Source organism: Pseudarthrobacter sp. NIBRBAC000502772 (genome assembly GCF_006517235.1).
In the GTDB taxonomy this organism is placed as follows: domain Bacteria; phylum Actinomycetota; class Actinomycetes; order Actinomycetales; family Micrococcaceae; genus Arthrobacter.
Window position 1 is genome coordinate 3136088 of sequence record NZ_CP041188.1, and the last position, 112914, is coordinate 3249001.

Sequence of the window (112914 nt, forward strand, 5' to 3'; positions counted from 1 at the left end):
CAGGTGCCCATCTTTGTGCTGGCCGTTGTGGGCATCGTCCTCCTCCGCGTCGCTGAAAGCCGGCTCACCCGCCAACGGCTGATGGAATACTCCGCGGCTGGCTGGTTCAGCCCCGCCGAGGTGGAACTGCTGGCCACCCCGCGCGGCCGGCGGATCGCCCTGCAGTGGGCGGCCGGCTACCACCGCCGCCCGCAGATGAAGGCGTTCCTCCACGCTGCCACCCAGCTCGCCTTCATCCGGCAGCGCATCCTCAGCGGCCGCGACGTCCGGCTGCACCAGATGGAGGAACAGCAGCAGTTGCAGCGGATTCTGTCACTGCGCGCCGCCGTCGCGGGCTGACGCGGGCGCCGTTCGGTTCCTCCGGCTAGGTTCCGGCAAAGCCGTCATTGACAGTGCCTCGTCGAGGACTTTGCCGAAGTTCGCCGCATCGTGGGCGAACCTGCCCAGGAAAAGTCCGGAGACGCCGTCGAGCGCGGGCAGCAGCCCTGGCTTGGCCGACCCGCCATAGATGACCGGCAGCTCCCCCAATGTGCTGCCTGCCTCGTGCGAATGGGCAGCCAGCAGCGTTCGGAGTGAACGCACGACGGCGGCGACGTAGCCTGCGCCGGCGGGCTCGGCTGCGCCAATGGCCCAGACCGGTTCGTAGGCGATCATGAGTCTTGATGCCAGGGCCCAATCACCGCCGACCGCCGCGTCGATCTGCTGATGGACAAATGCGGCCGCTCCGCTGGCTCCGGTCCCGCTTTTTTCATTGCGTGTTTCCTCGCCCACGCACAGCAGCGGGGTGATGCCGGCGTCGTCGGCTGCCCTGATTTTCCGGGCGATCATGGTGTTGTCCTCGCCGAAGTGCCGCCGCCGTTCGGCATGGCCGATCTCCACGAGGCTTGCCCCAAGCTCGGCCAGAAGCGACGGCGACACCTCACCTGTCCACGGGCCGTCCGCCCAGCCGCAGTTCTGGGCCCCCAGCAGAAGCGGTGATCCTGAGATGACGCTGCCGGCGGCCGGAAGGACCGGGAAGGAAGGGATCACAAACGGGACCACCCGCCCGGCCGCAAGGGCCGGACGGGAGTCCACTTCATGCTGTATGCGGGCGAGCCAGTCCAGGCAGTCCCGGTATCCCATGTACATCTTGGTGCTGACGCCGATGTAGAGGATCTCCGGGGTGCCGCTGTGGTCAGCGCTGCTGCATTCAGCCATGGTGTCCGGTCACTTGTTGTCGAGCAGATCGTCGGCCTTGTTGCGGAACCTCTTGGTGGCGTACATCATGATCGCCGCCACGAACGGAAGGACACCCAGGGCGTACACGCCCATGGTGCCGGTGTCCGATGCGGTGACCTGGTTGACCGTGGTCCGCAGGATGGGGGCCACGAAGCCGCCCAGGTTACCCAGCGAGTTGATCAGGCCGATGCCCGCAGCGGCCGCCGTTCCGGTGAGGAACGCCGTCGGGTAGGACCACGCGATGGGACCGATCGAGAGGAAGCTGCACACCGCGAGGGTGATGAAGATGATGCCCAGCGCCGGCAGGTGGCTGGAGCCCGCCCAGGCGGAGCCAAAGATGCACAGGCCCGTGGAGATGAACAGGCCCGTGCCCCAGACGCGGCGGCGGACGATGGTGTTGGCGGCCTTGCCGATGAAGTAGCACGCGAAGATGCCGAAGAACCATGGGATGGCCGCCAGCAGGCCCACTTCGATGCCCACCTTCTGCCCGGTGAGCTGTGCCACCTGCTGCGGCAGGTAGAACGTCACGCCGTAGACGGCAATCTGGAGACAGAAATAGATGGCGGTGAAGTACCAGACCTTGCGGTTCTTCATGGCGGCGAGGACACCGCGGGGGCCGTCCTTTTCCTTGACCCCGTCCTCGAGGGCCATAACGTCCAGAAGCGCCTTTTTCTCGTCCTTGTCCAGGAATTTCGCGTCCTGCGGGGTGTTGATGAGGAAGAAGTAGGCGGCAATACCGGCGAGTACAGCCAGCATGCCTTCAACGAAGAACATGACCTGCCAGCCGGCAACGCCGGGAACCTGGTCACCGATGTTGATGAGCCACCCCGACAGCGGGGCGCCCATCATCTGGGAGAACGGCTGGGCCAGGTAGAAGATGGCGAACATCTTGACGCGGACTTTGTTGGGGAACCAGGCGGCCAGGAACATGATGACGCCCGGGAACAGGCCGGCCTCGGTCACGCCGAGCAGGAAGCGCAGGATGATGAAGGACGTCTCGCCCTGGACGAAGGCGAAGCAGGCCGAGACGATGCCCCACGTGATGGCGATGCGGGCCAGCCACACCTTGGCGCCGAACTTGGTCAGCAGCAGGTTGGAAGGGATCTCGAACAAGGCGTAGCCGATGAAGAAGATACCGGCGCCCAGGGCATATGCGCCGGCGGTGATGCCCCTGTCCACCTCAAGTGCTGCCTCGGCGAAGCCCACGTTGGTGCGGTCCAGGAAGGCCACGACGTACAGGATGACGAGCATCGGCATCAGCCGGAAGGAGGCTTTGGAGATCGCCGATCTTAGGACCGGTGAATCCAGTAACTCCTTGGTGGCGTTTGTTCCAGTGGTGACAGTCATTCAAACTCCTCGTTGAGTAAGCAGGTGAGCAAATCAGTGGAAGGTGGAGCGGTTAGAGCGAGAAGGCGATGAGTATTGCGCCAACCAGGCAGGCGAACACGCCCACGGCCAGGTAGATTCTGCGTTCCTTGGTCCAGGAGCCCATGGTGGTCCTTCCTAGTGCATGTAGAGTCCGCCATCCACGTTCAGCGTCTGGCCGGAGATGTATCCGGCGTCCTCGCTGATGAGGAAGGCGATGGCTGCTGCGATGTCGCGGGTGGAACCGACTCGGTTAACCACGAGGTCCTTGGTGAGTTTGTCTTTGCGTTCCTGGCTGAGGGTGCCGCCCATGATGTCCGTGTCGACGGGGCCGGGGGAAATGGCGTTCACCGTGATGTCGTACTCCCCCAGCTCGCGGGCGGTGGCGCGGGTCAGGCCGATGACCCCTGCCTTCGCCGCGGAGTACGGCGTTTTGGAGAAAGTGCCGCCACCGCGTTGGGCGGACACGGAAGAGATGTTCACGATGCGTCCGATCCGGTTCTTCGCCATGGATTCGGCGACGCGGCGGGTGGCGTAATGGACACCGTTGAGGTTGATGCTCATAACGCGGTCCCATTCAGCGGCGTCCAGTTCGAGGTACGGAACTGGTGAGCTGACACCGGCCACGTTGGCCAGTGCGACGACCTGCGGCAGCTCTGCTTCGATCGAGTCGATGGCCGCGCGGACGGAGGCTTCGTCGCCGATGTTGGCGCCGACGCCGTGGGCCTTCACGCCGTACTGGGCGGCGATTTCCTTGGCGGTGGACTGGGACTGGGCGTCATCCAGGTCGATGATGCCGATGTTCCAGCCCTGGGCGGCAAGGTAGCCGGCCGTGGCGCGGCCGATACCGCGTTCGGAGACGGCGCCGGTGATGATGGCGGTGCGTTCGGCGGGGAAAGTGGCCATGGAAATGCTCCTTAGTTGATGGGGGCCGGGCCGAGCTCGTCGATGAGCTTCTGCATGGCCACGTATGCCCTGTTGCGGTAGGCGATGAGTTCCGGGGTGCGTTCGGCGGGGACGTTGAGGAAGCCGGCGCCGGTCTTGGTGCCGAGCTTGCCTGCTTCCACCAGGTCACTCAGGATCCTGGGCGTGGCGAAGCGTTCCGGGAATTCGGTCTGCAGTGACTTGTAGCAGAAGTTGTAGACGTCCAGGCCGGCCATGTCTGCGATCGCGAACGGACCGAAGAACGGCAGGCGGAAGCCGAAGGTGGTGCGGACCAGGGTGTCCACGTCCTCGGCGGTGGCGATTCCCTGCTCCACGAGCTGCGCGGCCTCGTGGAAGAGTGCGTACTGCAGGCGGTTCAGGACGAATCCGGTGACGTCCTTGACCACCGCGGTCTGCTTGTTGGCGGCATGGGCGAGGTCCCGGACGGCACCGATGGTGGCGGCCGACGTGCCGGCATGCGGGATGATTTCCACGCCAGGGATGAACGGGGACGGGTTCGAGAAGTGCACGCCCAGGAACCGCTCCGGGTTGGCGACCGGCTCGGACAGCTCCGCGATGGAGATGGTTGACGTGTTGGAACCGATGATGGCGTCCGGCCGGGCGGCGGCGCTGATCCGCGCCAGGGTCTGGTGCTTGATGGCGATGACTTCGGGCACGGCTTCCTCGATGAAGTCGGCATCCGCCACGGCTTCCTCGATGTCCTTGGCCGCCCACAGATTCTGCTTGAGGATGGCCGTTGACCCCTCGGGGAACAGGCCGTCGGCGACGAACTGGTCCGATTCGGCCAGCAGCCGCTCATAGTTGTTCTGCGCCACCTCGGCGGAGACATCGGCCAGGGCAACCCGGGCTCCGCCCAGTGCCAGGACCTGGGCAATACCGCCGCCCATGTATCCCGATCCGACGACGGCGATCTTGCGTGCGCTGTTGGGTGTTGTGGTCATGATCAGACTGCCTTCGTGTATTCGGGCTCATAGGAGCAGATGGCGTCGACCTTGCCGGCGGACGCTGAACTTTCATCAAAGCGGTACTCGAGCCACTCGCCCACGAGCTTCTTGGCGAGTTCCAGGCCGATGACCCGCTGGCCCAGCGTGAGGACCTGGGCGTTGTTGCTGAGGACGGAGCGCTCCACGGAATAGCCGTCGTGGGCGGTCACTGCACGGATTCCGGGTACCTTGTTGGCCGCGATGGCTACACCCAGTCCCGTTCCGCAGATGAGGAGTGCGCGGTCTGCTTCCCCGTCCGCCACCTTGCGGGCGGCCTTGACCGCGACGTGCGGGTAGGCTGTGGCATCGTTGGCCCCAACCCCGATGTCCAGCACGGCGGCAACGCGGCTGTCTGCCGTGAGCAGCGCCTTCAGTGCTTCCTTGTACTCAACGCCGGCCTCATCGTTGCCGATGACGATGCGCCAACCTGCGTGGGTGTTCATGTTGTTGCTCCTTTTCCGGCCGCGTAAGCCAGTTCAGAATGGACCAGCCCTGGCTCCGTGAAGTTTGGCTCCGCCAGGCCAGAGTGGATGTATGCGGCAATCCGTTCGGCGATCAGTCCAAAGGAGACCGCGCCGGGGTCGGGGTGCCCGAGGCTCTTTTCGGCCAGCGGACGGGCGCGGCCCTTGAGCGGGCGCAGTTCCGCCGTTTTGGCAGCCGCCGCCATGGCAGCGGAGGCGGCAACGGTGAGGGCCTGGGCCAGGGTGGTGCCGCCGTCGAACTCCCGGAGGAACGCCGCCCGGAAAGGCAGGAGCGCGTCCACCATGGTCTTGTCGCCCGGCTCGGCCTTGCCGAGCTCGGTAATGGCGCCCACGAATGCGGTCACGGCGGCGATCGCGTCCTCATCGGTGTAGGTTTCCCGGTTGCCCAGGGCAAATCCGGACGCGATGACCGCAGATCCCCACAGTGCGCCGGAGGTTCCGCCGGCGCGTTCGCTCCAGGCTTCGCCGGCGGCTTCAAGCACCCGCCCCACCGACGCGCCGGACGCTGCGGCCTGTGCCGCGGCGCCGGCTGCTGCCTCCACGCCGCGGCGCATGCCGATGCCGTGGTCGCCGTCGCCGGCTATGGCGTCCAGGTTGCCCAGTTCCTCTTCGTGTTCGACGACGACGTCCCGCACCTGGGCGAGCACGGCGGCTGCCAGCCGGCCCAGGTCCGCTGCTGCCGCCGTCGTTTCTTCCACTTCGCCGGCCACGGCGTCTTCCGGTCCGGCCAGCTGGCGGCGGGCACGCGGAGCCAGGTTGCCCTTGCGGTAGGCCGGTGAGTCTGCTGGCGCGGCCCAGTAGCGTTCGAGTTCCTCATCCAGCCAGAGCAGCGTGAGGGATAGCCCTGACATGTCCAGGCTCGTGACCAACTCGCCGCATTCCGGTTCCACCACGGTCAGTCCGGCGTTGACGAGGAGTCTCTCGATCTTGCCGAACAGGAGGAAAAGTTCGTCGTACTTGACGGTACCGAGGCCGTTGACGATGGCCACCACGCGGCTTCCGCGGTGATCCGGGGTGTCCGCGAGGAGGCGCGAGACCAGCAGTTCAGCGAGTTCGGACGCCGTGGGCATGGGATGTTCCGAGATGCCCGGTTCCCCGTGGATGCCCAGGCCCAGGGACATCTGGCCTGTGGGCACGTGGAAGAGCGGTTCGCCGGCGCCGGGCAGGGTGCAACCGTCGAAGGCCACGCCCAGGGAACGCGTACGGTCATTAGCCTTGATGGCAAGCCGTTCCACGTCGTCCAGGCTCAGGCCCGCTTCGGCGGCGGCGCCGGCAATCTTGAACACCGTGAGGTCGCCGGCGATGCCGCGGCGCTTTCCGATCTGGTCCAGTGGTGCACTGGCGATGTCGTCCGTGACGGTGACCGTGCGGGTCTCGATGCCTTCGGCGTTCAGGCGCAGCTGCGCCTGGCCGAAGTGCAGGACGTCGCCCGCGTAGTTGCCGTAGCTCAGCAGCACTCCCCCGCCGGCATTTGCCTCTTTGGCCACGCGGTAAATCTGCCCGGCGGCCGGTGAAGCGAACATGTTGCCGCAGGCGGAGGCTGCTGCCAGCCCCGGCCCAACCAGACCGGCGAAGGCCGGGTAGTGGCCGGAGCCGCCGCCGACGACGAGTGCGACCTGGCCGGCGGGCATGTCAGTCGAGCGGACCACACCGCCGTCCACGCGGGCAACGTATGCGCGGTTGGCAGCGACGAAGCCGTCCAGCGCCTCATCCGCGAAATCAGCAGGATTGTCAAAGATCTGCGTCATGGCTTTACCTAGACTCCTGCCAGTTCCGCGGCGGGCTGCTGCCGCCCCTGGGACACCTGGCTCTGGCCCAGGGCGTAGCCGTCCCGTTTCGGCAGGACATGGCGGCGGAGGTACTCCTGGTTGCGTGCCGTCACGCTCAGGCCGTCCCCGCCGTAGTGCTCGGCGCAGATGATGCCCTGGTAGCCGGAGGCGAGTGCAACCTTGAAGGCTTCGCGGTAGTTGATGAGGCCGCTCTCCATCGGGGCGGGCATGGTGATGTAGCTGTCCCGCGCCACGTCCTCGTCCCGGATGTAGTTCTTCATGTGCCAGTAGTTCGAATACGGCATGGTCTTGGCTACCATTTCGCGCCAGTCCTCGATGGGCCGGTGCAGCCGGATCAGGTTGCCGAGGTCCGGGTTGAGCCCAACATTGGCCAGGCCGATGTCCTGGACGAGCTGTACCGAGGAGTCCGCCGTGCCGAGGTAGGTGTCCTCGTACATCTCCAGGGAGAGCAGGACGCCGGCGTCTGCTGCGTGCTGGCCCAGCTCACGGATGCGGGAGACTGCCTTGCCCCACACTTCCCTGTCCCCCACCGGGTCCTTGTAGCCCTCAACGGTCCAGAACCATAGCTGCTTCTGCTGCTCCGGGGTAATGGCCTGGTGCAGTCCGAAGGAGACTACTTCGCAGCCGAGCTCGGCGGCTGCGTCGATGGTCCGGTGGCTGTAGGCGAGGTTGTCGGCCCAGTCCGTCTGATGGATCACGCTGCGGCGGATGGCGGAAATGACCGGGATCCCGATGCCCACAGTCTCTGCAGTCTGTTTGAACTCGGCGAGCCGCTCTTTGCTCAGATCGCCGGGACGGACCCAGCTGTCGGTCAGGTCAGCGTTGGCGAAGCCGGCTTCCTTGACCTCGGTCAGGACTTCCGCCCAACTGGACGCGTCGGCGTCGTTGATATGCGTGCCCTGTGCATCAGTTCCCGGAAACTGCAGCAGCGCTGCGGTGATGGGCCAGTTCTCAGCTGTGTAAGCCACGGTGCTTTACTCCTTCGTAATCCTCTTTCCTATAGGATCTACTATCAAAAAAGAGTTGTCAAGATCACATCCCTGAGAGGCGCTGCCCGTCCCGGTTCAGCTTTCCGGGGCGTCGGCAATGGCCCGGGAACGGACCTTGCGGATGTGGTCCGCCATCGCTGCGGCTGCTTTGTCGGGATCGCCGGTGGTAACGGCGGCCAGAACTGCCTCGTGTTCCGCGATGGCGTGCTCGGCATCCGTAATGCCCACGCCGCCGAAGAGCCGGAACCGTTGGACCTGTCCTCCGAGGGCTGAGTAGGCGGCCTCCATAAACTGGTTTCCGGTTTGCCGCGCAATCAGCTGGTGGAACCTCTCGTCCGCTTCGAGGTAGTCCTTGAACTCGGCAAACGAAGGTCCCCGGGGTGCGGATTTCAGGTCCTCAACGGCCTTCCCGAGCTCGGCCAGGCCATGCTGGTTGATGCGTTCACAGGCCAGCCGGGCGTTGACGGGCTCGATTGCCAACCGCGCCTCCATCAGCTCCGCAAAATCCTCCTGCGTAAAAACGGGAGCCACGCGGTAGCCTTTCAGCGCCACCCGCCGGACCATTCCGGTGTGCTCAAGCCGAGCAAGGGCCTCGCGGACCGGAGTGGGAGAAACGTCCAGTTCGCGGGCCGTCCCGTCAATGCTGACCACGGCGCCGGGCGCCAGCCGGCCATCCATAAGGGAGGCCAGGAGCTCCGCGTAAACATGGTCCGCCAGCACCTCGCGGCTGACCGCGCGGCCGGCCCTGCGGGGGCCGGTCTGGTCATCTGTGCTGCTGCCGGCGCGGGGGCCTGTGGACGCGTTTTGCATAGTCAGATCCTATAGGAAGCGCCGGTCAGCGATCGTTTCCGGGGACGCAAAGAGCCCCGGCCAGGTGGACCTGGCGGGGCTCTTTATGGCGCCGTTCGCGGGCTCTTGGCCCGCGGCACAGCAGCTCAGGCCAAGAGGGAGGGCTTCAGCTGCTGCAGACGGCCGAGGAGGCCGTTAATGAACGACGGCGATTCATCCGTTGAGAGCGTCTTGGACAGTGCCACTGCCTCACTGACCGCGACACCGTCGGGAACGTCGTCGTTGTACAGCAGTTCCCAGGTGCCGATCCGCAGGATGATGCGGTCCACCGAAGGCATACGTTCCAGGGTCCAGCCCTGGGAATAGGTCTCGAGAAATTCGTCGATGGCGGTCTGCTGTGAGACGACGCCTTCCACGATTTCCAAGGTGTACGGGTTCACGATCTGGTCGGTCAGTTCGCGCCGGGACCTGAGTACATCGAAGGCGGAAACCGAGCGCTGCTCGGCCTCGAAGAGGACATCCAGTGCCCTGTTACGGGCCTTACCGCGTGCGCTCACTACTCGCTGACCCGGCCAAGGTAGCTGCCGTCGCGGGTGTCGACCTTGACCTTGGTGTTGTTCTCGACGAACAACGGAACCTGGATCTCGTAGCCGGTTTCCAGCGTTGCGGGCTTGGTGCCGGCCGAGGAGCGGTCGCCCTGCAGGCCCGGCTCGGTGTAGGTGATCTCAAGGACAACGCTGGGCGGAAGTTCGATGTACAGCGGGTTGCCTTCGTGGATGGCGATGTTCACCATCTGGTTCTCCAGCATGAAGTTGGTGGCGTCACCAACAGTGGCGCCGGAGACAGTGAGCTGGTCGAAGTCCGAGGTGTCCATAAACACGAAGTCGGCGCCGTCCTGGTACAGGTACTGGTAGTCCCGGCGGTCAACCGTGGCCGTCTCGATCTTAAGGCCGGCGTTGAACGTCTTGTCTACAACTTTGCCGGACATCACGTTCCGCATCTTGGTCCGCACAAACGCGCCACCTTTGCCGGGCTTGACGTGCTGGAATTCAATGATGTTCCAGAGCTGGCCCTCAAGCTTCAGGACCGTTCCGTTCTTGATGTCGTTAGTGGTTGCCACTGGTATCCTCTGGTTTCTATCTGTCTGGTCAGTTGTCAGACGTTCTATGCCGGCCAGGCAAGCCGAACGGCCCGCCAGCGCGTGTTTATCAAAAATCCAAGAACCATTCTACCGGTAAAACCCGGGCGGACTGCGTCCGGGCCTTCCGGCCGCCAACCCCGGAACGTAACAGGCCTGTCAGCAGGCAAGATCCAGGACGTCGCGGGCCCGCTGAAGCGCCACGGTGGACGAGTAGATCTGTGCGGCATCAGCCGATTGCGCAACCCGCAGGTCCAAGGCACGGGCAAAGGCTTCCACCGCGGCGGACGTATGTCCGGCGGCGTACTGGGCCTTGCCCAGGTATTGCAGGACCAGGGCTTCACGGTCGGTCCCCTGGAACTCCGCGAGCAACTGCCTGAACAAATCAAGGGCGCGGTCGGTGCGGTGTGAGACACGCAGCACCTCGGCCTCGAACGTGCGAAGCCGGAAGGACTCAGGGTCCTTGAAGCGGGCCTCCGCGAGGAGTTCGGCCGCCTCCGCAGCGTGCCCTTCCACGATCAGGACGAAGATCTGGTCTGACGGGTCCGTGGACGCCGCCAGGGCCGCGCGGCAAGCGTCCTCGTTGACGATCTCCGGCAGCAGGGAGACCGGGTTGATCCGGATTCCGGGGAAGCCAGCCTCGGGCCAGTCGCTGGTGCCTGCCACGTCGCCCTGCATCAGGAGGCGATTTCCTGGTAGGCGGCGAAGAGCAGCGACGTGTCCGGGACATCCAGGATGCCCGGCTTCGCGATGCCGTCCAGGACCACAAAGCGCAGGAGGTCCCCGCGTGACTTCTTGTCGCGCCGCATGCCGTCCAGCAGCCCCTGCCAGCGGTCCCGCCTGTACGTGACCGGGAGGCCCAGGGTTTCCAGGATGCTGCGGTGTCGGTCGGCGTCGGCGTCACTGAGCCGGCCAACGCTGCGGGCAAGTTCAGCGGCGAACATCATGCCCACCGATACCGCCGCGCCGTGGCGCCAGGAGTACCGTTCCACCAGTTCAATGGCGTGCGCCAAGGTGTGGCCGTAGTTCAGGATTTCGCGCAGCCCGGATTCCTTGAGGTCTTCCGAGACCACCCTTGCTTTGACCGCGATGGCGCGTTCAATGAGTTCGCGCAGGGCGTCCGATCCGGAGTCGGTGGCCGCCGCCGGGTCCTTTTCGATCAGGTCAAGGATGGCCGGATCTGCGATGAAGCCGCATTTAATGACTTCGGCCATGCCGGAAATGATTTCGTTCCGGGGCAAGGTGTTCAGGGTGTCCAGGTCCACCAGCACGCCGGCCGGCGGGTGGAAGGAGCCCACCAGGTTCTTGCCCTCAGCCGTGTTGATGCCGGTCTTTCCACCCACGGAAGCATCCACCATGCCCAGCAGGCTGGTGGGCATGTGGATGACCTTGACGCCGCGGAGCCAGGTGGCCGCGACAAATCCGGCCAGGTCTGTGACGGCTCCGCCGCCCACTGCCACGATGGCGTCGGAGCGCGTGAAGTCGTTCTGGCCCAGGACCTGCCAACAGAAAGCGGCGACCTGGATGTGTTTGCCTTCTTCGGCGTCCGGGATTTCCGCGGTCAGCGACGTGAAACCCGCTGCAGCGAGCTCGTCGCGGACAGTGTCACCAGTGAGCCGCAGCGCACGGGGATGGATGACCAGCACACGCCGGACCCGCTCCCCCAGCAATGCCGGAAGGTTCCCCAGCAGACCGCGGCCAACTACGACGTCGTAATTCTGCCCAGCGGATTCGCCGGTGACCTTGATGACTGTTGAATCGACGCTCAATTTTCAACTTCCTGTTTGGCGGCCGCGTAGTCACGCAGCGCAACTTCGAGCCGGTGTCCCAGCTCGCTGACCGAGCCCTGGCGGACATCCACCACAAGGTTGGCCAGCCGTTCGTAAACGGGTTTCCTGGTCATAAACAGAGCGGACCATCGGGCCATGGCATCGCCGGCGAGCAGCGGCCGGCCCGAGTTCCGGGCGATGCGGCTGGCCACGGTTTCCTCATCACATTCGAGGTACACCACAGTGCAGCGGCCCAGGAGCTGCTGCGTGCCGGAATCCAGCACGGCGCCGCCACCCAAGGAAATCACGCTGGCCGCGCCTTCTGCATGCTCCACCGCGCTGGCAACGGTCCGGGCCTCGATCTCCCGGAACGCGTGCTCGCCGCGGCCGGCAAAAATGGAGGCGATGCTGCCATGGGCGTCCACGATCAGGCTGTCCGTATCGACGAAGGGCACGTCCAGCAGCTTGGCCAGCTCGTGGCCGATCGCGGACTTTCCCACCGCCATGGGTCCGATGAGGACAATGGGCCGGTTGCCAGGCACACCGGCCTTACGGCTCCCGGTCACTAGTGGCCGATCGAGTCCAGGGATGCCGGAATGTTGTCCAGGTAACCCTTGATATTGCGGGCGGTCTCCGCCACGGAGTCACCGCCGAACTTTTCGGTGACGGCTTCCGCCAGAACCAGCGCGACCATCGCCTCGGCCACCACGCCGGCAGCCGGCACGGCACAGACGTCGGAGCGCTGGTGGTGCGCCTTGGCAGGCTCCCCCGTGCTCACGTCAACCGTGCGAAGGGCGCGGGGCACCGTGGCGATGGGCTTCATGGCCGCCCGCACGCGCAGGACGTCGCCGATGCTCATGCCGCCTTCAATGCCGCCGGCCCGGTTGCTGGTCCGGATGATCTTGCCGTCCGCGTCCTTGACGATTTCGTCGTGGGCAGCGGAGCCGCGGCGCGCAGCCGTCAGGAAACCGTCGCCGACCTCCACGCCCTTGATGGCCTGGATGCCCATCAGGGCGGCGGCGAGGCGCGAATCAAGCCTGCGGTCCCAGTGGACATAGCTGCCCAGTCCCGGCGGCAGTCCGTACGCGAGAACCTCCACCACACCGCCCAGGGTTTCGCCTTCCTTGTGGGCGGCGTCAACCTCGGCCACCATGGCGTCGGAGGTCTCGCGGTCAAAACAGCGCAAAGGATCGGCGTCGAGCGCAATCACGTTGGCCGGAACGGGCAACGGACGGCCCTCGGGCACGGTCACACTGGCGATGGAGACGGTGTGGCTGACCAGTTCGATACCGAGCGCCTTGAGGAACTGGGACGCCACGGTGCCTATGGCAACCCGCGTGGCGGTCTCCCGGGCGCTGGCGCGTTCCAGGACAGGGCGGGCCTCGGTGAACCCGTATTTCTGCATCCCGGTGAAGTCTGCGTGGCCCGGACGGGGCCGGGTCAGGGGTGCGTTGCGGGCCTGGTCGGCCAGGATTTCCGGATCCACCGGATCGGCAGCCATGATCTGCTCCCACTTGGGCCATTCGGTGTTGGCGACCTGGACGGCCACCGGACCGCCCTGGGTCAGGCCGTGGCGGACGCCGCCGAGAATGGTCACGACGTCCTGCTCGAACTTCATCCGGGCGCCCCGGCCGTAGCCAAGGCGGCGGCGTGCCAATGAATCGGCGATCTGCCCGCTGGTGAGTTCAACACCGGCGGGGACGCCTTCAATAATTCCCATTAGGGCCGGACCATGGGATTCACCGGCAGTCAACCAACGCAACATAATTTCCATCCTGCCACGTATGGCGGTCAGAACGCCCGTCGGGGAAGGCCGACTGAGTCGCACATCACATCTATGACAGACGCATTAACGTCCTCACCGCGGCCAGTGAACAGGCGTACCTGTTCCACCGCCTGGTACAACAACATTTCGAGCCCGGGCACCACCGCACCGCCGCCGGACTGCCACGCCGACGCAATCTGGCTGGGCCACGGATCATAGGCCACGTCCAGGAGGACACCGGGTGTTCCGGTTCCCAACGCGGCGATCTCCGCCGCCAGCCCGTCCGCTGCGCGCGGCGGGAGCGTGGAAATTACGACGTCGGCACTTGCGGTCGGAACGGCGGCTTCGGTCAGCGGCCGGACGGCTATGGAAAGGCCTACTCCGGCCGCGGCGGCGCGTGCTTCGTCGGCCCGGGAGATATCCCGGACAAACACCTGGGCGTGCTGCGTGCCCAGATCCTTCAGCGCGGCCACAGCGGCCGCGGCTGTACCGCCGCCGCCCAGCACCACCGCGGCGGGGCTGGCCGCCACTCCGGCGTTAAGGACAGCGTTGACGATGCCGGCGACGTCGGTGTTGTAGCCGATGCGCCTGACGGAGCCCAGGTCTTCCTCGAAGGCGACCGTGTTGACCACACCCAGCGTCCGTGCCACGCCTCGGACTTCGTCCACCTCGGCAAACATGCCTGATTTCAGGGGCATGGTGACTGAGAGTCCACACCAGCCCTGCTGCGTCCTGACCTGTTCCATAAAGGCGGGCAGAGCCTGCTCGGTCAGGTCCAGGGCCGTGTAGGCGATGTCCATCCCGAGTTTGCCGTAGGCCGCCAGGTGCAGGGCCGGGGACTTGGAGTGGCTGATCGGATGGCCCAGGACGGCGGCCCGGAGACTCATGTGCAGCGGCCCACGTTGGCCTGGCACCAGGTGTTGTACTGGTTGACGTAGACGTTGTGTTCGTCGAGCGTCTTGGAGAACTTAGTCTCCTTCGTGTCCAGATTGATGGTTACCCAGTACAGGTAATCGTTGGTTTTAGGCTTCGCCGCCGCATCGATGGCGGTCTTGCCCGGGGAGCCGATGGGGCCCGGCGGCAGGCCCGGGTTGGCGTAGGTGTTGTACAGGTTGGATTTGTCCTGGCGCTCTTCATCGGTGAAGTTGAAGCTCTTGGTGCCCAGCCCGTACGTCACAGCAGAATCCACCTGCAAATATCCGGAGGTCTGGTCATTCGGCTTGAGGCGGTTGTAGATGGCCCCGGCAACGTCGCCGTACTCAGCCTGTCCGCCTTCGGCCTGGACAATGCTTGCCACGATCACAGCTTCATACTGCTTCGCCGGATCGGAGATGCCCTGTGCCACCAGTTCGTCCGTGGTTACTTTCACCAGCGACTGGAGGATGTCCTTGGCCGGTGTGCCAAGCGGGAAGCGATATTCCCCCGGGGCGAGGAAACCCTCAAGGTTTTTGGCGTTGGCCGGGAGCCCAAACTGCGTGGGAGCGTTGCTGAGCTCCTTCAGTTGCTGCAGCGACACACCGGAGCCTTCGGAGATGGCCTGAAGCGACTCGCCGACTCTGAGACCGGCGCTCAAGGCGAAGTAGATGACCTTGCTCTTGTCGGTGCCGAGCAGGACGCTGACGGCGTCGGAGTTCTTCATTTCCATCTTGAACGTGTAGTCCCCCGGCGACAATGTTCCGCCGGAAGTCGCAAATGCCTGCAGGAAAGTGTCAGCGTTGGCCACTACTTTCCCGCTTTCCAGTTTGGTGGCCACGGAGCGCGTACCTTCACCTGGCTGGACCGAAACTATGACTTCGCCCGTTCCGGGGCCGGGGTAGTCGGCCGCCTTATCGTTTCCCAGCAAGGGCTTCAGGAACTGCGCGCCCACGGCGATCGCTGCCACGAAGACCACAAGAGTCAGGAACAGCGCCAGGAGGCGGCGCCGGCGCCGCACCTTCTTGGAGGGCTTTGCCACTACGGGAAGCGTGGCTGCGCCGGCGAACAGGCCGGTGTCGGGGTGGTGATCATCAGCGTAGTGGTCATCGGCATTGTCATCATCATGGTGGCCTGCATCGTGGTGTTCTTCGTCCGGATAGTGGAGCCCGGCGTCGTGCGCTTCGTCAGGGTGGGGGTGCCCGGCGTCGTGCGCTTGATAAAAGTGCTGGTCTTCGGGGTGGTATTCCTGAACCTGGGCTTCGTCCGGCTGGTGGTCTGCGGCCGGACCGGCGTCCTGGATGGAAGGCGGCGTTTCCGGGGCTGTGGGGACGGCCGGCTGCGGCTCCGGATCCGGTTCAGGCGCCTGAACCGGTTCGGCCGCCTGGACCGGAGCGGGGGCAGGCGCAGGGGCGGGGGCAGGCGCAGGTGCGGGCGCATCCTGCCCCGTTTCGTAGGCCTGCTCGGGAACCACATCGCTGCCTCCCGTGTGCTTCTCCAGGGCGCGGAGCTCTTTTCGGGTCAGCGGCCTGGCGCCATCGTTGCTCGTGGCGCCTGGGGCGTCGTCGTTACTGGACGGGCTCACTGTAGCCTTCCGTGTTCTGAGATCGGGTCGTGCCTTCCGGGGCCGCATGCTCGGGCTGGACTGCCGAACCTGCTCCGGATGGCCGAGTACGGGGCGGCGCAGTCACGCGGCTGCCAACGTCCGTTCCCCTGGCTTTTTGCATATCGATGGCGTGCTGGAGGATGCCTGCCGCCGCGACCTGATCCACCACTTTACGGTGGTTCCGGCTGCTCATGCCAGCTTCGTGCAGGTTACGGTGCGCCGTAACACTGCTCAGGCGCTCGTCGACGAGGTTGACCGGAACATCCATTCCCCGGGCAACGAACTCCGCGACCAGGAGTCCGGCGTAGTCGGTGGCCATCCTGGCAGAGGCGTGTTCCTCGCCCTTCATGGTGCGTGGCAGCCCCACGAAGACCTGGACGGCGCCCAGTTCCCCAGCGAGGGACGCGATGACACGCACGTCGGAATTCTTCTTGGCGTTGCGGTCCAGGGTCTTGTGCGGAGTTGCCAGGATTTCGTCCCGGTCGCAGAGGGCCACGCCCACGCGGACGGTGCCGACGTCTACCCCCAGTTTGATGCCCTGGGGGTAGACGGCGCCAGCGGATTCTGTCACGGGTTCCCTAGCGCCGGGAGATGGCGTCCACAACGGCGGCCAGCGCCGGTGCGACCTTGGCGGCGTCCGTGCCGCCACCTTGGGCGACGTCGTCCTTGCCGCCGCCGCCGCCGCCGAGGATTCCGGCCGCGAGCCGGACCAGGGCCCCGGCCTTCACGCCGGCTTCCCGGGCTGCCTCGTTGGTGGCCACCAGGATCATGGGCCGGTCATTGCTGACACCGGCCACTGCCACGGTGGATGCTGCCGAACCGAGGCGGTTACGCAGGTCGAGGGCAAGGTTACGGATGTCGTCAGCGCCGCCGATCTGGCCGGCGTCGTGTGCGATGACCTGGACGCCGGCTGCGTCCCGGGCTGTGCCCACGAGGTTTCCGGCGGCCGCGGCGATCTGTTCCTTGCGCAGGCGGTCGAGTTCCTTCTCCGTGGCCTTGAGCTTGTTCAGCGTGCTGGCGATTCTGTCGGCGAGCTGACCGGAAGGCACTTTGAGCATCTCGGTCAGTTCAGTCACCAGGGCGCGCTCGGCGGCCAGATGGCGGAAGGCATCCATGCCCACGAACGCCTCCACACGGCGGTTTCCTGAACCGACCGACTGCTCGCCGAGCAGCGACAGGCTGCCGATCAGGGACGTGTTGGGCACGTGCGTGCCGCCGCAGAGTTCCCGGGACCATGCGCCGTCGATCTCCACAACACGGACTTCGCTGCCGTAGTTTTCGCCGAAGAGCGCCATGGCGCCCAGCGCCTTGGCCTCCGCCAGGCCCATGATCTTCGTGTCCACGCGGAAGTTGTTGCGAATGGCGAGGTTGGAGACTTCCTCGATTTCCGAACGCGTGGCGGTGCTGAGGCCTTCGCCCCAGGCGAAGTCGAAGCGCAGGTAGCCGGCCTTGTTGTAGGAACCGCGCTGGGTGGCTTCGGGGCCGAGGATCTGGTGCAGGGCGGCATGGACGATGTGCGTGCCGGTGTGGGCCTGCTCGGCGGCGTGGCGCCGCTCGCGGTCCACGGCTGCGCGGACCAGTGAGTCGGAGCCGATCTCGCCTTCGCGGACGATTGCCTTGTGGACGCTCAGTCCCTTGATGGGGCGTTGGACGTCCAGGACCTCGACCACGAAACCGTCACCGGTGATGAGGCCGGTGTCAGCCGACTGGCCGCCCGCCTCAGCGTAGAACGGTGTCTCCGCCAGGACGAGTTCAATCTCGTCGCCGGTGGCAGCATGCCCCACGTTCTGTCCGCGGCTGAGGATGCCCCGGACCCGGGACTCGCCATCCAGGTCGGTGTATCCGGTAAAGACAGTCTCGCCCTGGGCCAGCAGCTCCTGGAAGGCGCTGAGATCGGCGTGGCCACCCTTCTTGCCCTTGGCGTCCGCCTGGGCACGCTGGCGCTGTTCGAGCATCAGGCGGCGGAATTCCGGCTCGTCGACCTTGAGTCCGGCTTCTTCCGCCATCTCCAGAGTGAGGTCGATCGGGAAGCCGTAAGTGTCGTGCAGGGCGAAGGCATCTGCACCGGACAGCGGCGTGCCGGCGGCCTTGGACTCCGTGACGGCGTCTTCGAGGCGGGCGGTACCTGAAGCGATGGTGCGCAGGAAGGCCCGCTCTTCGGCGTAGGCGATCCGACTGATGCGGTCAAAGTCCGTCGCCACGATGGGGTAGACGCCCTTCATGGCATCGCGTGAGGCGGGGAGCAGGTCCGGCAGGCAGGCCTTTTCGACGCCGAGCAGGCGCATGGAACGCACCGCGCGGCGGATCAGGCGGCGCAGGACGTAGCCGCGGCCCTCGTTGGACGGGGTCACGCCGTCGGCGATCAGCATGAGGGCCGAACGGATGTGGTCACCGACAACGCGCATGCGGACGTCGTCCGTGTGGTGCGGATCCTCAGGTGTTTCGGCCGAAGTGTACTCCCGGCCCGACAGCTCGGCGGCCTTGTCGATCACAGGCCGGACCTGGTCGGTCTCGTACATGTTCTCGACGCCCTGCAGGATCATCGCGAGCCGCTCCATGCCGAGGCCGGTATCGATGTTCTTTTTGGGCAGCTCGCCGACGACGTCGAAGTCGTCCTTGGAGCGGACGTTGTCGATCTGGTACTGCATAAACACCAGGTTCCAGATTTCAACGTAGCGGTTTTCGTCGGCGATGGGACCGCCCTCGACGCCGTAGGCAGGGCCCCGGTCGTAGTAGATCTCCGAGCAGGGGCCTGCGGGGCCCGGCTGGCCGGTGTGCCAGTAGTTGTCGGCCTTGCCCATGCGCTGGATGCGCTCGGACGGGACGCCGGTGTTCGTGAGCCACAGCTCCTTGGCTTCGTCGTCCTCTTCGTAGACCGTCACCCACAGCAGTTCCGGCGGAAGTCCGTATCCGCCATCGTCCACGCTCTTGGTGAGCAGCTCCCAGGCGTACTTGATGGCGTCTTCCTTGAAGTAGTCACCGAAGGAGAAGTTGCCGCACATCTGGAAGAAGGTGCCGTGGCGGGCGGTCTTGCCCACTTCCTCGATGTCACCGGTGCGGATGCACTTCTGGACGCTGGTGGCCCGGGCGAAGGGGGCTTCCTCGCGGGCAGTCAGGTAAGGGATGAACGGGACCATGCCGGCCACGGTGAACAGGAGGGAGGGGTCGCTGGAGACCAGCGAGGCGGAGGGAACCGCGGTGTGTCCTTTGCTGACAAAAAAGTCCACCCAGCGCTTTGTGATCTCCTGCGACTTCATGAGCTGATTACATACCCTTCTCGGTTCACGCGTTGTGCCACGCATGACTTATTGATTCAGACGGCAGTGCCGGCAAGCGGCGACTGCTGGTTTAATTCTCGCGCGTTTTGCCCGCGCGTTCAGCGGCGGGTTACGTCCTGGGAATCGATCCCAAGGGCGGCCCGAAGGTCGGTCTCGCGCTCCTGCATTCCGGCACGCACGGCATCGGCGAAGTCGTATACGCCGTCAGCCAGCCGGCCCACCGCGCGGTTCAGGCCCTCGGGCCCCAGGTTGGACTGGGCTTCGCTGATCTTGCGGAACGCAATGACTCCGATGGCCACGCCGATTCCCATCCAGACAAATCGTTTCATTTCAATTCTCCGGTGGCTTAGCGGCTGCGGCGGCCGGGTGCGGGCTTCTTGCGGTTGGCCAGTGCTGAACGCACGCCGTAGCTGAAGGCCGCCACCTTGATCAGCGGTGAACCGACTGTCGCTGCAACGAGTGACGACAGTGCGGAAAGGTTTGCCGACGCATCCGAAACGTTGGAGGCGATGCCATCCACTTTCTTCAACTGCTGGTTGGTGGTGGTCACAGTCGCGGTGACTTCGTCCATCAGGGGCGTGGCGCCATCGCTGAGGGAGCGGATGGAGGTCCGAACTTCCTCCAGCACACTGCCGAGCTTCAGGATGGGCACGGCGAGCAGCAGCACCAGGAGCGCAAACACCCCGGCTGCGATCAGGCCGGCAATATCGCCACCAGACATAGACGTTCATCTCCTTGAAACTGACGTGGATCTTTTACCTCCGCGCACGCTGCCTTGATGCGTTCCGCAGATGTCCCCCAAGTACCTTACATACAAAGAAGCCCGTGGCGCTTGCCACGGGCTTCTTTGGATACGCTGCTGGGATTTAGCGTGCGTAGAATTCGACGACGAGCTGCTCTTCGCAGGTTACGGGAACCTCGGAGCGCTTCGGGCGACGGACCAGGCGGGCCTGCAAGGCGTCAAGCTTGACGTCCAGGTAGGCCGGAACCTGGGGCAGGACGTCGCGGTGTGCGCCGGCTGCTGCAACCTGGAGCGGAACCATGGTTTCGCTGCGGGTGTGGACGTGGACAAGCTGGCCTTCGCTGACGCGGAAGGACGGGCGGTCAACGCGGATGCCGTCAACCATGATGTGGCGGTGCACAACGAGCTGGCGGGCCTGGGCGATGGTGCGGGCGAAGCCGGCACGCAGCACGAGGGCGTCGAGACGCATTTCGAGCAGTTCGATCAGGTTTTCACCGGTCAGGCCCTTGGTGCGGCGGGCTTCTTCGAAGGCGCGGGTCATCTGGGCTTCGCGGATGCCGTACTGGGCGCGCAGACGCTGCTTTTCGCGCAGACGTACGGCGTAGTCGGAGTCCTGCTTCTTGCGGGCACGGCCATGCTCACCGGGGCCGTACGGGCGGCGCTCCATGTACTTGGCGGCCTTGGGGGTCAGAGCAATGCCGAGTGCACGCGAGAGGCGTGCTGTACGGCGAGCACGAGTGTTGTTAGCCACTTGTGTCCTTCCAATATCTGCGGTGTGTCAGTGTTACTGGCCTCCATAATGGAGAGCATCGGCCAACCGCTGCCTTTTGCTACTGGGCACAGGGCTACCCCAACGAAACAGCAGAAATACTGAAGGATGGGGAGATTGCGTCCGCGCCTTGCCAGACAACGAACAATCTTAGCAGGATTCGGCCGCATTCCCACACTCCGCCGGCCGCTCCGGCCGCCGCTCCCCCGGTCACTCCCGTGGCGTCACTGCCCGGGCCACTCCACCGCCGACGCCGGTCAGTTGCCGCGGATGATCTTGCGCAGGCGTTCGAGGCGCACGGCGATGTCCCGTTCCGCGCCGTTGGCGGTGGGCTCGTAGTAGTCCCGACCCACCAGATCATCCGGCGGGTACTGCTGGCTGGCCACGGAATGGGGTGCATCGTGGGCGTACTTGTAGCCGAGCCCGTGGCCCAGCTGCTTGGAGCCGGGGTAGTGCGCATCACGCAGGTGCGCCGGGATCCCGTTGCCCAGGCCGGCACGGACATCCGCGACGGCCTTGTTGATTCCCATGTACGCGGCATTGGATTTCGGGGCGGTGGCCAGATGCACCACGGCCTCGGCCAGGACGATCCGCCCCTCGGGCATGCCGATCAGCTGGACTGCCTGGGCGGCGGCGACCGCCGTCTGCAGCGCGGTGGGGTCCGCCATTCCCACGTCCTCCGCCGCGGAAATCACGATTCGCCGGGCGATGAACCTCGGGTCCTCCCCTGCCTCCAGCATTCTGGCCAGGTAGTGCAGTGCGGCGTCGACGTCGGAGCCGCGGACCGATTTGATGAAGGCGCTGGCGACGTCGTAGTGCTGGTCCCCCGCGCGGTCGTAGCGCACGGCAGCCACATCCAGGGCCCGTTCGGTGTGCTTGAGCTCCACGGTGACCAGCGAGTCAGCAGCGGCATCGTCCGCATCGCCGAACGCCACGCCTGCAGCGGCTTCGAGTGCCGTCAAGGCTCGCCGGGCGTCGCCGCCCGCGAGCCGGACGAGGTGCGCCAGGGCCTCGGCGCTGAGCTCCACTTTCCCGTTCAGGCCGCGTTCGTCCGCCACGGCGCGCTGCAGCAGCCCTTCGATGTCCGCCTCCGTCAGCGGTTTCAGGGTGAGCAGGAGGGAGCGGGACAGCAGGGGCGAGACCACCGAAAAGGACGGGTTTTCGGTGGTTGCTGCTACGAGCACCACCCAGCGGTTCTCGACGCCGGGCAGCAGGGCATCCTGCTGGGCCTTGTTGAAGCGGTGGATCTCGTCGAGGAAAAGCACAGTGGTGGTCTTGTACAGGTCCCGTGCTGTCAGGGCTTCGTCCATAACCCGCCGGACGTCCTTGACGCCTGCTGTGATGGCGGACAGCTCCACGAACTTCCGCCCCTTGCCCTTGGCGATCACGTGCGCCAGCGTGGTTTTTCCGGTCCCGGGCGGTCCCCAGAGGATCAGCGAGCTGGGCCCTGCGGGACCCAGGGCGTCGGTGCCGGCGGCCAGCTGCCGCAACGGCGATCCCTGCCCCAGCAGGTGCTGCTGGCCCACCACGTCATCCAGGGTGCGTGGCCGCATCCGCACGGCCAAGGGACTGCGGGGCGCGGCGGTACGGCCGGACGACGACGGTTCGTCAGTGTCGTCGTCGTCATTGCCATGCCCTTGGGCGAAGAGATCATCCACATAGATAGGCTACTCATTAGTTCACTGCCCCACTTCCGCCCTCCATTTCCGTCCGCCACCTAAGGGATCCCGCCATGAGCGCACGCAGTACCCCCGGCGCCGGCCGCCCGGGGTCCGTCAGGACCGCGTTTGTGTCCGGCGGACGCCTGGCCGGCTGGGCGGAACGCTTCGGTGCCTCGCACGGCGGCTTCCGGATCAGCGATGACGACGACGGCGTGCGGCTGCTGGCGGACGACGGCACCACTGCGCTGCTCCAGGCTCCATGGCCACCTGACGGACGTCCTGGACGCGGCGCTGATCCCCTGGAGCGTCTGGCCTCCGTCGCCGCCCAGCCACGGACGGCCGGCCTGGTGCTTGTGCGGCGCGGCGGCTATGCGGTGGGCGTTGCCCGGGAAGGCATCCTGCTCGCGTCCAAGGCAGGGTCCCGCTATGTGCAGTCCCGCACCGCGGCCGGCGGCCAGTCGCAGCAGCGGTTCGCACGGCGCCGGGCCAACCAGGCTGATGAGCTGGTGGAGAAAGTGGCGGCCCACGCCGCGGCGGCCTTCGGCGGCCAGCCTCTCGAATATGTTGCTCCGGGCGGGGACCGGACCCTTGCGGGGCTGGTCCTGGACCACCCTGCCATGAAGGTGTATGCCGCAGTCCCCCGGCTGGACTTCCTGGATGTTCCTGATCCCAATGGCCCGGTGCTGCGGAAGGCCGCCGCGGATGTCTGCGCCGTCAGGATACAGGTGGCGGACGCACCGTAACCGGCGATGGCCCAGTCGGAGCGAACCTCCTCATGCAACGCGGGGGCACTTTTCGCCCGATAAACCTCGGTTATCGGGCGAAAAGTGACCCCGCGTTGCCTATGGCAGGGGCAGGCCTCTTAACAGCCGGTCAGGTGCCGCTTGGGCCGTTCCTGCCGGTAGAGGTAGCGGCCGGCCTCCTGGAATCCTGCCTGGGCGTAGAGCTGCCGGGCCCCGGAGTTCGCTGCGGTGACCAGCAGCCAGTAGCCAGCCAGGTTGCGGGCGGCGCCTTCCTGCAGGAGCGCCTGCATGATCCGCAGAGCATGGCCGCGCCGCCGGGCGTCCGGGCGGGTGGCCATGCTGTACAGCCCGCCCCAACCGCTTCCTGCTTCCCCGGCGGCGGGGAGAGCGAGCCGGCCGACGGCGGCTGGCACGCCGCCGTCGGACCGCACCAGGGCATAGAGCGACGGGCAGCCTGCAAGGATGCTGCGTGCGGTGTCGCGCTCGGCCAGGCCGCCGCGGCCATCCACGCTCCACCACAGCTCCAGCCACTCATCGCTGGGGACCGTGGAGATCTCGACGCCGGGTTGGGCCGCCGCAGGATGGGTTAGCGCAGGTTGGTCCGCCGCCTGGGCGCCGTTACTCCGGCACATCACCAGCGTTTCGGATTGGCGCGTGAAGCCTTCCCCATCGAGGATGGCATTCAGTCCGGTGGAGCGGGGATCATCGAAGACCTGGAAAATCAGCGGCAGGCGCCGGCCGCGGTACCAGAGCCGGGCTGCACGCAAGGCCTCGTGCTGCCGGTGCATATCGCCCTCCGGCTCGCGCGGCCAGACGGAGTTGGCTCGCTGGGTCACGCCGGAGGCTGCGCGAAGCACCCAGCCGTCGGATTCCTCGCGGTCCGGCGCCGGCCAGGCGGCATCCATCAGCGCCTCAAGCCCAGGCAGGCCCAGGGCTGGTGCAGGACGTTGAGCTGTCATGGCGTACCACTCTTCCAATGCGAAAGGCCCCCCGGTTTCCCGGGGAGCCTCTCGACTGCGATTCTTGGACTACTCGGCCTTTTTGGGCTCGTCCGTTTTCGGCTGGGGCTTGAAGTCCACGCCGGCTTCCTTGCGCTGCTGCGCCGTGATGGGTGCGGGGGCCTGTGTCAGGGGGTCGTAGCCGTTGCCCGTCTTCGGGAAGGCAATGACGTCGCGGATGGACTCAACGCCCGCGAGCAGTGCCACTACACGGTCCCAGCCGAACGCGATGCCGCCGTGCGGAGGAGCGCCGAACTTGAAGCCTTCCAGCAGGAAGCCGAACTTGGTCTGGGCGTCTGCCTTGTCCAGCCCCATCAGTTCGAAGACGCGTTCCTGGACGTCACGCTCGTGGATACGGATGGAGCCGCCGCCGATTTCATTGCCGTTGCAGACGATGTCATAGGCGTAGGACAGGGCCGATTCCGGATCCTTGTCGAACGTGTCCATGAACTCAGGCTTGGGCGAGGTGAAGGCGTGGTGGACGGCCGTCCACTTTCCGGCGCCAACAGCCACATCGCCGGAGGCCACCGCTGCGGCGGCCGGTTCGAACATGGGGGCGTCAACCACCCAGCAGAAGGCCCAGGCGCTGGGGTCGATCAGGCCGGTGCGGTGGCCGATCTCCACGCGGGCAGCACCCAGGAGGGCGCGGGCCGCTGACTTCTCACCGGCGGCGAAGAAGATGCAGTCGCCCGGCTTGGCGCCCACGGCGTCGGCGAGGCCTGCACGCTCGGTTTCGTTCAGGTTCTTGGCAACAGGGCCAGCCAGTTCGCCGTCTTCCTTGAAGAGCACGTAGGCCAGGCCCTTGTGGCCGCGCTGCTTGGCGAATTCCTGCCAGCCGTCCAGGGTGCGTCGCGGCTGGGAAGCGCCGCCGGGCATCACCACGGCGCCGACATACGGGGCCTTGAAGACCCCGAAGCCGGTGTCCTTGAAGAATTCGGTGAGCTCAGTCAGCTCCACGCCGAAGCGGAGATCGGGCTTGTCCGAGCCATAGCGCGCCATGGCGTCGGCGTACGTGATGCGCTGGATGGGCGTCGGGATCTCGACGTCGATCAGCTTCCACAGCGCCTTGACGATGTTTTCGCCCAGGGCAATGATGTCGTCCTGGTCCACGAAGCTGGCTTCGATGTCCAGCTGGGTGAATTCGGGCTGGCGGTCGGCGCGGAAGTCCTCGTCGCGGTAGCAGCGCGCGATCTGGTAGTACTTCTCGAAACCGCCCACCTGCAGGAGCTGCTTGAAAAGCTGCGGGGACTGCGGCAGCGCGTACCAGGAACCCGGTGCCAGGCGGGCGGGGACCACGAAGTCGCGGGCGCCTTCCGGCGTCGAACGCGTCAGCGTGGGGGTCTCGATCTCGACAAAACCGTCCTGGTGGAGCAGTTCACGGGCAATCCGGTTTGCTTCGGAGCGCAGCCGGAGGTTACGGGCGGGGCCGGGGCGGCGCAGGTCGAGGTAGCGGTGCTTCAGGCGGGCTTCCTCACCGACCTCCACGTGCTCGTCGATCTGGAACGGCAGCGGATCGGAGGTGTTGAGGATAACCACCTTGTCCGCCATGACTTCAATGGCGCCGGTGGCGAGGGCGGGGTTCTCGTTGCCCTCCGGGCGCTTGGAGACGGTGCCGGTGATCTGCAGGACGTACTCGTTGCGCAGGCCGTGGAAGACCTCTTCCTCACGGACCACAACCTGGGCCACGCCGGACGCATCGCGCAGATCCACGAATGCAACACCACCGTGATCACGACGGCGGCCCACCCAGCCAGCCAGGGTTACGGTTTGTCCAATGTGCTCGGAGCGAAGGGATCCGAGGTCATGTGTGCGCAGCACAGCACGCCTTTCTGAAGACGACAGCAGGAAAACAAAAGATAAAAAACTGCATAGGATCGTTCCGGGAACAATCCCGTCTGAGTTTACCCGCTGGAAAGGCCCGACTCCCCCATGCCCGAACACCAGCAGCTTCAACGGAGGCTGGGCGTGTTTGACGCCACGTCCATCGGCCTCGGCTCCATGCTCGGGGCCGGCGTTTTTGTCGTCTTCGCCCCCGCCGCCGGCCTGGCCGGAAATTTCCTGGTCCTGTCGGTCCTGATCGCGGGTGCCGTGGCCTACTGCAACGCGGTGGCCTCCGCGGAACTGGCTGCACGGTATCCGGCCAGCGGCGGAACGTACGTGTACGGCCGGAAGCGCCTGGGAGAATGGCCCGGTTTCCTGGCCGGCTGGGGATTCGTCAGCGGCAAGACGGCCTCCTGCGCCGCCATGGCCCTGACGTTCGGCCACTACGTGTCACCGGGCTACGCGGTGCCGGTTGCCATCGCTGCGGTGGTGTCGCTGACCGCTGTGAACCTGTTTGGCATTACCCGCACCGCATTCCTGACCAGGCTCCTGCTGTGGGTTGTCCTGGCCACCCTGGTGTTTGTTGCCGCTGCCGCCATCGTGGGGCCGCATCCTGCGGACTTTTCGGCAGGCGGAACGTCCGACGGCGGAGCTACCGCCGGCTTTAGTGGCGTGCTGCCGGCCGCCGGCCTGATGTTCTTCGCCTTCGCGGGGTACGCCCGCATCGCCACCCTCGGAGAGGAAGTCAAGGACCCGGCCAGGACCATTCCGCGTGCGATCCTGGCGGCGCTCGCCGGCGCCTTCGCCATCTACCTGGCGTTGGCGCTGCTGCTCCAAAACCACTTGGCCGAAGGCAGGCTGGCCGCCACTTCGGCCCCGTTGCTGGACGCCGTGGTCAATTCGCAGCTCGCCGCCGGAGCGCCAGTGGTTCAGGCCGGCGCGGCAGCGGCGTGCCTGGGTGCGTTGCTGGCGCTCATTACCGGAGTGGGGCGCACCACCCTTGCCATGGCGCGGGAACGCGACCTGCCGGCGCCCCTGGCACGGGTGGGCGGCAAGCACACGGTGCCGTTCGTGGCAGAACTGGCGGTGGCCGCCGTCGTGATTTTCCTGATCCTGACCACTGACGTGATGACTGTGGTGGGGTTCTCCAGCTTCGGTGTGCTCATCTACTACGCGGTGACGAACGCCGCCGCGTACACCCTGGAGGAGCACCCGGCCCACGGCCCCCGGTGGCTCAATGTGGTTGGCTTCATCAGCTGCCTGCTGCTGGCCTTCACGCTGCCGCCCGTCTCAGTGCTGGGGATGGCCGCCGTGCTGGCCGCCGGCGCGGCCGGCCGGTTCGTAGTGCTTCGGCTGCGCCGCTAGCCGCCGCCAACACCGGGCCGGTCAGGCCGGCTGGGCTGCTGCCGCTGGCACCTGGACTGTTGTGACCTGGACGTTAAGGTCTTCCGACGGCGGTGTCCAGGTTGCGGGATCAGCGTCGGCCTGCGCGCCGGACCGGATGTCCTTGACCTGGTGCTTGCCGTCGTCGTCGGTGAACCAGACGAACGGGATCCCGCGGCGGTCCGCGAATTTGATCTGCTTCCCGAACTTCTCGGCCTTGGCAGCGACTTCGGTGGCGATGCCCCGGCTGCGGAGCTGGGCGGCAACGTCCTGCGCGGCACCCCAGCTGTCATCAGTGGTGAGCGCCACCAGCACGGCGGTGGGCACCGAACGGGAGGCCTTGGCCAGGTCCTGGCTCAGGATGCGCGACACCAGCCGCGTCACACCGATGGAGAGGCCGACGCCGGGGAACTTGCGGTTGCCCTTGCTCGCTAACGCGTCGTAGCGGCCGCCGGAGCAGATGGAACCGAGCTGTTCGTGGCCCACCAGGACCGTCTCCACCACCGTGCCGGTGTAGTAATCCAGGCCGCGGGCGATGCTGAGATCGGCAACAACCTTGCCCGGCGCGCGCTGCACGGCGGCCTCGATCACCTGTTCGAGTTCATTCAAACCCTCCTCAAGGAGGTCGTTCGTCACGCCGAGCGCACGGACCTGGGCCACAAACGAGGTGTCCTCGGTACGGATTCCTGCCAGCTTCAGCGCGGCCTGCGCCTGGTCATCAGTAGCACCCAGTTCGGTCTTGAGCAGCTCTGCGACCTTGGCTGCGCCGATCTTTTCCAGCTTGTCGATGCTGCGGAGCACGCCGGCGGTGTCATCCAGGCCGATGCCGCGGTAGAAGCCTTCGGCAAGCTTGCGGTTGTTGATCCGGAGGCGGAAGTCCGGAATCGGCAGTGCGCTCAAGGCTTCGGCAATGACCAGGGCAATCTCCACGTCATAGCGGAACGGCAGCTCGCCGTCGCCCACCACATCGATGTCTGCCTGGGTGAATTCGCGGGCCCGGCCTTCCTGGGGCCGCTCCCCGCGCCAGACTTTCTGGATCTGGTAGCGCCGGAACGGGAACGCGAGGTACCCGGCGTTCTCGACGACGTACCGCGCAAAAGGCACCGTGAGGTCGAAGTGCAGCGCGAGGGCGTTGGGGTCGGCTTTGCCGGCCTTGCCCGCGTCGGAGGTGTCGGCGTCGTCGTCCTGAAGGCGGCTGAGGCCGTAGACCTCCTTATCAATCTCACCCTTGCGCAGCAGTTGGCCCACGGTTTCCACGGCACGGGTCTCGATGGACGCGAAGCCGTGCAGCTCAAAAACCTTGCGCAGGGTGTCCAGCACGTGCAGCTCCACCAGCCGCTCCTCGGGAAGCCACTCGGGGAATCCGGACAGGGAGGCTGTGCGTGCCATGGTGGATGTTCTCCTCTTGATGAAGGGTTGCCTGGGACTTTACCCGGCATTCCGCCCGAAACGGGCGGGGAACGGCGGCAGTCCGGCAACTCATGCATAAACTATGTGCGGCAGTCAGTTTATGCGTCATCCGCCGGCATCTCTAATACGGCGGCCGGCACCGCAACGCTGCCGGCAGACAACCGCCTCCGGATTCAGTTCCTACCGGACGCGGCCCGATACAAGGAGGACCATTGGCGGCCAGTTCACGCAGCGCCCGCGAAGCCAAACGGCGCATCCAGCAGATGGAGGCAAAGCGCGAGCTGCGGCGGGACCAGGAGAAACGCCGCAAGCGCGACAACCTCATCGCTGCCTGCGCCGGAACCGCCGCCGTCCTGCTCGCCGTCGTGCTTCAGTTCACTGTCTTTGCCGGCAATCCCACTGAACAGGAATTCGCCGCCGCGGAGGCCGGCCTGACCAGCCCAAGCGACTCCCCCACGCCTTCCGCGCCCGCCACGAACGGCGCGAACATCCCGGCCCCGGACACTGCCGCCGGAAAGGTGTTCACTGGTGAACTGGCACTGAACGGGAACGTGCTCGGCGTCGAAATCGACGGTACCAAGGCACCCCAGGCTGCCGCGGTCTTCAAAGCACTGACGGACGAGGGCTTCTACAACGGCAGCGCGTGCCACCGGCTGACCACGGGCGAAACCTTCGGACTCCTGCAGTGCGGTGGCGCCACCGCTGCTGCCGACCCCGAGTACACCTGGGGTCCCCTCGAAAACACCCCGGTAGACAACATGTACCCTGCGGGCACGATTGCCATCGCCCGGTCCGGCGACAACGCCTACGGTAATGGCAAGCAGTTCTTTGTGGTCTACAAAGACACGTTGATTCCCGCCGACTCTGCCGGGGGCTATACGGTGGTGGGCAAGGTGACCTCTGGAATGGAAGCAGTCAATGCCATTGCCGCCGCGGGAATCAAGCCCGGCTCCAGCGCATCAGACGGCGCACCTGTGCAACCAGTCACGATAGACTCGGTTTCTCTGAAGTAGGAAGCCGGGCCTTTACGGCCGCGGTGCAGTACGTGAGTATTTCCCTCCAAGCGAAAGACTTTTAGCGGTGACAGACAGTCAGAAATCCGACGAAACAGCAGCAGACCTGACCGAGGTAACGGCCCCCGTGGCTGACCAGGCAGACGCTGTCCAGGCAACCGCCGAACAGGCCACGGTTGACGAAACCGCGGCTGAAGCGGTCGTGGATCCCGAGGGCGTGGCCGTCCAGGCCGAAGATGCCGAGGCCGCAGCGGCCCCGGTGGAACGTACCGAGGTCCCGGCCGCCCCGGTTGAAGAGAGCGCGGCTGAAGAAGAGAGCGCGGCCGACGAAGCCCCGGCTCCGGCACCCGCGCCTGCTCCGGCACCTCGACCCGCCCCGTCACCGGCAGCCTTCGCTGCCCGGCCCAAGCCGGCAGCAGCCGCACCTGTGGCAGCACCGGCACCCGTCGCCTCGGCAACTTCGCTGGCGGAAGCGGCAAAGTGGGGCCGTGTCGAGGGTGACGGCCACGTATTCCTGACGATCGACGGCGACGAGCACCCGGTGGGCCAGTACCCCGGCGTCAGCAATGACGAAGCCCTTGCCTACTTCGCGCGGAAGCATGACGACATTGTTGCGCAGGTCCTGCTCCTGGAGCAGCGCATCAGCTCCAAGGCGCCCAGCACCGATATGCAGAAGACCGTCACGCACCTGCGCGAGCAGCTGGCGGAGCGGAACATGGTGGGAGACCTCCGTTCCACCGAAGCACGGCTCGACGCTGTTTCCGTTCAGATCGCAGAACTCGAAAAGGCAGAGAAGGCAGAACACGACGCCGTTCGCTCCGCCGAGCTCGCGGCCCGCGAGGCCATCGTGGCCGAAGCCGAAGAGATCTCGGGGCAGGATCCCGCACAGATCCAATGGAAGACCTCCAGCGCCCGGATGAACGATCTTTTTGAAAGCTGGAAGACAGCCCAGAAGGGCGGCATCCGGCTTGGCCGCAGCAACGAGGACGCCTTGTGGAAGCGGTTCCGTGCCGCCCGCACCGTCTTCGACCGTCACCGCCGCGCCTACTTCTCCCAGCTGGACAGCACCAACTCGGCCGCAAAATCGGCCAAGGAGAAGCTCATCGCCGAAGCCGAGGCCCTGTCCTCATCCACCGACTGGGGCTTCGCCGCGGGCGAATACCGCCGGCTCATGGACGAATGGAAGGCCTCACCGCGCGCCAGCCGCAAGGACGACGACGCCCTCTGGGCCCGTTTCCGTGCCGCCCAGGACGTGTTCTTCACGCACCGGCAGGCAGCCAACGAGGAGATCGACCAGGAATACGCCGCCAACCTCACGGTGAAGGAAGCGCTCCTCGTCGAAGCGAACAGCATTCTGCCGGTCAAGGACCTGGCCGCGGCCAAGAAGGCGCTCCAGTCTGTCCGGGACCGCTGGGAAGAAGCCGGTAAGGTGCCCCGCGCCGACATGGGCCGCATCGAAGCCGGCCTCCGCAAGGTGGAGGACGCTGTCCGCAACGCCGAAGAGGAAAACTGGCAGCGCTCCAACCCGGAGACGAAGGCCCGCACCAACAGCGCCCTGTCGCAGCTGGAAGCAGCCATTTCCGGCCTGCAGGACGATCTCGCCAAGGCCGAGAAAGCCGGCGACCAGCGCAAGATCAAGGGGGCCCGCGAAGCCCTCGAGGCGAGGCAGGCCTGGTTGGACCAGATCCAGCGCTCGGCCAGCGAGCTTTCCTAGCAGTTATTTTGTAGGACGCCTTTCATCAGGCGTCTGTCGCAGGGCGCACAGGCCCGGTCCCGGTTATCCACATAACCGGGACCGGGCCTGTGCGCATTAAGGGAAGACGCGACAGGATGGGGGGATGGCCACCTCCCCACCACCCCAATACCCGGACCTGTATTCGCCGGGCAGGCCTTTCGCGTGGCCCGAACTCCAGTCGCTGGCAGCGGACGGTGTCCTGGCGCAGTTCCACCAGCACGGCTTCACGTTGCCGGATGCTCCCGCGTCACCCCAGGTGCGGGCCAGAACGGTGGCCAACGCGGTTCCGGCGGCCGTCAGGCAACGCGTGGTGGCCGGGCGGATGACGGCGGCCTGGATCTACGGCTGTGCGGCTGAACCGGACCGGCTGGCCTTGCTTGTGGATGCGAAGCGGCGGATTTCAAGCCTCCGCAACACAAGGGGCTGCACGCTCCATGAAGTCCGGCTTGGTCCGTTCGACGTTGTCAGCATGGGCGGGCTGATGGTGTCGAGTCCACTCCGCACCGCCGTCGACATCGCCCTGCATGTCGACGCCCACCGGGCCCTGCCAGCACTGGCGGGGTTGCTGGCCCGTCCGGAGCGGGACGTGCGGCTGCGCCTGCTGATTCTGGCCATTGAGGCCAGCCCGCGGGTCCCCCACAAACGGGCCGCACTGGAAAAGCTGGCCTTGCTAGCTCCGGCGCTTGTTACCGGTGGTCCGGTAGACGTCGAACACGCCGTCGATGCGCCGCACGGCACTGAGAACGTGGCTGAGGTACTTGGGGTCGCCCATCTCGAAGGCGAACCTGGAGATGGCCACCCTGTCGGTGGAGGTGTTCACGCTGGCCGCCAGAATGTTGACGTGGTTCTCGGACAGGACACGCGTGACGTCCGAGAGCAGGGACTTCCGGTCCAGCGCCTCAACCTGGATCTCCACCAGGAAAACACTTGACTGGGTGGGTGCCCAGTCAACCTCGACAATCCTGTCGGGCTGGTCCCGGAGATCCGAAATATTGGTGCAGTCCGTGCGGTGCACCGAAACCCCGGAGCCGCGGGTGACAAAGCCGAGAATCGGATCCGGCGGAACGGGCGTGCAACAGCGCGCGAGCTTCACCCAGACATCGCCAACGCCGCGCACCACCACGCCGGAATCGGAGAACTTGGTTTTGGCCACCTGCGTGGGGATGCTGACTTCAGTGATGTCGTCGTCAGTGCTCTCGTTGCCGCCCAGGCTTTCAACGAGTTTCTCCATGACCGACTGCGCTGACGTATGACCGTCGCCCACGCCGGCGTAGAGGCCCGAGATGTCAACGTACTTGAACTCTGCGGCTACCGCCGCGAGGGCCTCGTGCGTCATCAGGCGCTGCAGGGGCAGGTTCTGCTTGCGCATGGCGCGGGTCAGGAGTTCCTTGCCACGGTCGATCGCCTCTTCGCGGCGTTCCTTGCTGAACCACTGGCGGATCTTGTTCCGCGCACGCGCGCTCTTGACGAAATGCTGCCAGTCCTGGCTGGGGCCGGCGCCTTCCGCCTTCGAAGTGAAGATCTCCACCCAGTCACCGTGGTTTAGCTCGCTGTTGAGCGGGACCAGCTTGCCGTTGACCCGTGCGCCGATGGTGCGGTGTCCCACCTCGGTGTGGACGGCATAGGCAAAATCCACCGGAGTCGATCCGGCGGGCAGTGCCATGACCTCACCCTTGGGGGTAAAGACAAAGACTTCGCGGGCATTGATCTCAAACCGCAGCGAGTCCAGGAATTCCCCGGGATCGGACGTTTCCTGCTGCCAGTCCACCAGGGACCTCAGCCAGCCCATGTCACCGTCGCGGGGGCTGCCCGGCCCGACAGCCGTACGGCTGGGCTGATCCTTGTACTTCCAGTGGGCGGCCACACCGTACTCAGCACGGCGGTGCATTTCGTGGGTCCTGATCTGGATCTCCACGGGCTTGCCGCCGGGTCCGATCACCGTGGTGTGCAGCGATTGGTACATATTGAACTTGGGCATGGCGATGTAGTCTTTGAACCGCCCCGGCAGCGGGTTCCAGCGCGAATGCATGGTGCCCAGGGCGGCATAACAGTCCCGGACCGAATCGACGAGTACACGGACGCCCATGAGGTCGTTGATGTCGTCGAAATCCTTGTCCCGGACGATCATCTTCTGGTAGATCGAGTAATAGTGCTTCGGCCTGCCGGTGATAGTGGCCTTGATCCGGGCAGTACGGAGATCCTCAGTGATCTGGTCCCGGATGACGCCGAGGCTTTTCTCCCGTTCCGGGGTGCGGTCGCCCACCATCCGGACGATTTCCTCATAGACCTTTGGATAGAGGGCCGCGAAGGACAGGTCCTCCAACTCCCATTTGATGGTGTTCATGCCCAGGCGGTGGGCCAGGGGCGCGAATATTTCCAGGGTTTCGCGGGCTTTTCGGGCCGATGACTCCGCGGAGACAAACCGCCAGGTCCGGGCGTTGTGGAGCCTGTCCGCGAGCTTGATCATCAGGACCCGGATGTCCTTGGCCATGGCCACAACCATCTTGCGGACGGTCTCTGACTGCGCGGCTTCACCAAAGCTGACTTTGTCCAGCTTGGTGACGCCGTCCACCAGCATGGCAACCTCGGGACCGAAGTCCCTTTTGAGGTCCGCCAGGGTGTAAGGGGTGTCCTCGACCGTGTCGTGCAGCAGCGCCGCGGCGAGGGTGGTTCCGCTGAGGCCCAGCTCAGCGAGGATGGTGGCTACGGCCACGGGGTGGGTGATGTACGGATCACCGCTCTTGCGCTTCTGCCCACGGTGGCTCTGCTCAGCCACCTCGAAGGCGCGCTGAATAAGATCAAAATCTTCTTTGGGGTTGTTCGCACGGACGGTACGCAGCAGCGGCTCAAGAATGGGCGAATAGGTTGCCGTGCCGCGGCCGGTCAGCCGGGCAAGACGGGAGCGGGTACGTTCGCGGCGTCCGGGAAATGTAGGGCGGGCGCCCGATTTGTCCACGGGAACAACCGGCGCCGGGTGTGCGGAAGCGGTCAGTCCGGCCTGAACTCCGTGTCCCGGACTGTTATCCCCGCCTGCCGTTGGCACCGATGCCGAACGTTCTTCCAATGAAGCACCCCTCACGACTGTTTAATTACCCCAGTCTATTCCCCCGCCAGTTCACTTATGTAACCGACGCCTAAATGCGAAACGGGCCGGGCGACGTCGGTATTCCGACGCCGCCCGGCCCGCTGTGGTGCGAAAGGTCAGGCCCCTGCAGGCTCAGCCGATTCTTCGGTCCGGGAGTTGTTCGCGGACCTGCGGTGTTCAACGCGTTTCGCCTGCTTCACCAGTTCAGGTTCGTTCTGGCGCAGCCAGGCATACATCGGGGCGGCGATAAATATGGTCGCCGCCGTGCCGATCAGGATTCCGACGAACAGTGCCAGGGACAGGTCGCGCAGCGTGCCTGCCCCCAGCAGGCCGGCACCGATGAACAGGATGGCGCCGACCGGCAGGATGGCCACCATCATGGTGTTGATGGAACGCACCAGGGTCTGGTTGACGGCGAGGTTGACTTCCTCACCGAAAGTGCGGCGTGTGGACGCATCCATATCAGCAGTGTTTTCACGGATCTTGTCGAAGACCACCACCGTGTCATACAGCGAGTAGCTGAGCACCGTCAGGAACCCGATGATGGCAGACGGCGTTACCTCGAAATCGCTGAGGGCGTACACGCCTGCGGTGATGAACATCGTCACCAGCATTCCAGCCATCGCGGACAGCGACATCTTCCACGTCCGGAAGTACAGCGCCATCAGCACTGCGGCCAGCGCCACAAAGACGATCAGGCCGATCAGGGCCTGCTTCGTGACATCCGCACCCCAGGTGGGTCCGATAAAGGTTGAGGTCACTTCGTTGTTGGTGACGCCGTAGGCCGAGGTGAGGCCTTCCTTGATCCTGAGGGTCTCGTCGTCCGTGAGCTTGTCCGTCTGGATGCGCATGGTGGTACCGGCGACATTGGCCACACGGGGAACGCTGCCGGCCACAACGTCTTCAACAACCTTTTCGCCAAGGGCCGAGTCGGTGCTCTGCACGTTGGAGACGGTGAACTCCGATCCGCCGCGGAATTCGATGCCAAGGTTGAAGCCGCCCTTGGCAACCGGGATGAGGATTGACAGTACGACCGCCACCGCCGCGATGATGAACCACAGTTTCTTGGCACTGACGAAGTTGTAGGAGCGCTTCCCGGTGTAGAGCTCGTTGCCGAAATTGGCGAAGCTGCTGGACATTACTTGTTCTCCTTGGCTGCGCTCTTGGAGGAGCTGGTGAGCTGCTCCTGCTTTTCCGCGAGGCGGCGTTCTGCGATGGTCATGCGTCGTTCAGCCTCGGCGACCGCCCCGGTGTTCTTGGCCCGGACCACGGAGGGCTTGGCCTCAGGCGTGCGCAGGCGTCCGGCGCCACGGTAGAGCGGCAAAACACCGAGCCGCTTGGGGTCAAGGCCGGAGAGCCGGTGGCCCTCCCCGAAGAACTTGGTGCGCGCCAGGACCTGCAGGGTGGGGTGCGTGAACATAAAGACCACGATGAGGTCGGCAATGGCCGTCAGACCGAGCGTGAATGCGAACCCGCGGACGTTGCCGACGGCAACAAAGTAAAGCACCAGCGCGGCCAGCAGGTTCACGGCCTTGGAGGCCAGCACAGTGCGCTTGGCCCGCTTCCAGCCGTTCTCCACGGCGGAGACCAATCCACGGCCTTCGCGGAGTTCATCGCGGATACGTTCAAAGTAGACGATGAACGAGTCTGCGGTCTGGCCGATGGCGACGATGAGGCCGGCCACGCCGGCAAGGGAAAGCCGGTAGTTTTCAGTCCAGCCCAGGAGGGCAATGGCCAGATAAGTGAGCGCACCGGCCACCACCAGCGATGCAATGGTCACCAGGCCCAAGGCCCGGTACTGGAAGAGTGAGTAGACCACCACCAGGAGCAAGCCGATGATGCCTGCAAGGAGGCCCATGCGCAGCTGTTCGCCACCCAAGGTGGCGGAGATCTGCTGGTCGCTTTGGATCTCGAAGCTGATGGGGAGCGCGCCGAAGCGTAGCTGGTCGGAAAGGACCTTGGCGGTCTGTTCGGTGAAGCCGCCGGTGATCTGCGGACGTCCATCGGTAATGACGGCCAAGGACCGCGGCGCGGAAATGACCTGGTCGTCCAGAACGATGGCAAACTGCGCCTTCGGGTCGTTGCCGGTCTCGCCGCCTGCTGCCACGTAGAACTGGTTCAGGCGTTCGGTGACTGTCTTGAACTTGGCGGTGCCTTCGTCGTCGAACTGGATGTTGACGGCCCAGTCGTTGGTCACAGCGCCCTGCGCACCCTGCTGGAGCTGGAAGGAGGACGTGACAATGTTGCCGCCCTTGACCTCCACCGGACCCAGGATGTACTTGATGGCCGGCGTGGTGTCCGTTGCCGGTTCGCAGGTAACCAGGGGTTTGGCGGGATCGGAGGCTTCCGGGCTCTCCGGCGCAGGATTGTTGCAGTCCATGGTTTCGAACTGCCGGTAGATGTCCGCGGTGATCCAGTTGATATCGCTGCCGTTGGCGGGTTCTGCCGTGGGCTTCGGAAGCTGGTCTTCGGGGGTGAGGGATTCCGTGGGGACGGGCGCGCCGTCTCCGTTCAGCAATACCGGACGGAAGTTCATGTCCGCGGAGGCCTGGATCAGGTCCCGGGTTTCCTTCGTGGGTGTCCCCGGAAGGCTGACCACGACGTTGCGGCCGGACTGCGTGCTGATTTCCGCTTCGGCAACACCTGAACCATCCACACGCTGGCGGATGATGGCTACGGCCTGGTTGAGCTGCTCTTCATTGATGTCCGAACCGCCCTCAACCTTGGGCGCCAGGATCATCTGGGTGCCACCCTCGAGGTCCAGCGCCAGCTTGGGTGCCCAGCTTGCCTGTCCGGCAAGGGTGCCGCCGGCCAGGACGGCGGTCAGCACGGCGAGGACTACGCCGAGCCACACCAGTACCCTCAGACCTGAGTTGTTAGGGCCAGTTCGTGCCATTGTCGATCTTTCTCTTATTTACGGAGGAACCACCGGCGGGAGCTATCAGTCCCACCGGCGGTTGTCCCCAGCCGTAGAGGTGTTGTAACGCGGGCTGCCGTGCGGCGAGGACTAGCTGTCCTTCTTGCCCTCGTCGTTGAGGCGCTTCAGGGTCTCGTCCGGGGTTTCGGCGGATGCCGTCGGGGTGCCCGCTTCTTCAGTGGTCAGGGCGGAGGCGTCATCCGGGACGACCGGAGTCTCGGCTTCGACAGGCTCCACGATCTTGGTCACTGACTGGCGGTGGACGGTGGCCAGGTTCCCGGGCGAGAGTTCCAGGACAACCTTGTTCTCGGCGTCGTCCATGGAGACAATCCGGCCAAAGAGTCCGAAGCTTGTCATGACCTCTACACCAGGCTCGAACTGGGACTGCAGCGTTGCCTGCTGCTCCTTGGTCTTCTTGTTGCGGCGGAACATCATGAAGATAAAGATTCCGAGCATTGCGAACAAGACGATGTTCATTGGATCCACAGGGAAGATTCCGTTCTGTACTGGCGTATCGGGTGTTTGGCAGCGTCCGCGTCGTTCCCCGTTGCAGAAAATGTGCCGGGCAGGCAACGGCTCCTCGGAGCCGCCGCGGGAACACAGACCCGAACGTGCCGGGTGTCATACCAGTCTAAAGGGAAAAGCTGGGACGACAGTGCTATTGCCCGTTCGGTGCCCATTCAGGCGTGGACTCGGCGTTTTCCGAGTCCGGTTCGAACAGATCAAGCGGCTCCTGCCCGAAAACTCCGGCCGGTATGGCGAAGCCCAGGTGGGTCCAGGCCGGAGCCATGGCGATGCGTCCCCTGGGCGTCCGGCCCAGCAGGCCTTCGCGCACCAGGAACGGTTCCGCCACCGTTTCCACGGTCTCGGTCTCCTCCCCCACCGCAATGGCCAGGGTGGAAAGTCCCACGGGTCCCCCACCGAACTTCGTGATGAGTGCCTCCAGGACTGCCCGGTCCAGCCGGTCCAGGCCTCGCTTGTCCACTTCATACATGTCCAGGGCGGCGGAAGCGGCGCGGGCATCAATCTGCTCAATCCCATGCACGAGTGCCCAGTCCCGGACCCGGCGGAGCAGGCGGTTGGCTATACGCGGCGTACCACGGGACCGGCCGGCAATTTCGCTGAAGCCCGCAGAGTTGACCTTGAGGTCCAGCAGGCCGGCGGAGCGCCTGAGCACCAGTTCGAGCTCGGCCACGCTGTAGAACTCCAAATGCCCGGTGAACCCGAACCTGTCCCGGAGCGGTCCTGGCAGCAGACCGGCGCGCGTGGTGGCACCCACCAGGGTGAAGGGCGGCAGTTCCAGCGGAATGGCGGTGGCGCCGGCGCCCTTGCCCACCACAATGTCCACACGGAAGTCTTCCATGGCCATGTACAGCATTTCCTCTGCCGGCCTGGACATCCGGTGGATCTCGTCCAGGAAGAGGACCTCCCCTTCGGAAAGGGAGGAAAGGATGGCGGCGAGGTCGCCGGCATGCTGGATGGCCGGACCGCTGCTGATCCGCAGTGGCGCGTTCATTTCAGCGGCCACGATCATGGCCAGGGTTGTTTTGCCCAGGCCTGGAGGGCCGGAAAACAGCACGTGGTCCGCGCTGCGCCCCCGCATCCGGGAGGCCTGCAGGACCAGCGAGAGTTGCCTGCGGACCCGGTGCTGGCCTACGAAGTCATCGAGGTTCTTCGGCCGGAGGGCGGCTTCGATCGCCCGTTCCTCGGGTTCCTCCCCTGCTGCCACCACAGAAGGCTCAGCCACGGCTGCCTACGCGATTACCGGCCCGCGCGCCGTCCTGGCCCAGCCAGCGCAGCGTGGTCCGCAGGATCTCGGCCACATTGCCACGGAATTCCACCTCGGGATCATCTGCAAGGGCCTTCTCGATACTGGCACCGGCATCCTTTTCCGACCACCCGAGGCTGGTCATCGCCGCCACCACCTGGGGCTTCCAGGCCGCTTCGGCTGGAGTGGACACGCCAGCGGCACCTGCCGTTCCGTGGGGCACCAGCTTGCCGGCCAGTTCCAGCACAATCCGGCCGGCCACCTTGGGGCCAATGCCGGGCACCGTGGTGAACGTCTTGCTGTCACTCGTGTGCGCGGCAACCCTGATCGCTTCAGGCTCGTGCACGGCGAGCACCGCCAGCGCGAGCCTCGGACCTACGCCGCTGACGCTGAGCAGGACATCGAAGACCTCGCGTTCGTCGTCGGTGGCAAAACCGAACAGGGTGAGGGAATCCTCGCGCACGATCAGCGACGTGAAGAGTTTGCCTTCCTCGCCGGTGCGGAGGCGGCTGAGGGTCTGCGGCGTGGCGTTGACGCTCATGCCCGCCCCGTTGAGGTCGATCACGGCAGCGGAAAGGCCAACGTGCGCTACGGTTCCGCGAAGGAAACTGATCAAAGCCGGGCTCCTGGTGTACTGCCGGACTCTTGGGGGTAGGACCGGCTATCCGAACATATCTACGAATACCCTAGCAAGCGCCCCGGACATTCAGCGTGCGCGGCGCGCTTTCGCCTCGGCATCGGCCCACGCGCGCTGGGCCGGCGTCAGCGACAGGCTGCCGGGGCCGGTGGTGGCCACCGCGGCTCCGCTGCCCGCGCGCCAGGCGTGGGTGATGGCAAGTGCCAGGGCATCCGCAGCGTCCGCCGGCCGCGGCGGCGCGTCCAGCCTGAGGATTTTTGTAACGAGTTTGGTCACGGCTTCCTTGTTGGAGGTCCCGCTGCCGGTCACCGCTGCCTTCACTTCCGACGGCGTGTGCAGAGCCACCGGGATGCCGCGCCGGGCGGCAGCGGCAATCACGACGCCGGAGGCCTGCGCCACGCCCATCACCGTGCTGACGTTGAGCTGGGAAAAAACGCGTTCGACGGCGAGCACCTGGGGTTCGTAGCGGTCCAGCCACTCGTCGATGGCCAAGGCAATAACCAGCAGGCGCTGGTCCAGCGTCTCGTCGGGAGAGGTACCCACCACGCCCACTGCCACCATTGTGGCCCGACGGTTCCGCTCGACGTCGACCACGCCGATGCCGCACCGGGTGAGGCCAGGGTCAACGCCCAATACCCGCAGCGTCACCCTGGGACATCCGCCTTAGGCCACAAAGCGGAAGGTCACTCAGCTTCCAGGGCGGCCTGGACTTCGTCGCTGAGGTCGGCGTTGCTGTACACGTTCTGGACGTCGTCGAGCTCTTCCAGGGCGTCCACGAGCTTCATGAACTTCTTGGCGGCATCGAGGTCCAGCGGCACCTGCATGGACGGCACAAACTCGGCTTCGTCGGTCTCGTACTCGATTCCGGCTTCCTTGAGGGCATCACGGATGGCCTGGAGGTCGGTCGGCTCGGAGTGGATCTCGAAGCTTTCCCCGTTGTCCTTGACTTCCTCGGCTCCGGCGTCGAGGACGGCCATCAGGACGTCGTCCTCGCTCAGGCCGTTCTTCGGCAGCGACACGACGCCCTTCCGGCTGAAGAGGTAGCTGACCGAACCGGGGTCGGCGATGGTGCCGCCGTTGCGGGAGATGGCCAGGCGGACCTCGGAGGCGGCACGGTTCTTGTTGTCCGTGAGGCACTCGATCAGCAGCGCCGAACCCTGCGGGCCGCGGCATTCGTACATAATCTCGGTGTAGTCAACCACTTCGCCGGTGAGGCCGGCGCCACGCTTGATGGCACGGTCGATGTTGTCGGCCGGAACGGAGGTCTTCTTGGCCTTGGTGACGGCGAGTTCCAGGCCCGGGTTACCGGCGAGGTCCGGTCCGCCCATACGCGCGGCGACTTCGATGTTCTTGATCAGTTTGGCGAACGATTTTGCACGGCGGCTATCGAGGATGGCCTTCTTGTGCTTGGTAGTCGCCCATTTGGAGTGTCCTGACATGCTTTACGCGTCTCCTCTGATCATGCGGATAAAAAGTTCATGTACGCGTTTCTCCCCAGTCACTTCCGGGTGGAAGGAGGTGGCCAGCAGGTGGCCGGAACGCACTGCAACAATTCTAGCTGTCCCCGGCAGAGTCGCCGCGTGGGACGCGTGCTCAGGGTCTGCGGGCTCCACCTGTGCCAGTATCTCCACGCCGTCGCCGACGCGTTCCACCCAGGGGCCGCGGATGAACACTGCGTGTACCGGAGCGACACCGGATTCCGTGGCGCTGAAGTCCAGGCCCTTGAAATCCAGGTCCGTTTCGAAGGACTCGCGCTGCCGGCCAAAGGCGTTGCGCCGCACAGTGATGTCCAGGCCACCGAAGGTCTGTTGCGGGTGGCCGGCCAGGTCTGTGGCGGGATCGGCGATCTCGTCGGCGAGGAGGATCATGCCAGCGCAGGAACCGTAGACCGGCAGTCCGTCGCGGATCCGGTCCTTCAACGGTCCGGCCAGCTCAAAGGCGCGGGCCAGCTTGTCGATGGCCGTGGATTCTCCGCCGGGAATGATGAGGCCGTCCAGGCCGTCCAGTTCGGAGGGGCGGCGGATTCCGACGCCGGCGGCACCCGCGGCTTCCACGGCCCGGAGGTGTTCGCGGAAGTCGCCCTGAAGTGCCAGGACGCCGATCCGGAGGCCCGAGCCCACGCGTGCAGAAGCAGCCGAAAGGGGGTTTGTCATCCAATCAGCATAATGTGCGCTGGTCCCGGGGCGGCGCCGGAAGCGCTTCCGGGAAGGGTTCTATGCCGTTGCTGGGATATATTACAGAGCATGCTTTACATCAGTGTTCCGCTCGGCAAGCTGGTCCGCCGGGTGTCCCGGCTCAGGGGCGGAGGGTCCGCGCTGCCCGGGCTGGTGGTCGAAAAAATCGATCCCGGCTTTATGCAGCGGACGCTCTCCACGCTCCCCCACGGCGTCGCCGTGGTGAGCGGAACCAACGGCAAAACCACCACCACCAAGATGGTGGTGGAACTCCTGGAAAGCCAGGGCCTGAAGGTCTTCACCAACCGCACCGGCAGCAATTTCACCCGCGGCGTGGCGGCCGCCCTGCTGGGCGAAGTGGACTGGCGCGGCAGGCTCAGGGCCGACGTCGCCGTGCTGGAGCTCGACGAAGCCCACGCCACGCATTTTGTGAACCGTGTTCCGCCGCGGTACAGCCTCCTGCTCAACGTCCTGCGTGACCAATTGGACCGGTTCGGCGAGATCGACAAAACGGCCCAGCTGCTGCAGCACATCGCGGACAAAACCACCGGAACAGTAGTCCTCAACCGGGAGGATCCGCGGGTGGCCCGCATCGCGGAAACCCTCACCGGCCAGGACGTCCAGTACTTCGGCCTGGACGATTCGCTCCTCAGCACCTTCCCCAACGACGACGACATGCGGGCAGCGCCCGGCAGCCCCGCCCCCGCAGCGCTCCCCCACAAGCCAGCGGCCGACGTCGTACTCCGCAAAGTGGGGCCGGACACCGCCGATTTTGAGTACGACGGCGCCACGGTCACCACCGCGATGAAGCTCCGCGGCGTCTACAACATCTTTAACGCGGCTGCGGCGCTGACCCTGGCCCGCAGCATCTGCGGCGGCGGTGCCGCCACAGCCGACCACGCCACCCTGCTCACCGCGCTGTCCCAGGTGGAGCCGGCGTTCGGCCGCGGCGAAAGCCTCACGGTGGACGGCCAGCCCCTGGACCTCGTCCTGGTGAAGAACCCCAGCGGTTTCCGGCTGGGACTGAAGTCCTTCCCCGCGGGCGGTTACGCCACAATGATCGCCATCAACGACAACTACGCCGACGGCCGGGACATGTCCTGGCTCTGGGACGTGGAATTCGATTCGCTCCGCGACGGCGGCGTGGACCAGCTGACAGGTTCCCGCGCCTACGACATGGCGCTGCGGCTGCAGTATGACGACGTCCGGATCGGCGGGGTCCAGCCGGAGATCGCGCCCGCACTCGCCGCGTTCATCCGGGACGCCAAGGGCAAACCGAAGCGGATCTTCTGCACCTACACAGCCATGCTGGCCATCCGCCGCGAGCTGTCCAAAATCACCACAGTGGAGGTGGTCTCATGACCGCTGAATCAACCGGCATCGGGCCGGACGGCGTCGAACAGAATTCCAAGGGGACCATCCGGGTCCTGCAGCTCTACCCGCGGGACATGAACATCTACGGCGACTGGGGCAACGCCCTGGTCCTCAAGCAGCGGATCAGCTGGCACGGCTACACCCCGGAGCTGTTGGAGTACAACGTCGGCGACGAATTTCCCGCCGATGTTGACCTGGTTGTCGGGGGCGGCGGCCAGGACAGCGGACAGCTGGTCATCAAGGACGACCTGCAGTCGCAGACCGGCGTCCTCACGAAGCTGGCCGAGGACGGCGCACCCATGCTGGTGATCTGCGGGCTGTACCAGCTGTTCGGGCGCTTCTTCAAGACCCGCTTAGGCTCGGTCATACCGGGCATCGGTGTCCTGGACGTGGAGACACACGGCACGGACGAACGCCTGATCGGCAACGTCCGGGTGGCCACCGAAGAGTTCGGCGAGGTGCTGGGATACGAGAACCACAGCGGGCAGACCACGCTGGGTCCCGGCGTCCGGCCGCTGGGGACCACCGCGAAAGGTACCGGCAACAACAGCAGCGACGGTCACGAGGGCGCACGCTACAAGAATGTCGTGGCCAGCTACCTGCATGGTTCGCTGCTACCCAAGAACCCTGCCATCGCCGACTTCCTTATCAGGACCGCTGCCGAGCGCAAATACGGCACCTTCACGGCCGGCGCCCCGGACGACCGCTACGCGGTGCTTGCCAGGGAGCACGCAACGCGCCGTCCGCGCTGATTGTTGCCGCGCTGAGTAGCGCTGGGCGGACGATTTCCCCGTCGAACTGTCTCAGGGATCCTTGGTGATCAGCAGTTCGTGCGCGCCGGCAGCAGCCGCGCCCATCGAGTCCACCACGGTGGCGGTCCTCACCCTGGTAGCGGCGTCGGCCTCGGCAGTTGCACAGACGCCCTGCGGTGCATCGGTTGCCACCGAGCACCAGCGGTACGGATCGCGGACAATCACCGAGGGGGCCCAGGCCAGGTCCGACGCCGTCCACTTCCCGGCTGCGTCCTGGCTGAACTGTGCCCGCACGAGCAGGCCCTCGTTGTTCACTACGTACCAGGGCGACAGTTCGGTGACTCCGTTGCCCAGGCCGTAGACGATCCAGGTTCCCTTGTAGTTTTCGATGGGCAGCACCGAGTGGGTGTGGTGGCCGTAGATCATGGTGAACTGGCCGCTGTCCACCAGGGCGTGGGCAACCTCCTGCTGCTGGGCGTTGGCTTCACTGGCATACTCGTCGCCGGCGTGCATGGCACCGAGCACGATGTCCGCGCCGAGCGCCCTTGCCTTCACGGCCTTGGCGATCATGGTGGGCGCATCCAGCATGTCCACCTGCCAGTCGTATTCAGGGTATTGGCCGTTGAGCCCGTAGGTTCCCTGGATGATGGCAATCTTGGCGGCGCTGGTCTGCAGGATCAGGATTCCCTGCGACTCGGTCTGGGTGCGGTAGGAACCGGTGTGCTTCAGCCCCGCCGCATCCAGGGCGTCCAGGGTACGCAATACTCCGTCCGTGCTTCGGTCGATCGTGTGGTTGCTCGCGGTGGTGCAGGCCTGGTACCCCACCGCCTTAGCGGCTGTGATGATCTGCGGCGGGACGTTGAATGACGGGTACGCGGAGAACGGACCATCGGGCCCGGCCACGGGCGTTTCCTGGTGGCAGATAGCGAGGTCGCTGGCATGGATGTACTTTCGTTGGCCTTCGAGGAGCGGGGTGAAGTCCAGCCCTGGTTTGCCTGCTGCGGCAGCATCGTCGCGGGCCTGTTGCCAGAGTTGGGTGTGGACCAGCATGTCGCCGGTCACGACGACGGACGTGCACCGCAGCGTGGGGCAGGCCGGCCCCGCGCCGGGGGTGGGAGTGGGCGTCGGGGTGGGGGTCGCCGTCGGGCTTGGCTGCCTTGTCCCGGCGCCGGTAGTCGCGGCTGCACCGGAGGACGGAACAGTCTGTTCGGCGACCAGGCCGCATCCTGCCAGCAGGGCAGCGGCCAGGACGCCGGCGGACACCGCAGCAGCGGAACGAACAGCAACAGCGCGCACCGAAGCAGCGCCCAACCTTTTCCCCATAGGCGTCATTGTAGGTCTGGCCGCCGCGCAAATTCGGCAAAGCCGCGCGTTGAGAAGCATGCGCCAGTATGAAAGGTTTGCGTGATGACGAATCCCCTCCTCAGCGCCAGCACCCTCCCCTATAAGCTGCCGCCTTTTGCCCGGATCAAACCATCCGATTACGCCGGTGCCATCGACGCTGGCCTGACGGAACATCTGGTGGAAATCCAGGCGATCGTGGACAACCCGGCGCCGGCGGACTTCGAGAACACGGCCCTGGCCATGGAGAAGTCCGGCCAACTGCTCCAGCGGGCGGCCGACTCCTTCTTCACCCTTGCCTCAGCCGACGCAACAGACGAAATCCGTGACCTGGAAACCGAACTCTCACCCCGCATTTCGGCGCATCAGGACGAGATCTACCTCAACCGGGCGCTGTTCGACAGGTTCGCGGCGATTGACACCTCCGGGCATGACGGTGAGTCCGTCCGGCTCGTGGAGGAGTACGTGAAGGAATTCCGCCAGTCCGGGATCCAGCTCGAAAAGCCGGGCCAGGAACGGCTGAAGGAAATCAACGCAGAGCTGTCCAAACTGGGCACGGAGTTTGGCCAGCGAGTCAAGGAGGCCATGAAATCTTCTGCCTTGCTGCTGGACACAGCAGCCGAACTGGCCGGCTTGCCCGCAGACGATGTCGCCAGCGCCGCTGAGGCGGCCCGCGCCGTTGGCCACGACGGAAAATTCCTGCTGACGCTGATCCAGCCCAGCAACCAGCCTGCCCTGGCTGCCCTCGAAAACCGGAACGTCCGCCGTCGGCTGCTTGAAGCTTCCACCGGCCGGGGCAGTGACGGCGGCAGCCTGGACGTCCTGGAGCTGGCCAGGTCGACGGCACGCCTGCGCGCTGAAAAGGCAGCCCTTCTGGGTTTCGCCAACTATGCCGAACTCGTGGTGGACCGCCAGACAGCCCGCGACTTCGACGCGGTCCAGTCCATGCTGACCAGGCTGGCCCCGGCGGCTGTGCGCAATGCCGACGCCGAGGCTGCTGCCCTAACCGAGGCGGCAGGGCATCCGCTGGAGGCCTGGGACTGGGCGTTTTACTCAGCCAAGGTGCGGCGGGAAAAGTACGCCGTGGACGAGCAGGCACTCCGCCCCTATTTCGAGCTGGAACGCGTGCTCCGGGACGGCGTCTTCTTCGCCGCCACATCCCTCTTCGGCATCACGTTCCACGAACGCAAGGACCTCGCAGGCTACCACCCGGACGTCCGCGCCTGGGAAGTCCGGGACCAGGACGGCAGCGGACTGGGATTGTTCCTGGGCGACTACTACACCCGCGAATCCAAGCGGGGCGGCGCCTGGATGAACTCGCTGGTGGACCAGTCGGGCCTGCTGGGCACCCGGCCCGTGGTGATCAACAACCTCAACATCTCCAAGCCGCCGGCGGGCGAGCCCACACTCCTGACGCTGGACGAGCTACGCACCACGTTCCACGAGTTCGGACACGCACTCCACGGCTTGTTGTCGAACGTGACGTATCCGCGGTTCGCCGGGACTGCTGTCCCCCGTGACTTTGTGGAATACCCGTCGCAGGTCAACGAGATGTGGATCCTGTGGCCGGAGGTGCTTGCCAATTATGCCCGGCACCACGCCACCGGCGAACCGCTTCCGCAGCAGGTGGTGGACAGGCTGAACGACTCACGGCTCTGGGGCGAAGGCTTCGGGACCACGGAATACCTCGGTGCCGCGCTGCTGGACCTGGCCTGGCATGTGCTGGACGAAACCGAAATCCCCGACGACGTCCTGGCGTTTGAGGCGAAGTCCCTCGCGGCCGCGGGCGTGGCCCATGCCCTGATCCCGCCGCGTTACCGCACCGGCTATTTCCAGCACATCTTCGCTGGGGCCGGCTATGCGGCCGGCTACTACTCGTACATCTGGAGTGAGGTGCTGGATGCCGAAACCGTGGACTGGTTCACGGAGAACGGCGGCCTAACACGCGACAACGGTGAACGCTTCCGCCAGGAGCTGCTCTCCCGCGGCAACAGCAGGGACCCGCTGGAATCCTTCCGCGCGCTCCGCGGCCGCGAAGCCCGGCTGGAGCCCCTGCTGAAACGTCGCGGCCTCGACTGACCCTCTCGCAAAAGAACGACGACGGGTGGCCGCCTTCGAAAAGGTGGCCACCCGCCGTCGTGCTGAAGGTGCGCAAGGCGAGGGGCGGTGTTATCCGGCAGCGCGCGTAAAAGGGGCCCCGCGCCGCGAGCAGCTACTCAGCTGCCAACAACGCGCGGGGAATAGCGCGCCAAGGATGACGCCGACAGGCGCCCCCAGCGCCTGCCGTCAGCGCCAATAAAGAGAGTTACCAGCCGCGCTCGGAGAGGCGGTGCGGCTGCGGGATCTCGTCGACGTTGATGCCCACCATGGCCTCGCCGAGGCCGCGGGAGGCCTTGGCGATGACGTCCGGGTCATCGAAGAACGTGGTGGCCTTGACCACGGCAGCGGCGCGCTGGGCCGGGTTGCCGGACTTGAAGATGCCCGAACCGACGAACACGCCGTCTGCGCCAAGCTGCATCATCATCGCAGCGTCGGCCGGGGTGGCGATGCCGCCCGCAGTGAACAGCACCACGGGGAGCTTGCCGGCCGCGGCAACTTCCTTGACCAGTTCGTACGGGGCCTGCAGTTCCTTGGCCGCGACGTAAAGCTCGTCCTCGGGCAGGGCGGCAAGCTTGGCGATCTCGGCGCGGATCTGGCGCATGTGCCCGGTGGCGTTGGAGACGTCGCCGGTGCCGGCCTCACCCTTGGAACGGATCATGGCCGCGCCTTCGTTGATGCGGCGCAGCGCCTCACCAAGGTTCGTGGCGCCACAGACGAAGGGAACCTTGAAGTTCCACTTGTCGATGTGGTGGACGTAGTCGGCCGGGGTCAGGACCTCGGACTCGTCAATGTAGTCCACGCCCAACGACTGCAGGACCTGGGCCTCCACGAAGTGGCCGATCCGGGCCTTGGCCATGACCGGGACGGACACGGCTGCGATGATCTTGTCGATCATGTCCGGGTCCGACATCCGGGACACACCGCCCTGGGCACGGATATCAGCCGGAACGCGTTCCAGCGCCATCACTGCAACGGCACCGGCGTCTTCGGCGATGCGGGCCTGTTCAACGTTGACGACGTCCATGATGACGCCGCCCTTGAGCATCTCAGCCATGCCGCGCTTGACGCGGTTGCTGCCCGTGACGCTGTTCGCGGACGAACCGGCTTCGCTGCTTACATCAGGTGTAGACACAAAAACCCCTATGGGTAGATAGATGATCTTCGCCGGGCGTGAGGGCGGCAAGAAACCGAAAGTACACGCACCGGGTTGCCGGATCCATTGACCGGGCAGTCACAATACTAGTCCCACGGCAGGCGGCGGGCTTAATCAGGCTTAATCCGAAGCTGCGGACTCCGCAAAGGCCTGGCGGTGGACGGTGGCTATGCGCTGGATGATCGTGATGAGGCTGGCCAGGGCCAGGAGTCCAAGCGTCACCAGAAGAACCACCGGGGGCAATCCCAGGCCGGTAAATCCGGTGACCACCAGCACCGAAACCAGTCTCTCGGCGCGCTCGGCGATGCCCACATTCGCCGTGAAGCCAAGGGATTCGGCCTTGGACCGCGCGTACGAGACCACCATGCCGAGAACCAGGCAGAGCATGGCGGCGACGGCGATGGCGTAATCGTCGCCCCCGGTGAAGAACCAGATGGCCACACCCGCGAACAGTGCGCCGTCGGCGATCCTGTCCAGGGTGGAGTCCAGGAAGTTTCCCCAGCGGCCGCCGGTGTCCCGCAGCCGGGCCATGATGCCGTCAAGCACGTCCGAGAAAATGAACGCGGTAATGAACAGGGTCCCCCACCAGAGCTGGCCCAGGGGGTAGAAGACCAACGCACCCACCACCACGCCGGCGGTTCCGATGACCGTCACAGCATCAGGGGAAACACCGATTTTCAGGAGCCAGCGCGCAAGCGGAGTGAAAAGCGCGGTGAAAAACCCGCGCGCATGCCTATTCAGCATCCGTCTCCCCGGGCCAGGCCTCTGCAACCTGCTGGCGGACTTCATCCAGGGTCTGCGTGATGGCCTTGGTCTGGGCAATGATGGGGAAGAAGTTGCCGTCCCCGCCCCAGCGCGGCACGATGTGCTGGTGCAGGTGCGCGGCGATTCCTGCCCCGCCCACTACGCCCTGGTTCATGCCGAGGTTGAACCCGCCCGGGTTCGCCACCTTGCGCAGGACCCGCATGGCCGTCTGGGTGATCTCCGCAAATTCCGCGGTTTCTTCCACCGTGAGGTCCGTGTAGTCCGGGACATGCCGGTACGGGCAGACCAGGAGGTGCCCCGGATTGTAGGGAAACAGGTTGAGAACCACGTAACAGGTCTTGCCCCGGTAGACGATCAGGGCTTCCTCGTCAGTCCGGCCCGGACCCACGCAGAAGGGACAGTCGTTCTCGTTCTTGAACTGGTGCTGGCCGCCCTTGATGTAGGCCATCCGGTGCGGAGTCCATAGGCGCTGGAAAGCATCCGGCACGCCCGCGAGCTCAAAGTCATCTGTCGCGCCGGCATCCCCTGGATAGCCTGCGCCTGTGTTCTCCTGCACCGTGTTCTTATCCGTTTCCGCTAGCTGGTCCGGTTACGGACGGCTTCCGTGATTCGCTTGACGGCCTCGGCCACCGGCACGCCGTTGTCCTGGCTCCCGTCACGGAAACGGAAGGACACCGCGCCCGCCTCGGCGTCGTCGCCGCCGGCGATCAGGACAAACGGGATCTTGTCCTTGCTGGCGGTGCGGATCTTCTTGGGGAACCTGTCCGAGGACGTATCCACCTCTGCGCGGATGCCCGCCGCCTTGAGCTGGTCAACGACGTCGAACATGTACTCGTTGAACGTTTCGGCCACCGGGATGCCCACCACCTGCACGGGGGAAAGCCACGCGGGGAACGCGCCGGCGTAGTGCTCGGTGAGGACACCCATGAACCGCTCGATGGAACCGAAGAGCGCACGGTGGATCATCACAGGACGCTGGCGTGTGCCGTCAGCTGCCTGGAATTCCAGCTCGAAGCGTTCCGGGAGGTTGAAGTCCAGCTGGATGGTGGACATCTGCCAGGTTCGCCCGAGTGCATCCTTGGTCTGGACGGAGATCTTCGGGCCGTAGAAGGCCGCGCCGCCCGGATCCGCGACGAGTTCCAAGCCGGATTCCTCAGCCACTTCGGCGAGTGTCCGGGTGGCTTCTTCCCAGGCTGCGTCTTCGCCGACGTACTTCTCCGGGTCCTTGGTGGACAGCTCCAGGTAGAAGTCGTTCAGGCCGTAGTCCTTCAGCAGGTCGAGCACGAACTTGAGTGTCTTGGTGAGTTCGTCCTTCATCTGCTCGCGGGTGCAGTAGATGTGGGCGTCGTCCTGTGTCATGCCACGGACCCGGGTCAGGCCGTGTACCACGCCGGACTTTTCGTACCGGTAGACCGAACCGAATTCGAAGAGACGCAGGGGCAGTTCGCGGTAGGACCGTCCACGCGAGCGGAAGATCAGGTTGTGCATGGGGCAGTTCATCGGCTTCAGGTAGTAGTCCTGGCCGGGCTTGCGCACGGTGCCGTCATCATTGAGTTCCGCGTCCACATGCATGGCCGGGAACATGCCTTCCTTGTACCAGTCCAGGTGGCCCGAGACTTCGTACAGGTGGCCCTTGGTGATGTGGGGCGTGTAGACGAACTCGTAGCCGGCGTCGACGTGGCGCTGGCGGGAGTAGTCCTCCATCTCCTTGCGGATAATGCCGCCTTTGGGGTGGAACACCGGCAGGCCGGAGCCCAGCTCGTCAGGGAAGGAGAACAGGTCAAGTTCGACGCCGAGCTTGCGGTGGTCGCGCCGCTCGGCCTCGGCGATGCGCTCCTGGTAGGCCTTGAGCGCGTCCTTGGTGGGCCAGGCGGTGCCGTAGATGCGCTGGAGCTGCTGGTTCTTCTGGTTGCCCAGCCAGTACGCGGAGGAGGACCGGGTCAGGGCGAAGGCGTTGGAGATGAGCTTGGTGTTGGGCAGGTGCGGGCCGCGGCAGAGGTCGCACCAGACCGTGGTGCCCTCTTTGCGCTCGACATTGTTGTAGATGGTGATGTCGCCGGCGCCGACCTCGACGTTGACGCCCTCGCCGGCTTCGGCGGCGTTGTTCTTCTTGCCCAGGAGTTCGAGCTTGTAGGGCTCGTTCTTCATGGCCTCGCGGGCCTCGTCCTCGCTGACCACGCGGCGGACGAACTTCTGGTTCTGGTTGACGATCTTGAGCATCATCTTCTCGAGGGTCTTGAGGTCCTCGGGGGTGAACGGTTCAGCGACGTCGAAGTCGAAGTAGAAGCCGTCGGTGATGTACGGGCCGATGCCCAGCTTGGCGTCCGGGCGCAGCTGCTGCACGGCCTGGGCCATGACGTGGGCGGTGGAGTGGCGGAGGACGTCCAGGCCGTCCGGGGAATCGATGGTGACGCCCTCGATCTCGGCGCCCTCGGGCAGCTCCTGGTCCAGGTCCTTCAGCTCGCCGTTGACGCGGGCAACAACAACGTCGCGGCGCTCAAAGAAGAGTTCCGCACCGGTTGTCCCGGTAGTCACCTTGGTCTCTTCGCCATCGACGATGAGGGTGATCTGCTGGGCATCTGACACGGGTGTCTCCTATTCAAAGTTTTAGGCTTCATAGCTTGCGGCGTACGGGGACCACAGCCAGCCATCGTCAATGCTATCGGTTTCCCGGGAGGCCGACCAACGGGACCCGCGGCCGCTCAGCCGCCCATTCCGGTAATCGCCAGGCTTCGGCTGATCCCGTCCAAAGGATGCGGCACATCGGTGCTCTCCACCCGATCCGCCGCGAACGGCAGGGATTCCACCCGGCTCAGGTCCCAGGCCATGCTGGCGCTCAGGCTGATTCCCCGGGGACCTGTCCGCCGGGTGGTGCCCCGGATCAGCAGCAGCCTGGTGCCGAACAGCAGCAGCCCCGCCTGTTCCTGGGCTTCATGGAAGAACACGGAGTCGACGCAGCCGGTGCCGTCGTCGATGCTGATGAACACCACCCGCCGGCCGCCGCGCATGGGCGGTGTCTGGGTGGCGATGCGCACCCCGGCCACCAGCACCTCGGTGCCGTTGCGCAGGCTCAACAGTTTGTCTGCAGTGGTGACCCCCAGCCGGTCCAGCATGGGCCGGTGGCTGTCCATCAGGTGCCCGCTGACATCAATGGCCATCAGGTCCAGTTCTGCCCGGACGTTTTCCACCAGGGTGGGCGCGGGAAGCCCGGGCTTGACGTTCCGCAGCTCCACATCCCCCAGCGGCAGGGACAGCTGCCCGTCCATGATGTCGAGGCCCTTCCGGGTACCGCCCGCGGCCTGGAGCTGCTGCAGGTGCTGGACGAGGTCCGCGCGGTTGGCGGCGCCTCCCGATTCACGGTGCAGGGAGTCAAAGGCACCCAGCTGGGCGAGCCTTTTGATGCTTGGCTTGCTCAGCCTGGACCGGGCACGGAGGTCAGCCAGGGAGTCGTAGGGCTGGCCGGCGACAATCCGCTTGAGCTCGGTCCCGGACAGGCCGTAGATGCCGTTAAGGCTCAGCCGGATCCCCAGCTTGCCGGCGTCCGGCCCGTCCGTCACCCGTTCCACCCGGTACTCGGCATGGCTGCGGTTGATGTCCAGCGGCAGGATGGGGATGCCCAGCCTGCGGGCCTCGGCAACCAGCAGCCGTTTGGGGTACATGCCGGGATCGTGTTCCCACAGCCCGGCCAGGAAAGCCTCGGGGTGGTGCGTCTTGAGCCAGGCGGACTGGTAGGTGGGAACGGCAAATGCCGCACCGTGCGCCTTGCAGAAGCCGAAGCTGCCAAAGGCTTTCAGGGTCCCCCAGACCTTGTCCACCACTTCCGGGGTGTACCCCTTGATCCGGGCTTCCCTGCGGAAGAACTCTTCCACTTTCAGCTCGTGGACCTCGTTGCCGAGCGCCCGGCGGAACTCATCCGCGCGCGCCAGGCCGCAGCCGGTCATCACGTGGAAGGTTTTCAGGATCTGTTCATGGAAGACAGTGACGCCATGGGTTTCCTGCAGCACGGGTTTCAGGTCGGGGTGCGGGTAGACCTCCGGTGCGAAGCCGTGCCGGTGCTCCAGGAAGGGCCGCACCATGTCCGATTTCATGGGGCCGGGCCGGAACAGCGAAATGTCGATGATGAGGTCATTGAACTCACGCGGCGCCAGCTTGCCGATCAGTTCACGCTGGCCGGGTGACTCGATCTGGAAGCAGCCCAGGGTGTGGGTGCTGCGGATCAGTTCGTAGGTTGGTTCATCATCCAGCGGCACGGCGTTGAGGTCGATGTGGCCGTTCTCGGCGATGTAGTCCGGCCCGGTCCCGTCAGGACCTGCAGGGTGGGCCCCTGCCGCCACCACTTCCGCTTTGGAAGGATGGATCCGGATGACTTCCCGGACGGCAAACGCCATGGCGCTCTGCATCCTGACCCCCAGGACATCAAGCTTGAGCATGCCCATGGGATCCATGTCGTGTTTATCGAACTGGCTCATGGGCAGCCCCAGCCCGCTGGGCTGCACCGGGGTCCGGTCAAGCAGCGTGGCATCGCCCAGGATCACCCCGCAAGGATGCATGGAGATATGGCGGGGCAGCCGGTCCAGCCGTTCCGTGAGGTCCACCAGCAGGTCAAGCTGCTGGTTTTCGGCGAAGTCCCGTTGTTCCACCCGGCCGGCGAACTCCCGCAGCTCAGGTTTCTCAACCAGTGCCTCACGGAATTTCCGGGCCGAAAAACGCCACAGCTGCTTGGCGATCTCACCGACGTCGTCATCGTCCATCCCCAGGGCCATCCCGGCGTCGCGGACTGCACCGCGTGCGCGGTACCCGTTCTGCATGCTCATCAGCGTGACGCGCTCGGAACCGAAGCGGTCAAAGATCCGTCGGTACACGTTGTGCCGTTCGGCGCTTTCGACGTCGATGTCGATGTCCGGCAGCGTGGCCCGGTCCCGGGACAGGAAGCGTTCGAAGATCAGGTCGTGTTGCAGGGGGTCCACCTGGCTGACATCAATCAGGTAGTTGACCAGGCTGGAGGCCCCGGAACCACGGGCGGCTGCCCTGACCCCCATGTCCATGATCATCCGGGAGACCTCCGCGACCGTGAGGAAATAGGAGGAAAACCCGAGGTTCCTGATGATTCCCAGCTCGTGCTCCAGCCGCGAGCGCATGTCCTTGTGGGCTGAGCCTGATATTCCGGGGAACCGCCTGCTGATCCCGGCCTCACAGCGCTGCACCAGTTCATCGTGCGGGTCCTGGCTGATGCCTATGACCGATGCCTCGGGGACCACCGGCTGCTTCCAGCCCATGTCAGTCACCGGGTCAATCCGGCAGAAGTCGGCGAGCGCCTCGGTCTGTGCCATCAGCTGTTTGAGGTCCGCTGCGCCATACCCTGCGGCGCGGATGATTTCCTTGCCGAGCTGAAGCATCTGGGCTGAGGATTTGAGCCAGGCCTGCCCGTTGGGCTGGAGCAGCGGTTCGGCCGCGAGTTCGGGGAGTGACTTCAGCGTCCGGGCGGAGTCGAGCACGTCAGCTGTGGCGGCGCCGTCCTCTGCGCAGTAGCGGACGGCGTTGGTGAGCACGGCCGGTACGTGGTGTTCTTCCGCGAGTTTGAGCATTCGTACTGCGTGGGCGGTGCTCAGGGGCGCTCCGGGGGCAGTGAGCTGGGAAACGACTTCCGCCACCAGGGTTCTTGGGGGCATGGCGTCCAGCCAGCTTTTGAAAAGGGTGCGCGGACGGAGGTAGCGGCGGCCGCTCATGGCCCGTCCGACGTCGGAATCCGGGCCGATCAGGACCGTCAGGACCGGTTTCAGGGTTTTGGGGTCGAGCGTGCGGGAGGCGAGTTCGGCGCGGGTGACCGCCACGGGCACCGCTCCCCCGGCTTTGCCGGAGGTGCGGGCATGGGCATCGGACACCAGCCGGCACAGTGCGCGGTAGCCCGCCCCGTTGTTGTGGCCGCGGGCGAGTACCACTACCCTGCCGGCGAGCTGGGTGCGGTGGTCGCCGTCGTCGTCGAAAACCGCAAGGTCCACCCCCACGATGGGGTCGATGCCGGCTTCCATGCAGGCTTTGAGGTGTTTGATGGTGCCGTAGAGGCCGTCCCGGTCCGTGCAGGCGAGCGCGGTTGCGCCGTCCGCGGCGGCAACCTGGGCCAGTTCGTCGGGCCAGGCAACGCCATAGTGTGCGCTGAAGGCCGTGGAAACGTGAAGGTGGGAGAAGCTCATGCTGTTTGTGGCCGGAGGGCGTCGTGGATCCGCAGGAGCCTCCAGCGGCCGCTGCCGGTATGCCGGCTCAGGTCCAGGGTGAGCGGCTCTCCTGCATCCCGGGGGCCGGCACCCCGCGGGTCCGCCTGCACTTGGACGCGCCAGATTTCGTGGTCCACCAGCCCCGGCCCGCTGCCGAGCGGCGCACGGCGTTCCTCGGCCCACCACTGCCGGCGTTCATACCACCGGACGGGCTCGGCGCACACCGTGTAGTGCCGTCCGGCCCACTGGAGGTTCAGCGGCTGGCCGGCGGGGGTGCAGACAACGTCCACGGACTCGCTGAACATACCCATGGGCGCCTCCCGGAACTGAACGGAGCTGATGCAAAATGCTGATGCAAAAGCAAGGTATTCGAATACATGTTCGAATACCTTGAGTCTACGACGACGCTCCGACAAAACCTAGACAGGGGTGGACGGACGGGCAGCAGGGAGGCAGGATTGTGGCATGAGCACCAATGACGCACTCCTCAAGCACGTAAGCATCAAGGCCCAGGACGAAAAGCTCGTGGCAACCTTTGATATCGACGGCAACATACCGGGGGCAGGTGCGTACGTAGTGGGACTGGTGGCGGCGAGCCCTGATTACTCATCGCAAAGACGCTTGGGCATTGAGTTCATGAACGGGGAGGCCATTGCCTTCTACTCGTTCAGCCATGACCAGAGCGCCGAGGAAAACTATGATCTTGGCGGCGTGACGCACTCGGGCAGCACCATCACCGGCAACTTCCCCGTCGCGGCCGTCCATGGCCTGGGCAAGGGCCACATCATGTCGGCCTTCAGCGAGGCTGACGGCAGGGAGTTCCAGTCGGGCGTCGCCGTCGACGAAGCGCTCTAGGGAACACCGGGGCAGGTGCTGCCGGAAGCGTGTCCGGACAGCACCTGCGGCAGCGTCAGCTGCTTTCTCTGTGGACCTTCATTTCGAGTTTGATGAACCCCGAGATCATGGCCCGGTAAGTTGATTCCACAATGTCCGGATCAATGTCCTTCTTTTCCGCGGCGGCCCGGACATGCTCGATCACTCGTTCCACCCGGCCGGGGGCGCGGACTTCAGCGTCGTCCCCCTTCAGTGTTCCGGCGATCCGGATCAGGCGTTCACGCCGCGCAATGAGGGTGACAATCTGCTCGTCAACTTCGTCTACCGCAATCCGAACAGCAGCGAGCTGTTCTTTGTCGGCCAAAGCGTCCCTATCGTTTCCTTGAATTGTTGCCATCTTCTGACAGTATCGAAGCATGCAGCCCAGAGTCGACTTCATCTCACTAGGCGTTCGCAGTGTTGACGCCTCCCGCCGGTTCTACGCGGAGGGCCTCGGTTGGCCTGTCCACCGCGAGTTTCCCGGTGATGTGGTGTTCATCCAGGTCAACCATGGCCTCATCCTTTCCCTGTGGGACGCCGCGCAGATGCACGCCGAGGCGGGGGTAGGTGTCCCCGGCCCGGTCCCCTGCATCACGCTCAGCCACAACCTGCCCAGCACCGAGGCGGTGGACCGGGTCATGGCGGAAGCGGCATCGGCCGGGGCCACTATCGTCGCCGCGCCGGTCACCCAGCCCTGGGGCGGGTACAGCGGCTATTTCGCCGATCCGGACGGCTTCCGCTGGGAAGTTGCCTACAACCCCACGTGGACAGTGGACGACGCCGGCAAGGTCACCGTTTAGGGGCATGTCCCGCCCGAGTGCCGGTTTAGAACAAGGCTTCCACCGGCCGGATCAGTTCCGGGGAGTTGTTGCGTACGTTGCCTACCTCGGTGCCAACGGAATCCACGTGCCAGTCGGCCGCGACGTCCTTCACATGGGCGCGGACCAGGTCCACCAGAAAGGCGGCGTCGTCGATCTGCGGGTCGATCCACGACGCCATGGTGGCCCGGTCCATGGGCAGCGGCACGCGGTCGTGCAGGGCGGTGAGCTTGCCGAAAATTGTGGACTCGGCACCGGGCGGCGGGGTGTCCGCCGTCAGGATGGATGTGGAGAGCATCCACCGCCCGGGATCACCCTCGGCCTTGGACGGATCCTTCCACCACTCATACAGGCCCGCGAACACCAGCCCGCTGCCTTTGCCTGGATGGACGTAGTAGGGCTGCTTGGCTTTGCCGGTGCCCTGCTTCCATTCGTAGTACCCGTCCGCCGGGACAGCGCAACGACGTGACTTCACGGCCTTGCGGAAGGCCGGCTTCTCCAGCACCGTCTCGCTCCGCGCGTTGATCATCTTGGGGCCGATACCAGGATCCTTCGCCCAGGACGGCACCAGGCCCCAGCGGGCAACATGCAGCTGCCGCACAGGGCCGTCGTCGATCAGCCGTTCCAGGACGATCGGCACGGGGTCGGTCGGTGCCACGTTCCATGACGGCGGAAGGTGCACTTCCTCCTCCAGCTGGGCATCAAAGTCGGCCAGCAAGTCACCCACGGCCCGTGCCATCACATAGCGTCCACACATGGCTCCAGCATGCCATCAGCGTTATGTACTGTCATCCGGCACCGCATCCGCCGGGCTGGCTCAGGGAATAGCCCGCCTCGGGTTACCGTTGACGGGAACGAACCCCCTCAACGATTTCAGGAGAGCTCCGTGGACTTTACCCCCGAGAACGGCACCATCACCATGTTTTCCACCACCTGGTGCGGCTACTGCAACCGGCTGAAGAAGCAGCTGGACGCGCAGGGCATCGGCTACACGGAAATCAACATCGAAGAAGTGGAGGGCACAGCCGACCTCGTGGAGAAGCTCAACGGCGGCAACCGCACCGTCCCCACCGTGCTCTTCCCGGACGGCACCGCCGCCACCAACCCTTCCGCTGCCGAGGTAAAGAGCCGCCTCGCAGCCTGACCACGCCAGCTCGTGTGGTAGACAGAACGGGACCAACATCCGTGTTGGTCCCGTTCTGTCTATCTGCATTGAGGGAGCCTTTCGTGGTCCATAAAGTCAAAGGTGTCGTAGCCCGCTCCAAAGGGGCCCCGGTCACTCTGGAGACCATCCTGGTCCCGGAACCGGGCCCGGGCGAGGCTCTGGTGGACATCCTCACCAGCGGCGTCTGCCACACCGACCTGCACTACAAACTGGGCAGCATCAGCGATGACTTCCCCTTCCTCCTGGGCCATGAGGCCACCGGAGTGGTCAGCGCCGTGGGCCCGGACGTCACGAACGTCGCCCCGGGCGACCGCGTGGTGCTGAACTGGCGGGCCGTCTGCGGCAACTGCCGTGCGTGCAACCGCGGCCAGGCACAGTACTGCTTCAACACCCACAACGCCACCCAGAAGATGACGCTCGAGGACGGCACCGAACTCTCCGCCGCCCTGGGCATCGGCGCATTCATCGAAAAGACCCTCGTTGCCGCCGGCCAGTGCACCAAGGTGGATCCCGACGCCGATGCTGCCGCCATCGGCCTGCTCGGCTGCGGCGTCATGGCCGGACTGGGCGCCGCCATCAACACCGGGGGCGTCAAGCGCGGTGATACGGTCGCCGTCATCGGCTGCGGCGGTGTGGGCGTGGCCGCCATCGCCGGCGCCGCGCTCGCCGGCGCAACCACCATCATCGCCGTCGACATCGACGCGAAAAAGCTGGACCGTGCCAAGGGCCTCGGCGCCACCCACACCGTGGACTCCTCCGCAACGGACCCTGTCGAGAAAATCCGGGAACTCACCGGCGGCTTCGGCGCTGACGTGGTGATTGACGCCGTCGGGCGCCCCGAAACGTACAAGCAGGCGTTCTACGCCCGCGACCTCGCCGGCACCGTGGTGCTGGTGGGCGTCCCGACGCCGGAGATGACCCTGGAGCTGCCCCTGTTGGACGTCTTCGGCCGCGGCGGCTCGCTGAAGTCCTCCTGGTACGGCGACTGCCTGCCGTCCCGGGACTTCCCCATGCTGATCAGCCTCTACAAGCAGGGCAAGCTGGACCTGGATGCCTTCGTGACCGAGCGGATCACCATCGACCAGGTGGAGGAAGCGTTCGAGAAGATGCACTCCGGTTCCGTGCTGCGTTCGGTGGTGGAACTGTGAGCGTCCGGATCGATCGTCTCGTCACGTCCGGAACGTTCTCGCTCGACGGCGGTACCTGGGATGTGGACAACAACGTCTGGATCGTGGGCAACGAGGAGGAATGCGTGGTGATCGACCCCGCGCACGATGCCAAGGCCGTAGCCGCGGCCGTCGGTGGCCGGAAGCTCAAGGCGATCCTGCTGACCCACGGCCACGACGACCACATCCGTTCAGTAGCTGACTTCTGGGACCTCGTCCAGGCACCGATCCACCTCCACCGGGAAGACTGGATGCTTTGGCGGAACGTCTACCCGGATGTGGAACCCGACGTCGCCATCAAGCACGGCGACGTCATTGAAGTGGCGGGGGTCAGCCTGACGGCCCTGCACACCCCCGGTCACTCGCCCGGCTCGGTGTCCTTCCACCTAGCTGACGGACCCGACGGCGAGGGCTCGCTCTTCAGCGGCGACACCCTGTTCCAGGGCGGCCCCGGCGCCACGGGCAGGTCCTACAGCGACTTCCCCACCATCATCGAGTCGATCCGGACGTGGCTGCTGCCGCTCCCGGCCGAAACGGTGGTCCGGACCGGCCACGGCGCCAGCACCACCATCGGGGCCGAAGCCCCGCACCTGGACGAATGGATCGCCCGGGGCCACTAAAGGGGCCCCGGCCGGCCTGAAACCGGGCCAGCCGGCCCGGCAAGCGCGGGCTACGCCTCCCGAGTATCCAAACCTGCATAGCTGCTGAAGTCGGCATGCTGGAGGGAGGCGTGGCCGGCGTACGCGGCAATAACGGCGTCCTCAACATCCTGGACCGTGAGGCCAGGCACCAGATCGTTGGCCGCGCCGGCGGTGGCCGGGTCCCAATCCAGGCCCAGGGCTGCATAGCTGTCCGTCAGGACGCTGCGGATGGGGGCGGAATTTTCCACCACGATCACGGAACTGAACAGCCACCCGCCGCTCACCACGCGCTGCGCTGTGCCCACGAGCTTGATCCGGTGCGCCGGGTCTGCCGGGTGGGTGCCGTGAACGCTGAACTCCCCAGGGCAGTACTCCCCCGGAATTTCGCCAACCGCTGCCTGCACACCGACGTCCCGCAGGGACTGCGCCAGCAGCTCACCAAAGAAGCTGAACCGGCCCTTGGAACCGGCAATGGCGTCCGCATGGGGCATCACATGGTCCACCACCAGCGTGCCCTCGTGGTAGGCGGCGGCGCGTCCGCCCGCCTTCCGCACCAGGGGTTCAAATCCGTGCTCGCGGCAGGCCCGGGCGGCCGCGTCGAAGCCGGGCAGGCGGGTATCCCGCTGACCGAAGGCAACAGTCGGCGCGGGCCGGTACAGCCGTAGCGTGGGGCCGATCCTGCCGGTCTTCGCCTGGGTCAGCAGTTCGAGGCCGAATTCCAGGTCACGTGCGGCGCCGAGGGAATGATCCTGCCGCACCACGGTGAGCGTCCGGAGTCCCGCTTCGGCGTCCTGCATATTGCTAAGCTCCCTTATGGTCATTTTGCAATTCCTTGTCGTCGCGGCTGCGTTCGCGGTCATCGACGCCGTCTGGCTCAAGCTCATGAACCCGTTCTACCGCAGCCACATCGGTGACCTGCTCGCAGACAAGCCACACTTAGGTTACGCCGTGGCTTTCTATGTCATGTACATAGCGGCGATTGTCTTCTTTGCGCTGCGGCCGGCGCTCGACGGCGGCAGCTGGCTGACCGCCGTCGGCTATGGGGCCGCTCTGGGCGCCTTTGCCTACGCGACGTATGACCTGACGAATGCCGCCACGCTCAAGACGTGGCCGCTGCAGCTCATTGTTGTGGACATCCTGTGGGGTGCCGCCCTGACCGGATTGTCCACCCTCGCCGGCTGGCTGGTGTTCCGCGCCACCTGACATCCAGCGGTGTATTGCTGCACCGTCCCCCATCGGGTGGCTAAACTCAGGAACTGGGTCCACCCGCTACTCCTCAGAAGAGGTATTCCACTGATACGCGTCATTAGCTACAACCTCCGCAAGCACCAGGCCAGTGGGGAACTGGTTGATCTTGCCCAGAACTTCGGCGTCGATGCCCTGTGCCTCCAGGAGTGTGACACCTCGGACTTGCCGGACACGCTGGGTCCGTTGCAGCTCGCCGACTCCACCAAGGGCAACCGCCTTGGGCTGGCCATTTACTACCGGCCTGACCGGTTCACGGCCCACGGCACCAAGACCTTCGCGCTCAAAAAGTCCCTGCACGACATGGTCCTGGCGCCCGCCCATGAGCGCCTCATCGGCACGCGCGTGCGGGACAACGAGACCGATCACGAACTGGTTATCGCCTCGTTCCACGCCGCTCCGCTGACCGCCACCAACTCGCTGCGGCGCAACCAGATCCACGCGGCCCACGCGGAACTCCTGGGTATGGGCACCGGCCTTATGACTCTGATGGTGGGTGACTTCAACTACCCCTTCTTCACCAAGAACCTCAACGAACACATGAAGAACACCGGCTACGAACTCTCCCTCAGCGACCGCAGGACCTACACCCGCTACAAAGTATTCAAGGGCCACTTCGACTTTGCCACGTCCCTGGGACTGAACATCGAGAATGTGGAAACCCTGCCCCGCGGCGCCTCCGACCACCTGCCGATCCTGGTGACCGCCGAATACGGCCAGGATTCGACGCCGTTCCAGGAGCCCCCCGCGTCCTGATTTTCACCAATTTGGAGGCCCGAGTGCCGCACGACTGGATCAAGAAAGCGCTACCGGGCGTCGGTGTAGCTCGTAGTTACAAACGGTCGTGGCTGAAGGCGGACCTGGTGGCCGGTGCCGTCTTGAGTGCAGCCCTGGTGCCGGCAGGGATGGCGTACGCCGAGGCCAGCGGGCTTCCTGCAGTGAACGGGCTGTACGCCTCCGTGGTGCCCATGATCTTCTATGCCGTGTTCGGGCCATCCCGGGTTGTCATTGTGGGGCCGGACTCGGCGCTGGCCCCCATGATCGCGGCCGCCATCCTTCCGCTGGCCGGGCAGGATCCGGAGAAGGCGGTGACCATGGCCGGCGTGCTGGCCATCCTGATCGGCCTTTTCCTGATCGCGGGCAGGGTCCTCAAGTTGGGGTTTGTGACGGGATTGCTGTCCCGGCCCATTCGCGTCGGATACCTGAACGGCATCGCGTTGGCGGTGACCGTCAGTCAGCTTCCGCGGCTGCTGGGGATAGATGTCTCGGCCGATGGCCTCTTTGAGCGCCTCACGTCCCTGGCGGACGCCGTCCTCAGCGGCGGTATCAATCCCGTCGCGCTAGCTGTGGGCGCAGGCAGCCTTGCTGTCATTATTGCCGGGCGCTTTCTTCCGTGGCAGGTGCCCAGCGTGTTGTTTGCCGTGGCAGGTTCCATCGCCGTTGTGGCCGCCCTGGGCCTGGCCGGACAGCTGCCCATGGTGGGCGCACTGCCGCAAGGGCTCCCGGCGCCCGCGCTGGGCGGCATCGGCATGGACGAGGTCCTGTCGCTCGTGGGCCCTGCAGCAGGCATCGCGCTGATTGCTTTTGCGGACACCTCCACCTTGTCCAAGAGCCTCGCAGCGCGCCGCGGAGCGAGGGTCAACGGCAATGAGGAAATGGGGGCCTTGGGCATCGCCAACGTGGCAACCGGGGTGCTGGGCGGCTTTCCGGTGAGCGGAAGTTCCTCCCGCACCCCGATTGTGCTCGACGCCGGGGCGAAGACGCAGCTCAGCGGTGTGGTGGCAGCCTTGCTCGTGGTCCTTTTTATGGTCGCCGCACCGGGGGTGACGGCTTTCCTTCCCACCGCCACGCTCGCCGCCGTGGTGATCGTGGCGGCGTCTTCGCTGGTTGACGTGCGAACGCTCGTGCGCCTCGTCAGGATGAGCCGGCTGGAGGCCCTCCTCCTGGTGGTTACATTCCTCGGCGTCGCCTTTGTAGGGGTCCTACCGGGAATTGCCGTGGCCATTGGACTGTCCCTTCTGGCCTTTGTCCAGCGCGCCTGGGATCCCTACCGCACTGAGCTGGCCAGCGTGGCGGACGTTCCGGGCTTCCATGACCTGGACCGGCATCCCGAAGGCCGGCGGGTGGAGGGCCTGGTGATTGCCCGTTTCGATGCACCGTTGTTCTTTGCCAACGGGGAAGTGTTCGCCGAGCACATCCACGGCCTGGTGGACGCTGCGCCCTGGCCGGTGAAATGGGTCATTGTGGCAGCCGAGCCGATCACAGGCCTTGATACGACAGCGCTGGATGAGCTCATTCAGCTCGACGATGAACTGGCGCAGGACGGTATCAGCTTGGTCTTCGCAGAAATGAAGGGACCGATCAAGGACCGCCTGATCCGGTTCGGGGCGAGCGCACGGTTCACAGAAGACCATTTCTTCCCCACTCTGCGCAATGCGGTACACAGCTACAAAAGCATTACCGGCGCCGAATAGTCACACAGGTCGGGTAGCCACAGCGGTCCGGTAGTCACGGGCCAAAGGCCATCAGGTCCTGCGCAGCGTCAGGATCTGTTCGGCGCGGCCGAAGGGGCCCTGGAGATCGTGCAGGACGGTGGACGTGAGGCCAATCCCGTCAGTTCCGAAGGAGACGGCGTTGTCCAGGCCCAGCCATTCGCCCCCGGGCCTGCGGTACATGTGGATCTGCAGGTCCAGGTTGGGGAAGGCATAGCTGCCTTTGCCCGGCGGGACCCTGGCCGCGATCCCGTTGGCTGTGTCAACGAGTCCCATCAGGCGGGCCAGGTCGCCGCTGTCGGCTTTGTCTGTCAGGGGGTGCTGGGTGCGGAGCCAGACGATGCCCGCGCCGGGCCGGTGGCCCTCGGCAACGCGCATCTCCAGGGACCGGATGTAGCCGCCTGGCCAGATGGCAGGGCCGTCGAGCGGCTTGCATTCATCCGGCGCCGGAATGCCGGAGTCCTCGACGGCGGCAACCGCGGCAGTGTCGCTGGTGATCATCCGCCACGCGGTGGCGCGGATGGCCACCCGGCCGTTGGCAACCAGTTCTGCCTGCAGGAGCTCGATGGTCCGGCCCGGGCGCAGTGTGGTGGTTTCGATGTGGAACCCGCCACCCGGGATCAGGCCCAGGATCTCGTAGCTCAGCCGGGCCATCCGCATGTCGTCCCGCGGCTCGTGGCGCTCCAGGCTGTCCACCATCAGGCCGGAAGCCGGCGCCATGTGCTGTTCGTGCTCGTTCCAGGCCCCCTGGGCGTGGATGGTGGAGCGGAATCGGCCGCCACCCAGCGCCTGGTAGTAGAAATCGCCGTCGGCCAGTTCCGGGAGTGCAGAAGTCAACATTGACCCTTTCGCTTGTCCTTGTGGGGCTCAGCCAAGCCTATCCGCATTGCCTGCCGCTGCCTGCTCGGCAGCGCTCCCGCGCGACAGGCGCCGCCGTCGTACCAGCAGCCACGCGATGAGTCCGGCCGCCGCGGTGCCCAGCACAACAATTCCCCACGGGGAGCCGGCCGCCAACGCCAGCCAGGCTTCGACGGCGGCGAGCCCGATGGTGGCGTAGATCAGTGCCCAGAGGATGGAACCGGCGACGGCGGCAGGAAGGTAGCGCCTTAACGGCATCTTCGCAGCACCGGCGGCGAGGTTGACGGCAGTCTGCAGGCCGATGGTCAGGAACGACAGCGTCACGGCGAACGATCCCCAGCGGCGGACGAGCTCTTTCGCCTGGCCGGCGCGCCGGCCGTTCCACGAGGAAGCGAACCGTGTGTGCTCAACACCTACTGCCGCTCCCCGGCCGATCCAGTACGTCGCGTTGACGCGCAGCATAACAATGGCGAAAAGGCTGGCCGCCGCCACGCCGAAGGGCAGGTCCCGGAACTGGTCCATGGGTCAGGCCGCAGGCTGCGGACGGGCCCCGACGGCGGATTGCAGGTCCGCGAAAATGTCGCCGTTGAGCCGGAAGGCATGGGCGGCGTGGGTCAGCACTTCCTCGGTCCGGTCCGTGTCCAGCGCCAGGGCGTCCAGCCGGAGACGGTAGCCGTCCTTGTACTGCTTCATCTTCCCGACGCCGGGGAAAAGGTAGAAGTTCAGGCCGTCGTCGGGGATGCCGTAGTGCCGCTGGACGAGGCGGTGGATGATCTGCCCGCCGGACAGGTCCCCCAGCAGCCGGACGTAGTGGTTGGCGAGCATGAACTCGGCGCTGTGGTGTTCGCGGATCAGGGTGGCGTAAGCCGTGGTGGCGGGGACAGTGACGATCCGGCCGTCTGCCAATTGCTCCCGCCAGCCGGTGCCATAGTGGAACGCCATGTCCGCCTCGAGCGCCGCCGTCCGTTCCAGGGCGGGGTCCAGGAACCCTGCCAGCAGCGGATCAGCACCGTACTCGGACCGCGCCACCGACTCCATGGCACCGTACACCGTGTACAGCTGGGCGGTGAGGGCAGCAACGGCGGCTGCGTCCAGCCTGCCCTCGAGCAGGTCGCCCATAAACGGGGACGATTCGGCCTCTTCATGGGCCGCGCTGGTGGACTGTTTGAGCAACACGGAGAGCGGGGCGGTCATGTTCTTCCTCACGCGCAGCAGGGGGTCGGAACACCATTATGGCGCACCGCACTTAGGCAACCCTAATCTCGCCCTTCCAGCATGCGCGTCCGCAGGTCCGGCCACGATTTTGAGAAACCGGGATGGAGCTCTTTCGCGTCCACCTCGTCCAACGGAACCCACTGGAGTTCGAGGCTTTCCGGATCGTTGATTACGGGCTCAAAAGGCGCGGTCACCAGCACTACAACGGTGGTGTAGGACCAGTAGCCGAAGTCCAGCACAGACGTGAAGAGGACGCTCACATCCGCGGCCGGTACCGCGGCTTCCTCGTGCGCCTCGCGGAGGGCCCCGGTGACTGCGTCCTCGCCCTGGTGCAATGCTCCGCCGGGCAGTCCCCAGGTACCACCGTTATGGCTCCACAGCGCGCGGTGCTGCAGGAGAACGCCCTTGCCGGGGTCATAAGCCAGCACGCCGGCGGCACCGAACCTGCCCCAGAACTTGCCGCCGCCGCCCTCCACCCAGGCGTCACCGGGGTCCCGCGGACCGGTGCGGACCGGCGGAATCGTGAGGTTCGCGTCAGGGGACGTGGCAGCCAAGGAGTGATCCATTCCACCAGTCTGACAGGTGCCCGGTGGCCCGGACGCGCGGCCGCCCGCGGCGCGTCAGCCGGCCTGCCCCGCGTGACCGCGTTCGATGGCGAAATCACCGCCCGGGTACATAACGGTTTCGTGTCCGTCGTCGAACCTGACCAGGTAGGGCGGATGACCTTCCTGACCACGGACTTCCACGATCACGCCGTGCCGATCCGAAGATCCGACGGTCCTCCCCCGGACGATAATCCTGTCGCCCTGCGCTGCCTCCATGGCAATCACCTCCAAGCCCCAGAGTACGACTGACGGGGACCGGGGAACAGGGGTCAGTCGCGTTCCGCGTCGCGGTTCCCGGAAATGCGCTGCAGGTCGGGTCCCTGAGACGCGATGAGCCGGGCAGCGTGGCGAAGCGAATCGTCGGGGTCCTGGTGCCAGCGGGCGATGACGACGTCGGCGCGCTGGCGGCCGCTTTCGCCCAGTCCCTGCAGCAACGGAACCACAACGTCGGCAATCAGGGGGGCCACCAGCTCACCGGTCTGCGCGGTTCTGATGAAGCCCTCCAGCCGGGTCAGGTCAGAGTGGCGAAGAAGGGCAACCCGGGACTGCAGCAGCACCACGGCGGCGAGCCGCCTCTCATAGACCGGCCGCCTGCCGGGACCGGGCCGGCCCCAGAGGAGGGATGCCAAAGCGGTCACCTCATCGTGGCCAAGATCCTTGAACTTCCTGCCGGCGTCGCGGACGGTGCCGCGTACGGCTCCCACTGACGATCCGTAGGAACCCAGGACCCCGCCCACCCGGGCCTCCACGTCCTCCGCCCGGTACCAGGCGCCCTCATTCTGCAGGGTGGCATCGATGAAGCCGGCAGCGTCCTGCACACGCCCGTTCACAGCACCCTCCCGGTCGCGGCACTGGAAGTCACGTCACTGGAGTTCACGACATCTGGGTTCACGTCGCCGCTACCGTCCCTGCCGGCCGGCGGCGGCGTGGAGGATGCAGAACGGCGTCGACGGGCGGGCTTCGAGCCGTCCCTCCGCGATGGGGTCCCCGCACACGGCGCACGTGCCGTAGGTGCCCGCCGCAATCCGCGCCAGGGCCGCGTCCACCTGGTCAAGTCCCGCACTGCTCTGCTTCAGGAGCGCCGAGGCCTGCGACAGCTCGAACGCAATGGTGGAACCCTCGGGGTCGTGCTCGTCATCCACGTTGGAATCCTGGCGGGCGGCGTTGGCCGACGAAATGTCCGCACGGAGGGCGGGGAGGAGCGCGAGTTTCCGGGTGCGCTCTTCTTCCAGCAGAACCCGGAACCGTTCAAAATCGGGCATGGGAAAAGCCTAGTGGTTTGGGTCTCGACAAGCGCCGTCGGCGGGAGCATGCTGGCAATCGTAAGCGCCTCAGATGCGGTCTGGCAGCCAGGGACAGACAGCTGATGGACACAGAATCAACAGAGAAAGTCTGCGTGCCATGCCTACCAACGTCGTCACCACACTGGCAGTCAAATCCCACAACACGCCGGATGAGAAGCGCCGCCCGGACAAAACCGAAGTGGACGTAGTCAACCTCGGCGACTACACCGTTGGCCGGTTCACGTTCAGTCCCGGCTGGCGCTGGTCGGACTGCATCAAGCCGGTGGTCCAGACCGAGTCCTGCCAGAACAACCACGTCGGATACTGCGTTTCCGGGGCACTCAACGTCGAGACCACCAACGGCACCCGGATCAGCATCAGCGCCGGCGACTCCTACACCATTCCGCCCGGACATGACGCCTGGGTGGACGGCGACGAAGCCTTCGTCGGCATTGAATTCCTCAGCGCCGCGGTATTCGCCAAGGCACCGGGAACGTGACGCGGCTGCCGTCCCCCGCAGGTCAGTACCAGTTGTTGGCCACGGAATGGTTCCACGCGCCGCACGGTGACCCGTAGCGGTCAGCGATATAGGACAGGCCCCAATTGACCTGGGTCCGGTAGCTCGTGAGCCAGTCGCTGCCGGCGCTGGCATACTTGCTGGCCGGCAGCGACTGGGCGATCCCGTATGCGCCCGAGTACGGGTTGGTGGCGGTGGTCAGCCAGTTCGACTCCTTGGTCCACAGCGACGCCAGGCACGGAAACTGGTCCTGGCCCCAGCCGTAGGCGCCGAGCTGCCCGGCCGCGTAGTTCTTGGCGCCCGCGGGGTCGTTGACAGCGCCTCCCGGAACGGAAGGCACGACGACGGCGGGCGGCGGGACCGGCGTCGGGCTCGGGACTGGAGGCGGGGCGGGCACGCCGGGTAAAGCAGGTGGGGCCGGAACCGGTTTCTGCGCAGCGGCAAGGGCCGCCGCCTTGGCTGCCGCCTCCGCCTGTTGGCGTGCCTGGTCCTGCGCCGCGGCCCGCTTGGCGGCCTGCGCCGTTTCATACGCGGCCAATGCCACCTGGCCCTGCCGGAACTCCCCCTCCACCGCAGCCGTGGTCCCTTTGAGGGAGGCCAGCTGCGCGGTCAGTTCCTGGCCGTGCTCCTGCTGCTCCGCGATCTGCCGGGACATGGCCTGCTGGGCGGATTGGGCGGCGTCGAGCTTGGTTCTGGCCTCGCCGGACAGGCGCTCGCGCTCGGCCCTGGCCGCCTGCTCCTGATCGGCCAGGGCACGGGAAATGCGTTCGGCGCCTGCAGATTTGTTGACCAGGGCCGCAGTCTTATCGCTGACGATCTGGACGATATTCAGGCCGTGGATGCTGTTGTTCTGCACGGCGTCGAGGGCAACGAAGAAACCCATGTTGGTTCCACCGGTCTTGTACGATTGGGCCGCCAGAGCACCGATTTCCTTCTTGTATTGTCCCAGTTCGGCCGCGGCGCGTGCCGTCTGGGCCGTGAGTGCGTCCACAGTGGAAGTGGCGGCCTGAAGTGCCGCTTCGGCCTTGGCGTACTCCGCGGCGGACGTTACGGCCGCATTGCCCAGCGCCTCTGCTTCAGCCTGGAGTCCGCCCAGCAGCCCGTTGATCCTGGTGACTTCTGCCGCTTTGCCGGCCTCGCTTTTCTTGGCGTTCTGCACGTCTTGCCACGAGGGATACCCGCCGGGCGGCGCGTCGTCGTCGGCATGCGAGGGAAGCAGCGCAGCCGACCCCACCAGGGCGACCGCCAGCAGGCCGGCGAGGGCGGGCAGCCGCATTTTTTGAACAATCCGGGACATAGTTGGTGAGCTTACCGGGCATATACGGATTACGGGGCCTGACCTGCAACATCGTTACCGAGGAGGGAGGGAATCCGAGATGAAGCGCGGGTGGATTTCACGCCTACATTCCGTTACCGGAATGTGACATTGCCGATAACTGGAAGTTATGGTCAAACGGTGGCCCGGCTCAAGCCGGGACATTCCCGCCAGTATGCCGAGCCCTGCCGCTGACCGGGATCCAGTCGCTTTCCAGCTGGCAGGGACGGGGGAACCACGTTTCCACGGCTTTTCGAAGCCTTGGGGTTAAGTCGGTATCGCCCCGTCCCGTGCGGCGGCGCTACCGGCCGGGTATCTCCGACCCGAACCCGACAGCTCACCCCGCAGGCATGGGAGAGGCGATCAACCGTGTCCAAGAATTCCGCTGCCGCACGCCTTCGTGCGGTTCCTGCCCGCTCTACCGTCCTCATTGGCCTGGCCACTGCGGCCAAAACACACCCTCTGACGTTTGGCCGGCCGGCCCTGGTGGCTGTTGCTGCATCCGGCCTGCTGTTCAGCATTGGCGTCCCGGCTCAGGCCGGCGTCCACGGCCCGGACAACTCCGGGACTGCCAACACTCAGGTCCAGACCAGTGCGGCGGCAGCGGCTCCGGCCGCTGTTGCTTCGACTTCCGCTGCAGCAGCCCCCGCCGCGGCCAACGTCCACACCGTCGTTTCGGGTGACACGCTGGGCCAGATTTCCGCCGCCAACGGCGTCCCGCTCAACGACGTCCTTGCCGCCAACGGACTCTCGCTGACCAGCATCATCTACCCCGGCGACCAGATCCTGATCCCTGGTGCCGGCTACACCGCACCGGCTCCCGCAGCGTCTCCCGCACCGGCGCCGGCCTCCCCCACCAACACCGGCATAAGGCTGGCCTCAACGTCCGCACCGGCGGCACAGGCTCCGGCCGGCTCGCTCGGCGCGGCCATCCTGGCTTCCGCCAACTCCCAGCTCGGCATCCAGCAGGACTGCACCGCCATGGTGGAGAAGGCGCTGCGCTCGGTGGGTAAAAGCGTGGGTGACCTGGCTCCCGGCCAGTTCTTCCAGTACGGCCCGGTGGTGGGCACACCGGCCGCAGGGGACCTGGTCATCACGGCCGGCCATGTGGGCGTCTACGCCGGCAACGGCCAGGTTGTCAGTGGCGGGGTGGACGGTTACAAAACCGAAGTGCACTCCATCAGCTGGCTCGCCGGAGCGTCCTTCGTCCGCGTAGCGTGATCCGACCATGCTCGACGGCGGCGGGCGGCACCCAGCCCCGCGCCGCCGTCGTCCATCCCTGGTGTTCTCTCAGGTCCCGCAGAAGGTCCGATAGCTCCCGAAGTCTTCAGGGGCGGGGCCGGCGTAGCGTTCCAGCCCGGGGCGCTGCGTGTACGGATCGGCCAGGACGTCCACCAACCGGTTGAATGGGTCCAGGTCGCCGGCGATAGCCGAGTCCAGAGCCTCTTCAACCAGGTGGTTCCTGGGGATGTAGACGGGGTTGACCCGGTCCATCAGGTCCGCGTCCGGCGCCAGGGCCAGCCACCGCGCGGCCCAGGCGTCGAAGGCTTCGGGGTTCGCAAACATGGACCGCGCAGTTTCCGGCGTACCGCGGGCCGCCGAGCCGAGGCTCCGGAAGAAGGAGGTGTAATCCACCTGGCCTTCCTGGAGCAGCGCCAGCACGCCGTCCACCAGGGACGACGCGACGTCGTCGTGCGTGTCCGGGCGCAGCCCAAGCTTGGACTTCATGCCTGCTGACCAGGCAGCGCTGTACAGGGCGCGGAAGCCGCCGAGGGATTCAACGGCGAGCGCCACGGCCTGGTCCTGGTCTTCATGGAGCAGGGGCAGGAGTGCTTCAGCGAGCCGGGTGAGGTTCCATTCGGCGATGACCGGCTGGTTGGCGTAGGCGTAGCGTCCGTCCGCGTCGATGGAGCTGTAGACCGCGCCGGGGTTGAAGGCGTCCATAAAAGCGCAGGGACCGTAGTCGATGGTCTCGCCGGAGATGGCCATGTTGTCGGTGTTCATCACGCCATGGACGAAGCCCACCAGCATCCATTGCGCCACCAGGGACGCCTGCGCGGCTATGACCGCCTCGAAGAACGCGAGATAGGGCTTGTCGGCGAGCGCCGCGTCCGGGTAATGGCGGCTGATGGCATGATCCGCCAGACGGCGCAGAAGGTCCGTCTCGCCGTTGACGCGGGCGAACTGGAAGCTGCCGACCCGCAGGTGGCTGCTGGCCACCCGGGTGAGCACGGCCCCGGGCAGCATGGTTTCGCGGCGGACGGGCCGGCCCGTGGCCACCACGGCGAGGGACCTCGTGGTGGGGATGGCCATGGCGTGCATGGCTTGGCTGACGATGTACTCGCGCAGCATGGGACCGACGACGGCGAGACCGTCACCCGCGCGGGCGAACGGTGTCCGGCCGGAGCCCTTGAGGTGGATGTCCCGAAGCTGCCCGTGGATGTCCGTGACCTCCCCCAGCAGGAGGGCCCGCCCGTCGCCGAGCAGGGGTGAGTAGCCGCCGAACTGGTGGCCGGCATAGGCCTGGGCCACGGGTGTGGCACCGTCAGGAATCTGGTTGCCGATGAGCAGCCGCGTCCCCTCGGGCGTCCGCAGCCAGGACGGGTCGAAGCCCAGCTCGGTGGCCAACGGCTCGTTCAGGACCAGCAGCTGCGGGTCAGGTGCTTCCTCCGCCTGCCAGGGAACCGCCAGCTCCCCGAGTTCGCGGGCGAAACGCCCGCCGAAGGTGAGCGTTAGTGGGATTGCGGTGCTCATGCTTCAAGACTACCCGTGGCAGGACAGCCCAGACCGCGGCGGATCAGACGTGCTGCTCAGACGTGCTGTCCGAACCAGGCGAGGGTGTCGTTCCAGGCAGCCGTGGCTTGGGTTTCGTTGTAGCGCTCGCCGGTGTCGTTGTGGAAGGCATGGTCGACGCCGGGGTAGACGGTGATCTGGTGGCGGACCCCGGCAGCCACCAAGGCGTCACGAAGGGCGGGCATCGCGCCGGTGATCCGCTGGTCGCGTTCGGCATACACACCGAACGCCGCAGCCTTGATGGCCGGCACCTTGTTCAGGTCCGGCGCCGGCCCATAGAACGCGGCGGTGGCCTTCAGTCCGGCCAGCTCGGTTACCGCCTGCCACGTGATGCCGCCGCCGAAACAATACCCGTTCATGGCGATGCGTCCGGAGTCCACGAAGTCCTGGGCCTGAAGGTAGTCAAAGGCGGCGGCGAAGTCAGCAACATGGCGCTGTGCCCCGGCTCGGGTCAGTGCACCCGACACGGCGTCAGAGTCAAGGCCGGCTGTGCCGCCTTCCCTGCTGAGCAGGTCAAGGGCCAGCGCCGCGTACCCGGCTTTGGCAAAGCGGCGGGCAACGTCCTGGATGTGCGGGGTCAGGCCGCGGTTTTCGTGGCAGACCAGCACCGCAGGGCCGGCTGCACCGGATTCGGGCCGGGCGAGGTACCCACTGATCTCGGTTCCGTCGGCCGGGAACCGCACGGTCGCCGTCGTCAGCCCTCCGGCGCCCTCCGGGACGGAGAGCGGGCTCTTGGCCCCCGGCACAGCACCGGCAGAAGCAGTGCCGGGGCCCGCCGTCGACGATGACGGCGTGGGTGTGGGCATGGGGTCGGTGCTGCGTGGGACTTCCTCGGGTGTGCATCCGACGAGCAGCATCGCGCCCGATGCCGCCGCCATGCTTCCCATGATGAATGCGACCCGGCGGGTAAACGTGCGGTGCGTCATTGCGCCGGCGCGGTAGTCGTCGAAGAATTCCTCGATCAGATACCTTTCAAACTTTCCAAGCTGGAGCATGATTGGCCTCCTCGAGTGAGGCTCATATCCTTCTCCGAAGCCGGCCTTCGTGCAAGGGTCAGCGAGTTCCGGCCTCACCGGGGGCTACCGCGCCGATTGGGGAAGGCGATCCGGTCCAGGTCATTGGCTGCCATAACCGTCGAGCTGCCAGCCCGGACCCGGGCCTGCTCCTCGAGCGCAGTAACGTCGTCGCCGTACCGCGAGGAGAAGTGCGTAAGGACCAGCGTGCCGACGGCGGCGCTGGCCGCCAACTCCCCCGCCTGCCCGGCGGTCAGGTGACGGTACTGCTTGGCGAGCTCGCCGTCGTCGGTACTGAACGTTGACTCTGCCACCAGCAGATCCACGCCGTCTGCGAGTTCCTCGGCACCCGCACAGGGCGCCGTGTCCATCACGAACGCGAAGCTCTGGCCCGGCCGGGGAACGCTCACATCGTCCAGGCGGACACCGTCCAGAACTCCGTCACGCTGCAGGCGCCCCACGTCCGAGCCAGAGATCCCGGCCGCGGCGAGCTTGTCCGGCACGAGACTGCGGCCATCAGGTTCCTGCAGCCGGTAGCCGTACGTTTCGATGCGGTGCTTCAGCGGCTGTACCTCCAGGCCGGGCGCGACGGCCCCGGCGCCACCGTGCGGGCAGAGCCTCAGGTCAAGTCCGGGGGTGCTGACGGACACCAGCGCGCGGACAACTTCCTCTCCCGACGCCGGGTAGTGCAGGTGGACTGGATGGGTCACGCCGTCCAAAGCCATCCGGGAAAGCACGCCCGGCAACCCGAAGCAATGGTCGCCGTGCACATGGGTGAGGCAGATGCGCGTGATCTGAGTGGCCGGGATCCCGGCGTGGAGCATCTGGCGTTGCGTTCCTTCGCCGGGATCAAAAAGCAGGCCCTCGCCATCCCACCGCAGCAGGTAGCCGTTATGGTTGCGGGTCCGGGTGGGGACCTGGGAGGCAGTGCCGAGGACGACAAACTCACGCATGGAACTGAGTGTCCCACTGCGGGTTGCCTGCATCCAGCCGCCCCTACTCCAAGCCGTCCCGGACTGCTACATCGGCACGGCCAAGGCGACTGACAGCTGGGTTCAGCCTGTCGCCACGGAAGGACGCACCATGCTCCCTGACACTTCTCGGCCCGTCATCCAGGCAACGCTGCCTGTGGTCGGTGAACATATTGAAGAGATTGCCAAACGGTTCTACAAACACATCTTCGACGCCAGGCCGGACCTGCTCGATGGCCTGTTCAACCGGGGAAAACAGGCTGACGGGCGCCAGCAACAGGCGCTGGCCGGATCAATCGCCGCTCTCGCCACCTACCTAGTGGAAAAACCGGATCAGCTGCCCGATCATCTGGTGTCCAGAGTTGCCCACAAGCACGTCCGTCGTCACTTTCGTTGTGGAACGGACCGACGAACGGGACGTGAAGCCGTCCCTGCCCGGGCAGTACGTGACTCTCAAGATGGCCATGAAGGACGGCGTACACCAGCCACGGCAGTACAGCGTGACGCGGGCCGATGACGGGCAGCACCGGCACTTGCAGGCAGTGAGGAGTGACCTCATCGCCAAAGGGGTTCCGGCCAAAGACATCCAGTACGAAGTGTTTGGCCCGGACCTCTGGCTCGCCGATCTCCAGTAAGTTGTATCCGCGCCATCTAGAACTGCTCCGCCGGGATGGAAAACCCGAGGTCCAGGAGTCCGCGGCCTGCCTGTTCCAGGATCGGATCCATGGTCAGGGAGGCGTGGTTGAGCAGTACATTGACATCGCGTTGGATCCGCTGGAGTGGGTGCGTCAGCCGGTGAACACTCCCTCCGGAGCCCGTCAGGATGAGGCGGACAGCCTCGGCGGATGCCCCGCCACTGAGACCGAGGGAAAGCCGGTACTGTGCCCGCTCCCCATCCGTGAAAGCGACCGGCCGCCGGCCGTAGGAAGCGGCCACCAGCCGGACAGCTTCCTGCCAGTGCAGCCGCGCAGTCGCCACCTGCCCGAAGGCCTGCGAGAACCGGGCCTGCGCGAGCGGCGAATCCACCTGCCGCGCCTGCGTTGTCTGCTTGACCTTGCGCACCATCATCAGGTCCCGGAACACCTCGATGGCGTGCTCAGCGGCCCCCAAAGCAGCTGCCGGGGCAACCATGTTCAGGAACGTGGCCATGGGGATGTGGATGTTCGGATCCGGATGGATGCGGCTGCCGGGGTTGTCCGCGGCGGCCAGGAGGTTCCACTCCAGAGCGCGGTGCGCGGGGACAAAGAGATTCTCCGTCCGGAGATCGTTGCTTCCTGTCCCCCGCAGGCCGGCCGTGTGCCAGACGTCCAGGAGGTCAAGATCGGACACCGGGACCAGGCACTGTAGGCGGATCTCGCCGTGCTGCACAGCCAGGAGCGCCCACTCAGAATGCATGACACCGGAGGCGAAGCTCCAGCGGCCCGAGATAATGAACCCGCCGGGAGCCCTCTCTGCTTTACCTGGAGGGGCGCCGGTGGCGGCAGCCAATGGGGCCGGCCCGTTGGCGAAGACTTCGTCCTGGGCTTCCCGTGGCCAGCGGGCCAGCATCCAGACATGTTCCACCAGGTGCCCGACGCTCCAGGCCGTGGAGACACATCCCCGGGCAAGGCGCCGAACCACCTCCACGTAGGTTTCCAGCCCCATGCCGAAGCCGCCCACGGCCTTAGGCGCGAGCATCTGAAATACGCCCGCCGCCTTCAGTTCAGCCATGGTGGCGTCCGGAATACGGCGGATCTCCTCGGTTTCAGATGCGCGTTCCCGCAGCCGGGGAACGAGGGCATCCACCCGGGCTAGCAGCTCATCGTGCGTCGGAACGGCCACAGCCGCCGCGGTCGGCATCACGGCCGGGAGCACCTCTTCGGGAAGCTCAATGGTGTGCGCTGTATGGCTGCGCTTCGCGGCCAGGTAGCGGTGGTTCGCCTCCGAGAGGTGCACGCCGGTGGGGACCTGCTCCGAGACGTCAACGCCGAGGGCCGTCAGCTGCCCTACTTTGTCCGGGTTGTTGGTGAGGAGGCGGATCCGGCCGGCGCCAAGCGCTCCGAGCATCTGGGCGGCGGCGCTGTAGTCCCGCTCGTCCTCGCCGCGCCCCAGGGCAACGTTGGCTTCGTAGGTATCCAAGCCGGTGTCCTGCAGGGCATAGGCGTCGAGCTTGGAGTACAGGCCGATGCCGCGCCCTTCCTGCCGGAGGTACAGCAGGAAGCCCCCGACGGCGGCAATCTCCTCGACTGCCTCGCGCAGCTGGGGTCCGCAGTCGCAGCGCTCGCTGCCGAACACGTCGCCGGTGAGGCACTCGCTGTGCAGTCGGACCAGCGGGGCCGCACCTTCCGGGCCCTGGTCCAGGAGCGTCTGCTCCCATTCGCCGAGCGCGAGCAGCAGGTGCTCCTTACCGTCGGCCAGCCCATGGAAAGTCATGATCTCGGCTGTGGCCGCGAAGCCATCAGGGAAGCGCAGCGGGACGGTGACCTGGCTGCGGACGGCGGCCGGTTGTTCGAATGGCCGCGCGACGGTCTCGGACATGACGGTCATCTGGGCTCCTCAGGAAGTCTGAAAGTACTTGAATGTTGAAGTAAACAGTACTGGTCATTAGTTCACGACGCAAGTGATTTCCCGGACATAAAACTTCACTCATGAAGTAAATGCCTTAGGCTTGCCCTATGGAAAATTCCGTCGAACCCCGCTGGCTGAGCAGCGATGAACGTGAGGTGTGGCTGACCCTCGTGGGCATCATGATGAAGCTCCCCGCCGCCCTGGACTCCCAGCTGCAGCAGGACGCCGGGATAAGCCACTTTGAGTACATGGTCCTTGCCGGCCTGTCTGAAGCTCCGAAACGAACCCGCCGGATGAGTGACCTGGCGGGCTTCACCGAGTCCGGACTCCCCCGCCTGTCCCAGGTTGTCAGCCGGCTTGAAAAGCGGGGCTGGGTTCACCGCTCCACGGATCCTTCCGACGGACGCATCACCCTGGCCACACTCACCGACGAGGGCTGGGCGAAGATCACCCAAACCGCTCCGGGACACGTGGAAGCAGTCCGAGCGCTCGTGTTCGATCCCCTCACGAAGGCGCAGTCGCGTCAGCTGGGGAGCATCGGCAAGCGCATCATGGGCGCCATCGACCCAGAGGACCGCTGCCTGCGTGAAAGCGCCCCGCTCTAGGATGAGCAGGGCGCGTAGCTGCACCGTTCCTGGCCGATGGTGACACCCAGCGCGAGATCTGTCGGCGTCCGCGAAGCCATGGCCGCCCTAAGGTTCTCCTCAGTCTCCTGCAGTGACACGATCCGGAGGACCAGGCGCAGTCCCTTCGACGCCTCGGCAGCCAAGGCATGGGCTGCTGCCATGGCGTCCCGGCCGAACCCGTGCGGCCTGGAGCTGTAGAAGATCATTCCTGCGCTGGCCTGGCCCTCCAAATGCAGCCGCAACGCCAGGAGCGACAGCACCTTCTCGCGCCGGGCGGCTTCGACGAAGCTGGGCCATCGCTCCTCGGATCTCAGGTCCGTGACCGAGACGATTCCTACCTCCAGCGAGGCAATCACTTCCGGCCCTTCACGGTCTCTGATCTGCTCGTCCTCGAGGCTTCGGCTGCGTTCGTCCGAGCCGCCCATCACAGGGGCACCTGAGGGCCGGAGTACTGTGATTCCGCAGGACACGTCCCCGGAAAACCACGCAAGCTCGTCCGCGCAGAACACCGACAGGTTCTCAAGAAACCCGGAGAGGTCCGCGGAATTCAACACAAGGTCCTGGATGTGCCGCGTGATCTCGGCCGTTTCATAGTTGAGGGGGGCTCGCGCAGCCATTTTTGGACACCTCCGGGATGCTGGGGTGGTTCCACGCCCAGCTGGACGGGCACCGCACACTGCCTAACGGTCATCCCAGCGTACCCGTCCACCCAAACGGGAGGAATGACCGGTTGGGTGGAGTCTGTAGCCTTGAGGCGTGGGACATTCAGCGGTCATCATCGGCGCGGGCATCAGCGGCCTGAGTACGGCACGGGCCCTGAAACGTCACGGCTGGTCAGTGACAGTCTTGGAGCAGGCTGCGGCCCTGCCGACGTCGGGCACCATGCTGGGCATGTGGCCGGCCGCCATGAAGGCCCTCGATGTTATCGGTGTTGACGCCTCGCGCCGCACTGATGGCTGGGCGCACATTGCTGCCGGCGTAGGAACCCGGCTCTGGACGCAGGCCGGGCGGACGTTGTTGACAGCCCCCGGGGGCGCCGACCTGAACCTGGTCTCCCGGCCCGCCTTGCTCGCCGCGCTTGCCCGGGACATCGACGTCAGCTTCAACACGCAGGTCGTCGACCCGGGCCAGATTGACGATGCAGCGCTGGTGGTCGGTGCAGATGGCACGTTCAGCCGCACCCGGCAGCGGATGTTCGGTGACCGGTTCTGCGCCCGTTCCCTTGGAGCCGTCGCCTGGCGGGGCACCGTCAGGGGCGCCGTGGCCGAATACGGCGAGGCTTGGGCCCCCGGGGCACTGTTCGGCATCACGCCGGCAGGTCCTGATGCGACGAACTGGTATGCATGCATCCGCGCCGATCGGACGTTTGACGGACCACACCTGCCGCACATAATGAACCATTTCGGCACTTGGCACCGCGGGGTGCGGGACCTGATCGGCAGGATCGAAGAGAATGCAGTCCTGCATCACGGACTCTTCGAGGCGCCGAGGTTGCATTCGTTCGTCACCGGGAACACTGCGCTGGTGGGCGACGCCGCCCACGCAATGGCGCCCTTCCTTGGACGCGGGGCCTGCGAGGCCATCGTTGATGGGGCCACGCTGGGGCGGGCCGTGGCAGAGGCCTCCTCTGTCGAGGCGGGTCTTGCCGCGTTCAATAAGGAACGCCGGGCGCGGACTCAGCGGCTGGTGCTCGCCTCACGCCTGATGGGCCAATTCGCCATGATGGATACCGGCTCAGGAATCCGCAACGCCGCGGTCGGTACCATCGGGCGGCTGGTCAAGCCCAGGCCACGGCGGGATCCCAAGCTCCCTCGCCACTAAGAGTCGTCAGTCACGCGGGCGCATGAGCGGCGGATTCAGCACGGCATGCGTGGGCCGACCTGCTGTCGGGCGGGCTGTTTCGGCGGGCCTGAAGAGAGCCGCGGGGCGGCCGGCGTCGCCCACAGTCATCCGCCCGGTGCTCTCCAGAAAACCAGGTGTTCCCGTCGATGACCAGGAACTGCCCACTCTCTTCCACGCCATCGACCAGATCGCCACCACCACGCTGGCCGAGGCCCTGGAGCGGGCTGTCAGCCAGCTCCGCACGGTCCTTACCGACGCGCTGCGCTCGGACGCCCGGCTCCTGTCCACAGGCATCGAGATCCTCGGCGTCCAGGTCCCGGCCGTCCGGCCGGAGTCGGACGTTGAGAGAGCCCTCCAGACGCCGGTCCGCGAACAGTTCCAGGCCGAAGCAGACCGCGCCGTCTACGAACGCCGGGCCGTCGCCGTCGAACGTGAACGGACCATTTCCGAGAACGAAATGGCAAGCCAGATCGAACTGGCCACCCGCGGCACGGCCTTGGCTGATGCAGGCCGCACAGCGGCGGGCACCACCGGCAACGCGGGGAAGTAGGATCCGGCATGGCAAATCCACGCCTTGTCATCGTCCACCGACGGACCGAGCTCCAGGAACTGCTGGACCGGCACGCCACCCGGGGCCAGGCAGAGTTCTTCCTCCGCACGCGGGGACGCAACATCCTGGATGTCCAGGAGCGCCACGACAGGATCACCGTTGCCCTGGAGTCGGTCCGGGCCGCGGTTCCGGCCGAATGGCGCCACGCCGAGGTGGAGCGTACGGACCTCAGCCGCTTCCTGCTCACCGCGGAGGACATCGTGGCCGTGGTGGGCCAGGACGGGCTGGTGGCCAACGCGGCCAAGTACCTCAACGGTCAACCGGTCATCGGGATCGATCCGGAGCCGGGAGCGAATCCCGACGTCCTGGTCCGGCACACGCCCAACGAGGCAGCAAAGCTGCTCCACGAAGCTGCCCTGGCCGGGCCGGATCGGCTGAACAGCCAGGAGCTTGCCACCGTGACGGCACACCTCGACGACGGGCAGGAACTCTCGGCGCTCAACGAGATCTTCGTCGGGCACGCCACGCACCAGTCGGCCCGGTACCAGCTCACCACCCCTGACGGCCGGACCGAACGGCAGTCCTCGTCCGGGCTGATCGTCTCCACCGGAACAGGCGCCACGGGCTGGTGCGCTTCCATCGCCCTCGAGCGCGGAGGACGCGCCCTGCCGGCGCCGGCAGACCCCCAGCTCGCGTGGTTCGTCCGCGAGGCCTGGCCCTCCCCCATCACCGGGGCCTTCCTGACGGAGGGGGTGCTGGAGGCGGTCGAGACACTCCGGATCACCGTGGCATCCGACCAGCTGGTGGTGTTCGGCGACGGCATGGAATCAGACCGCCTGACCGCATCCTGGGGCCAGGAAATCACGGTGCGGTTGGGCGAAAGGCCGCTGCGGCTGGTGGTGTAAGAATGTTGTCTGGTCAATCCGGCTCGCGTGTGTTGTGATTTTGACTAGTCGAGGCTAGCGCCGGAAATCCCCGGCTCCACCGCGGCCTCATCGTTACGACAAGATGGCAACGCGTCAGGAGGCGAGGCGATGGCATCCATGGACGGGACCGTGGCACTGGTGACGGGCGCGGCCGGCGGCTTGGGAGGCGCTGTGGCATCGGGCCTTGCACGTGAGGGTGCCTTGGTGGTCGTGGCGGGGCGCTCAACAACCCGGGCGAGCGAGGCGATGGCGGGCATCCGCCGGCTGGTTCCGGGCGCCAAACTTGAACCACTGGTCTGTGACCTCTCAGACCAGTCCTCGATCCATGCGGCGGCGGCTGAGTTCCTGTCCCGCCACGACCGGCTCGACGTGCTGGTCAACGCAGCGGGCGTGTTCCGCAAGGAGCGTCAGGTAACCCGCGATGGGCTCGAACTGACCTTTGCCACCAATGTGATGGCCTACTTCCTTCTGACGGACCTGCTGCTGGACGCGCTCACGCACCACGCAGCCGCACCACGCAGCAATTCCCGTATCGTCAACATCGCGTCCCGGTATGGCAATGCAAGGCTGAACTTCGACGACCTCCAGACTGCAAGCGGCAAGTACAGCTACCTTCGCTCGACGCCGCCCACAATGCTGGCCAGGGTTCTGCTCACGCAGGAGTTCGCTGAGCGTCTGCGCGGCTCAGGCGTGGTCGCCAATGCCGCCCATCCGGGACTGGTCAAGAACACGACGCTGCTGCAGGACGTCGGGGGCCCATTCCGCTGGATCACGAACACATTTGGAGCACCGGCAGAAAAGGCGGCGGATACACCGCTCTGGCTCGCCACGTCGCGCGAAACAGCAGGAGTCTCCGGAAAGCTCTGGGCCAAGCGCAAGGAGCTCCCGACGCCCGGAATGGGATCGGACCCCGAAGCCCGGAAGCGCCTGTGGGACGCGTGCGCGCGCCTGGCCGGGATGCCGTGAACGGTGGCAATGTGAAAGATGAAGACCTGCGGGCCAGGCTGAAGGAGTTGTACCTGCCACCCGTCACCGATTTCGTCCTGGTGGACGTGCCAGAGATGCGATTCGTTATGGTCGACGGGCGAGGCGGGCCAGACAGTCCTGCGTTCGCAGACGCCATCAAGTGGTTGTATGCAGTCATCGACCCCATGAAGCCTTTCGCCAGAGAACAAATGGGCAAGCACTTCGTAGAACCACCGCTGGAAGGCCTTTGGTGGGCGGACGATATCCAGGACTTCATCCACGGAAACCGAGACCAGCTGAACTGGCGGATGATGATCGTCTTTGAACCGGGCTGGCTGACGGCGGCGATGTTTGAGGATGCCGTGGATAAGGCGAAAGCAAGCATGGGTGAGCCGCCGTCCAGCCTGCGGCTCGAAAGCCTTCACGAAGGCCTGTGCGCCCAGATCATGCACGTGGGGCCGAACAGCGGGGAGGTGCCGACCCTTGCCAGGCTGCACAGTAAGTTCCTGCCTGCCCATGACCTGGTTCCAAACGGGAACCACCATGAGATCTACCTGGACGACCCCAAGCGAGTGGCTCCGGGGAAGCTAAGGACTGTCCTGCGGCAGCCAGTACGTCCATCGGGATAGGTTGCGACAAGCTCAACAACCAACATCCGTACGGCCGAGATGACTTTGTTTGCCTCCGGCCTACGGAGCGGTTTCAGAAGCCGTGGACCAGCCATTGTGCCGTGCGGATCAGCTCGGCATCGGAGCCCTCCGGACGGAGGCCACCGATGACCGAACGCGTCACGGCCGCGCCTTCAAAGAGACCAACCACGGTGCTGGCTACTGCGTTGCGCTGTGGTTCGCCGAGTTCGGGCCTGGCGCGCTCCACAAGGTCAGCTACATGCTCAGCGTATTGGGCATAGAAGGCCCTGACCACCGCGGCAATCTGCTCGTCTGCCGCGGCAATGGCCCAGACCTCAACGTGCATTCCGACTCCGGCCGGATCCGAGTGTTCAGCCAGGAGTGCGGTAAACAACCGCTCCGAGTGCTTCCGCGTCAACAGCTCGCCTGCGCCCGGACCGTCTCCGACGCCGATCCCGGACATTTCCTTGAGCCGTTGAAGTGAGCGCTTGAGCGAGCGATCAAGAACGGCCCGGATCAGGTCTGCCCTGGTCGGAAAATAGTGCTGCAGGTGACCGACCCGGACCCCTGCCGCGGCCGCAAAATCCCTCATTGCGGAGCCAGCGTTGCCTTTGGCGACCAGTACTTCCTCAGCGGCATCAAGGATCGTCGTCTGTCTGAGGGCGCCCTTGGTTCCGGTCATGACCTCAATATTGTCACACCGTGCAGCTCCAGTTCGGCGAGCATTTCGGCCAGGCGGGGAGTGCTCTCCGGGAAGCTGACGCCAGGCCGTGAGTCCTGATGCAGGACATTGCGCAGCCCGAGGAACCCACCGAGCGCGGTGAGGTGTGCTTGACCGAGCGGGTCTGAAATCAGAGCGGTTCGGGTACCTTTCCGTCCCTGAACATCAACGCGGACATGGGCGATGCCGCCCTTGCCCGGCGAGTACAAGAGTGAGCGCCTGACGGACGCCCAACGCCTTCCTCGGCCCCAGCGGAAGAGCCCCACCGCCTTCGCCGCCAAGAGGGCCGACGTCGATACGTTGGAGCTGAAGCCGATGCGGGTTGAGGCGGTCCCGGCGCCAAGGGTCATGGGGAAGGTGAACTGTTCGGGAGTGTCCAGCCGTGCAACTTTCGTAGGGTGCCCAGCAATATCCACCGAGCGGGTGTCGCTTAACGGGCTGACGATCACTGGCCTGCCATCTTTCCGGACCTCGAAGTCGTGCCCCAGCCGGTCCATAAAGTCCACGGAGTCCGCGCCGGCCCGGTCATTGGTGTCGTAGCGGATGGCAACATCGACCTGTTGTGCACCGTCCGCATCTTCCGCCAACCTTGCTGCAACGAGGCTGATCACCCCGCCCATCCATCCGGAGGACAGCAGTACCGGGGCAGTCGGGCCGAGCAGCGTTGCCTGCGTGGCAGCCTTAGTGAGGCGGCTCGTCCAGCGGGTGATGTCCACATAGGGGATTCCTGCGCTGACGGCGGCACGCAGCACCCGGTCATTGGGATCGTTGACAACGCTGATGACGGCCCGCGCCTGGGCGGCGAATGGCGCAGGGTCGTCGAGGTCCCACTTCCGCACAGTCACGTTGTGTTCTTCGGCAAGAGCGGCTCCGCCGTCAGGATTTCTACCAGTCAGGACAAGGGGCCACAGGGGCGCGGCGAGCCCGGTAAGGGCTGTTCCAACGGTGCCGTATCCACCGACGATCAGGACGGGACCGGCAGGTTTATGTTCAAGTAAATCGTTCATACAGGAAAGTTTAGGTCATATGACCTAAAAACTGGTTCTCACCTGGAAACCTCCTCACACGGCGCAAGGGCTCAGTACAAGAAGATCGGCAGCCAGTCGCGGTTGTGCGCGTGCACGAGTGCGAGGAACAGCACAAAGTCGAAGACCAGGTGCACCGTCACAACATAGGTGAACGACTTGGTCAGCTTGAAGGTGTATCCCTGCAGCAGCGCGAACGGGAACGTAAGAAGCGGCCCCCAGGCCATGTAGCCGATCTCCCAGAGAAAGGACGAGAAGACCACGGCCTGCAGGATGTTGGCGAGCCAGTCCGGGAAGTGCCGCCGCAGCAGCGTGAACGTGGTGCAGATGAAGAACAGCTCGTCCCAAATTCCAACCGCGTTGACGCCGAGAAAGAGGCGCCAGAAGATGGTGGGGTCGGACGCGTCCGGCCAGTTCTGATACACGCCGGTGCGGATCAGGTAGACCGGCAGGATGAGGTAGCCGAGGGCCACAACAGCGATCAGGTACAGCTTTGCGCTCAACGGCCACTTGCGGCCCGTGTTCACCGGAAACTTGATGATCCTCTCGCGGTAGGCGAAACGGGACACCAGCCACGGCACCAGCACGGCCAACGCAAGGGCTCCACCCATCAGAGCAATGTGCGGGATGCTCAAATCAGCGTTCAGCGGAACCAGGCTGATGATCACCATTCCCGCCGCAATCAGCCCGAGGTGCCGTAGGAATTCACGGTCGATGACTGCGGCCGTGACGAGGCTCAACGCAAGCACGCCGTAGCCCATGAGGTCATTCTCGACACCGAATAGCAGCACTCCGGACACGGAGAGCAGAACCGCTGGCACCAGTTTCCAGGTGAGCGCGGTACGGGGTGGTTCGGTCAAGATCGAAGTCACCCTACCAGCATGTCAGCGACGGCGACGTCTGGGAAAGATGGCCGCTGCGGTCAACCTCTGGGCGAGGCCCCCAAAGCACTGTTACCCCTGCCCACAGGCGGTTTTCCGGAGTACGATGTGGGCGTCGGCAGGATTCCTGCGACTCCTTGCCGCAAGGCCGGCTCTCCATCTGAAGAGCCGGCAACCAGCGTGAAAGGGAGACAAAATGACTACCGCGTCACACCCTGCCCAACACCACATGATGGGGTTGACACTTCACAACACCGCCATCGGTATCGGTGCAGTTTTCCTGCTGGTTGGAGTCCTCGGGTTCATCCCGGGAATCACCACCAATTACGGCGCCATGACCTTCGCGGGACATGAGTCCGGGGCCATGCTCCTTGGCGTCTTCCAAGTGTCAGTGCTGCACAACATCGTGCATTTGCTGTTCGGTGTGGCCGGGATCGTTATGGCCCGGACGAACCCGATGGCCCGCTGGTTCCTGCTCGGCGGCGGCGTCGTGTACCTGGTCCTGTGGATCTACGGCCTGGTCATCGACATGAACACGGCGGCCAACTTCGTCCCGTTCAACACTGCTGACAACTGGCTGCACCTGGTTCTGGGCGTTGGCATGGTGGGCCTGGGCCTCTGGCTGGGCCGGGATGCCATGGAGAAGAAGGGAAGCGCTATGTAGCGCCTCCACGGTTCGTGGAAAACCGACGACGGCGGCCGTCCCCCTGGGTACACAATCCTCGGGACGGTCGCCGTCAGTCCCTCGGCGTCGGCTGCTGCTGACGCAGCCTTTACACAGCCGAGCAGTACCGGGTGATCCTGAGGTGACGCAGTGAATGACGCATCGAACAGTGGACGGCCGGAAGGTGAACCCCGCTCCCTCTGGGTTGCTACCGCCGGAACCACCGATTATCCGGTCCTCCGGGGGGAGCTGGAGGTGGACGTCGCGGTCATCGGGGCCGGCATCGCCGGGCTGACCGCAGCGTTGGCGCTCAAACGCACCGGCCGGACCGTCGCGGTCATCGAGACCGCCCGCGTCGGAACCGGCGTCACCGGCCACACCACCGGCAAGGTCACCTCCCTTCACCGCCTTGCCTACACGGAACTTGCGCGCCGACACGGCAACGACACCGCGCGTATCTACGGGGAGGCCAACCAGGCCGCAGTCGAACACGTCGCGCAACTCGTGGCCGCCGAAGCCATCGACTGTGACTTCCGCCGCGTAGCCAACTACACCTACGCCGAATCCGACGGCGCGCTCAGCCACGTGCGCGCCGAAGCCAACCTTGCCGCCAGCCTCGGCCTGCCCGCCGCTTTCACCACCGACGTGCCGCTGCCCTTCCCGCTCAAGGGCGCGGTCCGATTCGACGGGCAGGCGCAAATCCATGCCGTGAAATACCTCCGGGGTCTCGCCCGCGCGGTCAACGGTGAGGGCAGCTTCGTCTATGAGCAGACCCGGGCGCAGCAGGTCCACGATGGTTCCCCGGCCGTCGTCGATACCGAACACGGCACCGTCCGGGCACGCGGCATCATCGTCGCAACGAATGTGCCGTGGGGCGGGCAGGGCCTGTTCTACCTGCGGTCGCATCCGCACCGCTCCTACCTCGTCGCCGGCCGCGTGGACACGCCACCGCTGGACGCCACGTTCATCAGCGCCGACGAACCGATGCGATCCATTCTGACCACCAGCGTCAACGGCACAAGCTACGTGCTCACCGGCGGCGAGGGCCACCGCGTGTCCGAGCCCGGCGATACAGCCGCGCGTTACCGCAGACTCGCCACCTTCGCCCACGACCGCCTCGGTGTGGACAAGATCGCCTACCGATGGTCAACACAGGACGGCATCCCGCTCGACGGGCTGCCCTACGCCGGACTTATGTCCCCCACCGCCAAACACGTGTACGTGATCACCGGCCTGCGCAAATGGGGCCTGTCCAATGGAACCGCTGCCGCCCTCATTCTTGCCGACACCCTCAGCGGCCGGGAAAACCCCTGGGCCTCGGTGTTCAACAGCAACCGGTTCACCCCGGCAGCCAGCGCGAAACGGTTCGCGGAGGAGAACTTCAAGACCGTGGCAGCTGTCCTGGCAGGCAAACTCCGCGGCCGGCCCGGCCACACGGAACTGTCGCCGGGTCAGGGGAAAGTCATGACCGTCAACGGCGAGAGCACCGCCGTCTACAAAGACGCAGGCGGGCAGGTCCACGCCGTCTCCGCCACGTGCACCCATTTGGGCTGCACCGTCGGCTTCAACTCCGCCGACGCCACCTGGGACTGCCCCTGCCACGGCTCCCGATTCTCCACCGACGGAACAGTCATCCAAGGACCCGCCGCGAAGAACCTCCCACCCGCGCAGATGCCCTGATCCCCTGCTACTTGGCGGACCGGCGCTTGGGGGCGGTGCGCACCAGGCCCACAGCGGCCAAGAGCGCTCCGGCTCCCTCAGCCACGGCGCTGAGCGACTTCTCAAGAAACCACACCGGCTCATACATGGCAGGGAAGGGTCCGAAGGCCGGGATATCCACATACCGGTACAACACCACGGCCACGAATGCGCTCAGGGCCACCACCAGGGCCAGGGCAAAGGAGGCTCTACTGCCGCGGAACAGAACCCACAGCGCCGCCAGCACCGCCGCGGCCGATTCGAGATAGAACAAGTTGCCTTGTCCGATTCCGCCAGGCGAGGCCGCCTGGTAGCCGGGGGCCAGATAAATATGTACCCCGGCATCGATGAACAATGCCAGTGCCGTCAGTACCCTCAGTGCCATGTTCATTTGACTATCAGCGTCCCGCGCATATTGGGGTGATAAGTGCAGAAGTAGGGGTAGGAGCCGGGTGCCGAGGGCGCCGTGAACGTGGCCGTCCCGCCGCTTCCGCGGACATCCACGTCAAATGCCTGGCCCTGGTCCGCGGTGACGGTATGGCCCGCTGAATCCATGTTGGTGACCGTGACAATTGTGCCCGGCGCAACGGTCAGCGGCGCGCCATACTCGAAGTCCTTGATGGTGATTACAGGCGCTCCAGGAGTGACCGCTCCCGTCGTCGCTGTCCCCGGCCCGGGGGACGCCGCGGGACTCCCGGTGCCGGAGCCGCAACCGCCCAAAAGGAGCGCCGCCATCAGTAGCACCGTGGCCTTGGCCTGAATCGCTCTCACTGTGACCGTCCTCGACTCCGGAAAACCAGGGCCGGCAAGGCCCCGCCTGTCCCTATTATTGTGCGCGCATCAGACGGAAATGGCGCCTACGGCTGCAGCGGTAGGCGCCACCTTGCCCGCGGATCAAGAATGTCAGTGCCGGCAGATAGGTTCAGGGCGAAATGATCGCCACGAAAGGGAACCGATCCGCGTGTCTACACCAGCATCGTTTGAATCAACGCCCGCGACGTCAAGCATGCCCGATTGGTATCCGGAGTTGTTGGCGTCCGTCGCCTCACAGGTCCGTTCCGGCCGGTCCAGGGCAATTTCGGCCGCCAACCGGGAGATGCTGCTTTCGTACTGGGTGATTGGCAGCGAATTGGCCAAGCGAGAGTCAGCCCAAGGTTGGGGTAGCAAAGTGGTAACGCGGCTCTCGGCTGACGTCCGCTCGGCTTTTCCCGAGGCACGTGGATTTTCGCCGCGAAATCTCCGCTATATGAAGTCGTTCGCCGAAGCCTGGCCTGACTTCCCAATGTTGCAACAGCCTGTTGCAACATTGCCGTGGGGCCACAATGTCATCCTTCTCGACAAACTTGAGGACTCGGGCGCCCGGCGCTGGTACGCCGCTGCCGCCGTCGAGAATGGCTGGTCACGGAACGTGCTTGCCCACCACATCGAGACGAAGCTCTCCGAACGTTCCGGCAAGGCGATCACCAACTTCAAAGCAACATTGCCGCCGTCGGATTCGGATCTTGCCCAGCAATCATTCAAGGACCCATATGTCTTCGACTTCGTGGCCATGACAGGCAAGCGGAATGAGCGTGAGCTTGAGGGACAACTCGTGGTGCACGTCGAAAAATTCCTGTTGGAGCTCGGCCAGGGATTCGCCTTCGTTGGCCGGCAAGTCCGGTTGACCATCGGGGCGGACGAATTCTTCGCCGACCTGCTGTTCTACAATTTCAAGCTCCGCTGCTTCGTTGTGGTCGAGCTGAAGGCCACCGCCTTCAAGCCGGAGTATCTGGGTCAGATCAACATGTACATGTCCGCTGTCGACGACCTCCTGGGTCATCCTGACGACGAGCCGACCATCGGACTGCTGCTGTGCAAAACGAAGAACAACGTCGTGGCCGAGTACTCTTTGCGGGGCTTCTCGAAACCGATCGGTATCGCCGAATGGGAATCCGCGATTGTGGCGTCCTTGCCAGAGGAATTCGCTGCCACGCTACCCAGCATCAGCGAAATCGAAGCCGAGCTTTCGCAAGACTTTTCCCAAGGAGATTCGGTGGATTAGCCGGAATCGATATGCAAGGCTCTGCGTCAGCCCGGGGCGAGGACGCAGAACTCGTTGCCCTCAGGGTCGGCGAGGCACACCCATGGCACATCGCCCTGGCCGACGTCGGCGTCGGTGGCGCCCAGAGCCCGCAGCCTGGCCACTTCTGCCGCTTGATCACCACCCGGGTACGGCATCACGTCGAGATGGACACGGTTCCACACCGTCTCCACTCCGGACGTGCGAAGTAGTTCCAGATACGGCCCGACGCCCTTGGCCGAACGCAGCCTCGCATGATCGTCGTTCACCTCGTGCACGGTCCAGTCCGTGGCCTCGCCCCAGAACCGGGCCAGGGCCCGCGGATCGGCGCAGTTGACCACCACCGTGGCAATCGGCCCGGTGTCCCGGTAGATCGATCGCGGCTCCAGCACACAGAACACATTGCCCTCCGGGTCTGCCAGGACCTTCCACGGCACATCACCCTGGCCCACATCCGCGGGCGTCGCACCGAGCTCCACGAGGCGCGCCACCAGCTCCGCCTGATGGGCCAAGGACGTGGTGGCCAGATCGAGGTGCGCGCGGTACTTCACTGTCTCGGGGTCCGGGACGGTCACGACATCGACGCACACGGCGGTGGGGTCCGGCCATGCGAAGCCCACGGGTTCAACATTGGTCACTCCGGGTCCCTCGCTGGAAACACCCCAGCCGAGCGCCTCCGCCCAAAACCGGCCGAGCGCCGAGTCATCCCGAGCCTTGAAATTCACCTGAACAAGTCGCAGCGCCATAGCACCAGACCCTATACCCACGTAAATACCCGATACCGGAGGCACGCCCTGGTCCGGGTCATTATCGCGGAGTCTTTACTCCAATGCGTCGTCGAGTCAACAATGGCTCTTACTACGGCCTCCGCTGGCTTGGCAGGGCGCCGCCCATCCGACTGCCGCCCCACCGGGCTGCCCTACACAGGAGCGCTGACATGAACGATCCGACAGCCACATCCCAGACAACCTCGGCTGTATCTGATCGCGCTGCACGGCTGGCGTCGATCCCCTCCTTTCAGCGGGTTAACGCCTACATCCGGGAGTACGGTGCCCGCGGGCATGGGCAGGTGCCGGGCAGCGACTTCACCTTCGGCAATCCACACCAGATGCCGGCCGACCGCTATGTGAATACCCTGCGGGACGCGCTGGCTCCTCAGAATGATCAGTGGTTCGCCTACTGGCGCTCCTCGTAAGTCCGGTCCAGGTAGTACCGAAGGGTCTTCTCGGATGTCTTGATCCTTGCGACCTCGGTCTCCCGATATGTCTTGAGCTTCTCGCGTTTCCTGCTCTCCGTCTCGTGGATCTGGATCGCCTCGCGCAAAATCCCACGATCTCGTTGAACGCGCCGAGCGCATCAGCGGAGCTGACCCGGTCCACCGCCGGAGGCAGCACTTTGCCCTCGTGTACGCGTTTCTGATCAGTCATCTGTGGCCTCCGTGGTTGTATCGGGGGATCTAAACGTGAGTTGTTCGGTAGTCCCATCGAGGCTGTCGTCCTCGCCGACGGCTGGCACGCTGATGATTTGTCCCACCGCCGTGACGAGGGTAAAGGCGACAAGGAGCCGCTTGCCGTGAAGCTTCCTGGTGGAGTCGAACGACTCGGACTCCAGAACGTCAATCGCCTTCGTCGCCTGGGATACCAGATGGCTGAGGACCCCGTCCTGATCACGCGCCCACTCCTTCACCCCGCGGTGGAGCTCGTCCTGCACATCGAGCGGCGCTATCGCGACGTCGACAATTCTTCGGTGCTCATCAGCCTGACTTAGTGCTTTGGTTCCATGGATCTTCACCGTGACACCGGCGCCGAGGAGACCCACACCCGCACCTGCGACATTGAGCATGAGCCCGCCAAATTCCATGCAGCCACCGCCCGAAACGTAGCTTCCGCCGCCGAAGAATGCCAGTATGGCCCGCTCTGCGCGGCCCCGTTGAGGGTTTTGATTCGGGTCCCGGTAGGTGGACGAAGCAAACGTGGGTTACTGCAGCGCGGATAAGTTGGACGCCAGCGGGTTCTTCATGGCTTGCTGTGCCCCGGACGAAGGCGATACCGGTCCGCACGTCGCTTTCGACGATGCGACCGTAGTAGGAGTCTGGGACTGAATGCGAGACCTAGTTCCGCAAGGACGCCGGGCACTGCCAGCACGCCCGAAGTACCAATGACCTAGTCCCCTAACCAAGCCCACAGAGCCTCTTGTTGGCACGACGTCGCCTTGCGGGAAACCCTGACCCCCGGAGGTTTTCAATGACGCACCCTAGCGGGTCTAAACGGAGGATTTATGTGGTTCGACTCGCCCTGTTGACCGCTGATGTGATGCACGATACAGTTTACGAAGTTATACGAATAACTCACGAAAGCAACTGGCCCGAGGAGGTGCCCATCATGGCTGGATCACGGCCAAAGTCAGGACCGACAATGCACGACGTCGCTGCTGCTGCCGGCGTTTCACAGGCCACCGTGTCGCTGGTGCTGAATTCAGCCTCCGGGTCGCGTTTCTCCGAGGATACGCGCAAGCGTGTTCGGGACGCCGTGAAACGGCTCGGCTACCGTACCAACGCCCACGCCAAAGTCCTTCGCGAGGGCGTGGCCGGCATGATCGGGTTCATTGGCGATTCCGTGGCCACCACTCCTTTTGCAGGCGCCATCATCGAAGGCGCACAGCAGCGGGCCTGGGAAGACGGACTCCTCCTGCTCTCGGTAAACACCGGCGGTGATAAGCAGCTCGAGGCCGCATCTTTGGACACCATGCTCTCTTATAAGGTCGCCGGCGTGGTCTATGCCGCCATGTATCACCGGCGGCTGGAAGTTCCTGAGGCCCTGTCGGGCGTCAGGTCCGTGGTGCTGAATTCGCAGGACCGGGCGGGTCTCGTCCCGAGCGTCGCCCCGGACGAGGTCAAAGGCGGGTACGCGGCCACGAGCCGACTCCTCGAGGCGGGCCACACCCGGGTGGGGATGATCAATATCGAAACCCTTGAAAGCGGCCTTCCCGCCGCCGTCGGCCGCTATGAGGGCTACTGCGCGGCACTTGAGGAAGCGGGGCTGGCCGTTGATCCGTCGCTGGTCCGCTTCGGGCAAGGCGGTGAGGAGCATGGCTACAAGTACACGATGGAGCTCATGACCACCAGCAACCCGCCCACCGCGATCTTCTGCGCGAACGACCGCGGCGCCTGGGGTGCCTACCAGGCCGTCTCGGACCTGCACCTCTCCATCCCCGGGGACGTCTCGATCGTGGGGTTTGATAATCAGGCGACTCTGGCGCCGTTTCTTCGCCCGGGATTGACCACTTTTGAATTGCCGTTCGTCGCCATGGGCCGGCGCGCGGTTGAGCTGATCCTCCAGGACGCGGAACCCGATGGCCGGGTCGAGCTGATGGACTGCCCTCTGATTGAACGAAATTCCGTGACCCATCCTAAGGAGATGCCATGAGCCGCACCATTCCGGCCCGACGCGGCCGTCCTGCTGCGGCGCCGGTGCCGCAGCGAAAAACTTCTCTTTCGCTCCGAATGAAGAGGATTTCCCGTGCCTGGCAGTTATACGTATTACTAGCCCCGGCGATTGTCTACATTCTGGTCTTCAAGTACTGGCCGATGTACGGCGTGCAGATCGCGTTCAAGAACTACAACCCGGTGGACGGGTTCACGGACAGCCCCTGGGTGGGTCTGACGCACTTCATCAGGTTCGTGAACTCCTACCAGTTCGGCCAGGTGGTCGGTAACACCTTGTGGATTGCCGTCCTTGGACTGTTGGTGGCCTTCCCGATTCCAATCATCCTGGCTTTGCTGGTCAACCAGCTCCAGAGCGAGAGGTTCAAGAAGTTCACCCAGACCGTGCTGTATTCGCCCGCGTTCATCTCCACCGTGGTGGTGGTTGGCATCATGTTCGTGGTTCTGTCCCCGAGGTCGGGGCTGGTGAACAACGCCATCCAGCTGGGCGGCGGGGAGCCGATCTTCTTTATGGGTTCGGCGGAGTGGTTCCGCCCCATCTATGTCATCTCGGATGTCTGGCAGAACGCCGGATTCTCGATGATCGTGTACCTCGCGGCACTGGCGGCGATCGACCCGGCACTGCATGACGCTGCCAAGGTGGACGGCGCTTCCAAGCTCCAGCGCATCCGTCACATTGACCTCCCGGGCATCATGCCGGTGGTGACGATCCTGTTCATCCTGGCCATCGGCAACCTGCTCAACGTCGGCTTCGAGAAGGCACTGCTGATGCAGACGCCGCTGAATATTTCGACCTCGGAGATCATCCAGACCTACGTCTACCACGCGGGTCTGCAGCAGGCGCAGTTCAGTTATTCGGCCGCTATTGGCCTGTTCAATTCCCTCCTCAACCTGGCGCTGCTGCTCGTCTTCAACACGATTGCGCGCCGGGCCAACCAAGCGACCCTGTGGTGATGCCGAAATGTCTCTGACAACCAACCCCCGCACTACCGAGAACCGGAGCCGGCCCCTCAGCCAGTTCCGTCCCAAGCGGACCCTGCGCGACAAATACGGCGACCGGGCCTTCAACATTGGCGCCACCGCCGTCCTGCTGCTGTCCATCCTGGCCGTGGTGTACCCGCTGTACTTCATCGTCATCGCCTCCATCAGCGACCCGAACGCCGTCTACGAAGGCAAAGTCTGGCTGCTTCCCTCCGGTGTTACCACGGAGGGGTACGAGCGGATCTTTGCCGACAGCCGGATCTGGAACGGTCTGGGCAACACGGTCATCTATACCGTGCTCGGCACCGCCGTCAGCGTCAGCACCATCCTGTGCGGCGCCTACGCACTGTCCCGCAAGGACATGCCTGGCCGGAAGATCCTGATGCTCCTTTTCGTGATCACCATGTTCTTTGACGGCGGACTCATCACCAAGTACCTGGTGGTCCGCGACCTGGGCATGCTGGACACCGTCTGGGCAGTGGTTCTGCCGGGAGCGGTGGGCGTATGGAACCTGATCATCGCCAGGTCCTTCTTCGAGCACACCATTCCGAACGAACTGCGCGAAGCCGCCCAGATGGACGGGGCAACGGACTTCAAATTCTTCTTCCAGATGGTGCTCCCACTGTCGAAGCCACTGATCATGCTGATGATCATGGTCCACGTCGTGGCGCAATGGAACTCGTTCTTTGACGCACTGATCTTCCTCAACGACGACTCCAAGTACCCGTTGCAGCTCGTCCTGCGCAACATCCTGATCCAGTCAGACGTCTCCTCCACCGGAACCACCGGCGGGGACATCGAATCCTATGCCGCCGCGCAACGGATCGCAGAGCTCACCAAGTACGCCATGATCGTCGTCTCGAGCCTGCCACTCATGATTGCCCTGCCATTCATGCAGAAGCACTTCACCAAGGGCGCCATGATCGGCGCCGTCAAATAGCTCCTCACCGCATCAACCGCCCGGGCAACCGCCGTCGGACGGCAGCACACCCACCGCAAGAACCCACCTCAGAATAGGAATGACCATGTCACTCAGCCGTAAATACGCCGCCCTCGGCGCCGTCCTGGCCGGAACATTGATGTTCACCGCCTGCTCCGGCGGCGGCTCAGGCACCACGGAGATCAAAGACGCCTCCGCGGACTTCGGCTTCCAGGAAACAGGCTTCCCCATCGTCAGCAAGCAACTCGACCTGACCTTCTCCGGCACCAAGGCCGCCCTGGCCCCGGACTACAACACCATGACCGTGGTCAAGGAATGGGAAAAAGCCACCAACATCCACATCAACTGGGAAAACCTGCCCGAAACGGTCTTCCAGGAAAAGAAGAACCTCATCCTGGCCAGCGGTGACCTGCCCGATGCTTTCTTCAACACCGGACTGACCGACGCCGAGATCGCCACCTACTCCGCCAGTGGCACCCTCATCCCGCTCGAAGGGCTCATCGAGAAGAACGCACCCAACCTCGCCAAGCTGCTCTCTGACCGGCAAGACATCAAGGCCGCCATCACTTCCTCGGACGGGCACATCTACTCCCTGCCATCGATCGAGGAACTCGGCCTGGTCCAGTTCCCCAACGAACTCGCCATCAACACGTCGTGGCTGAAAAAACTGAACATCCCGATGCCGAAGACCATCGATGAGTTCCACGATGCGCTGCTGGCCTTCAAGACCCAGGATGCGTCCGGGACCGGCAAGACCATCCCGCTGAGCTTCATGCCCGGATCCTGGTGCGGGGACATCGTTGATCTGATCGCCGCCCTCGGCGGAGTGCCGGACAACATGGACCACCGCATCGTCCAGGACGACAAAGTCATCTTCACCCCCACCCAGGACGGCTACAAAAAAGCCATTCAGACCCTGCATGAGTGGTACCAGGAAGGCCTGATCGATCCCGAGTCCTTCTCCCAGGATGACAAGGCGTACCTGGCCAAGGGCAAGGCGGCCACCGAAAACCTTGGCTCCTTCGTCTGGTGGGAAGTCCCCGAAATGGTCGGCGCGGACCGTGCCAACAACTACACCCTGGTCCCGGTGCTCGAAGGCGTGGACGGCAAACGGATCGCCAGCCAGTCCAACAACCAGGAAATCGCCCGCGGCGCCTTCGCCATCACCCGGACCAACAAATACCCGGCCGCGACCATGCGCTGGGCAGACAACCTCTACGACCCCATCCAGTCCGCCCAGGCCAACTGGGGGCCCATCGGTGAAACCCTCCAAAAGGACGCCAGCGGACTCCTGACCCAGATCCCAGCCCAGGCCGGGACGAGCGAAGGCGAACGCCGGCAGAAAGTCGCCCCGGGCGGCCCGAAGGCCAACACCGCCGATAACTTCACCACCGTCGTCGCTCCCGAACCACGCGCCGCCGAACGCCAGAAAACCGTCAACGAACTCTACAAGCCCTTCGCCGGCAACGACGGCTACCCACCGGTCGCCCTCTCCAACGAAGAACTGCAGCAGATCAGCACCATCCAGACCGACACCACCTCACTGGTCAAGCAGAACGTCGCCAAGTGGATCGTCTCCGGCGGCATCGAGCAGGAATGGGACGGCTACGTCTCCCAACTCAAGAACGTCGGCGTCGACAAAATGATCGAGGTCTACCAGCAGGCCTACGACCGCTACAAAAAGAACTCCTAGCTTCCAAAGCACGGGTGGGCCGGTGCTTCCGCATCGGCCCACCCGCCACCAGATCCACTTGCTGGTTCTTGGCCCAATTTTGCAAGAGTCCCAACCTGCAACGAAATGAGAATGACCTTCATGACTGCCGCGACCGCCACGACAGCCGACACTTTCCGCCCGGCCTTGCATTACTCAGCCCGGAACACCTGGCTCAATGACCCCAACGGCCTGATTCATCATGAAGGCGTCTACCACCTCTACTACCAGAGCAACCCGCTGGGTAACGTGTGGGGGAACATGTCCTGGGGACACGCCACCTCCACAGACCTGACCACCTGGACCGAACACCCCATCGCCATCGCCTGCGACGACGACGAAGACATCTTCTCCGGCAGCATCGTCTTCGACCGCGACAACACCAGCGGTTTCGGTACCGACTCGGCTCCGCCCCTGGTCGCCGTCTACACCAGCGCCTTCAAACCCGGCTCCGCACACGCCGGGCTCCAGGCCCAGTCCCTCGCCTACAGCCGCGACGGCGGCTACACCTGGACCAAACACACCGCCAACCCCGTCCTGAACCGCGGATCCGCCGAGTTCCGGGACCCCAAGGTCATAAAGTACGACGGCGGTGCCGGCAGCTACTGGGTCATGGTCGCCGTGGAAGCCACGGACTTCCAGGTGGTGCTGTACAAGTCCCACGACCTCAAAAACTGGGAGCTGCTCAGTACCTTCGGCCCGGCCAACGCCACCGGAGGCGTCTGGGAATGCCCCGACCTCTTCCCCCTCCCCGTCGACGGCGACCCGGAGAACCTTCAGTGGGTCCTCACCGTAAACCTCAACCCCGGTGGCCCGAACAACGGCTCTGCCGGGCAGTACTTCATCGGCGACTTCGACGGGACCACGTTCACCTCGGCCACCACCGTGACCGAAGGCGTCCAGGACCCGGATCGGCTGGGCGAGTACCAGTGGCTGGACTGGGGCCGTGACTACTACGCCGCAGTCTCCTTCAGCGACGCCCCCGACAACCGCCGCCTCATGATCGCCTGGATGAACAACTGGGAATACGCCAACCAGATCCCCACCTCGCCCTGGCGCAGCCCCATGTCCCTGGTCCGCGAAGTATCCCTCCGAACTGTTGACGGAAAAGCGCGGCTGTTCCAAGAGGCCGCCGGAGATTTCGCCGCAGTGTCCAGTGCCGGACCGTCATTCAGCCTTGAACGGATGGAATTCTCCGACTGCACACGCGTGCTCGACGGGGCATCAGGCAGCGTCCAACGCATCGAGGTCACCTTCATCCCCTGGACCGTCGAAGAATTCGGGATCATCGTCCGTGGGAACGGCTCCCACGGAACCCGCGTCGGTATCCGGCCGGCACACGGTACCCTCCATGTCGACCGCCGGACATCAGGGAACACCAGCTTCCATGAATCCTTCCCATCCATCGACACAGCCCCCATCAGCGCGATCGACGGTTCCTACCGGCTCACGATCTTCGTGGACCGCTGCTCCCTTGAAGTCTTCGCCCAGGAAGGCCAACTCACCATTACGGAACTGATCTTCCCGGCACCCACCAGCACTGACGTCGCCATCTACGCCCTCGGCGGCACAGTCACCGTAGACAGCCTGAACATCACCCAGTACGCCGCCTGATAGGGAGTCATCGTCGCGGCACCATCTCGCCTCCAATGTGACAGTCGGGAACAAAAGTCCAACTTAAAGGCAACAGCCCCGCACAAGTATGTGTGCGGGGCTGTTGCAGGTTTGTTGGGTACGAACAAAGGAGGAGGAACTAGAAGTCCCAGTCATCATCCTCGGTATTGACGGCCTTGCCGATGACATACGAAGAACCCGACCCGGAGAAGAAGTCGTGGTTCTCGTCGGCGTTCGGTGACAGTGCCGAGAGGATGGCCGGGTTCACGTCGGTGACGGAAGCCGGGAACATGGCCTCGTAGCCCAGGTTCATCAGTGCCTTGTTGGCGTTGTAGTGCAGGAACTTCTTGACGTCCTCGGCGAGGCCAACGGAGTCGTAGAGGTCGTGCGTGTACTGGACTTCGTTCTCGTAGAGCTCGAAGAGCAACTCGAACGTGTAGTCCTTGATCTCCTGCTTGCGCTCCTCGGAGAGACCTTCCAGGCCCTTCTGGAACTTGTAGCCGATGTAGTAGCCGTGGACGGCTTCGTCGCGGATGATCAGGCGGATCAGGTCAGCCGTGTTCGTCAGCTTGGCCCGTGAGGACCAGTACATCGGCAGGTAGAAGCCCGAGTAGAACAGGAAGGACTCCAGCAGCGTGGAGGCCACCTTGCGCTTCAGCGGATCGTCGCCCTGGTAATAGTCCATGACGATCTGGGCCTTCTTCTGAAGGTTCACGTTCTCAGTGGACCAGCGGAATGCCTCGTCGATCTCCTTGGTGGAGGCCAGCGTGGAGAAGATCGAGGAGTAGCTCTTGGCGTGCACGGACTCCATGAACGCAATGTTCGTGTAGACGGCTTCCTCGTGCGGGGTGATCGCGTCCGGAATCAAAGACACAGCGCCGACGGTGCCCTGGATGGTGTCCAGCAGAGTCAGGCCCGTGAACACGCGCATAGTGAGCTGCTGCTCATCCGGAGTCAGAGTGGCCCACGACTGGACGTCGTTGGAGAGCGGGATCTTCTCGGGCAGCCAGAAGTTGTTGACCAGGCGGTTCCAGACGTCTACGTCCTTATCGTCCTGGATGCGGTTCCAGTTGATCGCTTCGACGTGGCTAAGCAGCTTGACCTTCTCGGTCATGTCATCCCCTAAAAGTTGGGTTGTTCTTTGAAGTTAAGCGTACGACGGCGGGCGGGCGCCCGCCGTCGTACTGTCCAGATTTAGTTGAAGATTAAAGCATGCAGCTGACGCAGTTGTCCACCTCGGTTCCCTCCAGCGCGAGCTGGCGGAGACGGATGTAGTAGATGGTCTTGATGCCCTTCTTCCAGGCGTAGATCTGGGCCCGGTTGATGTCGCGCGTGGTGGCGGTGTCCTTGAAGAACAGCGTCAGGGACAGGCCCTGGTCCACGTGCTGGGTGGCTGCGGCGTAGGTGTCGATGACCTTCTCATAGCCGAGCTCGTACGCGTCCTGGTAGTACTCCAGGTTGTCGTTCGTCAGGTACGGCGCCGGGTAGTACACGCGGCCCAGCTTGCCTTCCTTGCGGATCTCGATCTTGGACGCCACCGGGTGGATCGAGGAGGTGGAGTTGTTGATGTAGGAGATCGAGCCCGTCGGCGGGACGGCCTGCAGGTTCTGGTTGTAGATGCCGTGCTCCATAACGGAGGCCTTCAGCTCGCGCCAGTCATCCTGGGTGGGGATGTGGATGTTCTTGAACAGCTCCGCAACCTTCTCGGTCTGCGGCACCCACTCCTGCTCCGTGTACTTGTCGAAGAACTCGCCCGAGGCGTACTTGGACTTCTCAAAGCCGCCGAAGGTCTGTCCGGTCTCGATGGACAGCAGGTTGGAGGCGCGGACCGCGTGGTACACCACCGAATAGAAGTAGATGTTGGTGAAGTCCAGGCCCTCTTCGGAACCGTAGTGGACCCGCTCGCGGGCCAAATAGCCGTGCAGGTTCATCTGTCCCAGGCCGATGGCGTGGGACTGGTCGTTGCCGCGGGCGATGGACGGCACCGAGGTGATGTTGGACATGTCCGAGACCGCCGAGAGGGACCGGATGGCCGTCTCGATGGTCAGGCCGAAGTCCGGGCTGTCCATGGCCTTGGCGATGTTCAGCGAACCCAGGTTGCAGGAGATGTCCTTGCCGGTCTGGTCGTAGGACAGGTCATCGTGGTACGTCGTGGGCTGCGAAACCTGGAGGATCTCCGAGCACAGGTTGGACATGATGATCTTGCCGTCGATCGGGTTTTCCCGGTTTACGGTGTCCTCGAACATGATGTACGGGTAGCCGGATTCGAACTGGATCTCGGCGAGGGTCTGGAAGAACTCGCGCGCTTTGATCTTGGTCTTCTTGATCCGGGAATCGTCCACCATCTCGTAGTACTTCTCGGTGACCGAGACGTCGGAGAACGGCATGCCGTAGACGCGCTCGACGTCGTACGGGGAGAACAGGTACATGTCCTCGTCCTTCTTGGCCAGCTCGAACGTGATGTCCGGGATGACAACGCCCAGCGAGAGGGTCTTGATGCGGATCTTCTCATCCGCGTTCTCGCGCTTGGTGTCCAGGAAGCGGTAGATGTCCGGGTGGTGCGCGTGCAGGTACACCGCACCGGCACCCTGGCGGGCACCGAGCTGGTTGGCGTAGGAGAAGCTGTCCTCGAGGAGCTTCATCACGGGGATGACGCCGGAGGACTGGTTCTCGATCTGCTTGATCGGGGCGCCCACTTCGCGGATGTTGGTCAGCGCGAACGCCACACCGCCGCCGCGCTTGGACAGCTGCAGCGCCGAGTTGATGGACCGGCCGATCGATTCCATGTTGTCTTCGATGCGGAGCAGGAAGCAGGAGACCAGCTCGCCGCGCTGCTTCTTGCCGGCGTTCAGGAACGTGGGCGTGGCCGGCTGGAAGCGGCCTTCGATGATCTCGTCCACCATCTGCAGGGCGAGCTTTTCGTCGCCGCGTGCCAGGTGCAGGGCCACCATGCAGACGCGGTCCTCGTAGCGCTCCAGGAATCGATTGCCGTCGAACGTCTTCAGCGTGTAGGACGTGTAGAACTTGAACGCGCCCAGGAAGGTCTCGAAGCGGAACTTCTTCTTGTACGCGCGGTTGTAGAGCTCGCGGATGAAGTTCATCGTGTACTGGTCGAGGGTTTCGCGCTCGTAGTACTGGTTCTTCACCAGGTAGTCGAGCTTCTCTTCCAGGTCATGGAAAAAGACGGTGTTGTTGTTCACGTGCTGCAGGAAGTACTGGTGTGCAGCCTCGCGGTCGGCCTCGAACTGGATCTCGCCGTTCGGACCGTACAGGTTCAGCATGGCGTTGAGCTCGTGATAGCCCAGGCCCTTATAGGCGGCCGGCATCTCGGGCTTTTCGACGGCGGCGCCTGCGCGGGTGCCCTGGCCTTCGGCCCTGGTTACTTCTGTGTCTGCGACAGTCGTGTCCAAAACGTGTCCAATCCATTGTGTACGCGGGCGACGTCTTCTGGCGTGCCCATTAGTTCAAATCTGTAAAGCCGGGGGACGTTGCACTTGGCGGCAATAATGTCCGCGGCCATGCAGTAGTTGTCCCCGAAGTTTGTGTTGCCTGCACCGATAACCCCGCGGATCAGTTGCCTGTTCTGCGGGTCGTTCAGAAACCGGATCACCTGCTTGGGCACGGAGCCCTCTCCCCCGGTGCCCCCGTACGTCGGCACTACCAGGACATAAGGCCGGGTGGCGAGAAGGGGTGCATCCTTTGCATGGAGCGGGATCCGTGCCAGCTCACATCCGAGCTTCGCGACAAAGCGGCTGGTGTTCTCGGAGGTGGAGGAAAAGTAGATGAGCTGGCTCTGTGTGGTGACAGGCGCCAACGGGGCCACCTGGGCCCTGGCTACTGCCAGTGCTGACACGGGAGTCACCTCATGTGTGCGGATTGAAAGTTGCCGGCTGGCGAAAGTGCAGGGCCTTAGGCCACGGAGGAAACGGCAGACAGTGCCAGTTCCTCGATCTTGTCCGGGCGGAAGCCTGACCAGTGGTCCTGGTCCGTGACTACAACAGGTGCCTGCATGTAGCCCAGCGCCTTCAGGCGCTCGAGGGCCTCGGCGTCCTGGGAGATGTCAACGCTCTGGTAAGTGATGCCCTTTTTGTCCAGCGCACGGTAGGTTGCGTTGCACTGTACACACGCAGGTTTGGTGTAAACCGTAACGGTCATTGTCCCTGTCCCCTTTATCGAAATCTTCGCTCGTCTTTGTCCTGCCCAAGCTGTACGTCGATACTACATGTAGTGCAGACGGCTCTTCGGAACCCCAAGATGATGTATTACAAGTATGTCATTTAATGCACTTTTAATCCACAGGCAAGCGCCCTCAAAATGTCCGGAATTCCGCCATTTTTGCGGACGAAATCCACACCCTGTGGAGTACTTAGCCACAATTATCGCCCCGCGTGTCGCGTGCTGGACGGCGTGTCGCGCCTAGTGGGCGGACCACTACATCTGGTGCCGGGCACGCAAAAGGGGCCCTGAAAACACCTTCAGGACCCCTGCGACGTGACGAACCTAACCAGCTACAGCTGAGCCTCCCGGCGGTCCAGGACAATCTGCTGCACGTCCAGGTAGCCGGACTGGAAACCCGCCCGTGAATAGCAGAGGTAGAACAGCCACATCCGCTGGAACACGGCGTCGAACCCCAGCCCGCCCACCTCCTGCGAGCGCGCGATGAACTGTTCCTCCCAGAGGCGGAGGGTCGCGGCGTAGTGATCGCCCAGGCCCATCCGCTCCCGCACCCGGAGTCTGGTGTGCTGCTGGGTCACGCTTTCGATGGCCCGCACGGACGGCAGGAACCCGCCGGGGAAGATGTACTTGTGCACCCAGGTGTACGCGTTGCGCGTGGCCAGCATGCGGCCGTGCGGCATGGTGATGGCCTGGATGGCCACCTTCCCGCCCGGGGCCAGCACGCGGTCGATGGTCTGGAAGTAGATGGGCCAGTACTCATAGCCAACCGCCTCGACCATTTCCACTGACACAACAGCATCGAACTCGCCTTCCACGGCACGGTAGTCCTGCAGCGCCACGGTCACCTGGCCTGCGTAGCCGGCGGCTGCAATCCGTTCCTGCGCCAGCGCCCGCTGCTCACTGGAGAGCGTCACGCTGTAAACCGTGGCACCACGGGCTGCTGCCCGGAGGGCCAGCTCACCCCAGCCGGTGCCGATCTCCAGCAGCCGTGTGCCGTTTCCGACGCCGGCCTTGTCCAGCAGCCTGTCGATCTTGGCTTGCTGTGCTTCCGCCAAGGCGTCCCACGGGACCGAATCCAGTGCACCGTCGCTCAGCGGGAAGAGCGCCGAGGAGTAGCTCATGGTGGTGTCCAGGAAGTTGGCGAAGAGCTCGTTGGACAGGTCGTAGTGCCGCGAGATGTTGCTGCGCGTGTTGTGCTCTTCGTTGCGTTCCTGCCGCGGCGTCCGCGGCAGGTACAGGGTCCGCAGCTTCTGCAGCGGTGCGGGGACCAACGTGTCCACAGACGCGGCGAAGACCTCCAGCACCCCGGCGAGGTCTGACGCTTCCCAGTCCCCCGCCATAAAGGACTCGCCCAGCCCGATCAGGCCGTTGTCACCGATCCGCACTTCGAACGCTGCCGGCCTGAGCATGGTCATCACCGGCGCGTCCGGGCCACCGGTGCCCAGCACCGAACCGTCCGGGTAGGCAACACGCAGGGGCAGCCGCCGTACGGCCGCCTTGAACAGCAGGCCCGCGGCTTTGCCCGCCACCAGCGCTTTAGTGCCCGACGGCGGGTGGGCAACACCGGGCCACACTTCCGGATCGATGGTGGCCGGCGACGCCGGTACCCCGGCAGCGGTCCGTTCAGTCACCGGGTGCCGTGCGGCTGACTTCGCGGTGGAGACCTCCGCAGTCGCGGCTGTTCCGTTTTCATCGGTCATGGTCATTGGACTGCCTCCTGTGAGGGGTGATGTGGTCTATTCATGACTGGCAGGCGTCGAGCCCAGAGTTTGATGCCATGGATCCGGATCAGCGCGGATACCAGCAGCGGCGCAGCCGGGATGGCAACGGCCGCTGCCAGGATGTTCCTGACGGTGGCCGGTCGCCGGTCCCCGTCCATGGTCGCGGCGAACGGCCGCTGTCCTTCCCGCTCCAGGACGATGGAGACGGCCAGCCGTTGCTCCGGCGCGGGCAGCTTCATCCGGTACTGCCCGTCAACGTCATTGAACGGAGAAACGTAGAAGGCCTTGGGCACGCTGGCCCGGCCGGAAGGATCCGTTTCCAGGAGGTAGCAGTGGCGTTCGCCGTAGGTGTTGTGGACTTCGGCGATGACACACTGCAGCTCCCCGGACTTCCGGTAGCACCAGAAGAGGGTGAGGGGGTTGAAGACGTGGCCGAAGACCCGGGCGCTGGTCAGCATCCGGATGGCCCCGCCGTCGGGCTCTATCCCCCGGGTCCGCAGGAACCGTTCCACGTTGCTGCGGATGGTGGCGTCGGGATCGCCCAGATGGTCGGCGGCCCGGAAGACAGCCAGCGGCCGCATGAGCCGGGGCAGAACCGGGAGCCGGTCCACGTCCACAAACCAGCTGTAGCTCCGGTAGGTGAAAGCATTCTTCAGCGGACTCTGGCGCACGTGGGAGATGGACGTGCGGTAGATGGCTGCCGTCGAGCTCATGCGCCCTCCGAGGCAGAGAGCAGTTCGGGCTCGGGTGCCTGAGCCGCGGGCCCGTCCCAAGTTCGTCCCAGGCTCGCAGCGGCACGGACACCGGCCAGGGCGCCGTCCTCATGGAACCCCCAGCCCAGGTAGGCGCCGGCGTAGGCGATGCGGTCATCACTCAGGGCCGCAATGCGCTGCTGTGCCCGCAGTGATTCGGGGGTGTACTGGGGGTGTTCGTAGACCAAGTGTTCCAGGACCCGGCCTTCCGCGATGAGCTCGGACTCCCCCAGGCTCACCAGGTACGGCAGGCCATCGGCCGGCTCCAGGCGTTGCAGCCGGGTGAGGTCGTAGCTGACCAGGACCTTGTCCGGGCGGGCTTCGCAGTCCGGGAGACGGTAGTTCCAGGACGCCCTGGCATTGTCCGCGGCGGGCAGGACGGCCGGGTCCCGGTGGAAAAGGGTGTGGTTGACGGAGTACGGCATCTGGCCGAGGGCTTCCCTCTCAGCCGGTGTGGCGTCCGCGAGGAAGCCCAGGGCCTGGGCCGGGTGCGTGGCAATGACCACGGCCTCAAAATCCTCGACTCCGTGATCGGTGTCCACTTCCACGCCGAGGGCGTGGCGCCGGATAGCGGTGACCGGACTGCTAAGCCTGATGTCCGGGAGCGTGGCGGCCAACTTCTCCACGTACTGCCCCGAACCGCCGGTGACCGTCCGCCACTGCGGCGAACCCTTGACGCCCAGCATGCCGTGGTGTCCCAAAAACGTGAAGAGGTATCGCGCCGGATAGGACAGTGCCGTGGTGGGATCGCATGACCAGACCGCGCTGACCACCGGCGTCATGAAATGGGAGATGAAGTACTTGCTGAAGCGTTCCTTTGCCAGGAAGTCACCGAGGGTCAGCTCCGCGCCGCCCGCACCAGGGCCGGCGTTGGACGCTGGAGCCGACTCAATCAGAGCGCGGGCCCTGCGGTAGAAGCGCATGACCTCCAGCAGCATCAGCAGGTAGCGTCCGCGCAGCAGGCTGGACGGGCGGGCGATGATCCCGCGGCCGCCCCCACGGGCCCCGGCGTACTCCAAGCCGCAGCCGTCACAGCGGACGGACATACTCATTTCGGAGTCCTGCGTCTCCACGCCCAGCTCGGCGAACAGCCGCAGCAGGGTGGGATAGGTCCGCTCGTTGTGGACGATGAAGCCGGTGTCGATGCCGAGGACGGATCCATCCGGCTGCGCGACATTGTGGGTGTGGGCGTGGCCGCCCAGCCTGCTGTCCGCCTCGAAAAGGGTGACGTTGTCTTGCCGGTTCAGGACATAGGCGGCGGTCAGGCCGGCCACTCCGCTGCCCACGACCGCGATGCGCCGTCCCTGCGGCTTGAAGGTCGAGTTCCCTGCCAAAGACACTGTTCTGCTCCCCTACTCGTCTTGCGTGTGCGCCTGCTCGCTGCAAACTCTCTAGGGGCAGTTCGGTGCCGTGGGGCCGGTGGATGACTGAGTTTGCCGTAAATCTTTGTGCCAGAATGAAGCGGGCGTTCCATCCCCGGCACACCGCAGTGCCAAGGCGGCCCTGACCGAAGGACAGCGTTGGTAAATCCCGTACATCTGAAGACCCTCCTGGAAGTGACCCGGCTGGGCTCGTTCGCGGCCGCAGCGGCACGCCTGGGCTACACGGCGTCGGCTGTCTCGCAACAGATGTCCGCCCTGGAACGCGAGACGGGCGTGGTCCTGTTCCAGCGTTCGGCCCGCAGCGTGGTCCCCACGGAAGCGGCGGAAGTGATGACCCGGCACGCCGCGAAGGTGCTGACGGACATCGAAGCCCTGATGGCGGCAGCCTCCAAGACACACAGCAGCACCAGCCAGGAGCTTCGGCTGGGAATCTTCCCCAGCCTGGCAACCTACGTCCTCCCGCGGATCCTGAAGAATCCGGCATGGAAGGACCTGGCCATCGACCTCAAAGTATCGGTGGCCGAACCGGCCCAGACCATCCAGGGACTGCGCACCGGCGGAGAGCTGGACGTGGCGCTGGTCTTCCAGGTGGGCCAGTCCGGGCTCGCCTGGCCGCACACCATTAACCGGCAGTGGATCGGCGATGACAACTTCCGCGTAGTGCTCCCCGCGGGCTGGGGATTCCGCACGGACGCCAAGGTGGCGGCGGACCATCTGTCCGAGCTGCCCTGGATCATGCACCACCCCGGGAGCCCCGACGCCGTCGTGATCGAGCGGCTCTTTGCCAGCTGCAACCTGCATCCGCGCGTGGTGGCCCACAGCGACGACTTCCATGCCAGCCTCGAAATGGCGGCCGCCGGACTGGGCGCGGCGCTGGTGCCCGAGCTCGCATTGCGGAACCGGCCGGCCGGCGTTGTAGTGCTGGACGTTCCCGAAATCCGGCTGGCCCGGAACGTGTTTGCCCTGCTCATCAACGAGAAGAAGACCGCCCGGGTGCAGCTGTTTGTGGACCTGCTCGCCGAGACGATGGCTGCGGCGGGGTCCTCAGGCAATTAGCCCGGAATGCTGGAAAGCGCAGCACTTGGGGTCTATGTTGAAGGTATGAACAGGGTAGCGAGCCAGCACTTTGGAGAAATCGAGCTCAACCACGGCAGGGATCACAACATCGCCGCCAAACATGAGCTGGGTGGCCAGGTACTGGAACTTGACCTGAACATCAACGCACACGACCACTTTGACGAAGCGGCCATGCACAAGGTGGACTACCGGCTGCGGTTCCTCCCCGAGCTGGTGGATGAGGTGCGGCAGATGATCGCCGACGAGCTGGAGCAGGAAGGCACCAGCCCCCAGGAATACCTTCACTTCCACTGCAGCGCCCTCAAGGACGAGCAAATGCAGAAAGTCTTCGGCGTGGAGGAACGCAGCCAGCTCACCAACGACGTCTTCCTCAAAGCCCTCAAGCTCGGCCACGTGGGCATTTTCCCCGGCCAGCCCGAGCGCTACTTTGTCATGGACTTCACGCTGGGCTCACACTTCACGGACGAGGTCCTGGTGGTAGCCGCCGACGAAGACGGCGTGGTGGACGACGAAATCCTCTGGGAGTCCTGAGCGCCCAGCCGGGGTGAAGCACTGCCGCGGTGCGGCTCCCGTGTTTGGCGGGACTTTCGACCCTTACCTCATTGAGGCCATGTGAGTCCATGATGAACGCATGCATGAATTCCCTGCCGGGCGCCCGGGCGCCGGGGCTGAGGGCTGGGAACGGAACACCGACGATCCATTCCTCCGGTACGCCGCGCGCTTCGACCGGCCGGTCGGCGAGATCCCGGACGTGTTGCGGAGCTCCGTTGCCGCTCCGGCAGATATTGCCCGCACGCTGGGGCTGCCCGCGGCAGCGGTCGAAGGACCGGCTTCCTACTTCGCTGATTTTACGGCGCCCCGCGCAGCCCGCCATGTAAGGGTCTGCACCGCTGCCGCCTGCTTTGCAGCAGCCGGTGGCGCGCACCTCGCTGAGGTGGAGGCGGCGCTGGGAGTGGAGGCCGGAGCCTGCAGCGCGGACGGCTCTGTGTCGCTCCAGGCCGTGCGCTGCCTGGGCTACTGTTTCACTGGTCCCGCGGCACTGGACGGCGTGGACCCGCATGCCGGGCCGGAACTGGCGGCACAGTTGCTGGGAGCAGCCCCGCGGACGGCCCCGCCCATCCCGGTTTCTTGCGCTAGCCCGTTTCCCGTGGTGACCGCCGGGCTGCTCGGCGGTTTGCAGCCCTGGCAGGTATGGCCGGACGTGGCCGCCTCCGGAACACCTGAGGACGTCCTGGACCGGGTCGAGGCTGCCCAGTTGCGAGGACGGGGCGGCGCCGGTTTCCGCGCCGCCGCCAAATGGCGGGCCGCCCTCGAACACCCTGCGCCCCGGGTAGTGGTGGCCAATGGCGATGAGGGCGACCCCGGTTCCTACGCCGACCGGCTGCTCATGGAAGAGGATCCGCACCGCGTGTTGGAGGGCCTGGCCTTGGCCTGCTTCGCCGTCGGCGCTGCCACGGGCATCGTGTTCGTCCGCTCGGAGTACCCGCACGCCGCCGCCCGGCTGCGGGAAGCGGTGGCCGAAGCACGCGCTGCCGGGCACCTTGGCCCGAACGTCGCGGGAAGCGGGTTCAGCCTGAACTTCCATGTGGTCGAGGGCGCAGGGTCCTATGTGTCCGGTGAGGAAACGGCCCTGATTAACGGGCTGGAAGGGCTGCGCGGCACAGTGCGGCCCCGTCCGCCGTTCCCTGCCACGCGCGGACTCTACGGCCAGCCCACTGTGGTCAACAACGTGGAAACGCTCAGCGCAGTCCCATGGATCGTGCAGCACGGCGGGCCCGCGTATGCGGCGCTGGGAACCCCGGATGAGGCCGGCACAGTGCTCGCCTGCCTGTCGGAACGGTTCCTCCGGCCCGGAGCCTACGAGGTGGAAATCGGCACGCCCGTCCGGCGGATCGTGGAGGAACTCGGCGGCGGGCTTCGCGACGGCAGGGAACTGCGTGCGCTGCAGATCGGCGGGCCGCTGGGCGGCTTCCTCGGCCCGCAGGACTTCGACGTGCCGCTGAGCGACGCCGCACTGTCCCGGTTCGGCGCGGCCCTCGGCCATGTGGGGATCGTGGCCTTCGACGATAGGCTCACCGGCGCGCAGGTGCTGCAGAACCTGTGGGACTTTGCCGCGGCGGAGAGCTGCGGACAGTGCTCACCGTGCCGGGTAGGGTCATGGCGCGGCCGCGCCTTGGCGGAACGGCCGGATACCCCGGACATCGGCCGCGAACGCGGCGAGGTGCTGCGCAGCATGGCCGCTGGCAGCCTGTGCGCCTTCGGCCGCCGCGTACCGGCGGCAGTACGAAGCCTTGCCCGCGTCTATGGGCTGACCGGGTGGCCCGCATGAAACTGCTTATTGACGGACAAGCCGTCGAAGTGCTCCGCGGAGCTACGCTGCTTGACGCCGTGCGGGCCGCGGGTCTGGCCCTCCCGGCGTTGTGCCATGACGACCGGCTCAGCTCGGTGGCCTCCTGCCGGACGTGCCTGGTGGACGTTGCCGGCCGGGGACTGGCCGCCGCCTGCAGCACCCCGGCCGAGGACGGACTGCGCATCGCCGTTGAGGCATCCCGGGGGAACCGGCGCGATGCCTTGCAGGCCATTGTCGCGGGGCTGCCGCCGCGGGCTCTGGATGTACCGGCAGACCGCAGCGAACTCGTCCGGCAATGCGCCGAGTATGGGGTGACATCCCCGGACCGTTCCGTCCTGCCACCGCAGCGCGGCCTCGACCATTCCCACCCTTACGTCAAACTCGACCGTGACGTCTGCATCGCCTGCGGGCGGTGTGTGCGCGCATGTGCAGAAATCCAAGGCACGTTCGCCCTGACGCTCGTGAACCGCGGCGCCGACACGGTGGTGGCCCCGGGCACGGGCGGTCCCTGGGCGGAATCCGATTGCGTTTCCTGTGGGGCCTGCGTGGACACGTGCCCTACCGGCGCACTGTCTGAACCTGGGCTCCTGCTTAATCTGTTGCCGGTTGAGCGGCAGACCAGGACCACGTGCGGCTATTGCGGGGTCGGCTGCAGCCTGGAGGTCTCCACCCGCGACAACGCGATCATGACCGTCACCCCGGTTGGTGATGGGTCCGTCAACCGCGGCCACGCCTGCGTCAAGGGACGCTTCGCCCACGGTTTCCTCAGCTCCCCGGATCGCCTGACCACCCCGCTGATCCGCCGCAGCGGCACGCTGGCCCCGGCAACCTGGGACGAGGCCGTGGAGTACGTGGCCACACGGCTGGCCGGGATCAGGGACTCCGATCCTGACGGTTTCGCGCTCATCTCCTCGGCCCGGGCCACCAACGAGGAGAACTACCTAGCCCAGAAGTTCGCCCGGGCCGTCTTGGGAACCAACAACGTGGACAACTGCTCCCGGCTTTGCCATGCTCCCTCCGCGGCCGGCTTGGCCGCCACGTTCGGGCTGGGCGGCGGGACAAACCCGTTCGATGACCTGGACCGGTGTGACGCGGTCCTCCTGGTCGGCGCGAACCCGACGGCGGCCCACCCGGTGGTCGGTTCGCGCATCTTCCAGCGGGTCATGGACGGGGCCCGCCTGGTGGTGGTGGATCCCCGCCGCACCTTCCTGGCCCGGCACGCAGACATCCACCTCCGGCCCCGTCCAGGAACCAACGTGGCTGTGTTCAACGGACTCGCGCACGTACTGGTCCGGGAAGGGCTGGTGGACACCGCGTTCCTGGATGCGCACGCCACCGGCTATGAGGAGCTGTTGGCTTTGCTCGGCGACTACCCGCCGGAAAGCGTGGCCGATATTTCCGGCGTCCCGGCGGATGACCTGGTGCAGGCGGCCCTGACGTACGGGCACGCGCTGGCGCCGGTCATTTTCTACGGCCTCGGCGTGACCGAACACCTGCACGGCACGGACGGGGTTCGGACGCTGTCCAACCTGGCCCTCCTCCGCGGCGCCGTGGGGCCGGGCGCCGGCGGAGGGGTGAACCCGCTGCGCGGCCAGAACAACGTCCAGGGCGCCTCGGACATGGGCGCACTGCCCGATACGTTGCCCGGTTACCAGAAGGTTCTGGACCCGGTGGCGAGGGCCCGATGCGCCGAGGCCTGGCGGACACAGGTACCGCCGCGGCCCGGGCTTCGGATCCCGCAGATGTTCGCTGCCGCCCGGACCGGGTCGCTGAAGGCGCTCTGGATCATCGGCGAGGACGTGCTCACCACCGACCCTGACAGCGCGTCGGTACGCGCGGCCCTGGACGCCTGCCCGCTGGTGATCTGCAACGATCTGTTCCTTACCGCCACGGCAGCCACCGCCGACGTCGTCTTCCCCGTGGCCTCATGGCTGGAAAAGGACGGCACGTTCGTCAATTTCGAACGGCGCTTCCAGCGGGTCCGGGAGGCGGTGGCACCCCCGGCCGGGGTCCGGACCGACTTTGCGGTGCTGCACGCCGTCGCGTCCCGGCTGGGCGCGGACCTTGGCTGCGCCACACCGGCGGAGGCCATGGCCGAATGTGCCGCAGTGGCACCAGTGTTCGGCGGTATCACTCATGCACGCCTGGACCGGGACGGCCCCCTCCACTGGCCGTGCAGTTCTGCGGACTCCCCCGGCACGCCGCGGCTCTACCGGGACCGTTTCGCCACCCCGGACGGCCTGGCACACTTGGCCGCCAGCCCGTACCTGCCCCCGGGAGAACAATGCGACGCCGATTTCCCGTTCCTTCTTATTACCGGGCGCAGGGCTGAGCATTACAACTCCGGCAGTATGACCCGCCGCACCGACAACCTGCGCCTGCTCTCCCTGGAGACGATCGACGTCGAGCCTGGAGATGCCGTGCTGTTGGGACTGAACAACGGCGATCCTGTCCATCTGAACAGCAGGCACGGAACAGCGGTCCTGTGTGCCAGGATTACCGATGATGTGGCACCCGGCCAGGTGTTCGCCGGTTTCCACTTCCCTGGTGCCGCCGTCAACAGCCTTACGTCGCCCTCGGGGGACGAGGTCACGGGATGCCCTGAATACAAGGTGACCGCAGTCAGCCTTGCCGGACCCCGCTGACCGGGTCTCGCCCAGGGCGACCTGCCCCTCAGCCGTGGTCGGCCAGATAGGTGATCAGGCCACGCACTGTCGCCACCGCGGGGTAGTCGCGTTCCGGAATCTCCACGCCCGTGGACCTGGCGATGGTCTCCACCAGGCGCAAAAAATCCAGTGAGTCCAGTTCCAGGTCCTGGCGCAGCCTGGCGCTCCCCTCAAGATCTTCCGGTTCGACCTCGGGTGCCACCTGGCGGATAGCTGCCTGCGCCGCCTTCCGGGCGTCCTCGTGGTTCATAGCTCCTCCGGTTTCTGCAGCAACTCATCGATCCGAGACAGGAACCGGCCGCCGCGCAGCCCGTCGCTGACCCGGTGGTCGGCGGAAAGCGTCGCTATGACAGCGTGCCGTACCCCGAGCATTCCGTCGCGCGCCCACGGCTGCTCCAGGACCTTTCCGAAGCCGA

111 protein-coding genes and 1 riboswitch (2 of these 112 only partly in view) are annotated in these 112914 nt (G+C 65.2%); of the genes, 38 read left to right on the forward strand and 73 right to left on the reverse strand.

Annotated features, from left to right (window positions below; all coding sequences use genetic code 11):
• A protein-coding gene (locus NIBR502772_RS14430; protein ID WP_141140724.1) for a PrsW family intramembrane metalloprotease crosses the window boundary here: on the forward strand, nucleotides 1-339 show its 3' end. It extends 924 nt beyond the left edge of the window; 339 of the gene's 1263 nt are visible here — the last part of the coding sequence; its start codon lies beyond the left edge, outside the window; the stop codon is at nucleotides 337-339.
• Here the strand turns inward: NIBR502772_RS14430 and NIBR502772_RS14435 are convergent.
• The 22 genes from NIBR502772_RS14435 to NIBR502772_RS14540 form a co-directional block, all read right to left on the reverse strand.
• On the reverse strand, nucleotides 313-1197 hold the full coding sequence (locus tag NIBR502772_RS14435; RefSeq protein WP_141140725.1) for a triose-phosphate isomerase family protein: 885 nt from the start codon (nucleotides 1195-1197) through the stop codon (nucleotides 313-315). The two genes, NIBR502772_RS14430 and NIBR502772_RS14435, sit on opposite strands and share 27 nt — an antisense overlap.
• A 9-nt stretch (nucleotides 1198-1206) precedes the next feature.
• Nucleotides 1207-2565 (reverse strand): MFS transporter, encoded by a 1359-nt coding sequence (locus tag NIBR502772_RS14440; protein ID WP_141140726.1) that lies wholly within the window; start codon nucleotides 2563-2565, stop codon nucleotides 1207-1209.
• Between the two features lie 156 nt (nucleotides 2566-2721).
• Nucleotides 2722-3489, reverse strand: a complete 768-nt coding sequence (locus NIBR502772_RS14445) for an SDR family NAD(P)-dependent oxidoreductase (protein ID WP_141140727.1) — start codon at nucleotides 3487-3489, stop codon at nucleotides 2722-2724.
• A gap of 11 nt (nucleotides 3490-3500) precedes the next feature.
• On the reverse strand, nucleotides 3501-4469 hold the full coding sequence (locus NIBR502772_RS14450; RefSeq protein WP_141140728.1) for a 3-hydroxyacyl-CoA dehydrogenase family protein: 969 nt from the start codon (nucleotides 4467-4469) through the stop codon (nucleotides 3501-3503).
• A gap of 2 nt (nucleotides 4470-4471) precedes the next feature.
• The gene (locus tag NIBR502772_RS14455) at nucleotides 4472-4954 is read right to left on the reverse strand and encodes a ribose-5-phosphate isomerase (RefSeq protein WP_141140729.1); all 483 of its coding nucleotides are present in this window, start codon (nucleotides 4952-4954) and stop codon (nucleotides 4472-4474) included.
• Nucleotides 4951-6741 (reverse strand): dihydroxyacetone kinase family protein, encoded by a 1791-nt coding sequence (locus NIBR502772_RS14460; protein WP_141140730.1) that lies wholly within the window; start codon nucleotides 6739-6741, stop codon nucleotides 4951-4953. Before NIBR502772_RS14460 ends, NIBR502772_RS14455 begins: the two co-directional genes overlap by 4 nt.
• Before the next feature lie 8 nt (nucleotides 6742-6749).
• Nucleotides 6750-7751 (reverse strand): sugar phosphate isomerase/epimerase, encoded by a 1002-nt coding sequence (locus tag NIBR502772_RS14465; protein WP_141140731.1) that lies wholly within the window; start codon nucleotides 7749-7751, stop codon nucleotides 6750-6752.
• A 96-nt stretch (nucleotides 7752-7847) separates the two neighbouring features.
• Nucleotides 7848-8582: a GntR family transcriptional regulator gene (locus NIBR502772_RS14470; RefSeq protein ID WP_141140732.1), complete on the reverse strand. Its 735-nt coding sequence runs from the start codon at nucleotides 8580-8582 to the stop codon at nucleotides 7848-7850.
• Nucleotides 8583-8707: 125 nt separating this feature from the next.
• A complete protein-coding gene (gene nusB / locus NIBR502772_RS14475) occupies nucleotides 8708-9118 on the reverse strand; it encodes a transcription antitermination factor NusB (RefSeq protein ID WP_056340263.1) in 411 nt (136 codons plus the stop codon).
• Nucleotides 9118-9681 carry an elongation factor P gene (gene efp / locus NIBR502772_RS14480; protein ID WP_056340266.1) on the reverse strand — a complete coding sequence of 188 codons (564 nt, stop codon included), beginning with the start codon at nucleotides 9679-9681 and terminating at the stop codon, nucleotides 9118-9120. The genes nusB and efp overlap by 1 nt, the downstream gene beginning before the upstream one ends.
• A 177-nt stretch (nucleotides 9682-9858) precedes the next feature.
• The gene (locus NIBR502772_RS14485) at nucleotides 9859-10377 is read right to left on the reverse strand and encodes a tetratricopeptide repeat protein (protein WP_104060735.1); all 519 of its coding nucleotides are present in this window, start codon (nucleotides 10375-10377) and stop codon (nucleotides 9859-9861) included.
• Nucleotides 10377-11468, reverse strand: a complete 1092-nt coding sequence (aroB, locus tag NIBR502772_RS14490) for a 3-dehydroquinate synthase (RefSeq protein WP_141140733.1) — start codon at nucleotides 11466-11468, stop codon at nucleotides 10377-10379. The genes NIBR502772_RS14485 and aroB overlap by 1 nt, the downstream gene beginning before the upstream one ends.
• Nucleotides 11465-11974, reverse strand: a complete 510-nt coding sequence (locus NIBR502772_RS14495) for a shikimate kinase (RefSeq protein ID WP_141142087.1) — start codon at nucleotides 11972-11974, stop codon at nucleotides 11465-11467. Before NIBR502772_RS14495 ends, aroB begins: the two co-directional genes overlap by 4 nt.
• Nucleotides 11975-12033: 59 nt before the next feature.
• Nucleotides 12034-13233, reverse strand: coding sequence for a chorismate synthase (gene aroC / locus NIBR502772_RS14500; protein WP_141140734.1), 1200 nt, complete (start codon nucleotides 13231-13233; stop codon nucleotides 12034-12036).
• 26 nt (nucleotides 13234-13259) lie between these two features.
• On the reverse strand, nucleotides 13260-14120 hold the full coding sequence (locus NIBR502772_RS14505) for a shikimate dehydrogenase (protein ID WP_141140735.1): 861 nt from the start codon (nucleotides 14118-14120) through the stop codon (nucleotides 13260-13262).
• Nucleotides 14117-15730 carry an endolytic transglycosylase MltG gene (mltG, locus tag NIBR502772_RS14510; RefSeq protein WP_141140736.1) on the reverse strand — a complete coding sequence of 538 codons (1614 nt, stop codon included), beginning with the start codon at nucleotides 15728-15730 and terminating at the stop codon, nucleotides 14117-14119. The genes NIBR502772_RS14505 and mltG overlap by 4 nt, the downstream gene beginning before the upstream one ends.
• Nucleotides 15714-16322 (reverse strand): Holliday junction resolvase RuvX, encoded by a 609-nt coding sequence (gene ruvX, locus NIBR502772_RS14515; protein WP_246848534.1) that lies wholly within the window; start codon nucleotides 16320-16322, stop codon nucleotides 15714-15716. The genes mltG and ruvX overlap by 17 nt, the downstream gene beginning before the upstream one ends.
• A 7-nt stretch (nucleotides 16323-16329) precedes the next feature.
• Complete coding sequence (gene alaS, locus NIBR502772_RS14520) at nucleotides 16330-19008, reverse strand: alanine--tRNA ligase (RefSeq protein WP_141140737.1); 2679 nt, start codon at nucleotides 19006-19008, stop codon at nucleotides 16330-16332.
• A gap of 119 nt (nucleotides 19009-19127) precedes the next feature.
• Entirely contained in the window at nucleotides 19128-19358 is a 231-nt protein-coding gene (locus tag NIBR502772_RS14525) for a DUF6167 family protein (protein ID WP_246848535.1), read from the reverse strand.
• A gap of 17 nt (nucleotides 19359-19375) precedes the next feature.
• Nucleotides 19376-19750 carry a DUF948 domain-containing protein gene (locus NIBR502772_RS14530; protein ID WP_141140738.1) on the reverse strand — a complete coding sequence of 125 codons (375 nt, stop codon included), beginning with the start codon at nucleotides 19748-19750 and terminating at the stop codon, nucleotides 19376-19378.
• A 145-nt stretch (nucleotides 19751-19895) separates the two neighbouring features.
• Nucleotides 19896-20522: a 30S ribosomal protein S4 gene (gene rpsD / locus NIBR502772_RS14535; RefSeq protein ID WP_058932352.1), complete on the reverse strand. Its 627-nt coding sequence runs from the start codon at nucleotides 20520-20522 to the stop codon at nucleotides 19896-19898.
• 275 nt (nucleotides 20523-20797) lie between these two features.
• Complete coding sequence (locus tag NIBR502772_RS14540; RefSeq protein ID WP_104060743.1) at nucleotides 20798-22198, reverse strand: replication-associated recombination protein A; 1401 nt, start codon at nucleotides 22196-22198, stop codon at nucleotides 20798-20800.
• A 74-nt stretch (nucleotides 22199-22272) separates the two neighbouring features.
• Between NIBR502772_RS14540 and NIBR502772_RS14545 the strand changes: the two genes are divergently transcribed.
• On the forward strand, nucleotides 22273-22944 hold the full coding sequence (locus tag NIBR502772_RS14545; RefSeq protein ID WP_141140739.1) for an acVLRF1 family peptidyl-tRNA hydrolase: 672 nt from the start codon (nucleotides 22273-22275) through the stop codon (nucleotides 22942-22944).
• Between the two features lie 119 nt (nucleotides 22945-23063).
• Here the strand turns inward: NIBR502772_RS14545 and NIBR502772_RS14550 are convergent, their stop codons facing one another.
• Entirely contained in the window at nucleotides 23064-23903 is an 840-nt protein-coding gene (locus NIBR502772_RS14550) for a GNAT family N-acetyltransferase (protein WP_141140740.1), read from the reverse strand.
• Between the two features lie 69 nt (nucleotides 23904-23972).
• Entirely contained in the window at nucleotides 23973-25760 is a 1788-nt protein-coding gene (gene aspS / locus NIBR502772_RS14555; RefSeq protein ID WP_141140741.1) for an aspartate--tRNA ligase, read from the reverse strand.
• 111 nt (nucleotides 25761-25871) lie between these two features.
• Between aspS and NIBR502772_RS14560 the strand changes: the two genes are divergently transcribed.
• Nucleotides 25872-27128: an APC family permease gene (locus NIBR502772_RS14560; RefSeq protein WP_141140742.1), complete on the forward strand. Its 1257-nt coding sequence runs from the start codon at nucleotides 25872-25874 to the stop codon at nucleotides 27126-27128.
• A 21-nt stretch (nucleotides 27129-27149) separates the two neighbouring features.
• Here NIBR502772_RS14560 and hisS read toward each other — a convergent pair whose 3' ends face one another.
• On the reverse strand, nucleotides 27150-28535 hold the full coding sequence (gene hisS / locus NIBR502772_RS14565; RefSeq protein WP_141140743.1) for a histidine--tRNA ligase: 1386 nt from the start codon (nucleotides 28533-28535) through the stop codon (nucleotides 27150-27152).
• Nucleotides 28536-28768: 233 nt separating this feature from the next.
• Between hisS and NIBR502772_RS14570 the strand changes: the two genes are divergently transcribed.
• Both NIBR502772_RS14570 and NIBR502772_RS14575 read left to right on the forward strand, forming a co-directional pair.
• Nucleotides 28769-29569 carry a peptidylprolyl isomerase gene (locus NIBR502772_RS14570; RefSeq protein ID WP_141140744.1) on the forward strand — a complete coding sequence of 267 codons (801 nt, stop codon included), beginning with the start codon at nucleotides 28769-28771 and terminating at the stop codon, nucleotides 29567-29569.
• 67 nt (nucleotides 29570-29636) lie between these two features.
• On the forward strand, nucleotides 29637-31283 hold the full coding sequence (locus NIBR502772_RS14575) for a DUF349 domain-containing protein (protein ID WP_210412304.1): 1647 nt from the start codon (nucleotides 29637-29639) through the stop codon (nucleotides 31281-31283).
• Nucleotides 31284-31974: 691 nt separating this feature from the next.
• Here the strand turns inward: NIBR502772_RS14575 and NIBR502772_RS14585 are convergent.
• The 9 genes from NIBR502772_RS14585 to pdxT all read right to left on the reverse strand — a co-directional run bounded on the left by NIBR502772_RS14585 (nucleotide 31975) and on the right by pdxT (nucleotide 41864).
• Nucleotides 31975-34368 (reverse strand): bifunctional (p)ppGpp synthetase/guanosine-3',5'-bis(diphosphate) 3'-pyrophosphohydrolase, encoded by a 2394-nt coding sequence (locus NIBR502772_RS14585; RefSeq protein WP_141140745.1) that lies wholly within the window; start codon nucleotides 34366-34368, stop codon nucleotides 31975-31977.
• A 137-nt stretch (nucleotides 34369-34505) separates the two neighbouring features.
• The gene (gene secF / locus NIBR502772_RS14590; RefSeq protein WP_141140746.1) at nucleotides 34506-35528 is read right to left on the reverse strand and encodes a protein translocase subunit SecF; all 1023 of its coding nucleotides are present in this window, start codon (nucleotides 35526-35528) and stop codon (nucleotides 34506-34508) included.
• Nucleotides 35528-37285, reverse strand: a complete 1758-nt coding sequence (secD, locus tag NIBR502772_RS14595) for a protein translocase subunit SecD (protein WP_141140747.1) — start codon at nucleotides 37283-37285, stop codon at nucleotides 35528-35530. Before secD ends, secF begins: the two co-directional genes overlap by 1 nt.
• Before the next feature lie 111 nt (nucleotides 37286-37396).
• Complete coding sequence (gene yajC, locus NIBR502772_RS14600; protein WP_104060753.1) at nucleotides 37397-37783, reverse strand: preprotein translocase subunit YajC; 387 nt, start codon at nucleotides 37781-37783, stop codon at nucleotides 37397-37399.
• Between the two features lie 181 nt (nucleotides 37784-37964).
• Nucleotides 37965-39053 carry a Holliday junction branch migration DNA helicase RuvB gene (gene ruvB, locus NIBR502772_RS14605; RefSeq protein WP_104060754.1) on the reverse strand — a complete coding sequence of 363 codons (1089 nt, stop codon included), beginning with the start codon at nucleotides 39051-39053 and terminating at the stop codon, nucleotides 37965-37967.
• Nucleotides 39046-39690 carry a Holliday junction branch migration protein RuvA gene (gene ruvA, locus NIBR502772_RS14610; protein WP_141140748.1) on the reverse strand — a complete coding sequence of 215 codons (645 nt, stop codon included), beginning with the start codon at nucleotides 39688-39690 and terminating at the stop codon, nucleotides 39046-39048. The genes ruvB and ruvA overlap by 8 nt, the downstream gene beginning before the upstream one ends.
• A 90-nt stretch (nucleotides 39691-39780) precedes the next feature.
• Nucleotides 39781-40359 (reverse strand): crossover junction endodeoxyribonuclease RuvC, encoded by a 579-nt coding sequence (gene ruvC, locus NIBR502772_RS14615; RefSeq protein WP_141140749.1) that lies wholly within the window; start codon nucleotides 40357-40359, stop codon nucleotides 39781-39783.
• Between the two features lie 35 nt (nucleotides 40360-40394).
• Nucleotides 40395-41150: a YebC/PmpR family DNA-binding transcriptional regulator gene (locus tag NIBR502772_RS14620; protein ID WP_058932337.1), complete on the reverse strand. Its 756-nt coding sequence runs from the start codon at nucleotides 41148-41150 to the stop codon at nucleotides 40395-40397.
• Between the two features lie 3 nt (nucleotides 41151-41153).
• Nucleotides 41154-41864: a pyridoxal 5'-phosphate synthase glutaminase subunit PdxT gene (gene pdxT, locus NIBR502772_RS14625; protein ID WP_056340341.1), complete on the reverse strand. Its 711-nt coding sequence runs from the start codon at nucleotides 41862-41864 to the stop codon at nucleotides 41154-41156.
• A 90-nt stretch (nucleotides 41865-41954) separates the two neighbouring features.
• Between pdxT and NIBR502772_RS14630 the strand changes: the two genes are divergently transcribed.
• Nucleotides 41955-43247 (forward strand): Mur ligase family protein, encoded by a 1293-nt coding sequence (locus tag NIBR502772_RS14630; RefSeq protein ID WP_058932336.1) that lies wholly within the window; start codon nucleotides 41955-41957, stop codon nucleotides 43245-43247.
• A complete protein-coding gene (locus tag NIBR502772_RS14635) occupies nucleotides 43244-44011 on the forward strand; it encodes a type 1 glutamine amidotransferase (RefSeq protein WP_141140750.1) in 768 nt (255 codons plus the stop codon). Before NIBR502772_RS14630 ends, NIBR502772_RS14635 begins: the two co-directional genes overlap by 4 nt.
• 51 nt (nucleotides 44012-44062) lie before the next feature.
• Here the strand turns inward: NIBR502772_RS14635 and NIBR502772_RS14640 are convergent, their stop codons facing one another.
• A complete protein-coding gene (locus tag NIBR502772_RS14640) occupies nucleotides 44063-45334 on the reverse strand; it encodes a CapA family protein (protein ID WP_141140751.1) in 1272 nt (423 codons plus the stop codon).
• Between the two features lie 84 nt (nucleotides 45335-45418).
• Between NIBR502772_RS14640 and NIBR502772_RS14645 the strand changes: the two genes are divergently transcribed.
• Nucleotides 45419-47431 carry a M3 family metallopeptidase gene (locus NIBR502772_RS14645; RefSeq protein ID WP_141140752.1) on the forward strand — a complete coding sequence of 671 codons (2013 nt, stop codon included), beginning with the start codon at nucleotides 45419-45421 and terminating at the stop codon, nucleotides 47429-47431.
• A gap of 226 nt (nucleotides 47432-47657) precedes the next feature.
• Here NIBR502772_RS14645 and pdxS read toward each other — a convergent pair whose 3' ends face one another.
• From pdxS to NIBR502772_RS14675, 6 genes are all read right to left on the reverse strand, one after another.
• Nucleotides 47658-48584, reverse strand: a complete 927-nt coding sequence (pdxS, locus tag NIBR502772_RS14650) for a pyridoxal 5'-phosphate synthase lyase subunit PdxS (protein WP_141140753.1) — start codon at nucleotides 48582-48584, stop codon at nucleotides 47658-47660.
• 141 nt (nucleotides 48585-48725) lie between these two features.
• Complete coding sequence (gene pgsA / locus NIBR502772_RS14655; protein WP_141140754.1) at nucleotides 48726-49349, reverse strand: phosphatidylinositol phosphate synthase; 624 nt, start codon at nucleotides 49347-49349, stop codon at nucleotides 48726-48728.
• Nucleotides 49339-49926: an HIT domain-containing protein gene (locus NIBR502772_RS14660; protein WP_141140755.1), complete on the reverse strand. Its 588-nt coding sequence runs from the start codon at nucleotides 49924-49926 to the stop codon at nucleotides 49339-49341. The genes pgsA and NIBR502772_RS14660 overlap by 11 nt, the downstream gene beginning before the upstream one ends.
• Nucleotides 49927-49946: 20 nt before the next feature.
• Entirely contained in the window at nucleotides 49947-51956 is a 2010-nt protein-coding gene (thrS, locus tag NIBR502772_RS14665) for a threonine--tRNA ligase (protein WP_104060762.1), read from the reverse strand.
• A 116-nt stretch (nucleotides 51957-52072) separates the two neighbouring features.
• Nucleotides 52073-55561, reverse strand: coding sequence for a DNA polymerase III subunit alpha (locus NIBR502772_RS14670; RefSeq protein WP_141140756.1), 3489 nt, complete (start codon nucleotides 55559-55561; stop codon nucleotides 52073-52075).
• Nucleotides 55558-55893 (reverse strand): DUF6504 family protein, encoded by a 336-nt coding sequence (locus NIBR502772_RS14675; protein WP_104060764.1) that lies wholly within the window; start codon nucleotides 55891-55893, stop codon nucleotides 55558-55560. The genes NIBR502772_RS14670 and NIBR502772_RS14675 overlap by 4 nt, the downstream gene beginning before the upstream one ends.
• A gap of 154 nt (nucleotides 55894-56047) precedes the next feature.
• Between NIBR502772_RS14675 and NIBR502772_RS14680 the strand changes: the two genes are divergently transcribed.
• A complete protein-coding gene (locus NIBR502772_RS14680; protein ID WP_056340376.1) occupies nucleotides 56048-56437 on the forward strand; it encodes a hypothetical protein in 390 nt (129 codons plus the stop codon).
• A 55-nt stretch (nucleotides 56438-56492) separates the two neighbouring features.
• On the opposite strand, the gene NIBR502772_RS14685 is transcribed toward NIBR502772_RS14680, so the two are convergent.
• Entirely contained in the window at nucleotides 56493-56813 is a 321-nt protein-coding gene (locus NIBR502772_RS14685) for a chorismate mutase (protein ID WP_141140757.1), read from the reverse strand.
• Nucleotides 56814-56832: 19 nt separating this feature from the next.
• Here NIBR502772_RS14685 and NIBR502772_RS14690 point away from each other — a divergent pair, with 19 nt between their 5' ends.
• Nucleotides 56833-57255: a VOC family protein gene (locus NIBR502772_RS14690; RefSeq protein WP_058932327.1), complete on the forward strand. Its 423-nt coding sequence runs from the start codon at nucleotides 56833-56835 to the stop codon at nucleotides 57253-57255.
• A gap of 25 nt (nucleotides 57256-57280) precedes the next feature.
• Here the strand turns inward: NIBR502772_RS14690 and NIBR502772_RS14695 are convergent, their stop codons facing one another.
• Nucleotides 57281-58012: an SOS response-associated peptidase gene (locus tag NIBR502772_RS14695; protein ID WP_246848809.1), complete on the reverse strand. Its 732-nt coding sequence runs from the start codon at nucleotides 58010-58012 to the stop codon at nucleotides 57281-57283.
• A 147-nt stretch (nucleotides 58013-58159) separates the two neighbouring features.
• Here NIBR502772_RS14695 and NIBR502772_RS14700 point away from each other — a divergent pair, with 147 nt between their 5' ends.
• The 3 genes from NIBR502772_RS14700 (at nucleotide 58160) to NIBR502772_RS14710 (ending at nucleotide 60224) form a co-directional block, all read left to right on the forward strand.
• On the forward strand, nucleotides 58160-58417 hold the full coding sequence (locus NIBR502772_RS14700) for a mycoredoxin (protein ID WP_056340387.1): 258 nt from the start codon (nucleotides 58160-58162) through the stop codon (nucleotides 58415-58417).
• An 83-nt stretch (nucleotides 58418-58500) separates the two neighbouring features.
• Entirely contained in the window at nucleotides 58501-59586 is a 1086-nt protein-coding gene (locus NIBR502772_RS14705) for an S-(hydroxymethyl)mycothiol dehydrogenase (protein WP_141140759.1), read from the forward strand.
• On the forward strand, nucleotides 59583-60224 hold the full coding sequence (locus tag NIBR502772_RS14710) for an MBL fold metallo-hydrolase (RefSeq protein ID WP_141140760.1): 642 nt from the start codon (nucleotides 59583-59585) through the stop codon (nucleotides 60222-60224). The genes NIBR502772_RS14705 and NIBR502772_RS14710 overlap by 4 nt, the downstream gene beginning before the upstream one ends.
• Before the next feature lie 50 nt (nucleotides 60225-60274).
• Here NIBR502772_RS14710 and NIBR502772_RS14715 read toward each other — a convergent pair whose 3' ends face one another.
• Nucleotides 60275-61066, reverse strand: coding sequence for a biotin/lipoate A/B protein ligase family protein (locus NIBR502772_RS14715; RefSeq protein WP_371706679.1), 792 nt, complete (start codon nucleotides 61064-61066; stop codon nucleotides 60275-60277).
• Here NIBR502772_RS14715 and NIBR502772_RS14720 point away from each other — a divergent pair.
• The 3 genes from NIBR502772_RS14720 to NIBR502772_RS14730 all read left to right on the forward strand — a co-directional run bounded on the left by NIBR502772_RS14720 (nucleotide 61059) and on the right by NIBR502772_RS14730 (nucleotide 63964).
• Complete coding sequence (locus tag NIBR502772_RS14720) at nucleotides 61059-61448, forward strand: DUF2177 family protein (protein ID WP_141140761.1); 390 nt, start codon at nucleotides 61059-61061, stop codon at nucleotides 61446-61448. The genes NIBR502772_RS14715 and NIBR502772_RS14720 overlap by 8 nt on opposite strands.
• A 93-nt stretch (nucleotides 61449-61541) precedes the next feature.
• A complete protein-coding gene (locus tag NIBR502772_RS14725; RefSeq protein WP_104060881.1) occupies nucleotides 61542-62246 on the forward strand; it encodes an endonuclease/exonuclease/phosphatase family protein in 705 nt (234 codons plus the stop codon).
• Between the two features lie 107 nt (nucleotides 62247-62353).
• Entirely contained in the window at nucleotides 62354-63964 is a 1611-nt protein-coding gene (locus NIBR502772_RS14730) for a SulP family inorganic anion transporter (RefSeq protein WP_246848536.1), read from the forward strand.
• A gap of 51 nt (nucleotides 63965-64015) precedes the next feature.
• On the opposite strand, the gene NIBR502772_RS14735 is transcribed toward NIBR502772_RS14730, so the two are convergent.
• The 7 genes from NIBR502772_RS14735 to NIBR502772_RS14765 form a co-directional block, all read right to left on the reverse strand.
• Nucleotides 64016-64819 carry a thioesterase family protein gene (locus NIBR502772_RS14735; protein ID WP_141140763.1) on the reverse strand — a complete coding sequence of 268 codons (804 nt, stop codon included), beginning with the start codon at nucleotides 64817-64819 and terminating at the stop codon, nucleotides 64016-64018.
• Between the two features lie 30 nt (nucleotides 64820-64849).
• Nucleotides 64850-65362, reverse strand: a complete 513-nt coding sequence (locus NIBR502772_RS14740; protein WP_141140764.1) for a DedA family protein — start codon at nucleotides 65360-65362, stop codon at nucleotides 64850-64852.
• A gap of 3 nt (nucleotides 65363-65365) precedes the next feature.
• Nucleotides 65366-66034, reverse strand: a complete 669-nt coding sequence (locus NIBR502772_RS14745) for a heme oxygenase (biliverdin-producing) (protein WP_141140765.1) — start codon at nucleotides 66032-66034, stop codon at nucleotides 65366-65368.
• 62 nt (nucleotides 66035-66096) lie between these two features.
• Nucleotides 66097-66621 carry an NUDIX domain-containing protein gene (locus NIBR502772_RS14750; protein ID WP_141140766.1) on the reverse strand — a complete coding sequence of 175 codons (525 nt, stop codon included), beginning with the start codon at nucleotides 66619-66621 and terminating at the stop codon, nucleotides 66097-66099.
• A 54-nt stretch (nucleotides 66622-66675) separates the two neighbouring features.
• Entirely contained in the window at nucleotides 66676-66876 is a 201-nt protein-coding gene (locus tag NIBR502772_RS14755) for a DUF1918 domain-containing protein (RefSeq protein WP_141140767.1), read from the reverse strand.
• 53 nt (nucleotides 66877-66929) lie between these two features.
• Nucleotides 66930-67490, reverse strand: a complete 561-nt coding sequence (locus NIBR502772_RS14760; protein WP_246848537.1) for a DNA alkylation repair protein — start codon at nucleotides 67488-67490, stop codon at nucleotides 66930-66932.
• 69 nt (nucleotides 67491-67559) lie between these two features.
• On the reverse strand, nucleotides 67560-67922 hold the full coding sequence (locus NIBR502772_RS14765) for a TraR/DksA C4-type zinc finger protein (protein WP_141140768.1): 363 nt from the start codon (nucleotides 67920-67922) through the stop codon (nucleotides 67560-67562).
• A gap of 139 nt (nucleotides 67923-68061) precedes the next feature.
• Here NIBR502772_RS14765 and NIBR502772_RS14770 point away from each other — a divergent pair, with 139 nt between their 5' ends.
• A complete protein-coding gene (locus NIBR502772_RS14770) occupies nucleotides 68062-68442 on the forward strand; it encodes a cupin domain-containing protein (protein WP_141140769.1) in 381 nt (126 codons plus the stop codon).
• A 22-nt stretch (nucleotides 68443-68464) separates the two neighbouring features.
• Here the strand turns inward: NIBR502772_RS14770 and NIBR502772_RS14775 are convergent, their stop codons facing one another.
• Nucleotides 68465-69736: a lytic transglycosylase domain-containing protein gene (locus NIBR502772_RS14775; protein WP_246848538.1), complete on the reverse strand. Its 1272-nt coding sequence runs from the start codon at nucleotides 69734-69736 to the stop codon at nucleotides 68465-68467.
• A 233-nt stretch (nucleotides 69737-69969) separates the two neighbouring features.
• Nucleotides 69970-70141: riboswitch (cyclic di-AMP (ydaO/yuaA leader) on the forward strand.
• A 3-nt stretch (nucleotides 70142-70144) separates the two neighbouring features.
• Here NIBR502772_RS14775 and NIBR502772_RS14780 point away from each other — a divergent pair.
• Nucleotides 70145-70996: a LysM peptidoglycan-binding domain-containing protein gene (locus tag NIBR502772_RS14780; protein WP_141140771.1), complete on the forward strand. Its 852-nt coding sequence runs from the start codon at nucleotides 70145-70147 to the stop codon at nucleotides 70994-70996.
• 69 nt (nucleotides 70997-71065) lie between these two features.
• Here the strand turns inward: NIBR502772_RS14780 and NIBR502772_RS14785 are convergent, their stop codons facing one another.
• The 3 genes from NIBR502772_RS14785 to NIBR502772_RS14795 all read right to left on the reverse strand — a co-directional run bounded on the left by NIBR502772_RS14785 (nucleotide 71066) and on the right by NIBR502772_RS14795 (nucleotide 74534).
• Nucleotides 71066-72529, reverse strand: a complete 1464-nt coding sequence (locus tag NIBR502772_RS14785; RefSeq protein WP_141140772.1) for a YdiU family protein — start codon at nucleotides 72527-72529, stop codon at nucleotides 71066-71068.
• Between the two features lie 56 nt (nucleotides 72530-72585).
• Nucleotides 72586-73563: a dienelactone hydrolase family protein gene (locus NIBR502772_RS14790; protein WP_141140773.1), complete on the reverse strand. Its 978-nt coding sequence runs from the start codon at nucleotides 73561-73563 to the stop codon at nucleotides 72586-72588.
• A 74-nt stretch (nucleotides 73564-73637) separates the two neighbouring features.
• The gene (locus NIBR502772_RS14795; RefSeq protein WP_141140774.1) at nucleotides 73638-74534 is read right to left on the reverse strand and encodes a ribonuclease Z; all 897 of its coding nucleotides are present in this window, start codon (nucleotides 74532-74534) and stop codon (nucleotides 73638-73640) included.
• Between the two features lie 380 nt (nucleotides 74535-74914).
• Here NIBR502772_RS14795 and NIBR502772_RS14800 point away from each other — a divergent pair, with 380 nt between their 5' ends.
• Nucleotides 74915-75187: a hypothetical protein gene (locus NIBR502772_RS14800; protein WP_141140775.1), complete on the forward strand. Its 273-nt coding sequence runs from the start codon at nucleotides 74915-74917 to the stop codon at nucleotides 75185-75187.
• A gap of 16 nt (nucleotides 75188-75203) precedes the next feature.
• Here the strand turns inward: NIBR502772_RS14800 and ribA are convergent, their stop codons facing one another.
• Nucleotides 75204-77078 (reverse strand): GTP cyclohydrolase II RibA, encoded by a 1875-nt coding sequence (gene ribA / locus NIBR502772_RS22970; RefSeq protein ID WP_141140776.1) that lies wholly within the window; start codon nucleotides 77076-77078, stop codon nucleotides 75204-75206.
• A gap of 128 nt (nucleotides 77079-77206) precedes the next feature.
• Between ribA and NIBR502772_RS14810 the strand changes: the two genes are divergently transcribed.
• Nucleotides 77207-77704, forward strand: coding sequence for a MarR family winged helix-turn-helix transcriptional regulator (locus NIBR502772_RS14810; RefSeq protein ID WP_141140777.1), 498 nt, complete (start codon nucleotides 77207-77209; stop codon nucleotides 77702-77704).
• On the opposite strand, the gene NIBR502772_RS14815 is transcribed toward NIBR502772_RS14810, so the two are convergent.
• Nucleotides 77701-78342, reverse strand: coding sequence for a response regulator receiver protein (locus NIBR502772_RS14815; protein ID WP_141140778.1), 642 nt, complete (start codon nucleotides 78340-78342; stop codon nucleotides 77701-77703). The genes NIBR502772_RS14810 and NIBR502772_RS14815 overlap by 4 nt on opposite strands.
• Before the next feature lie 139 nt (nucleotides 78343-78481).
• On the opposite strand from NIBR502772_RS14815, the gene NIBR502772_RS14820 reads away from it, so the two are divergent.
• The 5 genes from NIBR502772_RS14820 (at nucleotide 78482) to NIBR502772_RS14845 (ending at nucleotide 82638) form a co-directional block, all read left to right on the forward strand.
• A complete protein-coding gene (locus tag NIBR502772_RS14820; protein ID WP_141140779.1) occupies nucleotides 78482-79546 on the forward strand; it encodes an FAD-dependent oxidoreductase in 1065 nt (354 codons plus the stop codon).
• A gap of 136 nt (nucleotides 79547-79682) precedes the next feature.
• A complete protein-coding gene (locus NIBR502772_RS14830; protein WP_246848539.1) occupies nucleotides 79683-80117 on the forward strand; it encodes an SPFH domain-containing protein in 435 nt (144 codons plus the stop codon).
• Nucleotides 80118-80125: 8 nt separating this feature from the next.
• A complete protein-coding gene (locus tag NIBR502772_RS14835) occupies nucleotides 80126-81022 on the forward strand; it encodes a hypothetical protein (RefSeq protein ID WP_141140780.1) in 897 nt (298 codons plus the stop codon).
• 129 nt (nucleotides 81023-81151) lie between these two features.
• Nucleotides 81152-82009: an SDR family NAD(P)-dependent oxidoreductase gene (locus NIBR502772_RS14840; protein ID WP_246848540.1), complete on the forward strand. Its 858-nt coding sequence runs from the start codon at nucleotides 81152-81154 to the stop codon at nucleotides 82007-82009.
• 11 nt (nucleotides 82010-82020) lie between these two features.
• Entirely contained in the window at nucleotides 82021-82638 is a 618-nt protein-coding gene (locus tag NIBR502772_RS14845) for a GyrI-like domain-containing protein (RefSeq protein ID WP_141140781.1), read from the forward strand.
• A 73-nt stretch (nucleotides 82639-82711) separates the two neighbouring features.
• Here the strand turns inward: NIBR502772_RS14845 and NIBR502772_RS14850 are convergent, their stop codons facing one another.
• The 3 genes from NIBR502772_RS14850 to NIBR502772_RS14860 all read right to left on the reverse strand — a co-directional run bounded on the left by NIBR502772_RS14850 (nucleotide 82712) and on the right by NIBR502772_RS14860 (nucleotide 85256).
• The gene (locus tag NIBR502772_RS14850; RefSeq protein ID WP_141140782.1) at nucleotides 82712-83320 is read right to left on the reverse strand and encodes a TetR/AcrR family transcriptional regulator; all 609 of its coding nucleotides are present in this window, start codon (nucleotides 83318-83320) and stop codon (nucleotides 82712-82714) included.
• Nucleotides 83317-84366: a saccharopine dehydrogenase family protein gene (locus NIBR502772_RS14855; RefSeq protein WP_141140783.1), complete on the reverse strand. Its 1050-nt coding sequence runs from the start codon at nucleotides 84364-84366 to the stop codon at nucleotides 83317-83319. The genes NIBR502772_RS14850 and NIBR502772_RS14855 overlap by 4 nt, the downstream gene beginning before the upstream one ends.
• Before the next feature lie 71 nt (nucleotides 84367-84437).
• Complete coding sequence (locus NIBR502772_RS14860) at nucleotides 84438-85256, reverse strand: CPBP family intramembrane glutamic endopeptidase (RefSeq protein ID WP_141140784.1); 819 nt, start codon at nucleotides 85254-85256, stop codon at nucleotides 84438-84440.
• Between the two features lie 205 nt (nucleotides 85257-85461).
• On the opposite strand from NIBR502772_RS14860, the gene NIBR502772_RS14865 reads away from it, so the two are divergent.
• Together NIBR502772_RS14865 and NIBR502772_RS14870 are read left to right on the forward strand one after the other, a co-directional pair.
• Complete coding sequence (locus NIBR502772_RS14865; protein ID WP_141140785.1) at nucleotides 85462-85929, forward strand: DUF4383 domain-containing protein; 468 nt, start codon at nucleotides 85462-85464, stop codon at nucleotides 85927-85929.
• Nucleotides 85930-86079: 150 nt separating this feature from the next.
• Nucleotides 86080-87609 carry an FAD-dependent oxidoreductase gene (locus tag NIBR502772_RS14870; RefSeq protein WP_141140786.1) on the forward strand — a complete coding sequence of 510 codons (1530 nt, stop codon included), beginning with the start codon at nucleotides 86080-86082 and terminating at the stop codon, nucleotides 87607-87609.
• A 7-nt stretch (nucleotides 87610-87616) separates the two neighbouring features.
• Here NIBR502772_RS14870 and NIBR502772_RS14875 read toward each other — a convergent pair whose 3' ends face one another.
• Both NIBR502772_RS14875 and NIBR502772_RS14880 read right to left on the reverse strand, forming a co-directional pair.
• Nucleotides 87617-88012 carry a hypothetical protein gene (locus NIBR502772_RS14875; RefSeq protein ID WP_246848541.1) on the reverse strand — a complete coding sequence of 132 codons (396 nt, stop codon included), beginning with the start codon at nucleotides 88010-88012 and terminating at the stop codon, nucleotides 87617-87619.
• Between the two features lie 2 nt (nucleotides 88013-88014).
• Nucleotides 88015-88398 (reverse strand): cupredoxin domain-containing protein, encoded by a 384-nt coding sequence (locus tag NIBR502772_RS14880; protein WP_210412305.1) that lies wholly within the window; start codon nucleotides 88396-88398, stop codon nucleotides 88015-88017.
• A gap of 190 nt (nucleotides 88399-88588) precedes the next feature.
• On the opposite strand from NIBR502772_RS14880, the gene NIBR502772_RS14885 reads away from it, so the two are divergent.
• The gene (locus NIBR502772_RS14885; RefSeq protein WP_246848542.1) at nucleotides 88589-89668 is read left to right on the forward strand and encodes a YhcG family protein; all 1080 of its coding nucleotides are present in this window, start codon (nucleotides 88589-88591) and stop codon (nucleotides 89666-89668) included.
• Between the two features lie 26 nt (nucleotides 89669-89694).
• On the opposite strand, the gene NIBR502772_RS14890 is transcribed toward NIBR502772_RS14885, so the two are convergent.
• Entirely contained in the window at nucleotides 89695-90432 is a 738-nt protein-coding gene (locus NIBR502772_RS14890; RefSeq protein WP_141140788.1) for a VOC family protein, read from the reverse strand.
• Between the two features lie 191 nt (nucleotides 90433-90623).
• Between NIBR502772_RS14890 and NIBR502772_RS14895 the strand changes: the two genes are divergently transcribed.
• On the forward strand, nucleotides 90624-90881 hold the full coding sequence (locus tag NIBR502772_RS14895; RefSeq protein ID WP_246848543.1) for a hypothetical protein: 258 nt from the start codon (nucleotides 90624-90626) through the stop codon (nucleotides 90879-90881).
• A 224-nt stretch (nucleotides 90882-91105) separates the two neighbouring features.
• Here the strand turns inward: NIBR502772_RS14895 and NIBR502772_RS14900 are convergent, their stop codons facing one another.
• Nucleotides 91106-91528, reverse strand: a complete 423-nt coding sequence (locus tag NIBR502772_RS14900; protein ID WP_141140789.1) for a hypothetical protein — start codon at nucleotides 91526-91528, stop codon at nucleotides 91106-91108.
• Between the two features lie 572 nt (nucleotides 91529-92100).
• Between NIBR502772_RS14900 and NIBR502772_RS14905 the strand changes: the two genes are divergently transcribed.
• The 5 genes from NIBR502772_RS14905 (at nucleotide 92101) to NIBR502772_RS14925 (ending at nucleotide 98374) form a co-directional block, all read left to right on the forward strand.
• The gene (locus tag NIBR502772_RS14905) at nucleotides 92101-93111 is read left to right on the forward strand and encodes a LacI family DNA-binding transcriptional regulator (RefSeq protein WP_141140790.1); all 1011 of its coding nucleotides are present in this window, start codon (nucleotides 92101-92103) and stop codon (nucleotides 93109-93111) included.
• 77 nt (nucleotides 93112-93188) lie between these two features.
• Nucleotides 93189-94082, forward strand: a complete 894-nt coding sequence (locus NIBR502772_RS14910; RefSeq protein WP_246848544.1) for a sugar ABC transporter permease — start codon at nucleotides 93189-93191, stop codon at nucleotides 94080-94082.
• 7 nt (nucleotides 94083-94089) lie between these two features.
• On the forward strand, nucleotides 94090-95049 hold the full coding sequence (locus NIBR502772_RS14915) for a carbohydrate ABC transporter permease (protein WP_141140792.1): 960 nt from the start codon (nucleotides 94090-94092) through the stop codon (nucleotides 95047-95049).
• Nucleotides 95050-95134: 85 nt separating this feature from the next.
• The gene (locus NIBR502772_RS14920; RefSeq protein ID WP_104060885.1) at nucleotides 95135-96742 is read left to right on the forward strand and encodes an ABC transporter substrate-binding protein; all 1608 of its coding nucleotides are present in this window, start codon (nucleotides 95135-95137) and stop codon (nucleotides 96740-96742) included.
• A 120-nt stretch (nucleotides 96743-96862) separates the two neighbouring features.
• The gene (locus NIBR502772_RS14925) at nucleotides 96863-98374 is read left to right on the forward strand and encodes a glycoside hydrolase family 32 protein (protein ID WP_141140793.1); all 1512 of its coding nucleotides are present in this window, start codon (nucleotides 96863-96865) and stop codon (nucleotides 98372-98374) included.
• Between the two features lie 139 nt (nucleotides 98375-98513).
• Here NIBR502772_RS14925 and nrdF read toward each other — a convergent pair whose 3' ends face one another.
• The 7 genes from nrdF to NIBR502772_RS14960 form a co-directional block, all read right to left on the reverse strand.
• Nucleotides 98514-99488, reverse strand: a complete 975-nt coding sequence (gene nrdF / locus NIBR502772_RS14930; RefSeq protein ID WP_024368367.1) for a class 1b ribonucleoside-diphosphate reductase subunit beta — start codon at nucleotides 99486-99488, stop codon at nucleotides 98514-98516.
• 91 nt (nucleotides 99489-99579) lie between these two features.
• Nucleotides 99580-101700: a class 1b ribonucleoside-diphosphate reductase subunit alpha gene (gene nrdE, locus NIBR502772_RS14935; RefSeq protein WP_141142095.1), complete on the reverse strand. Its 2121-nt coding sequence runs from the start codon at nucleotides 101698-101700 to the stop codon at nucleotides 99580-99582.
• 53 nt (nucleotides 101701-101753) lie between these two features.
• On the reverse strand, nucleotides 101754-102227 hold the full coding sequence (gene nrdI / locus NIBR502772_RS14940) for a class Ib ribonucleoside-diphosphate reductase assembly flavoprotein NrdI (protein WP_200950610.1): 474 nt from the start codon (nucleotides 102225-102227) through the stop codon (nucleotides 101754-101756).
• 56 nt (nucleotides 102228-102283) lie between these two features.
• Nucleotides 102284-102529, reverse strand: a complete 246-nt coding sequence (gene nrdH, locus NIBR502772_RS14945; RefSeq protein WP_013601222.1) for a glutaredoxin-like protein NrdH — start codon at nucleotides 102527-102529, stop codon at nucleotides 102284-102286.
• A gap of 353 nt (nucleotides 102530-102882) precedes the next feature.
• Entirely contained in the window at nucleotides 102883-104256 is a 1374-nt protein-coding gene (locus tag NIBR502772_RS14950; RefSeq protein WP_141140794.1) for a class I SAM-dependent methyltransferase, read from the reverse strand.
• Nucleotides 104253-104984, reverse strand: coding sequence for a DUF1365 domain-containing protein (locus NIBR502772_RS14955; protein ID WP_141140795.1), 732 nt, complete (start codon nucleotides 104982-104984; stop codon nucleotides 104253-104255). Before NIBR502772_RS14955 ends, NIBR502772_RS14950 begins: the two co-directional genes overlap by 4 nt.
• Nucleotides 104981-106363 carry an NAD(P)/FAD-dependent oxidoreductase gene (locus NIBR502772_RS14960; RefSeq protein WP_246848545.1) on the reverse strand — a complete coding sequence of 461 codons (1383 nt, stop codon included), beginning with the start codon at nucleotides 106361-106363 and terminating at the stop codon, nucleotides 104981-104983. The genes NIBR502772_RS14955 and NIBR502772_RS14960 overlap by 4 nt, the downstream gene beginning before the upstream one ends.
• Before the next feature lie 180 nt (nucleotides 106364-106543).
• Between NIBR502772_RS14960 and NIBR502772_RS14965 the strand changes: the two genes are divergently transcribed.
• From NIBR502772_RS14965 to fdhF, 4 genes are all read left to right on the forward strand, one after another.
• Entirely contained in the window at nucleotides 106544-107461 is a 918-nt protein-coding gene (locus tag NIBR502772_RS14965; protein ID WP_141140796.1) for a LysR family transcriptional regulator, read from the forward strand.
• Nucleotides 107462-107506: 45 nt separating this feature from the next.
• On the forward strand, nucleotides 107507-108013 hold the full coding sequence (locus NIBR502772_RS14970) for a DUF2004 domain-containing protein (protein WP_141140797.1): 507 nt from the start codon (nucleotides 107507-107509) through the stop codon (nucleotides 108011-108013).
• A gap of 100 nt (nucleotides 108014-108113) precedes the next feature.
• Entirely contained in the window at nucleotides 108114-109811 is a 1698-nt protein-coding gene (locus NIBR502772_RS14975; RefSeq protein ID WP_141140798.1) for an NAD(P)H-dependent oxidoreductase subunit E, read from the forward strand.
• Nucleotides 109808-112477, forward strand: coding sequence for a formate dehydrogenase subunit alpha (fdhF, locus tag NIBR502772_RS14980; protein ID WP_141140799.1), 2670 nt, complete (start codon nucleotides 109808-109810; stop codon nucleotides 112475-112477). Before NIBR502772_RS14975 ends, fdhF begins: the two co-directional genes overlap by 4 nt.
• A 28-nt stretch (nucleotides 112478-112505) precedes the next feature.
• Here the strand turns inward: fdhF and NIBR502772_RS14985 are convergent, their stop codons facing one another.
• A complete protein-coding gene (locus NIBR502772_RS14985) occupies nucleotides 112506-112748 on the reverse strand; it encodes an acyl carrier protein (protein WP_141140800.1) in 243 nt (80 codons plus the stop codon).
• Nucleotides 112745-112914, reverse strand: the final stretch of a protein-coding gene (locus NIBR502772_RS14990; RefSeq protein ID WP_141140801.1) for a 2-oxo acid dehydrogenase subunit E2. The gene runs 1240 nt beyond the window's last position; the window shows 170 of its 1410 coding nt (coding positions 1241-1410); its start codon lies beyond the right edge, outside the window; the stop codon is at nucleotides 112745-112747. Before NIBR502772_RS14990 ends, NIBR502772_RS14985 begins: the two co-directional genes overlap by 4 nt.

Bases quoted from the DNA above. Each gene is read 5' to 3' on its own strand.
- NIBR502772_RS14975 (WP_141140798.1), top strand. From the start codon at position 108,114: ATGCATGAATTCCCTGCCGGGCGCCCGGGCGCCGGGGCTGAGGGCTGG.
- NIBR502772_RS14505 (WP_141140735.1), bottom strand. From the start codon at position 14,120: ATGAGTCTCCGGGCCGCCGTCCTGGGCCATCCGATCAGCCACTCCAAG.
- NIBR502772_RS14890 (WP_141140788.1), bottom strand. From the start codon at position 90,432: ATGGCGCTGCGACTTGTTCAGGTGAATTTCAAGGCTCGGGATGACTCG.
- NIBR502772_RS14770 (WP_141140769.1), top strand. From the start codon at position 68,062: ATGCCTACCAACGTCGTCACCACACTGGCAGTCAAATCCCACAACACG.
- NIBR502772_RS14790 (WP_141140773.1), bottom strand. From the start codon at position 73,563: ATGCTCCAGCTTGGAAAGTTTGAAAGGTATCTGATCGAGGAATTCTTC.
- NIBR502772_RS14690 (WP_058932327.1), top strand. From the start codon at position 56,833: ATGCAGCCCAGAGTCGACTTCATCTCACTAGGCGTTCGCAGTGTTGAC.
- NIBR502772_RS14675 (WP_104060764.1), bottom strand. From the start codon at position 55,893: ATGGGTATGTTCAGCGAGTCCGTGGACGTTGTCTGCACCCCCGCCGGC.
- NIBR502772_RS14910 (WP_246848544.1), top strand. From the start codon at position 93,189: ATGAAGAGGATTTCCCGTGCCTGGCAGTTATACGTATTACTAGCCCCG.
- NIBR502772_RS14970 (WP_141140797.1), top strand. From the start codon at position 107,507: ATGAACAGGGTAGCGAGCCAGCACTTTGGAGAAATCGAGCTCAACCAC.
- aroC (WP_141140734.1), bottom strand. From the start codon at position 13,233: ATGTTGCGTTGGTTGACTGCCGGTGAATCCCATGGTCCGGCCCTAATG.
- NIBR502772_RS14905 (WP_141140790.1), top strand. From the start codon at position 92,101: ATGCACGACGTCGCTGCTGCTGCCGGCGTTTCACAGGCCACCGTGTCG.
- nrdE (WP_141142095.1), bottom strand. From the start codon at position 101,700: ATGCCGGCCGCCTATAAGGGCCTGGGCTATCACGAGCTCAACGCCATG.
- secD (WP_141140747.1), bottom strand. From the start codon at position 37,285: ATGGCACGAACTGGCCCTAACAACTCAGGTCTGAGGGTACTGGTGTGG.
- NIBR502772_RS14670 (WP_141140756.1), bottom strand. From the start codon at position 55,561: ATGAGCTTCTCCCACCTTCACGTTTCCACGGCCTTCAGCGCACACTAT.
- NIBR502772_RS14920 (WP_104060885.1), top strand. From the start codon at position 95,135: ATGTCACTCAGCCGTAAATACGCCGCCCTCGGCGCCGTCCTGGCCGGA.
- NIBR502772_RS14900 (WP_141140789.1), bottom strand. From the start codon at position 91,528: ATGCTCAATGTCGCAGGTGCGGGTGTGGGTCTCCTCGGCGCCGGTGTC.
- NIBR502772_RS14715 (WP_371706679.1), bottom strand. From the start codon at position 61,066: ATGACCATAAGGGAGCTTAGCAATATGCAGGACGCCGAAGCGGGACTC.
- NIBR502772_RS14815 (WP_141140778.1), bottom strand. From the start codon at position 78,342: ATGGCTGCGCGAGCCCCCCTCAACTATGAAACGGCCGAGATCACGCGG.
- fdhF (WP_141140799.1), top strand. From the start codon at position 109,808: ATGAAACTGCTTATTGACGGACAAGCCGTCGAAGTGCTCCGCGGAGCT.
- NIBR502772_RS14955 (WP_141140795.1), bottom strand. From the start codon at position 104,984: ATGAGCTCGACGGCAGCCATCTACCGCACGTCCATCTCCCACGTGCGC.
- NIBR502772_RS14915 (WP_141140792.1), top strand. From the start codon at position 94,090: ATGTCTCTGACAACCAACCCCCGCACTACCGAGAACCGGAGCCGGCCC.
- NIBR502772_RS14765 (WP_141140768.1), bottom strand. From the start codon at position 67,922: ATGCCCGATTTTGAACGGTTCCGGGTTCTGCTGGAAGAAGAGCGCACC.
- NIBR502772_RS14795 (WP_141140774.1), bottom strand. From the start codon at position 74,534: ATGCGTGAGTTTGTCGTCCTCGGCACTGCCTCCCAGGTCCCCACCCGG.
- NIBR502772_RS14495 (WP_141142087.1), bottom strand. From the start codon at position 11,974: ATGGCGGTGGGAAAGTCCGCGATCGGCCACGAGCTGGCCAAGCTGCTG.
- NIBR502772_RS14695 (WP_246848809.1), bottom strand. From the start codon at position 58,012: ATGGCACGGGCCGTGGGTGACTTGCTGGCCGACTTTGATGCCCAGCTG.
- pdxT (WP_056340341.1), bottom strand. From the start codon at position 41,864: ATGACAAACCCCCTTTCGGCTGCTTCTGCACGCGTGGGCTCGGGCCTC.
- NIBR502772_RS14645 (WP_141140752.1), top strand. From the start codon at position 45,419: ATGACGAATCCCCTCCTCAGCGCCAGCACCCTCCCCTATAAGCTGCCG.
- NIBR502772_RS14440 (WP_141140726.1), bottom strand. From the start codon at position 2,565: ATGACTGTCACCACTGGAACAAACGCCACCAAGGAGTTACTGGATTCA.
- NIBR502772_RS14925 (WP_141140793.1), top strand. From the start codon at position 96,863: ATGACTGCCGCGACCGCCACGACAGCCGACACTTTCCGCCCGGCCTTG.
- NIBR502772_RS14745 (WP_141140765.1), bottom strand. From the start codon at position 66,034: ATGACCGCCCCGCTCTCCGTGTTGCTCAAACAGTCCACCAGCGCGGCC.
- NIBR502772_RS14640 (WP_141140751.1), bottom strand. From the start codon at position 45,334: ATGGGGAAAAGGTTGGGCGCTGCTTCGGTGCGCGCTGTTGCTGTTCGT.
- yajC (WP_104060753.1), bottom strand. From the start codon at position 37,783: ATGAACATCGTCTTGTTCGCAATGCTCGGAATCTTTATCTTCATGATG.
- NIBR502772_RS14560 (WP_141140742.1), top strand. From the start codon at position 25,872: ATGCCCGAACACCAGCAGCTTCAACGGAGGCTGGGCGTGTTTGACGCC.
- hisS (WP_141140743.1), bottom strand. From the start codon at position 28,535: ATGGCACGCACAGCCTCCCTGTCCGGATTCCCCGAGTGGCTTCCCGAG.
- NIBR502772_RS14680 (WP_056340376.1), top strand. From the start codon at position 56,048: ATGAGCACCAATGACGCACTCCTCAAGCACGTAAGCATCAAGGCCCAG.
- pgsA (WP_141140754.1), bottom strand. From the start codon at position 49,349: ATGCTGAATAGGCATGCGCGCGGGTTTTTCACCGCGCTTTTCACTCCG.
- NIBR502772_RS14435 (WP_141140725.1), bottom strand. From the start codon at position 1,197: ATGGCTGAATGCAGCAGCGCTGACCACAGCGGCACCCCGGAGATCCTC.
- NIBR502772_RS14525 (WP_246848535.1), bottom strand. From the start codon at position 19,358: ATGAAACGATTTGTCTGGATGGGAATCGGCGTGGCCATCGGAGTCATT.
- NIBR502772_RS14775 (WP_246848538.1), bottom strand. From the start codon at position 69,736: ATGCGGCTGCCCGCCCTCGCCGGCCTGCTGGCGGTCGCCCTGGTGGGG.
- NIBR502772_RS14850 (WP_141140782.1), bottom strand. From the start codon at position 83,320: ATGACCGGAACCAAGGGCGCCCTCAGACAGACGACGATCCTTGATGCC.
- NIBR502772_RS14445 (WP_141140727.1), bottom strand. From the start codon at position 3,489: ATGGCCACTTTCCCCGCCGAACGCACCGCCATCATCACCGGCGCCGTC.
- NIBR502772_RS14840 (WP_246848540.1), top strand. From the start codon at position 81,152: ATGGCATCCATGGACGGGACCGTGGCACTGGTGACGGGCGCGGCCGGC.
- NIBR502772_RS14450 (WP_141140728.1), bottom strand. From the start codon at position 4,469: ATGACCACAACACCCAACAGCGCACGCAAGATCGCCGTCGTCGGATCG.
- NIBR502772_RS14620 (WP_058932337.1), bottom strand. From the start codon at position 41,150: ATGTCAGGACACTCCAAATGGGCGACTACCAAGCACAAGAAGGCCATC.
- secF (WP_141140746.1), bottom strand. From the start codon at position 35,528: ATGTCCAGCAGCTTCGCCAATTTCGGCAACGAGCTCTACACCGGGAAG.
- NIBR502772_RS14855 (WP_141140783.1), bottom strand. From the start codon at position 84,366: ATGAACGATTTACTTGAACATAAACCTGCCGGTCCCGTCCTGATCGTC.
- NIBR502772_RS14485 (WP_104060735.1), bottom strand. From the start codon at position 10,377: ATGCAGGGCGACGTGGCAGGCACCAGCGACTGGCCCGAGGCTGGCTTC.
- NIBR502772_RS14460 (WP_141140730.1), bottom strand. From the start codon at position 6,741: ATGACGCAGATCTTTGACAATCCTGCTGATTTCGCGGATGAGGCGCTG.
- NIBR502772_RS14720 (WP_141140761.1), top strand. From the start codon at position 61,059: ATGGTCATTTTGCAATTCCTTGTCGTCGCGGCTGCGTTCGCGGTCATC.
- NIBR502772_RS14635 (WP_141140750.1), top strand. From the start codon at position 43,244: ATGACCGCTGAATCAACCGGCATCGGGCCGGACGGCGTCGAACAGAAT.
- NIBR502772_RS14985 (WP_141140800.1), bottom strand. From the start codon at position 112,748: ATGAACCACGAGGACGCCCGGAAGGCGGCGCAGGCAGCTATCCGCCAG.
- NIBR502772_RS14835 (WP_141140780.1), top strand. From the start codon at position 80,126: ATGGCAAATCCACGCCTTGTCATCGTCCACCGACGGACCGAGCTCCAG.
- NIBR502772_RS14755 (WP_141140767.1), bottom strand. From the start codon at position 66,876: ATGGAGGCAGCGCAGGGCGACAGGATTATCGTCCGGGGGAGGACCGTC.
- nrdH (WP_013601222.1), bottom strand. From the start codon at position 102,529: ATGACCGTTACGGTTTACACCAAACCTGCGTGTGTACAGTGCAACGCA.
- NIBR502772_RS14740 (WP_141140764.1), bottom strand. From the start codon at position 65,362: ATGGACCAGTTCCGGGACCTGCCCTTCGGCGTGGCGGCGGCCAGCCTT.
- NIBR502772_RS14530 (WP_141140738.1), bottom strand. From the start codon at position 19,750: ATGTCTGGTGGCGATATTGCCGGCCTGATCGCAGCCGGGGTGTTTGCG.
- NIBR502772_RS14875 (WP_246848541.1), bottom strand. From the start codon at position 88,012: ATGGCACTGAGGGTACTGACGGCACTGGCATTGTTCATCGATGCCGGG.
- NIBR502772_RS14630 (WP_058932336.1), top strand. From the start codon at position 41,955: ATGCTTTACATCAGTGTTCCGCTCGGCAAGCTGGTCCGCCGGGTGTCC.
- NIBR502772_RS14865 (WP_141140785.1), top strand. From the start codon at position 85,462: ATGACTACCGCGTCACACCCTGCCCAACACCACATGATGGGGTTGACA.
- NIBR502772_RS14810 (WP_141140777.1), top strand. From the start codon at position 77,207: ATGGAAAATTCCGTCGAACCCCGCTGGCTGAGCAGCGATGAACGTGAG.
- NIBR502772_RS14950 (WP_141140794.1), bottom strand. From the start codon at position 104,256: ATGACCATGACCGATGAAAACGGAACAGCCGCGACTGCGGAGGTCTCC.
- NIBR502772_RS14750 (WP_141140766.1), bottom strand. From the start codon at position 66,621: ATGGATCACTCCTTGGCTGCCACGTCCCCTGACGCGAACCTCACGATT.
- NIBR502772_RS14455 (WP_141140729.1), bottom strand. From the start codon at position 4,954: ATGAACACCCACGCAGGTTGGCGCATCGTCATCGGCAACGATGAGGCC.
- nrdF (WP_024368367.1), bottom strand. From the start codon at position 99,488: ATGACCGAGAAGGTCAAGCTGCTTAGCCACGTCGAAGCGATCAACTGG.
- NIBR502772_RS14895 (WP_246848543.1), top strand. From the start codon at position 90,624: ATGAACGATCCGACAGCCACATCCCAGACAACCTCGGCTGTATCTGAT.
- NIBR502772_RS14685 (WP_141140757.1), bottom strand. From the start codon at position 56,813: ATGGCAACAATTCAAGGAAACGATAGGGACGCTTTGGCCGACAAAGAA.
- NIBR502772_RS14550 (WP_141140740.1), bottom strand. From the start codon at position 23,903: ATGACAGCTCAACGTCCTGCACCAGCCCTGGGCCTGCCTGGGCTTGAG.
- NIBR502772_RS14785 (WP_141140772.1), bottom strand. From the start codon at position 72,529: ATGAGCACCGCAATCCCACTAACGCTCACCTTCGGCGGGCGTTTCGCC.
- NIBR502772_RS14470 (WP_141140732.1), bottom strand. From the start codon at position 8,582: ATGCAAAACGCGTCCACAGGCCCCCGCGCCGGCAGCAGCACAGATGAC.
- NIBR502772_RS14545 (WP_141140739.1), top strand. From the start codon at position 22,273: ATGAGCGCACGCAGTACCCCCGGCGCCGGCCGCCCGGGGTCCGTCAGG.
- alaS (WP_141140737.1), bottom strand. From the start codon at position 19,008: ATGAAGTCGCAGGAGATCACAAAGCGCTGGGTGGACTTTTTTGTCAGC.
- ribA (WP_141140776.1), bottom strand. From the start codon at position 77,078: ATGACCGTCATGTCCGAGACCGTCGCGCGGCCATTCGAACAACCGGCC.